This is a genomic window from Pandoraea sp. (assembly GCF_004297875.1).
GTDB lineage: Bacteria > Pseudomonadota > Gammaproteobacteria > Burkholderiales > Burkholderiaceae > Pandoraea.
Window position 1 is genome coordinate 1 of record NZ_SCSK01000035.1, and the last position, 115,343, is coordinate 115,343.

At 63.4% G+C, this 115,343-nt stretch carries 96 protein-coding genes, 1 tRNA gene and 3 pseudogenes (1 of these 100 running past the window's edge); 43 read left to right on the top strand and 57 right to left on the bottom strand.

Features of this window, described 5'->3' with window-relative positions:
• Positions 1-22: 22 nt before the first annotated feature.
• The gene (locus EPN80_RS09230) at positions 23-850 is read right to left on the bottom strand and encodes an ABC transporter substrate-binding protein (RefSeq protein WP_293026036.1); all 828 of its coding nucleotides are present in this window, start codon (positions 848-850) and stop codon (positions 23-25) included.
• A gap of 347 nt (positions 851-1,197) precedes the next feature.
• Between EPN80_RS09230 and EPN80_RS09235 the strand changes: the two genes are divergently transcribed.
• The 8 genes and pseudogenes from EPN80_RS09235 to lpdA (EPN80_RS09270) all read left to right on the top strand — a co-directional run bounded on the left by EPN80_RS09235 (position 1,198) and on the right by lpdA (EPN80_RS09270) (position 10,858).
• Positions 1,198-1,911: a GntR family transcriptional regulator gene (locus EPN80_RS09235; protein WP_293026038.1), complete on the top strand. Its 714-nt coding sequence runs from the start codon at positions 1,198-1,200 to the stop codon at positions 1,909-1,911.
• A 243-nt stretch (positions 1,912-2,154) separates the two neighbouring features.
• Positions 2,155-3,603: an alkaline phosphatase family protein gene (locus tag EPN80_RS09240; protein WP_293026040.1), complete on the top strand. Its 1,449-nt coding sequence runs from the start codon at positions 2,155-2,157 to the stop codon at positions 3,601-3,603.
• A gap of 414 nt (positions 3,604-4,017) precedes the next feature.
• Positions 4,018-4,800, top strand: a pseudogene (locus EPN80_RS09245) (serine hydrolase); the annotation flags it as partial.
• Positions 4,801-4,905: 105 nt separating this feature from the next.
• On the top strand, positions 4,906-5,673 hold the full coding sequence (locus EPN80_RS09250) for a substrate-binding domain-containing protein (protein ID WP_293026042.1): 768 nt from the start codon (positions 4,906-4,908) through the stop codon (positions 5,671-5,673).
• A gap of 167 nt (positions 5,674-5,840) precedes the next feature.
• Positions 5,841-7,073: a 3-methyl-2-oxobutanoate dehydrogenase (2-methylpropanoyl-transferring) subunit alpha gene (locus tag EPN80_RS09255; RefSeq protein WP_293026044.1), complete on the top strand. Its 1,233-nt coding sequence runs from the start codon at positions 5,841-5,843 to the stop codon at positions 7,071-7,073.
• A 2-nt stretch (positions 7,074-7,075) separates the two neighbouring features.
• The gene (locus EPN80_RS09260; RefSeq protein WP_293026046.1) at positions 7,076-8,119 is read left to right on the top strand and encodes an alpha-ketoacid dehydrogenase subunit beta; all 1,044 of its coding nucleotides are present in this window, start codon (positions 7,076-7,078) and stop codon (positions 8,117-8,119) included.
• Position 8,120: 1 nt separating this feature from the next.
• Positions 8,121-9,446: a dihydrolipoamide acetyltransferase family protein gene (locus EPN80_RS09265; RefSeq protein WP_293026048.1), complete on the top strand. Its 1,326-nt coding sequence runs from the start codon at positions 8,121-8,123 to the stop codon at positions 9,444-9,446.
• Complete coding sequence (gene lpdA, locus EPN80_RS09270; protein ID WP_293026050.1) at positions 9,443-10,858, top strand: dihydrolipoyl dehydrogenase; 1,416 nt, start codon at positions 9,443-9,445, stop codon at positions 10,856-10,858. Before EPN80_RS09265 ends, lpdA (EPN80_RS09270) begins: the two co-directional genes overlap by 4 nt.
• 147 nt (positions 10,859-11,005) lie before the next feature.
• On the opposite strand, the gene EPN80_RS09275 is transcribed toward lpdA (EPN80_RS09270), so the two are convergent.
• Entirely contained in the window at positions 11,006-11,974 is a 969-nt protein-coding gene (locus tag EPN80_RS09275; RefSeq protein WP_293026052.1) for a LysR family transcriptional regulator, read from the bottom strand.
• Positions 11,975-12,043: 69 nt separating this feature from the next.
• Here EPN80_RS09275 and EPN80_RS09280 point away from each other — a divergent pair, with 69 nt between their 5' ends.
• From EPN80_RS09280 to EPN80_RS09305, 6 genes are all read left to right on the top strand, one after another.
• The gene (locus EPN80_RS09280) at positions 12,044-13,549 is read left to right on the top strand and encodes a sulfatase-like hydrolase/transferase (RefSeq protein WP_293026054.1); all 1,506 of its coding nucleotides are present in this window, start codon (positions 12,044-12,046) and stop codon (positions 13,547-13,549) included.
• Between the two features lie 58 nt (positions 13,550-13,607).
• Entirely contained in the window at positions 13,608-14,918 is a 1,311-nt protein-coding gene (locus EPN80_RS09285; protein WP_366468662.1) for an MFS transporter, read from the top strand.
• Positions 14,919-14,922: 4 nt separating this feature from the next.
• Complete coding sequence (locus EPN80_RS09290; protein ID WP_293026056.1) at positions 14,923-16,332, top strand: FAD-binding oxidoreductase; 1,410 nt, start codon at positions 14,923-14,925, stop codon at positions 16,330-16,332.
• A gap of 128 nt (positions 16,333-16,460) precedes the next feature.
• Positions 16,461-17,537 (top strand): porin, encoded by a 1,077-nt coding sequence (locus EPN80_RS09295; protein ID WP_293026058.1) that lies wholly within the window; start codon positions 16,461-16,463, stop codon positions 17,535-17,537.
• Between the two features lie 157 nt (positions 17,538-17,694).
• Positions 17,695-19,026, top strand: a complete 1,332-nt coding sequence (locus EPN80_RS09300; protein WP_293026060.1) for an MFS transporter — start codon at positions 17,695-17,697, stop codon at positions 19,024-19,026.
• Between the two features lie 93 nt (positions 19,027-19,119).
• A complete protein-coding gene (locus tag EPN80_RS09305; RefSeq protein ID WP_293026062.1) occupies positions 19,120-20,238 on the top strand; it encodes a 3-deoxy-7-phosphoheptulonate synthase in 1,119 nt (372 codons plus the stop codon).
• Positions 20,239-20,282: 44 nt separating this feature from the next.
• Here EPN80_RS09305 and EPN80_RS09310 read toward each other — a convergent pair whose 3' ends face one another.
• The gene (locus EPN80_RS09310; protein WP_293026064.1) at positions 20,283-20,981 is read right to left on the bottom strand and encodes an AIM24 family protein; all 699 of its coding nucleotides are present in this window, start codon (positions 20,979-20,981) and stop codon (positions 20,283-20,285) included.
• 171 nt (positions 20,982-21,152) lie between these two features.
• Between EPN80_RS09310 and EPN80_RS09315 the strand changes: the two genes are divergently transcribed.
• On the top strand, positions 21,153-22,100 hold the full coding sequence (locus EPN80_RS09315; protein ID WP_293026066.1) for an aldo/keto reductase: 948 nt from the start codon (positions 21,153-21,155) through the stop codon (positions 22,098-22,100).
• A gap of 152 nt (positions 22,101-22,252) precedes the next feature.
• On the opposite strand, the gene EPN80_RS09320 is transcribed toward EPN80_RS09315, so the two are convergent.
• Positions 22,253-22,780: a Spy/CpxP family protein refolding chaperone gene (locus EPN80_RS09320; protein ID WP_293026068.1), complete on the bottom strand. Its 528-nt coding sequence runs from the start codon at positions 22,778-22,780 to the stop codon at positions 22,253-22,255.
• A gap of 551 nt (positions 22,781-23,331) precedes the next feature.
• Between EPN80_RS09320 and EPN80_RS09325 the strand changes: the two genes are divergently transcribed.
• Together EPN80_RS09325 and EPN80_RS09330 are read left to right on the top strand one after the other, a co-directional pair.
• A complete protein-coding gene (locus tag EPN80_RS09325) occupies positions 23,332-23,901 on the top strand; it encodes a cytochrome b (RefSeq protein ID WP_293026070.1) in 570 nt (189 codons plus the stop codon).
• A gap of 352 nt (positions 23,902-24,253) precedes the next feature.
• The gene (locus tag EPN80_RS09330; protein WP_293026072.1) at positions 24,254-24,691 is read left to right on the top strand and encodes a plastocyanin/azurin family copper-binding protein; all 438 of its coding nucleotides are present in this window, start codon (positions 24,254-24,256) and stop codon (positions 24,689-24,691) included.
• Between the two features lie 90 nt (positions 24,692-24,781).
• Here the strand turns inward: EPN80_RS09330 and EPN80_RS09335 are convergent, their stop codons facing one another.
• From EPN80_RS09335 to EPN80_RS09345, 3 genes are all read right to left on the bottom strand, one after another.
• Positions 24,782-25,870: an ABC transporter ATP-binding protein gene (locus EPN80_RS09335; RefSeq protein WP_293026074.1), complete on the bottom strand. Its 1,089-nt coding sequence runs from the start codon at positions 25,868-25,870 to the stop codon at positions 24,782-24,784.
• 2 nt (positions 25,871-25,872) lie between these two features.
• The gene (locus tag EPN80_RS09340) at positions 25,873-26,670 is read right to left on the bottom strand and encodes a molybdenum ABC transporter permease (protein ID WP_293026076.1); all 798 of its coding nucleotides are present in this window, start codon (positions 26,668-26,670) and stop codon (positions 25,873-25,875) included.
• A 90-nt stretch (positions 26,671-26,760) separates the two neighbouring features.
• Positions 26,761-27,690, bottom strand: a complete 930-nt coding sequence (locus EPN80_RS09345; protein WP_293026078.1) for an extracellular solute-binding protein — start codon at positions 27,688-27,690, stop codon at positions 26,761-26,763.
• 215 nt (positions 27,691-27,905) lie between these two features.
• On the opposite strand from EPN80_RS09345, the gene argE reads away from it, so the two are divergent.
• On the top strand, positions 27,906-29,087 hold the full coding sequence (gene argE / locus EPN80_RS09350) for an acetylornithine deacetylase (RefSeq protein ID WP_293026080.1): 1,182 nt from the start codon (positions 27,906-27,908) through the stop codon (positions 29,085-29,087).
• A gap of 115 nt (positions 29,088-29,202) precedes the next feature.
• Positions 29,203-30,195: a threonine/serine dehydratase gene (locus EPN80_RS09355; RefSeq protein ID WP_293026082.1), complete on the top strand. Its 993-nt coding sequence runs from the start codon at positions 29,203-29,205 to the stop codon at positions 30,193-30,195.
• A gap of 60 nt (positions 30,196-30,255) precedes the next feature.
• Here EPN80_RS09355 and EPN80_RS09360 read toward each other — a convergent pair.
• Together EPN80_RS09360 and EPN80_RS21105 are read right to left on the bottom strand one after the other, a co-directional pair.
• A pseudogene (locus EPN80_RS09360) lies at positions 30,256-30,636 on the bottom strand (collagen-like triple helix repeat-containing lipoprotein); the annotation flags it as partial.
• A gap of 938 nt (positions 30,637-31,574) precedes the next feature.
• Positions 31,575-31,910 (bottom strand): annotated as a pseudogene (locus EPN80_RS21105) (collagen-like triple helix repeat-containing lipoprotein); the annotation flags it as partial.
• A 307-nt stretch (positions 31,911-32,217) separates the two neighbouring features.
• On the opposite strand from EPN80_RS21105, the gene EPN80_RS09370 reads away from it, so the two are divergent.
• The 4 genes from EPN80_RS09370 to serB all read left to right on the top strand — a co-directional run bounded on the left by EPN80_RS09370 (position 32,218) and on the right by serB (position 35,189).
• On the top strand, positions 32,218-32,469 hold the full coding sequence (locus EPN80_RS09370; RefSeq protein WP_293026086.1) for a hypothetical protein: 252 nt from the start codon (positions 32,218-32,220) through the stop codon (positions 32,467-32,469).
• A gap of 151 nt (positions 32,470-32,620) precedes the next feature.
• The gene (locus EPN80_RS09375) at positions 32,621-33,190 is read left to right on the top strand and encodes an isochorismatase family protein (protein WP_293026088.1); all 570 of its coding nucleotides are present in this window, start codon (positions 32,621-32,623) and stop codon (positions 33,188-33,190) included.
• Between the two features lie 74 nt (positions 33,191-33,264).
• Complete coding sequence (locus tag EPN80_RS09380) at positions 33,265-34,275, top strand: helix-turn-helix domain-containing protein (protein WP_293026090.1); 1,011 nt, start codon at positions 33,265-33,267, stop codon at positions 34,273-34,275.
• 50 nt (positions 34,276-34,325) lie between these two features.
• A complete protein-coding gene (serB, locus tag EPN80_RS09385) occupies positions 34,326-35,189 on the top strand; it encodes a phosphoserine phosphatase SerB (RefSeq protein WP_293026092.1) in 864 nt (287 codons plus the stop codon).
• A 36-nt stretch (positions 35,190-35,225) separates the two neighbouring features.
• On the opposite strand, the gene EPN80_RS09390 is transcribed toward serB, so the two are convergent.
• From EPN80_RS09390 to bktB, 8 genes are all read right to left on the bottom strand, one after another.
• Positions 35,226-36,437, bottom strand: a complete 1,212-nt coding sequence (locus EPN80_RS09390; RefSeq protein ID WP_293026094.1) for a cystathionine beta-lyase — start codon at positions 36,435-36,437, stop codon at positions 35,226-35,228.
• Positions 36,438-36,528: 91 nt separating this feature from the next.
• Entirely contained in the window at positions 36,529-37,272 is a 744-nt protein-coding gene (locus tag EPN80_RS09395) for a carbonic anhydrase (RefSeq protein ID WP_293026096.1), read from the bottom strand.
• A 349-nt stretch (positions 37,273-37,621) separates the two neighbouring features.
• Positions 37,622-38,332, bottom strand: a complete 711-nt coding sequence (locus EPN80_RS09400; protein ID WP_293026098.1) for an ABC transporter ATP-binding protein — start codon at positions 38,330-38,332, stop codon at positions 37,622-37,624.
• Entirely contained in the window at positions 38,329-39,183 is an 855-nt protein-coding gene (locus EPN80_RS09405) for an ABC transporter ATP-binding protein (RefSeq protein ID WP_293026100.1), read from the bottom strand. Before EPN80_RS09405 ends, EPN80_RS09400 begins: the two co-directional genes overlap by 4 nt.
• A complete protein-coding gene (locus EPN80_RS09410) occupies positions 39,180-40,133 on the bottom strand; it encodes a branched-chain amino acid ABC transporter permease (protein WP_293026102.1) in 954 nt (317 codons plus the stop codon). The genes EPN80_RS09405 and EPN80_RS09410 overlap by 4 nt, the downstream gene beginning before the upstream one ends.
• Positions 40,134-40,190: 57 nt before the next feature.
• Positions 40,191-41,093, bottom strand: coding sequence for a branched-chain amino acid ABC transporter permease (locus EPN80_RS09415; protein ID WP_293026104.1), 903 nt, complete (start codon positions 41,091-41,093; stop codon positions 40,191-40,193).
• A gap of 92 nt (positions 41,094-41,185) precedes the next feature.
• On the bottom strand, positions 41,186-42,319 hold the full coding sequence (locus EPN80_RS09420; protein ID WP_293026106.1) for a branched-chain amino acid ABC transporter substrate-binding protein: 1,134 nt from the start codon (positions 42,317-42,319) through the stop codon (positions 41,186-41,188).
• Positions 42,320-43,068: 749 nt separating this feature from the next.
• Positions 43,069-44,250 carry a beta-ketothiolase BktB gene (bktB, locus tag EPN80_RS09425; protein ID WP_293026108.1) on the bottom strand — a complete coding sequence of 394 codons (1,182 nt, stop codon included), beginning with the start codon at positions 44,248-44,250 and terminating at the stop codon, positions 43,069-43,071.
• Between the two features lie 337 nt (positions 44,251-44,587).
• On the opposite strand from bktB, the gene EPN80_RS09430 reads away from it, so the two are divergent.
• Positions 44,588-46,240 (top strand): RHS repeat-associated core domain-containing protein, encoded by a 1,653-nt coding sequence (locus EPN80_RS09430; RefSeq protein ID WP_293026110.1) that lies wholly within the window; start codon positions 44,588-44,590, stop codon positions 46,238-46,240.
• Between the two features lie 26 nt (positions 46,241-46,266).
• Here EPN80_RS09430 and rimO read toward each other — a convergent pair whose 3' ends face one another.
• From rimO to EPN80_RS09465, 7 genes are all read right to left on the bottom strand, one after another.
• Positions 46,267-47,634, bottom strand: coding sequence for a 30S ribosomal protein S12 methylthiotransferase RimO (rimO, locus tag EPN80_RS09435; RefSeq protein WP_293026112.1), 1,368 nt, complete (start codon positions 47,632-47,634; stop codon positions 46,267-46,269).
• A gap of 83 nt (positions 47,635-47,717) precedes the next feature.
• Positions 47,718-48,290: a polyhydroxyalkanoate synthesis repressor PhaR gene (gene phaR, locus EPN80_RS09440; protein ID WP_293026114.1), complete on the bottom strand. Its 573-nt coding sequence runs from the start codon at positions 48,288-48,290 to the stop codon at positions 47,718-47,720.
• 204 nt (positions 48,291-48,494) lie between these two features.
• Positions 48,495-49,235 carry a 3-ketoacyl-ACP reductase gene (locus EPN80_RS09445; protein WP_047213071.1) on the bottom strand — a complete coding sequence of 247 codons (741 nt, stop codon included), beginning with the start codon at positions 49,233-49,235 and terminating at the stop codon, positions 48,495-48,497.
• An 80-nt stretch (positions 49,236-49,315) separates the two neighbouring features.
• The gene (locus EPN80_RS09450; RefSeq protein WP_293026118.1) at positions 49,316-50,497 is read right to left on the bottom strand and encodes an acetyl-CoA C-acetyltransferase; all 1,182 of its coding nucleotides are present in this window, start codon (positions 50,495-50,497) and stop codon (positions 49,316-49,318) included.
• Positions 50,498-50,550: 53 nt separating this feature from the next.
• Positions 50,551-52,260 carry a class I poly(R)-hydroxyalkanoic acid synthase gene (phaC, locus tag EPN80_RS09455; protein ID WP_366468651.1) on the bottom strand — a complete coding sequence of 570 codons (1,710 nt, stop codon included), beginning with the start codon at positions 52,258-52,260 and terminating at the stop codon, positions 50,551-50,553.
• A 419-nt stretch (positions 52,261-52,679) separates the two neighbouring features.
• Positions 52,680-53,486, bottom strand: a complete 807-nt coding sequence (gene pgeF, locus EPN80_RS09460) for a peptidoglycan editing factor PgeF (protein WP_293026122.1) — start codon at positions 53,484-53,486, stop codon at positions 52,680-52,682.
• Positions 53,464-54,492: an RluA family pseudouridine synthase gene (locus EPN80_RS09465; protein ID WP_293026565.1), complete on the bottom strand. Its 1,029-nt coding sequence runs from the start codon at positions 54,490-54,492 to the stop codon at positions 53,464-53,466. The genes pgeF and EPN80_RS09465 overlap by 23 nt, the downstream gene beginning before the upstream one ends.
• A 104-nt stretch (positions 54,493-54,596) precedes the next feature.
• On the opposite strand from EPN80_RS09465, the gene EPN80_RS09470 reads away from it, so the two are divergent.
• Positions 54,597-55,424 carry an outer membrane protein assembly factor BamD gene (locus EPN80_RS09470; RefSeq protein WP_293026124.1) on the top strand — a complete coding sequence of 276 codons (828 nt, stop codon included), beginning with the start codon at positions 54,597-54,599 and terminating at the stop codon, positions 55,422-55,424.
• A gap of 147 nt (positions 55,425-55,571) precedes the next feature.
• On the opposite strand, the gene EPN80_RS09475 is transcribed toward EPN80_RS09470, so the two are convergent.
• The 3 genes from EPN80_RS09475 to EPN80_RS09485 form a co-directional block, all read right to left on the bottom strand.
• Positions 55,572-57,656 (bottom strand): ATP-dependent DNA helicase, encoded by a 2,085-nt coding sequence (locus EPN80_RS09475; RefSeq protein WP_293026567.1) that lies wholly within the window; start codon positions 57,654-57,656, stop codon positions 55,572-55,574.
• A 61-nt stretch (positions 57,657-57,717) separates the two neighbouring features.
• Positions 57,718-57,921, bottom strand: coding sequence for a DUF465 domain-containing protein (locus EPN80_RS09480; protein WP_293026126.1), 204 nt, complete (start codon positions 57,919-57,921; stop codon positions 57,718-57,720).
• Positions 57,922-57,989: 68 nt separating this feature from the next.
• The gene (locus tag EPN80_RS09485) at positions 57,990-58,748 is read right to left on the bottom strand and encodes a colicin transporter (RefSeq protein WP_293026127.1); all 759 of its coding nucleotides are present in this window, start codon (positions 58,746-58,748) and stop codon (positions 57,990-57,992) included.
• 114 nt (positions 58,749-58,862) lie between these two features.
• Between EPN80_RS09485 and EPN80_RS09490 the strand changes: the two genes are divergently transcribed.
• Entirely contained in the window at positions 58,863-61,184 is a 2,322-nt protein-coding gene (locus EPN80_RS09490; RefSeq protein ID WP_293026128.1) for a Tex family protein, read from the top strand.
• Positions 61,185-61,218: 34 nt separating this feature from the next.
• On the opposite strand, the gene EPN80_RS09495 is transcribed toward EPN80_RS09490, so the two are convergent.
• A complete protein-coding gene (locus EPN80_RS09495; RefSeq protein WP_293026569.1) occupies positions 61,219-62,097 on the bottom strand; it encodes a LysR family transcriptional regulator in 879 nt (292 codons plus the stop codon).
• Positions 62,098-62,214: 117 nt separating this feature from the next.
• On the opposite strand from EPN80_RS09495, the gene EPN80_RS09500 reads away from it, so the two are divergent.
• Entirely contained in the window at positions 62,215-63,609 is a 1,395-nt protein-coding gene (locus EPN80_RS09500) for an MFS transporter (protein WP_293026130.1), read from the top strand.
• 38 nt (positions 63,610-63,647) lie between these two features.
• On the opposite strand, the gene EPN80_RS09505 is transcribed toward EPN80_RS09500, so the two are convergent.
• From EPN80_RS09505 to EPN80_RS09580, 16 genes are all read right to left on the bottom strand, one after another.
• Positions 63,648-65,735, bottom strand: a complete 2,088-nt coding sequence (locus tag EPN80_RS09505) for an OPT family oligopeptide transporter (RefSeq protein ID WP_293026131.1) — start codon at positions 65,733-65,735, stop codon at positions 63,648-63,650.
• An 86-nt stretch (positions 65,736-65,821) separates the two neighbouring features.
• A complete protein-coding gene (locus EPN80_RS09510) occupies positions 65,822-67,714 on the bottom strand; it encodes a potassium transporter Kup (RefSeq protein ID WP_293026132.1) in 1,893 nt (630 codons plus the stop codon).
• Between the two features lie 105 nt (positions 67,715-67,819).
• Complete coding sequence (locus EPN80_RS09515; protein ID WP_293026134.1) at positions 67,820-68,575, bottom strand: DUF2968 domain-containing protein; 756 nt, start codon at positions 68,573-68,575, stop codon at positions 67,820-67,822.
• A 95-nt stretch (positions 68,576-68,670) separates the two neighbouring features.
• The gene (locus tag EPN80_RS09520; protein ID WP_293026136.1) at positions 68,671-70,080 is read right to left on the bottom strand and encodes a sigma-54 dependent transcriptional regulator; all 1,410 of its coding nucleotides are present in this window, start codon (positions 70,078-70,080) and stop codon (positions 68,671-68,673) included.
• Positions 70,081-70,091: 11 nt separating this feature from the next.
• Positions 70,092-72,131: a TadG family pilus assembly protein gene (locus tag EPN80_RS09525; RefSeq protein WP_293026138.1), complete on the bottom strand. Its 2,040-nt coding sequence runs from the start codon at positions 72,129-72,131 to the stop codon at positions 70,092-70,094.
• A gap of 53 nt (positions 72,132-72,184) precedes the next feature.
• Positions 72,185-72,562: a DUF3613 domain-containing protein gene (locus tag EPN80_RS09530; RefSeq protein WP_293026140.1), complete on the bottom strand. Its 378-nt coding sequence runs from the start codon at positions 72,560-72,562 to the stop codon at positions 72,185-72,187.
• A gap of 12 nt (positions 72,563-72,574) precedes the next feature.
• The gene (locus EPN80_RS09535; protein ID WP_293026141.1) at positions 72,575-73,432 is read right to left on the bottom strand and encodes a tetratricopeptide repeat protein; all 858 of its coding nucleotides are present in this window, start codon (positions 73,430-73,432) and stop codon (positions 72,575-72,577) included.
• The gene (locus EPN80_RS09540) at positions 73,429-74,415 is read right to left on the bottom strand and encodes a type II secretion system F family protein (protein WP_293026142.1); all 987 of its coding nucleotides are present in this window, start codon (positions 74,413-74,415) and stop codon (positions 73,429-73,431) included. Before EPN80_RS09540 ends, EPN80_RS09535 begins: the two co-directional genes overlap by 4 nt.
• Positions 74,416-74,422: 7 nt before the next feature.
• Positions 74,423-75,346: a type II secretion system F family protein gene (locus EPN80_RS09545; RefSeq protein WP_293026144.1), complete on the bottom strand. Its 924-nt coding sequence runs from the start codon at positions 75,344-75,346 to the stop codon at positions 74,423-74,425.
• Positions 75,343-76,698 (bottom strand): CpaF family protein, encoded by a 1,356-nt coding sequence (locus EPN80_RS09550; protein WP_293026146.1) that lies wholly within the window; start codon positions 76,696-76,698, stop codon positions 75,343-75,345. Before EPN80_RS09550 ends, EPN80_RS09545 begins: the two co-directional genes overlap by 4 nt.
• Positions 76,699-76,705: 7 nt before the next feature.
• Positions 76,706-78,007, bottom strand: coding sequence for a pilus assembly protein CpaE (locus EPN80_RS09555; protein WP_293026148.1), 1,302 nt, complete (start codon positions 78,005-78,007; stop codon positions 76,706-76,708).
• A gap of 31 nt (positions 78,008-78,038) precedes the next feature.
• On the bottom strand, positions 78,039-79,346 hold the full coding sequence (locus EPN80_RS09560) for a type II and III secretion system protein family protein (protein ID WP_293026150.1): 1,308 nt from the start codon (positions 79,344-79,346) through the stop codon (positions 78,039-78,041).
• Positions 79,347-79,431: 85 nt separating this feature from the next.
• Positions 79,432-80,355 (bottom strand): Flp pilus assembly protein CpaB, encoded by a 924-nt coding sequence (gene cpaB / locus EPN80_RS09565; protein WP_293026152.1) that lies wholly within the window; start codon positions 80,353-80,355, stop codon positions 79,432-79,434.
• A 33-nt stretch (positions 80,356-80,388) separates the two neighbouring features.
• A complete protein-coding gene (locus EPN80_RS09570; protein WP_293026153.1) occupies positions 80,389-80,898 on the bottom strand; it encodes a TadE/TadG family type IV pilus assembly protein in 510 nt (169 codons plus the stop codon).
• A 32-nt stretch (positions 80,899-80,930) separates the two neighbouring features.
• Entirely contained in the window at positions 80,931-81,437 is a 507-nt protein-coding gene (locus EPN80_RS09575; protein WP_293026155.1) for a prepilin peptidase, read from the bottom strand.
• 32 nt (positions 81,438-81,469) lie between these two features.
• The gene (locus EPN80_RS09580; protein ID WP_293026157.1) at positions 81,470-81,664 is read right to left on the bottom strand and encodes a Flp family type IVb pilin; all 195 of its coding nucleotides are present in this window, start codon (positions 81,662-81,664) and stop codon (positions 81,470-81,472) included.
• A 1,269-nt stretch (positions 81,665-82,933) separates the two neighbouring features.
• On the opposite strand from EPN80_RS09580, the gene EPN80_RS09585 reads away from it, so the two are divergent.
• The 3 genes from EPN80_RS09585 to EPN80_RS09595 are packed head-to-tail and all read left to right on the top strand — an operon-like array spanning position 82,934 to position 86,280.
• Positions 82,934-84,391, top strand: coding sequence for a collagen-like triple helix repeat-containing protein (locus EPN80_RS09585; RefSeq protein ID WP_293026159.1), 1,458 nt, complete (start codon positions 82,934-82,936; stop codon positions 84,389-84,391).
• 55 nt (positions 84,392-84,446) lie between these two features.
• Positions 84,447-85,601 (top strand): collagen-like triple helix repeat-containing protein, encoded by a 1,155-nt coding sequence (locus EPN80_RS09590; protein ID WP_293026161.1) that lies wholly within the window; start codon positions 84,447-84,449, stop codon positions 85,599-85,601.
• Between the two features lie 13 nt (positions 85,602-85,614).
• A complete protein-coding gene (locus tag EPN80_RS09595; protein ID WP_293026163.1) occupies positions 85,615-86,280 on the top strand; it encodes a MarR family transcriptional regulator in 666 nt (221 codons plus the stop codon).
• A gap of 111 nt (positions 86,281-86,391) precedes the next feature.
• Here EPN80_RS09595 and EPN80_RS09600 read toward each other — a convergent pair whose 3' ends face one another.
• The 4 genes from EPN80_RS09600 to EPN80_RS09615 all read right to left on the bottom strand — a co-directional run bounded on the left by EPN80_RS09600 (position 86,392) and on the right by EPN80_RS09615 (position 89,015).
• Complete coding sequence (locus tag EPN80_RS09600) at positions 86,392-86,871, bottom strand: DUF2147 domain-containing protein (protein WP_293026570.1); 480 nt, start codon at positions 86,869-86,871, stop codon at positions 86,392-86,394.
• 355 nt (positions 86,872-87,226) lie between these two features.
• Positions 87,227-87,913, bottom strand: a complete 687-nt coding sequence (locus EPN80_RS09605) for an RES family NAD+ phosphorylase (RefSeq protein ID WP_293026165.1) — start codon at positions 87,911-87,913, stop codon at positions 87,227-87,229.
• The gene (locus EPN80_RS09610; RefSeq protein ID WP_293026167.1) at positions 87,910-88,326 is read right to left on the bottom strand and encodes an MbcA/ParS/Xre antitoxin family protein; all 417 of its coding nucleotides are present in this window, start codon (positions 88,324-88,326) and stop codon (positions 87,910-87,912) included. The genes EPN80_RS09605 and EPN80_RS09610 overlap by 4 nt, the downstream gene beginning before the upstream one ends.
• Before the next feature lie 71 nt (positions 88,327-88,397).
• Positions 88,398-89,015, bottom strand: a complete 618-nt coding sequence (locus EPN80_RS09615) for a DUF2939 domain-containing protein (RefSeq protein WP_293026169.1) — start codon at positions 89,013-89,015, stop codon at positions 88,398-88,400.
• 185 nt (positions 89,016-89,200) lie between these two features.
• Here EPN80_RS09615 and EPN80_RS09620 point away from each other — a divergent pair, with 185 nt between their 5' ends.
• On the top strand, positions 89,201-89,533 hold the full coding sequence (locus EPN80_RS09620; RefSeq protein ID WP_293026171.1) for a hypothetical protein: 333 nt from the start codon (positions 89,201-89,203) through the stop codon (positions 89,531-89,533).
• A 4-nt stretch (positions 89,534-89,537) separates the two neighbouring features.
• Here EPN80_RS09620 and zapE read toward each other — a convergent pair whose 3' ends face one another.
• The 4 genes from zapE to EPN80_RS09640 form a co-directional block, all read right to left on the bottom strand.
• On the bottom strand, positions 89,538-90,635 hold the full coding sequence (gene zapE / locus EPN80_RS09625) for a cell division protein ZapE (RefSeq protein ID WP_293026173.1): 1,098 nt from the start codon (positions 90,633-90,635) through the stop codon (positions 89,538-89,540).
• Positions 90,636-90,722: 87 nt separating this feature from the next.
• Positions 90,723-92,153, bottom strand: coding sequence for a dihydrolipoyl dehydrogenase (gene lpdA, locus EPN80_RS09630; RefSeq protein ID WP_293026175.1), 1,431 nt, complete (start codon positions 92,151-92,153; stop codon positions 90,723-90,725).
• Between the two features lie 90 nt (positions 92,154-92,243).
• Complete coding sequence (gene odhB / locus EPN80_RS09635) at positions 92,244-93,524, bottom strand: 2-oxoglutarate dehydrogenase complex dihydrolipoyllysine-residue succinyltransferase (RefSeq protein ID WP_293026177.1); 1,281 nt, start codon at positions 93,522-93,524, stop codon at positions 92,244-92,246.
• 79 nt (positions 93,525-93,603) lie between these two features.
• Positions 93,604-96,465 (bottom strand): 2-oxoglutarate dehydrogenase E1 component, encoded by a 2,862-nt coding sequence (locus EPN80_RS09640; RefSeq protein ID WP_293026179.1) that lies wholly within the window; start codon positions 96,463-96,465, stop codon positions 93,604-93,606.
• A gap of 433 nt (positions 96,466-96,898) precedes the next feature.
• Here EPN80_RS09640 and EPN80_RS09645 point away from each other — a divergent pair, with 433 nt between their 5' ends.
• Together EPN80_RS09645 and EPN80_RS09650 are read left to right on the top strand one after the other, a co-directional pair.
• The gene (locus tag EPN80_RS09645) at positions 96,899-98,737 is read left to right on the top strand and encodes an assimilatory sulfite reductase (NADPH) flavoprotein subunit (RefSeq protein WP_293026181.1); all 1,839 of its coding nucleotides are present in this window, start codon (positions 96,899-96,901) and stop codon (positions 98,735-98,737) included.
• Between the two features lie 8 nt (positions 98,738-98,745).
• Positions 98,746-100,458, top strand: a complete 1,713-nt coding sequence (locus tag EPN80_RS09650; RefSeq protein ID WP_293026183.1) for an NADPH-dependent assimilatory sulfite reductase hemoprotein subunit — start codon at positions 98,746-98,748, stop codon at positions 100,456-100,458.
• Positions 100,459-100,553: 95 nt separating this feature from the next.
• Here EPN80_RS09650 and EPN80_RS09655 read toward each other — a convergent pair whose 3' ends face one another.
• A complete protein-coding gene (locus tag EPN80_RS09655) occupies positions 100,554-100,952 on the bottom strand; it encodes a hypothetical protein (RefSeq protein ID WP_293026185.1) in 399 nt (132 codons plus the stop codon).
• A gap of 422 nt (positions 100,953-101,374) precedes the next feature.
• Here EPN80_RS09655 and EPN80_RS09660 point away from each other — a divergent pair, with 422 nt between their 5' ends.
• From EPN80_RS09660 to EPN80_RS09675, 4 genes are all read left to right on the top strand, one after another.
• Positions 101,375-103,693, top strand: coding sequence for a penicillin-binding protein 1A (locus tag EPN80_RS09660; RefSeq protein ID WP_293026572.1), 2,319 nt, complete (start codon positions 101,375-101,377; stop codon positions 103,691-103,693).
• Between the two features lie 21 nt (positions 103,694-103,714).
• Positions 103,715-104,539, top strand: coding sequence for an AraC family transcriptional regulator (locus EPN80_RS09665; RefSeq protein ID WP_293026187.1), 825 nt, complete (start codon positions 103,715-103,717; stop codon positions 104,537-104,539).
• A gap of 88 nt (positions 104,540-104,627) precedes the next feature.
• Positions 104,628-105,386 carry an AzlC family ABC transporter permease gene (locus EPN80_RS09670; protein WP_293026189.1) on the top strand — a complete coding sequence of 253 codons (759 nt, stop codon included), beginning with the start codon at positions 104,628-104,630 and terminating at the stop codon, positions 105,384-105,386.
• Complete coding sequence (locus tag EPN80_RS09675; RefSeq protein WP_293026191.1) at positions 105,383-105,703, top strand: AzlD domain-containing protein; 321 nt, start codon at positions 105,383-105,385, stop codon at positions 105,701-105,703. Before EPN80_RS09670 ends, EPN80_RS09675 begins: the two co-directional genes overlap by 4 nt.
• Before the next feature lie 18 nt (positions 105,704-105,721).
• Here EPN80_RS09675 and gshA read toward each other — a convergent pair whose 3' ends face one another.
• The 3 genes from gshA to EPN80_RS09690 all read right to left on the bottom strand — a co-directional run bounded on the left by gshA (position 105,722) and on the right by EPN80_RS09690 (position 108,868).
• Positions 105,722-107,353, bottom strand: a complete 1,632-nt coding sequence (gshA, locus tag EPN80_RS09680) for a glutamate--cysteine ligase (RefSeq protein ID WP_293026193.1) — start codon at positions 107,351-107,353, stop codon at positions 105,722-105,724.
• 449 nt (positions 107,354-107,802) lie between these two features.
• The gene (locus EPN80_RS09685; protein WP_293026195.1) at positions 107,803-108,402 is read right to left on the bottom strand and encodes a LysE family translocator; all 600 of its coding nucleotides are present in this window, start codon (positions 108,400-108,402) and stop codon (positions 107,803-107,805) included.
• Between the two features lie 390 nt (positions 108,403-108,792).
• A tRNA-Met gene (locus EPN80_RS09690) sits at positions 108,793-108,868 on the bottom strand.
• Between the two features lie 127 nt (positions 108,869-108,995).
• Here EPN80_RS09690 and EPN80_RS09695 point away from each other — a divergent pair.
• The 6 genes from EPN80_RS09695 (at position 108,996) to EPN80_RS09720 (ending at position 113,935) form a co-directional block, all read left to right on the top strand.
• On the top strand, positions 108,996-109,559 hold the full coding sequence (locus EPN80_RS09695) for an NUDIX hydrolase (RefSeq protein ID WP_293026196.1): 564 nt from the start codon (positions 108,996-108,998) through the stop codon (positions 109,557-109,559).
• Between the two features lie 28 nt (positions 109,560-109,587).
• Positions 109,588-110,361, top strand: coding sequence for a leucyl/phenylalanyl-tRNA--protein transferase (gene aat / locus EPN80_RS09700; protein WP_293026198.1), 774 nt, complete (start codon positions 109,588-109,590; stop codon positions 110,359-110,361).
• A complete protein-coding gene (locus tag EPN80_RS09705; RefSeq protein ID WP_293026200.1) occupies positions 110,348-111,151 on the top strand; it encodes an arginyltransferase in 804 nt (267 codons plus the stop codon). Before aat ends, EPN80_RS09705 begins: the two co-directional genes overlap by 14 nt.
• 64 nt (positions 111,152-111,215) lie before the next feature.
• Positions 111,216-112,247, top strand: coding sequence for a quinone-dependent dihydroorotate dehydrogenase (locus EPN80_RS09710; RefSeq protein WP_293026202.1), 1,032 nt, complete (start codon positions 111,216-111,218; stop codon positions 112,245-112,247).
• A 132-nt stretch (positions 112,248-112,379) separates the two neighbouring features.
• Positions 112,380-113,177 (top strand): transporter substrate-binding domain-containing protein, encoded by a 798-nt coding sequence (locus EPN80_RS09715; protein ID WP_293026204.1) that lies wholly within the window; start codon positions 112,380-112,382, stop codon positions 113,175-113,177.
• A 98-nt stretch (positions 113,178-113,275) separates the two neighbouring features.
• Positions 113,276-113,935, top strand: a complete 660-nt coding sequence (locus tag EPN80_RS09720; RefSeq protein WP_293026206.1) for an amino acid ABC transporter permease — start codon at positions 113,276-113,278, stop codon at positions 113,933-113,935.
• A 17-nt stretch (positions 113,936-113,952) separates the two neighbouring features.
• Here EPN80_RS09720 and EPN80_RS09725 read toward each other — a convergent pair whose 3' ends face one another.
• Positions 113,953-115,343, bottom strand: partial view of a lactate utilization protein B gene (locus tag EPN80_RS09725; protein ID WP_293026208.1) — the 3' portion only. It continues 31 nt past the right edge of the window; the window shows 1,391 of its 1,422 coding nt (coding positions 32-1,422); its start codon lies off the right edge, out of view; it ends in the stop codon at positions 113,953-113,955.

Consider the following 115,343-nt stretch of genomic DNA (forward strand, 5'->3'; position numbering starts at 1 on the left):
CATCGATTTCGACAGCGATCGCCTAGCGCTCGCCCGGCGGGTAGCTAGATGGGTAGCTGCGTGGGTGAAGCCTCACACAGACCCATATCTGACGCGCCTTACATGAAACTTCCTGAATCAGCTGCACTTCTTCCGGATGCTGCTTGATCACATCCGAGCGCGTGAGGATCAGGTTGGTCAGATTACCGGCCGCCTGATCGTAAGGCAGGTTGAACAGCGTGCCCGCGCCCATCATGCGGATCTGCGAAGCAAACGGCTCGACCGAGCACACCATGTCGATATCCCCGCGCTGCAAGGCGCTCGCATCGTCAGCTGGATTCGGGATGTTGATGAATTGCACGTCCCGGTCGGGATTGATGCCATGCATCAGAAATTCGCCGCGCATATGAATGTCCTGCGCGTTGCCGCGCGAGGCGGCAACCTTCAGCGGTTTGCCCGCCGCCTTGCGCGCCTTGACCAGCTTGACCAGTCCGGCCCAGTCATTCTCCCTGAGCCCCAGGCCGTTGCGCTGCAGGATCTCGGAGCCACCGTTGACCTGACCGGAAATCGCGACGACGTCGAAGCCGCGATCGAGCGCCGTGACCAAATGCAGATACGTGACCTGCGCAACGTCGATACTGTGTGAAACCAGCGCGGTCAGCACGTCGTTGCCGGAGGTAAACGGAATCGCTTCGATCTTGACCGACTTGCTGTATTGCGGCACCAGCGCCATCGACAGGCACTGGGCGCATTTGGCAAAGCCGACCTTGACGACCGGCTCGGCGCCTTGGGCACGAGCGGCCGGCGAGGCCAGCGGCAGTGCCAACGAAGTAATCGCGACGGCTGCCGCGAACAATGCCTTGCGAAACATTTGACTCTCCTGTGAGCAACATGCGCCGGATTGCGCAAGCCATGGCTCGCAAGATGCATGCCAACAAATAGCTAATAATTGCATACAATCATCAAAACGTTTGTTCGCAATGCCTTGCCCCGCACCAGCGGGGCGCGCGACCGCGACAGTGTGCTGTCCAGACTTGCCCCGCTGCCGACCCGGCGCACCATGATGCACGGCACCACGCTTCTTTCCGGTGCGTTCGCGCGTCATCTTCGGCCATGCCGGCCCGCGCCGGGTGCGGCAAATATTCCGGCCCCCGTGTACACAAAACATCGCGATCTGCCTTATTATTTCGGCTACCCACCGTGCAGGCGAGAATCGAATTGAAGCAAGCTGCCGCGCCGGCCGTCGAGCCGGAAGTGTCGAACCGGCCATCGTTTTCCAACGATGAAATCTACCGCCGCATCCAGAACGCGGTGCTCGAGCATCGCCTCGCGCCAGGCACCAAGCTGGTGGAGGAGCGGCTCGCCGAAATCTCGGGCGTGAGCCGCACCAAGATCCGCGAGGTGCTTGGCAAGCTCGCCCATGAAGGCCTGGTGACACTGATTCCGAACCGCGGCGCCTTTATCGCCAGCCCGAGTGCCCAACAGGCGCGCGACGTGTTCGTTACGCGCCGCATGATCGAGCCGGAAATGGCGCGGCTGCTGGCGCACTCCGTCACCACGCCGCAACTGCGCGCGCTGCGCCGGCACGTGCGCCAGGAGAGCGAGGCGCGCCGGCGTGGCGAAATGCACACGGTGATCCGTCTGTCCGGGGAATTCCATGTGCTGTTTGCGCAGATGCTCGGCAACGAAATACTGCTGCGACTGCTGCGCGAACTCACGCCGCTGACGTGCCTGGTGATCACGCTCTACGACAAACCCAACGTGCCGGCCTGCCCGCATCATGAGCACGACGAGCTGATCGATGCGCTCGAAGCGCGCGATGGCGAGCGCGCCGCCGGGATCATGCTCGAGCACCTGCGGCACATCGAAGCAACGCTGAGCTTCGACACGCCGGCCCCGGCAGCCGTCGACATCGAAGCGATTTTTTCCTGATTTTCTCCTGACACTGCGGCCTCTGGCCCGACAATCCGCCTCGCCGGCCGATCATGGCCGGCCCACGGCTCAGCCGGGACGGCCCTCGCCGCGCGCTCGTTTGCACTACGAAAATCTGCCGCAACCGCCCGCCGCTCCACGACTCCAATCGCAAGTGCGATAGCCCACTCGCTCGGCGTCACACAAGCATCATGCAACGCCGCTACCTTTTGGAAGGCCGGCAGCCGCCCTTTGGAGTCCCCTATGGCAAATCAACTTGGCAATATCGATCATATCGTCTACCTGATGCTGGAAAACCGCTCGTTCGACCAGATGCTGGGATTCCTCTACAGCGACAGCGGCAATCGCTCGCCGGCCGGACAGCTTTTCGACGGACTGACCGGACAGGAATCGAACCCGGACGAGCTGGGCCGGCCGGTGCCGGTCTACAAAATACGGGCGAGCGACCCGCATCCTTATTTGATGCCGGGCGCCGATCCCGGCGAAGGGTTTCTGAACACGAACTACCAGTTGTTCGGCACCGACACCCCGGCCTCCGACGCGACCCCGAACAATCAGGGTTTCGTGCGCAACTTCAAGGCGGCGATCGCCTCGGATCTGGCCAGGCATTACCGCGATTCGCTGCCAGGCACGGTGCCGGCCCAGATCATGGGCATGTACACGCCCGAGCTGCTGCCGGTGCTTAGCGCACTGGCGCGAGGTTACGCGGTATGCGACGCGTGGTTCGCGTCAGTGCCGAGCATGACCATGCCCAATCGCGCGTTCGCGCTGGCTGGCACATCGCAGGGGCATCTCGACGACCACGTGAAGATATTTACTTGCCCGAGCATTTTTGGACGCCTGACCGAACGGCAGGTCGACTGGGCCGTGTTCGGCTATAACCGCGAACCCATCACGCGCCACAATTTTCCCGATACGCAAAGCGCCGACGACAGTCACTTCGGCCATTTCCGCGACTTCCAGGCGCGCGCGGCCAACGGGACGCTTCCGGCATTCACGTTTCTCGAACCGAGCTGGGACGCGAACGGCAACAGCCAGCATCCCAACTATGACGTGGCGGCCGGCGAACAATTGATACATGACGTCTATCAGGCGGTGCGCAGCGGCAAGAACTGGCATCGCACGCTGCTGATCATCAACTACGACGAGCACGGCGGCAACTACGATCACGTTGCGCCGCCAGAGAACGTGGCCGCCCCGGGCGACGGCACGCTCGGAGAATTCGGTTTCGAATTCACCCGCTTGGGCGTGCGGGTGCCGGCCGTGCTGGTCTCGCCGCTGATCGCCCCCGGCACCGTATTTCGCCCTTCGTCCGCCACGCCGCTCGATCACACCTCGGTGCTGGCGACGATTCACCAGCGATGGGGCACCGCGCCGCTGAGCGCGCGCGATCGGGCCGCGCCGTCGCTGGGCGACGTGCTCACGCTCGCGCAGCCGCGCACCGACGACCCGCTGCAGGGCGTGAGCGTGCCGCAAGCCGGTCTTCATCACCCGAATGCGGCGCGGCCCTCGCGACTCGACCGGCTGCAGGCGGCACGCGTCGCCGCCTTGCCGCTGCGCAACGAGCAGGGCTACTACGAGGAAGCGATGCCGAACTTCACCTCCAGCAGCGAGCTTGGCGACTTCATTCGCGACCGGTCGGCCGCATGGCGCGAGCACATGCGGCGCCTGCGTCAACGACGGCCCGGCTGACGTCGGCCGGGTCGGGCCGGCCGTCTTTCCGGCGCGGACTGTGTCGAAGTATCGCTGTGGCCACGCCGATATATTCGGTGTCCATAGCATGCTTGGTAGACAGGCCGCACGGGCGTTACACTAACGGCTAACGATCGGTCTATCGTTCCTCGTCATCCGTACGCCAAAGGAATCCGTGTTTTGAAAGGCATCGCCGCCCGCCTCACCCGTTCTGCCTGTATCTTTATCGCTTCCCCGCATCGCCCGCCCGGCACCCGGCGTCTCGCCCGTTGCTTGTCCCTTGCCGCACTCTGCCTGGCTTTGCTTGGCCCGGCAGGTGGCGCGCTCGCACGCGAGCACGCGCATCCGCCTCCACCCGAGGTGCATCACGTCAAGGCTCGCCCGCATTCCGCTAGCCATGCTCGACGCCCGCCGCGGCCGCGATTGCTGCCGCGGTGCGGCTACAATGCGGCGGCCGTGCGGCGGCTGCATTCGCGGGCCATCTATGTGCTGGACGTCAAGTCCAACACGGTCCTGCTGTCGCGTCGCGCCCACGAGGTTCGCCCGATTGCGTCGATTTCCAAGCTGATGATGGCGGTCGTGGCGCGCAGCGCCCGTCGGCCGCTCAACGGCATGCTGCGCGTCACGGCGCAAGACCTTGACCGCATCAAGTTCACCGGCTCGCGGCTGAAGGTCGGCTCACGACTGTCGCGCCGGGACATGCTGCATATCGCGCTGATGTCGTCGGAGAACCGCGCGGCGGCCGCACTCAGCCGCGACTACCCGGGCGGGCGGCCAGCCTTTATCGCGGCAATGAACCGCAAGGCGCGCCAGCTCGGCATGCGCCATACGCACTTTGACAATGCGAGCGGACTCTCGCCGCACAACGTCTCGACCGCCGCCGATCTGGCCAAGCTGGTCGCGTACGCCAATCGCGACCCGCTGATCCGGCGCTTTTCCACCGACAAGTGGGATACCGTTTATCCGGGACGCGGCCAGCTCGTGTACGTCAATTCCAACGCGCTGATTCGGCTCGGGCATGCGCCCATCCAGTTGCAGAAAACCGGCTTTATCAACGAGTCCGGTCACGGCATGGTGATGCGCATGCAGGTGCGGGGTCGCCCTCAAACGCTGGTGCTGCTGGGTTCGCGCTCGCCGCGCGGCGACATCGCCGACGCAATCCAAATCCGTCGCTGGCTCGACTGCTCGCTGAGCTAGGGCGCGACACCGGAGTTCGCCTCGCGCCGACGCACTATGCTGAATGCATTGGCATGCTTTGCATCATCATCCATCAATGCTCACCAACCCTTAGCCGATACCGCCATGAAACCGAACCGATCCTTCCATCTTGCCCTGGTTCTGCTGTTGTGCGGCACTTTCATGCCGGCCGCGCTGCGAGCCGCGCCGCTGAATGTCGCCTCGGACACGGCCCTGTTTCAGCCGGTGCGCCAGGCCGCCTCGCGATTCACCGCCCGCACCGGCATTACGCTACGGGTGCATAAGGTCGACATGGCCCGCTACGCCGCACACGCGATTCATGCTCCAGGCCACCCGTTCGACGTGGTGATCGTCAACGCCGGTCGCTATGCGGCGCTGGCGCGGCAACATCGCGTCGCCCCGGGTAGCCACACCGATCTGGCGCGCATCGGCGTGGGTATCGGCGTGCCGGCCGGTCGACCGGTTCCGGACATCGCCACGATAGCGGCCTTGCGGCGCACGTTGCTGGCCGCGCACCGCGTGGCGCTGGCCGATCCGGGCTCCGACGCGCCCAGCGGCACCTACGCGCTCACGCTGTTCGATCGGCTGGGCATCGCCGGGTCCATGAAAAACAAAGCGGTCCTGGTACCCGGCCCGCTGGTCGTCACCCAGTTGCAGGTTGGCAAGGCCGACCTGGTGCTGGCGGAATCGACCGTGCTGCAGCAGGCGCCGGGCGTACGGTTTGCCGGGCCGCTGCCGGCCGCTCTGCAGCAGCCGATTCCGTTTGTCGGCGGCGTGGGTGCGCGCGCACGCCGGCCGGTCGCGGCGCGCGCGTTCCTGGCGTTTCTCGCCGCCGAGCTCGGCGCCTCGGCACGCCCTCGCGAGGCGCCGTAAGACGGGTCGCAGTACCCGCCATCGACTGGCCAGCTGTGGTAATCTCGATTGCGTCGGCACCTGCCTTACCCTGGGACGTGCCGGCGACGGTACGGCGCCGGGCTATCGCCAGACGCAAGACCGATCCAGTAGAAGCGTGCGACACAATCAAACGTGGAGACCTCTCGATGAGCCAATACGGGCCGCTGAAATTGCACGTGCCGGAGCCGACCGGGCGTCCGGGTTGCAAAACTGATTTTTCCTACCTGCACGTCTCGCCAGCCGGCGTGGTGCGCCGCCCGCCCATCGACGTGACTCCCGCCGACACCAGCGACCTGGCCTATAGCCTGGTGCGCGTGCTCGACGACGACGGCCAGGCCGTCGGTCCCTGGGCACCCGATCTGAGCTCCGACGTGCTGCTCGCCGGCATGCGGGCGATGCTCAAGACCCGCATTTTCGACGCGCGCATGCTGGTCGCGCAGCGCCAGAAAAAAATCTCGTTCTACATGCAGAGCCTTGGAGAGGAAGCGATCGGCTCGGCGCACGCGCTGGCGCTCGAGCATGGCGATATGTGCTTTCCAACCTATCGCCAGCAAAGCATTCTGCTGACCCGCAACGTGTCGCTGGTCGACATGATGTGTCAATTGATGTCCAACCAGCGCGACCCGCTCAAGGGGCGCCAGTTGCCGGTGATGTACTCGGTGCGCGAGGCCGGATTCTTCTCGATCTCCGGCAACCTGGCAACCCAGTTCATACAGGCTGTCGGCTGGGCGATGGCCTCGGCGATCAAGGGCGATACGCGCATCGCCTCGGCCTGGATCGGCGACGGCGCGACCGCCGAATCGGACTTCCACACGGCCCTGACCTTTGCTCACGTGTATCGCGCGCCGGTGATCCTGAACGTGGTCAACAACCAGTGGGCCATTTCCACCTTCCAGGCGATCGCCGGCGGCGAGGGCACGACTTTCGCCGGGCGCGGCGTGGGCTGCGGCATCGCCTCGCTGCGCGTGGACGGCAACGATTTCCTGGCGGTCTATGCCGCCTCGCGCTGGGCCGCCGAGCGCGCCCGCCGCAATCTCGGCCCGACCCTGATCGAGTGGGTCACTTATCGGGCCGGCCCCCATTCGACCTCCGACGATCCCTCCAAATATCGGCCCGGCGACGACTGGAATGCGTTTCCGCTGGGCGACCCGATCGCGCGTTTCAAACAGCACCTGATCAGGCTGGGTATCTGGTCGGACGCCGCGCACGAGGAGCTCAAGACGACGCTCGAAGCCGAGGTCATCGCCGCGCAGAAGGAAGCCGAACAATACGGCACGCTGGCCGATGAGCACACGGCCAGCCCGGCGAGCATCTTCGAAGATGTCTACAAGGACATGCCGGAGCACTTGCGCCGGCAACGCCAACAGTTGGGGGTCTGAGCATGGCGAAAGAAAAAGACAACGGCCAGGCCACCCAGCCGATGAGCATGATCCAGGCGCTGCGCTCGGCCATGGATGTGATGCTCGAACGCGACAGCAACGTGGTGGTGTTCGGGCAGGACGTCGGCTACTTCGGCGGCGTGTTCCGCTGCACCGAGGGCCTGCAGGCCAAGTACGGCACCTCGCGCGTGTTCGATACGCCGATCTCCGAAGGGGGCATCGTCGGCGCGGCGGTGGGCATGGGCGCCTACGGGCTGCGACCGGTTTGCGAGATTCAATTCGCCGATTATTTCTACCCGGCCTCCGACCAGATCGTCTCGGAGGCAGCGCGCCTGCGCTACCGCTCGGTGGGCGAATTCATCGCGCCGCTGACAATCCGCATGCCCTGCGGCGGCGGGATTTATGGCGGGCAGACGCACAGCCAGAGTCCGGAGGCGATGTTCACGCAGGTATGCGGCTTGCGCACAGTGATGCCGTCCAACCCCTATGACGCAAAAGGGCTGCTGATCGCGGCGATCGAGAACGACGATCCGGTGATTTTCCTGGAGCCCAAGCGCCTCTACAACGGCCCGTTCGATGGGCACCACGAGCGGCCCGTGACGCCCTGGAGCAAACATCCGGCCAGCGCGGTGCCCGAAGGGTATTACACGGTGCCGCTCGAATCGGCAGCCGTGGTGCGCGCCGGCAGCGCCGTGACAGTGCTGACGTACGGCACGACAGTACACGTGTCTCTGACGGCCGCCGAAGAGACCGGCATCGACGCCGAGATCATCGATCTGCGCAGTCTGTGGCCGCTCGATCTGGAGACCATCGTGAACTCGGTGAACAAGACCGGGCGCTGCGTGGTGGTGCACGAAGCCACGCGCACCTGCGGGTTTGGCGCCGAACTCATCTCGCTGGTGCAGGAGCACTGCTTCTATGCGCTGGAGGCGCCAGTCGAACGCGTGACCGGGTGGGATACGCCGTATCCCCATGCGCAGGAATGGGCGTACTTCCCCGGTCCGCGCCGGGTCGGCGAAGCCCTGCGCCGTGTCATGGAGGCTTGAGATGGGGACGCACATCATCAAAATGCCCGATATCGGCGAAGGCATCGCCGAGGTCGAACTGGCGGCCTGGCACGTCAAGGTGGGTGACACCGTAAAGGAAGATCAGCCGCTGGCCGATGTGATGACTGACAAGGCCACGGTGGAAATCCCATCGCCCGTGAGCGGCACCGTGCTGGCACTGGGCGGCCAGGTCGGCGACGTGATGGCGGTGGGCAGCGAGCTGATCCGCCTGGAAGTCGAAGGCGCTGGCAATCAAAAACCCGGGGCCGCGCAAACCGCTCCAGCTGCGGCCCAAGCAACGCCGGCGCCAGCGGCTCCGGCAGCGCACGCCGAACCGGCGTCGCAAGCCACGCCCGAACCCGCAACCGAGGCAGCGCCTGCACCGGTCGCGCCGGCCGCTTCGCGACCAGCGCCTCCTGCGCAGGCGCCGGTGGTCGCGCGCCAGCCGGGCGAGCGGCCGCTTGCCTCGCCGGCGGTGCGCAAGCGTGCCTGGGATCTGGGCATCGAACTGCGTTTCGTGCACGGCACCGGCCCGGCTGGCCGGATCGGCCATGAAGACCTCGACGCGTATTTGCAGGGGCGCGGCGGCACGCTCGGCACGCGCGCCGGCCTGGTCGAGCGCAACGACGAGCAAGCAGTGCCGGTGATCGGCCTGCGGCGCAAGATCGCGCAGAAAATGCAGGAGGCCAAGCGGCGCATTCCGCATTTCAGCTACGTCGAGGAGATCGACGTGACCGAACTCGAAGAGCTGCGCGCCCAATTGAACCGCAAATGGGGCGAGTCGCGCGGCCGGCTGACGGTGCTGCCGCTGCTGGCGCGTGCCATGGTGCTGGCGCTGCGCGACTTTCCGCAGATCAATGCGCGCTTTGACGACGAACTCGGGGTCGTCACACGCTATGGCGCGGTGCACCTGGGCATCGCCGCGCAAAGCCCGGGCGGCCTGATGGTGCCGGTAGTGCGCCACGCCGAGGCACGCGATCCGTGGTCGATCGCCGCCGAGATCGCCCGGCTGGGCGACGCGGTACGTGGCGGCAAGGCCGAGCGCGACGAGCTGCTCGGCTCCACCATTACGATCAGCAGCCTTGGTCCGCTGGGCGGCATCGTCAGCACGCCGGTGATCAATCGTCCGGAAGTGGCCATCGTCGGCGTCAATCGCATCGTCGAGCGGCCGATGATCCGGCACGGCGTGGTGGTGCCGCGCAAGTTGATGAATCTCTCGTCATCGTTCGATCATCGCGTGGTCGACGGCATGGATGCAGCCGAGTTTATCCAGGCGGTGCGCGCCCTGCTCGAACAACCCGCCATGCTTTTCGTGGAGGCCTCATGAGCGAGATTCAAACGACGACGCTGCTGGTCATCGGCGGCGGCCCCGGCGGCTATGTCGCGGCGATTCGCGCCGGACAATTGGGCGTGCCAACCGTGCTGGTCGAACGCGAGCGTCTGGGCGGCACGTGCCTGAACATTGGCTGCATTCCGTCCAAGGCGCTGATTCACGCGGCCGAGGAATTCGAGAAGGCGATGCACTATGCAGCCGAGCCGGCCTCGCCGCTGGGCATCCGGGTGCAGGCCCCGCGCATCGACATCGCGCAGACGGTGGCCTGGAAAGACGGTATCGTCGAGCGGCTCACCGGCGGGGTTGCTGGCCTGCTGAAAAAGCATGGCGTGACGGTCATCCACGGCCACGCGCGCGTGCTCGACGGCAAGACCGTGGAGGTCGCGACCGATGACGCGCAGGATGGCCAGGCGCTGCGCATTCAGTGCGAACACCTGTTGCTGGCAGCCGGCTCCGAGCCGGTGCCGCTACCCTCGATGCCGTTCAGCGACAGGGTGATCACCTCCACCGAGGCGCTGTCGCCGCGCACGCTGCCGCGTCGCCTGGTGGTGGTGGGTGCCGGCTATATCGGGCTCGAATTGGGTACGGTCTACCGCAAGCTCGGCGTCGAGGTCACGGTGGTCGAGGCCAAGGCGCGCATCCTGCCGACCTATGATGCCGCGCTGACCAAGCCGGTGGCCGAGGCGCTGGCCCGCCTGGGCGTGACAGTGCATCTGGAGCGCAAGGTACTGGGGCTCAATCACGCGGGCGACGCCGTGCGGGTGCAGGATGCCGCCGGCGCCGAGACGGAGCTGCCGGCCGATCGGGTGCTGGTCGCCGTCGGCCGACGCGCGCGCACCCAGGACTGGGGTCTGGAGGGCCTGCAGCTCGATCGCAACGGCGGCGCGCTGCGCATCGACGATCAATGCCGCACCTCGATGCGCAACGTCTGGGCGATCGGCGATCTCACCGGCGAGCCGATGCTGGCGCATCGAGCCATGGCGCAGGGCGAGATGGTGGCCGAGCTGATCGCCGGCCGGCGCCGCCATTTCACCCCCGCCGCGATTCCGGCAGTGTGTTTCACCGACCCCGAGATCGTCACCGCCGGGCTGTCGCCCCCCGAGGCCGAGGCGGCCGGGCTGGACTGCGTGTCGGCCGTTTTCCCGTTCAGCGCCAACGGCCGCGCGATGACGCTCGGCTCGACCGAGGGCTTCGTGCGTGTGGTTGCGCGTCGCGACAACCATCTGATCGTCGGGTGGCAAGCGGTCGGTCGCAGCGTATCCGAACTCGCCGCCGCGTTTTCGCAGTCGCTGGAAATGGGCGCACGGCTGGAGGACGTCGCCGGCACCATCCACGCGCACCCGACGCTGGGCGAGGCGGTGCAGGAGGCGGCGCTGCGGGCGCTGGGTCACGCGCTACATATTTGAACCTGTGGCTTCATCGGGCTGGGCGGCATAAGCCGCCCGGCCCGCGCCGGCGGCCTTCCGGTAAAACGCAGATCGCATGCTCGTGCCGCACACCACGCATGGCCGCAACCCTGTCCGACATGTCGCCCTGACCTCCGCCGAAACACTCTACGCGCTCGCATTCGCCGGTCCATGCTGGGCAAACAAGCCCGCCTGGACATCGGCCACGCATTCGAGCGCAATGCCAACCACCGGATTGGCCGTTTCGCGATTATAGAAAAGGCGGATCGCGCCGAGCAGCGAGGTGCCCGGAAACGGAATCACTTTGATATCGCCCCGATGGGCCAGTCTGCGAGTCACCGCAAGCGGCATCAGCCCCAGAAACGGTGCGCTTTTCAGAATCGCTTCATTGACCGCCAGTGAAATGGATTGCACGCAGCCCGGCGGAAACTCTAGCCCATGCTGCTGCATCCAGCGGCTCAATGCCATCGTGATAGGTGCCTCCCGGGGCGGCAAAATCCATGGCATGCCGGCGATGTCGGCCGGCGCGACATGGCGCCGCGCGGCAAGCGGGTGGTCGCGCCCGCAAACAATCACGATAGGGTCGTCGAGCAGCGTTTCGACGGCAAATTTGCTGGCACCGAGTTCGGCTGGCGCCTCTTTGCGACTGAAGACAAAGTCCAAGTCGCCGGCGGTCAACATCGGAAATAATCGATCACTGGTGGCCTCGAAAAATGCAATGTCGACGTTGGGGGCTCGCTTCTTGATCTGCAACACCAACTCAGGCGCAAACACCGGCATGACGGTCGCTACCGCGCCGACGGCGATTTTCCCCGAAATGCCGCTACACAAGGCGTCGGCCTCGTAGCGCGCTTGCTCCAACTGGTGCAGAACTTCCCTGGCGTGCTTGAGTAGCGTCTCGCCCAGCGCGGTGAACTGCAGGCGATTGCCGACGCGCACCAGCACCGGGGCGCCCAGCCCCGCCTCCAGCTCAGCCAGCTGTTTGGAGATAGCCGGCTGCGTCACGTTCAAACGCTGCGCAATGAGCCGAACTTGACCGAGGCTGGCGAACATCGTCAATAGCCGCAAATGGCTGAGCTTGAGTCCGCTTTGAAAGAAACGCTCGATCGGTTTCATCGCCATTTTCCTTTATTTTTCACATAACCATCAGGTTATTCACTTTCAATAAAATGTCAATTGCATCTCATGATGGTTAAAACCAGAATGAAGGCAACCGCGGGCGATGCGAAGCCGCCCGATACGAATTCGAGCCATCCCCTCATGAAGCCAACGAATGTCCTAATTATTCTGTCCGACGAACACCAGAGCGGCCTGATGGGCTGCGCCGGGCATGCCGCGCTACAGACCCCTAATCTGGACGCCCTCGCCAAAAGGGGGACGCGCTTTTGTAATGCGTATACGCCGTCGCCGATTTGCGTACCGGCCCGGGCAAGCCTGGCCACCGGCCGATATGTGCACGACATCGGGTGCTGGGATAACGCGATCGCATACCAGGGCACGCCGCCAGGCTGGGCACAATATCTCTGCGACGCCGGCCTGTTGGCCGAGTCGATTGGCAAGTTGCACTACCGTGATGCCGCGTCGCCAGTCGGCTTTCGGCATCAACACCATGCGGTGCATATTCTCGACGGCATCGGCCAAGTCTGGGGGTCGGTGCGCAATCCGCTGCCTGAGACCATGGGGCGCTCACCGTTGTACGACAAGATCGGCGCGGGTACGTCCGACTACAACCGCTTTGACGAGCGCGTTGCAGATCGCGCGGTACAGTGGCTGGGCGAACATGCCAATGACAAGCAGCCTTGGGTGCTGTTCGTGGGGCTGGTCGCACCGCATTTCCCGCTTATCGTGCCGGCCGAATATCTGGATCGGTACCCGCTCGAGAGCATTGCGCTGCCGAAGCTACATCCATCGAGCGGCTACCGGCGGCATCCGTGGGTCGAGCGCCAAGCGCGGCACATGGACCATGATGCGGCGATTGGCAGCGACGAGCGGCGCCGCCTGGCGATCGCCAGCTATTTCGGGCTCGTCACATTCATGGATGCGCAGGTCGGCAAGATTCTTGGCGCACTCTCCCTCAACAGCCTGGCAGAGGCGACCACGGTGATCTATAGCAGCGACCACGGCGACAACCTCGGCAAGCGAGGCATGTGGAACAAATGCCTGCTTTATCGCGAATCGACCAGTATCCCCATGATCGTTGCAGGCCCGGGTATTCCAGGCGACAAGCTCAGTAACACTCCGGTGTCACTTGTGGATATACAAAACACCGTGCTGCAATGCACTCATTGCGCTGGCGCGCCCCTGGATGGGCCAGGGCACTCGCTGGTGGAACTGGCTCGCGCTCCAGACATGCCGGAGCGGCTGGCGTTCAGTGAATACCATGCAGTAGGTTCGGAAGCAGCAGCCTATATGCTGGCTGATGCGCATTACAAGTATCACCATTATGTCGGGCTCCCCCCGGAGCTGTTCGATCTTGAACGTGATCCCGAAGAGTTAGAAAACGTTGCTGCGCGGCCAGCGTATGCCGAGGTGCTACAGGTGTTCGAAGCGCGCCTCAAAACCCTGCTCGACCCCGAAGCCGTCGACGCAATGGCGAAAGCCGACCAGGAGCGCCTGGTGCGCGCGTTCGGCGGCCGAGAGGCCGCCCTGCGAACCGGCACACCAGCGGCCACCCCAGTGCCGCAGGCATAGCAAAGGAACGTCGCGGCCGGCATTGGTTCACCCAAAAATATAATGCAACGGAGACAGCATGATGACCACAGCAGACGTGGCGGCAATGCCACAGCAAACCTCACTCAAGCGCAATTGGAAGACTGTCGTTTTGGCCAGCCTCGGCGGCTCGCTGGAAATCTATGATTTCATCATCTTCGGCGTGTTCGCGCATGAGATCGCCAAACTGTTCTTCCCAGCCTCCGACCCGCTGGTCTCGATGATCAAGACGTTCAGCGTGTTCGCCATCGGCTATCTCTCGCGGCCGCTGGGCGGCATCATGCTGGGCAGTCTGGGCGACCGCTACGGACGGCGCATCGTATTTCTGGTCTCGATCCTTGCAATGTCGGGCTCGACAATCGCGATCGGCCTGATCCCCAGCTACGCGACGATCGGCATACTCGCGCCGTCCTTGCTGGTGCTGTTCCGCCTGTCCCAGGGATTCTTCCTGGCTGGCGAGTTGCCTTGCTCGATCACCTATGTCGTCGAAGAAATGCCGCAACGAGCAAGCTTCGTCAGCGGCCTGGTGATCTTCTGCCTCAGCTCGGGCGTGTTGGTTGCCACGCTGCTGAGTCTATTGTTGCACGCCACCCTTACGCCGGCCGCCGTTGCCACCTATGGCTGGCGTATCGCGTTCATTTTCGGCGGCTTTATTGGTCTCGTTTCCTATTGGCTGCGCACCTCGCTCGAGGAGTCGCAGGAATTCCAGCGACTGAAAAGCCACAAGATCAAGCAACCGTTTCGCAAAATTTTCACCGCCTATCCGACGCAAGTTTTGGTCGGTGTCGCCGTGGCCGGCATCGTCAACGTTTCGAACAGCGTATTGTTCGTCTTGCTGCCGTCATACCTGACCTCCGTCGCCCACTACTCGCCGACACTGGCGAGCGAGGGGCAGAATGCCGGCATCGCGGCCATGTCCGTATCGCTGCTGTGCTTTGCCTGGCTGTGCGACCGCATCCCCAGTCGGTACTGGCATCGGTTGGGTTCGGCCATCATGCTGCTGGGCGGCTATCCGTTTTACCGCGCGCTGGCAGCGCACCAGATCGCCCCGATCCACGCCTTCGTGCTGGTCGGGCTGGCGGGCGGTTTTGTCAACGGGACCTATGCCTATTTGCTGGCCGACCTCTTCCCAACCAATGTGCGCTTCAGCGGCGTCGCGCTGTCGCTGAACTTGGCAACAGTTATTTTTACTGGTTTGACGCCGCTGGTGGTCACGCAGTTGATGCGCGCCAGCGGGTTGGCGGCCTCGCCCGGCATCTACATCGCCGGCGTGGCATGCATCGCGCTACTGGCCGGCCTGGCGCTCAAACGCTTCGGCGGGCAGATCCGAGACTCGCACCAAACGGCATGAAGAAATGAAAAACGCGAACGATCAAATGACGGCGCTGCGAGATGCGCTGGCACACATATTGGGTAGCGATGGCATCACAGTCGATGCAGGCGTCGTCAGTGCACATGCAGGAGATTGGAGCGAGGCCCCCAAAGTCGAACCACGGATGGTGTTGTTTCCGAAGACGCCGGCCCAGGTCGCGGCGGCGCTGGGTACCATCTCCCGTTTCGGCCAGCGCGTGACGGTTCAAGGCGGTTTGACCGGCTTGGCCGGCGGCGCCACGCCGTGTGACGGCGAGATCGCACTATCGTTGAGCAAACTGAACCGGATCGAGGCGCTTGACGACATCAGCGGGACCGTCACAGTGCAGGCCGGGGTGCCGCTCGAGACGTTGCAATCCTACGTCGCGGCCCATGACTGGCTTTTCGCTCTCGACCTTGGCGCACGCGGCACCTGCCAACTCGGCGGCAACGCCGCGACCAACGCCGGCGGCAACCGTGTGATCCGCTACGGCACGATGCGCGATCTGGTGTTGGGCATCGAGGTCGCGCTGGCCGACGGCACACTGATACCCATGATGAACCAGGTCACCAAGAATACGACCGGTGTCGATTTAAAACAGCTCTTCATCGGCTCGGAAGGCATGCTGGGCGTGATAACCCGACTTGTCCTCAAGCTGGTCCCCCGGCCTACCGTTGCCAACACCGCGCTGTGCGCACTGAGTTCGTTCGATCATGCTGCCCGCCTGCTCAAGGAAATGCGCAAACACCTCCCGACCCTGTCGTCGTTCGAGCTGATGTGGAATGATTTCATGACCACAGCGATCGACACGGCGCAGTTGCGACCGCCGTTTGCGCAGGCGCATCCGGTCTATGTATTGGTCGAGACGCTCGGCGCGGACTCGCAGCGTGAACGAGAGACATTGGAGCGCTGCCTCGAACAAGCAATCGAGACGGCGCTGGTGACGGATGTCGTCGTCGCCGAGTCGATCGATCACGCCAGACGCCTATGGGCCTACCGCGAGGCCATCGGCGAAATTCTGTCGCGCTTGCAGCCTCACGCGGCATTCGATGTCGGGATACCGATGTCGGCGATGGACCGTTTCGTATCCGCGGTACGCAATACGCTGAACGACGTTTTCCCTCAACAGCACCACCTGTTCTTCGGCCACATCGGGGACGGCAACCTGCACGTGTTGTCAGGGCCATACGACACCTCGGCTGCGTTGCATCGCGTCGAGCAAATCGTCTACGTCGCGGTGCGGGACGCAGGCGGGTGCATTTCGGCCGAGCATGGCATTGGCGTCATCAAAAAGGCGTTTCTGCCGTTGAGCCGTTGTCCTGATGAGCTATCGCTAATGCGCAGTCTGAAGACACTGTTCGACCCCAATGGCACGCTCAACGCCGGCCGGATTGTCGACATGCGTCCACACTAGTCGATCTCAGCCGAAGGCTCATCTCCGAGTCTGATAAGAAGACCGTGAATATCCTGGCCGGCGCCGGCCAAGGCTAGCATTTTTTTAAAAAAATTAGTAGTAAAAAATAATTAACCGCAGGAGACAACATGCAGAAAAAATATTTGGTGCCAATTTTGGCTTGTATGGCGACGGCAATCGCACACGCACAAAGTCATGTTCAGCTTTATGGCGTCCTGGACGCAGGTGTGACCTACGTGAACAACAAGGGGGGCGCCAGCACCGTAGTGGAGGACACGGGCGTAATGCAAGGAAATCGCTGGGGGCTGCGCGGGACCGAAGATCTCGGCGATGGCCTCAAAGCGATCTTCCTGCTTGAGAATGGCTTCAGCCTGGATAACGGCGCCCTGGGCCAGGGCGGACGGGAGTTTGGTCGGCAGGCGTTCGTCGGCCTTGCCTCCGCTTCGGCCGGCCAACTCACATTCGGGCGGCAATACGACTTTATGCGCACGGCATTGCTTTTCGACACAGCGGCGGTGCAAGTCTCCACCGCGTATAGTTTTCATTTTCTGGACGCCGACCGCATCGCGGGTGAGCGAGTGGACAACGCCGTCAGATACGTGGCGCCCAATCTCGACGGACTCAAACTCGGCGCCCTCTACGGCTTCAGCAATGTGCCGGGCGCCTTCGCCGGGACTACCACAGCGCCGCGTCTCGTCAGCTTCGGCGCAACTTACCGCCGCGGCGCATTAGCGTTGGACGCGGCCTACACCAACGCCAACGGCCGCACTGGCAGTCTCGCGACTCAAGCGCTGGGCGGCGACTCGCTGCGCACCATGGGCCTCGGAGGACGCTACTATTTTCATCGACTGACGGCATTCGGCAACATCACGTCCACACGCGTGGCCAACGTCAACGGAGGCGGCAACGCCATCATCGACAACTATGAGCTAGGGGCGGTCTACCAATGGACATCCGCGATTAGCTATGGTGGCAGCTATACGTATACAACCTATGCCGGGCACCCATACCATCAGATCAACACCACGATCGACTACCATTTTTCCAAGAGTACGGATGTCTATTTCGGCGCCTTCTTTCAGCATTCGAACAATGCCCGGACGGGTGCCGGCCTGTTTTTGATTGCCTCGCCCGGCAGTTTTCATGGGTTCTCTTCCTCGGAGAATCAATTCGCGACGCGCATCGGGATACGTCACCGGTTTTGAGGCGGACGACAACGATGCTCTTGCCGACGCGCGGCATCGTTGGTTACAGCCCATCCTCAAACACTTATAGATCACGCCAGCGCCCAAGACGTCGTTCCACAAACGCTCGCCAGTCACGACAAAACGCGACGGCCGAACGAAGATACCGGAAGCCCTTATGCAAAATTCCGCTTTGTCCCCGCAGGAGGACGCGACCTACCGCAAGATCGCATGGCGCATCGTGCCGTTCCTGTTTCTCTGCTATGTGGTCAATTTCGTCGATCGCGTCAACATCGGATTTGCAAAGCTGCAGTTGTTGCAGGATCTGCAACTGAACAACGAAATTTTCGGGATCGCGGCCGGCATGTTCTTCGCTGGCCACATGATGTTCGAGGTTCCCAGTAACCTGCTGCTGGCTCGCATTGGCGCACGCAAGACGCTATTGCGCATCATGGTATCTTGGGGCGCAATCACCGTGTTGCTGATGTTCGTGAGTAATGCGCCGACGCTTTATTTGCTGAGATTTCTGCTGGGTGCGGCCGAGGCCGGCTTCTTCCCCGGCGTCATCCTGTACCTGAGCTATTGGTTTCCCGATCACCGGCGCGGGCGCATCACCAGCCTGTTCGTCGTGGCGCTGCCGATGGCCGGCGTGATCGGCGGCCCGCTCTCCGGCGCGATCATGGGACATATGCACCACATCCTTGGCTTGCGCGGCTGGCAATGGCTATTTCTGGTCGAGGGAGTGCTGGCCATCTTGCTCGGCATGTTGTCGCTGCGGGTCATCACCGATCGCCCTCAGCAGGCATCATGGCTCACCCCGGCCGAGAAGACGTTGCTCGACACCGAGCTCGATGCCAGCATCGCACGGCGCCGTGCGGTCGACGCCGTGCCGGCAAGCTTGCGTGACGTGTTGCGTAATCCACGAGTCTATTTGCTGGCCTGTATCTATGTAACCATAGTCATGTGCCTGAACGCCGTCGGCTTCTGGATTCCAAGTCTGCTGCGCCAAATTGGCATTCAGCAGATCGGCAATATCGGCTGGCTGAGTGGGGTCATTTCCATCATCTCAGCGATCGGAGTGGTGCTCGTCGGACGCAGCTCCGATTACCGAATGGAGCGCCGCTGGCATGTTACCGGCTGTGGCTTGGCGACGGCTGTCAGCTTCCTGCTGTTGCAATTTGTGGCGCACAGCGCGATATGGACAGCCATACTGTTGAGTATCGCCTCCGCTTGCATTTATTCGGTGTTGAGCCTGTTCTGGACAATTGCGGCCGCATACCTCGAAGGCGGTGCGGCAGCGAGCGGCATCGCGGTCATCACTACGCTTGGCTCTTTGGGCGGCATCGTTAGTCCCGTGTTGATCGGCACGATCCGAACCCACACAGGCAACATCTACGGCGGCCTCTCGGTTGTCGCCATGCTGCTGATGGCAGGGATGCTAGCCTTGCTTCGCCTCGCCCGGGCTCCGCGAACCGGCCTCGCCGAGGCTGGGGCGACAAGACAGCACTGAGCGCCAGTCCCGCCGTGGAAATCGCCGTTTCGCATGTCCTTGCTGCGCCAGTGCGATAATCGGGGCTGCTCTGCCGCAGCCCCGAGGACTATCTTGAATCTGATCGACAATCCCACGCATGACAAAGAGGCCGGCTCCGCCGACTCGACCCAGGACACGACCCGCATCGACGACGTGCGCATCGGCGCAGTGCGCCCGCTGATCTCACCGGCGCTTTTGCAGGACGAATTGCCCGTGCCGCCGGCGGTACTGGCGCTGGTCGAGGACAGCCGGGCGGCCATTGCCGCGGTGCTCGCCGGACGCGACGACCGCCTGCTGGCGGTGGTTGGCCCCTGCTCGATTCACGACCACGAACAAGCCATCGACTACGCGCATCGGCTCAAGCATGCGGCCGACGCGCTGCGCCAGGACCTGCTGATCGTCATGCGGGTGTATTTCGAAAAGCCGCGTACGACCGTGGGCTGGAAGGGCTATATCAACGACCCGCGGCTGGACGGGAGCTTCCGCATCAATGAAGGGCTGCGCCGGGCGCGCGAGCTGCTGCTCGAGATCAACGGCCTGGGCCTGCCCACCGCGACCGAATTTCTCGATCTGTTGAGCCCGCAATACATCGCCGACCTGATCGCCTGGGGCGCGATCGGCGCGCGCACCACGGAAAGCCAGAGCCATCGGCAACTGGCGTCGGGACTGAGCTGCCCGATCGGCTTCAAGAACGGCACCGATGGCGGCGTGCAGGTCGCCGCCGATGCGATCGTTGCCGCACGGGCAAGCCACGCCTTCATGGGCATGACCAAGATGGGCCTGGCGGCCATCTTCGAGACACGCGGCAATGACGCGGCGCACGTGATCCTGCGCGGCGGCAAGCATGGCCCGAATTACGACAGCGCGTCGGTCGAGGCCAGTTGCGCGGCGCTGCGCGCGCTCGGCCTGCGCGAGCAAGTGATGATTGACTGTTCGCACGCCAACTCCAACAAATCGCATCTGCGTCAGGTCGAGGTAGCGCGCGACATCGCCAGTCAACTGGCCGGCGGGGAGCGCCGCATCATGGGCGTGATGATCGAAAGCCATCTGGAGGAAGGCCGGCAAGATCTCAAGCCAGGCGTGCCGCTGCGGCGCGGCGTGTCGATCACCGATGCCTGCCTGGCCTGGAGCCAGACCGAGCCGGTGCTGGCGGCGCTGGCCGAAGCGGTGCGCCAGCGCCGCACGGCGTAGGGCCGGGGCAGCGGCACGACGGCGGCGCAGCGCCGCCGTCTCGCTTATTCGGCCGTCGGCATATGCAGATACATCGACTGGATGCCGACTCTGCCCGGACCGGTGAACCGATTGACGATGAAGTTAACATTGGCGCCGAACAGGCCGCTGCTCAGGCGGTCCACCCGGGTTTCCATCTGCACGCCGGCGTCCTTGTAGAGCCAGCCACCCGGCTCGATGTCGATCGATTCTCCCGGCGCCAGTATCTTCTCGAACACGTTGCCGTAGCCATGCAGCCACAGCACTCCCTCGCCGGCGGCACCGCGGAACTTGTCGATAAAGAAACCGCTTTGCCCGAACAGCATGTTGGAGACGCCGCGCACGCGCTCGAACGTATATTCGATGTCGCTCGTGGCAGCCAGAAACTGGTGCTCCCGCACGTGAATCTCTTCTCCCTTTTTCAAGTGCAGCGGCACGATGTGCCCGGCGCCGTCGCGGCTGAAGGCGATGATGCCCTGTCCGCTCGCTTCGGTAACGAATACCTGCATGCCGGCCATCATGCGCTTGAGCGCGCCGCGCATCGCGCGCAGGCCAATTCTGACGCTGGGATGCTTCCAGAGCAGGATGTGATGCTCGAAATAGACTTCTTTCTGCGATACGTCGACCGACAGTACCGGCACTAATTCGCCGTCAATATGGTAGGTCACCCCTCCGAACGTTTCCTGGGAGATTTGGGTGGGCATCAGGCGCGGCAGCTCGTTCATTGGCATTCCTTGATGAGGTTGGCAAGCGGCGCGCGGCAGGTAATCCTGTCCGATAGCCCGCGCCAGCGGCTATGGTAGCGCGTCCGTGCCTGGCTCGGCACAGAGGCTGCACGAGCCGGGCGCTCTGGCGTAACATGACTCGACATACCGACTGATCAAAGGAGCCCGGCCATGATATTGAGAACCCTCGGCACATCGGAGATTGAGGTCTCCCCGCTGGCTTTCGGCGGTAACGTGTTTGGCTGGACGGCCGACGAGGCGACGTCATTCTCGCTGCTCGATGCGCTGGCCGACCACGGCATCAATTTCATCGATACGGCGGACGTGTATTCGGCCTGGGTGCCCGGCAATCGGGGCGGCGAGTCCGAGACCATCATCGGCAAATGGCTGGCGCGCACCGGCAAGCGCGCCGACGTCGTGATCGCCACCAAGGTCGGCCGGCACGCGGCCCGGCCGGGACTCTCGCGCGAGAACATCCTGCAGGCGGTCGACGACTCGCTGCGCCGCTTGCAGACCGACTACATCGATCTCTATTTTTCGCACTACGACCTGCCCGACAGCGCGCGCCTGGAAGAAACGCTCGACGCCTATCAGCGGCTGATCGAAGCCGGCAAGGTGCGCATCATCGGCGCCTCGAATTACAGCGGGGCGCGCCTGCACGAAGCCGCCGAAATCGCCCGGCGGTACCGCCTGCCCGCTTACCAAGTCGTGCAGCCCGAATACAACCTGTACGATCGTGCGACCTACGAGCGCGATGTCGAGCCGACCGCCGTCGCGCTCAAGCTGGGGGTGATGAATTACTACGCGCTGGCCAGCGGTTTCCTGAGCGGCAAATACCGCTCACGCGACGACTTGCGCAAAAGCACGCGCGGCGAACGGGTCGGGCATTATCTCGATGCGCGCGGCCTGCGCATCCTGGCCGCACTCGACGAAGTAGCTGCGCGATACAACAGCACGCCCACGGCGGTGACGCTTGCCTGGGAAATGGCGCGTCCCAGCATCACCGCGCCGATCGCCAGCGCTACCTCGCTCGAGCAGCTCGCAGCGCTGGGGGCCGCGCTCGAACTGAAACTGCACGCCGAGGATATCGCGCAACTCGACCGGGCCAGCATGTATTGACAACCAGGCGATTCATATACCCTGCCGGGCGGCCGCGCCACCGATCAGTGGCGCCTGGAAACGACAAACCCCGCCGGCAGGTCGGCGGGGTTTGTTTTTTTCCTCGCGCGTGCCGCATGCACCGGCATGCGCGCCGCATCTCCGGCGGCGGGTTATTGCTTGGGCGCCATCGCCGGTTTGCGCGCGCCGTGTTCGCGTCGACCGTGGTCGCGGGCATGGCGGTAAGGCTTGCGGAACAGCTTGTCGGCGATCTGCTTCTGCGGTTCGGACATCGTCGCATACAGCGCATTGAACGAGGTGGACAGCTTCTGCATGTTTTCGGCATGCATTTGCGCCAGTTCCGCGTAGGAGTTCAACGATTCCTCGGCGTTCATGGTCGGCAGCTTTTCGGCTCGCGCCTTGAATGCGTCGTCAATGCGCTTGGCGTTGTCACGCATCGTCTGAGCGAAGGCCGACCATTGCGGTGCCTGCTCGAGCGTGATCTTGAGTTGACTGTATAGGCGGTTGATGCGACGTTCCACATAGTCTTCGTGGCTTTTCGCATGGTTCTGTGCATATTCCGCGGCGCGGGACTCGGGCGCCTTGGGCGAAGGCGACGTTTGCGCCCACGCGGAGGTTGTCAGAAAAGACAGCGTCAGAAGGACGGGCACTGCGGCATGACGAACGAGAGAATTTTTCATGTTATGAAGCCCAAATCGATGGATGGATTGATCAAACGGTTGAGCCTGGCCGATTGCTGAATGCTCGGTTGGGGCCCCGCCGTACGGCTCTGGTCTCTTGTCGTGTGGCGACGCTCAGGCGTCGGACGGATTGCCGTCTCGTTGAAAGCCTGGCGCGAGTGGATATTTTGACGGCGCTTGATGGATCGCGGCGACAGCCGCCATCGGAGATAAACACCGCCATCGGAAGCATTGAGAAATTCCTGGCATGAATCACCTACCCCCAACGATTTACGAGCCGTTGCCCGTCTCACGTCAGTGAACCGACTCACTGGCGCCTGGCCGGCTGCGGACCGGGCAATCGAGCTGCGGTGAAACAATGGATAGCTGCGCAACGCTCTCGGAAATTTTGCTGCATCGCTGGAGTATATCAGCGATCCGGCCCGGTACCGGCAAGGCCCGCCAATGACCACACCACTTGACGACAATCAAACGCGATGGCAAGAGATGCGCCAGAATATCGTCGGCCTGTATGAAAATCCGACTGCTTTCGACACATGAGGAGAAGCACCATGGCACACCGCACGCTGACACGCTACGGCTCGGTCGCGCAGTTCTTTCACTGGGCCACCGCGATATTGGTGTTGATCGCTTTTCTCTACGGCCCGGGCGGCTCCGAAGAGCGTATTTATTCGGCGGCGCGCGATGGCGGCCGGCAACTGCACGAGACCCTGGGCCTGTGCGTGCTCGCACTGGTCATCGTGCGCGTCTTGTGGCGTTTGGTCGACAAACGGCCCGATCCGCCCGAAGTGTCACGCTGGATGGGGCTGGCGGCCAAAACCTTGCAGTGGGTGCTTTACTTGCTGCTGTTCGCATTGCCAGTGAGCGCCATCACCGGCACATGGCTTGAAGGCCATTCGCTGACGCTGCTCGGCGGCGTGCAGGTCGCGCCGCTCATCGGCCAATCGCACGACCTCGGCGAAACCATCTCCGAACTGCATGGCTGGTTGGGCGATACGGTCATGTGGCTAGCCGGATTGCACGCGCTGGCAGCGATTTTTCATCACTTCGTGCTCAAGGACGGCGTGCTCGCATCGATGTTGCCGCGCTGGCTGCCGCTCAATCATCCGGATGAAAAGTAAGCGTCGGCATCCTCATCAAAAGCCCACCGCAAGCGGTGGGCTGGTTTCGTCATCGACAGGATCCGTCGATTGCGCAGCTCAGTGAAGAAAAATCGCTGCCAACGCAATGAATAATTTCATTCCCTGCAATAATGCGCGTTCGACATAAATTCCCATGCAGTCAAAACGCAACGAGTCCGACCTAGGTAATACCCGCAGACTAAGTCGGCGCTAAGTCTGCATGACTACGCTGGGCTCGTCATTCGCGCACAACGCAAATAAACGCGGATGACGCGCATCGAGGGTGAAGGCGTCGAGCACGCAAACAAAACCAACGACGCGCTTCCTTCAATCTTTTATGCAGAGGTTTGCCATGCGTCGTTCTTCCATGATGTGCCATCCCCTGATCGCCGTCGCGTTGGCGCTGGCGGCCACCGCCGCGGTCGCTTCCGAGCCGCCATCGGTCACCGTCAAGCTCACCAATCAGAATAACGGCAAGATGTCGCTCACCCTCAGTCGCACCACCGTGCCAGCCGGACCAGTGGAATTCACGATCGAAAATTTATCGCCCGACATGAAGCATGAATTCATGATCGAGCCCTGGAAAGGTAGCCCGAAGGCCCTGCCCTATGATGCCAAGGCGCAGCAGGTCGAAGAGGACAAACTGACCAAGATGGTCGGCGTCGAAGATTTGAATCCTCACGAAACAGTCACCGCACGCTTCGTGCTCAAACCCGGCCGCTATGTGGCCTTCTGCAATGAGCCCGGGCATTACAAAGAAAATATGGTGGCCACGCTGACCGTCAAGTAGACCCGCCGGCGCCTCACTCGCGCGCCGGCGACAGCCCGCGGCTTTACGTACCGGCACGCCCGCTGGCGTGGCACTATGCTGTGCGACAACTCAGCGGGCGGCCCGCGACGAAGTGCTCCCCGATTCGCCGGGCCCGCGGGTCCGAACGGCGGCATCCATCGGCTGGGACCAGCACAGTAATCCGGTACGGCACAACGTCACGGCAATCTCGGCGCCGCGCGCCAGTCGGTGGTAGCGCACCCGCTCGCTCGGCACGGCCAGCCACAACTGCTCGGTGCCGCAACGCAACGCCACTTGATAATGCCCGCCAAGGTTGAGGAGGTTTTCCACACGCGCCGGTACGCGATTTTCATTGGCGGACGCATTCGCCTCGAGCTGCACCGCTTCCGGTGCAATCATCCAGTGCACCATCCGCCCCACCGCCAAATCAGGCTGCAGCGGGATCTGCAGAACAACCGCATCGGCACCCTCCCAGCGCAGGCGGGTGACGCCCGCTTGCGGCACATGCCCTTCGATTCGCCCCGTGAACAGGTTGCGATGCCCCAGCAAGCGCGCCACCGCCACCCCGTTGGGTCGCGCCAGAACGTCAGCAGGGGCGCCCTCCTGGGCGATGCGCCGGCCACTCATCACGGCGACATGATCGGCCAGCACCGCCAGATGCGGATCATGGCTGACCGCCAGGGTAGGCAGGCCGAAGTCGTGCGTCTCGGAAATCAGCTCGGCCATCACCTCGTCGCGGGTGGCCGCGTCGAGCGCGGAGGTCGGCTCGTCGAGCAGCAGCAGCTGAGGCTTGCGAGCCAGTGCGCGGGCCAGCGCCACGCGCTGCTGCTGACCGCCGGAGAGCGCCGACGGATAGGCGTCGGCTACCTGCGCGAGCTGTACGCGGGCGAGCAGTTCGAGCGCGTGGGTTCGGCGTCGCGGCCCGGACAAGGCGAAGGCGACGTTCTCCCAGGCGCGCAAGTGTGGAAACAGCGCATAACCCTGCGGCAGGTAGCCGATCGCGCGGTGCTGCGGCGGCATGCCGCCGAACGGCTCTCCCTGCGCGGGCAACAGGCCGGCGATCGCCCGCAGCAGCGTTGTCTTGCCCTCGCCGCTCTGCCCCAGCAGCACGGTAAAGCCGATGACGTCGAAACGGGCCTCGAGCCGCACGGGATGATCGATACGGTAGTCGATGCGCATGCTTAGAAAAGACGCTGGCGACGTGAGGCCAAGCCAAGAATCAGCGGCAGCGGCATCGCCACCAGGAAGAACACCCACAGCAGCGGATACACCGCCGGCAGGCCGATATCCTGCAGGTTGACCCACAATTTGACCGGTATGCCCTGCGGGTAATAGGCCACGATCAGGACCACGCCAAACTCGCCAAGCGCACGCACCCAGGCAAGCGCCACCCCCGCGGCCAGTCCCAGCCGAGCCAGCGGCATGCTGACCAGCCAGAAGGTTTGCCAGGGAGTTTTGCCCAGCGTGAGCGCGATGTGCTCGAGCTCGCGCGGCACCCCTTCGAAAGCCGCGCGCGCCGCGACGACAAAATACGGCAAGGCGCCATAGCACTGCGCCAGGATGAAGGCCGGCGCGGAATTGGTCAGCTCCACGCCGGCACGCGCGGCCAGGCTGCCGGCCGGGCCATAGGGGCCGTACAGCGTGGCCAGCAAAATGCCCATGGCCAAAGGCGGCGTCAGCAAGGCCAGCAAAATGACGGCCTCGAGCAGCCATTTGCCGCGAAACGCGTGGCGCGCCAACCACCATGCCAACGGCGTGCCGAATGCGATGATCAACCCCAGCGACAGCAGGCTGTAGACGAGCGACACGGCAATCGCGCGGGTGTCGCCCGGAAAGAAGTGGAAATCGCGCCACGGAGTGACGCAGGCCAGCCCGATGAACGGTCCGGCAATCAGCAGCAGGGTAAGCGCGCCAAGCAGTGCCGGCGCGCGCGCGCGCGGCAGGCCATCGGACACTTGAAGATCAACCTGCGCGCTCATGAAACCCTTACCCCCGCGGTATGCCTGGAACGACGCCGAGCATACACAAATCCGCACCGGCCCGCCCGATTATTTAAGGCATCGCCCGGTTCAGATCGGGCCACCCTTTGGCGCGCTGTAACCCTGTTCGGCGAGCATCTTCCGACCTGCCGGGCTTTGCAGGAATTTGACGAATTTTTCCGCCAGTGCGTGCTGCTTGCTGTCGTTGAGCACCACTGCATAAAACACCAGAGGCTGCGTGCCCAGCTGGCTCGTCTTGCCGCTGGGCAACGTGATGCTGAAGTGCGCGCTGTCGTACCAGCTCGCCTGCATGGCCGGATTGCTCAGGTTGATTTCGTCAGGCAGCTTGATGTAGGGCAAATGGTGCGACTGCGCCGCACTCAGGTAACCGGAGGAAGCGTCGAGCTGGCCGGCCTCCAGGCGTGAGAGCAGCGATGGTTCGGCAAAAATTTGCCGCCGGTTGTCGATGCCGCCAAGAATCCGCTGGGCCAGCCCGGGCTGCTTGTAGTAATGCTGCGCCAACAGCATCGTGAAAATGATATTGCGCCCCTGCGGATCGGTGGCCGGATCGGTGCGCCCAAAGCGCAGCCCCGGCGTCGTCAGCACCTCGTACCAGGGCTTTTCGCCTCGCGCGGCAGCTTCCAGCGCGGGGGCGAATTTGCTCTTCGGACTGTAGGTAATGACCATCTGCGTGCTGGCGACCGGTTGCGCGATCCCCACCATGCCAGCCTTTTTCAGGATGTCGATCGGCCCCGGCGTGATCGAAATGAACACATCGGCTTGCAGCAGCCTGCCCTCGAGCCGGTGCGCCAATCCGTAGGCACCCTGTCCGATACCCTGATATTGCACATGATTGGCCTTGGCGAATGCCGGGCCGATGAAGCGGTCCATCACTACGCCCATCGAACCCGCGTAGGCCACTCGCAACGTATCGGCGGCCTCGGCCGATACGGTTGCACACCAAAGTCCTGCACCCAGCAGCAGCGCGGCCGCCCAGTGCGATAACTGCGAACGTCTCATCGGAAATCTCTCCAGGTTGACTGCAACAACCCGCGCCCATGGCCAAGTGTCCGGCGGGTATAGGTAAAAAGCACCGTTATAAACACGCGTATATTACGGTTAACCGGAGTCACCGTAAAGGCTCGTTGGCCTGCGACGGGCCAAAAGGGGCACAACTAATTCACATATAAAGCAATCCGGGCTATGATGGGCCGATCGAAAACGGAGCGATTCCAATGACTTCTGCCGCAAACATCCCCGCCTCGCTGGACTGGATCAAGAAGCTCGTGAGCATCGATACCACCAGTCGGGAATCCAACCTGGGCCTGATTGAGCTGGTGCGCGACCATTTGCGCGGCGCCGGCATCGAGGCGCTCCTGAGCTACGACGCCACCGGCCGCAAGGCCAACCTGTTCGCCACCGTGCCGGCGGCAAACGGCAACACGCAAGGCGGCATTGTCTTGTCCGGCCACACCGACGTGGTGCCGGTCGACGGTCAGCCGTGGGACTCCGACCCGTTTGCCCCGGTGGTCAGAGACGGCAAGCTCTACGGGCGCGGCACCTGCGATATGAAGGGCTTTATCGGCACCGCCTTGACGCTGCTGCCCGAGATGCAAAAGGCCAGCCTCAGGCAGCCGCTGCATTTCGCGTTGTCGTACGACGAGGAAGTCGGCTGCGTCGGCGCACCGGTCATGCTGGCCGACCTGAAGGCGCGCGGCATCAAGCCCGACGGCTGCATCGTCGGCGAGCCGACCTCGATGCGCGTGATCGTCGCGCACAAGGGCATCAACGCCTACCGCTGCTGCGTGCACGGCAAGGCAGCGCATTCGTCGCTCACGCCCCATGGCGTCAACGCCATCGAGTATGCGGCCCGGCTGATCTGCTACATCCGCGACGTCGCCGACGAACTGCGCGCTAACGGACCGTTCGACGAAGCCTTCGACGTGCCTTTCACGACCGCGCAGACCGGTGTCATCAAGGGCGGCATCGCGCTCAACACGATTCCCGATTTCTGCGAGTTCACCTTCGAATACCGTAATCTGCCGAGCATCGATGCGCCCGCCATCTACGCACGCATCCATGACTATGCGCACGGCACGCTATTGCCCAAAATGCAGCGCGAGCATCCCGATGCCAACATTGAATTGACGCCGGTCGCAGCGGCTCCGTCGCTCGACGCGTCGGAGCAGGCAGCGATTACGCAATTGGTTCGTGCGCTCACCGCCGACAACGACAAGCGCAAAGTGGCCTACGGTACGGAGGCCGGCCAGTTCCAGCAAGCCGGCGTTCCGGCGGTGGTATGCGGCCCGGGCGACATTCAGCAGGCCCACAAGCCCAATGAATTCGTCGCGCTGGAACAGATCGAGGCATGCGAAGGCTTCCTGCGCAAGGTTATTCACAGCATGAGCGCGCAATAAGGCGCCCGCCGTATCCGGGCATGGCGCCCGGATGATCGCCGCTACGCCGGTCATCTGATGCGGTGGCCGGCACCCTAACCTCGCAAGTCTCCCATAGGCTTCTTCCTCCTCGCCCATGAACGAAATCGATAATCAGCCCGTTCCCACTCGCGAAGCCATCGCAGACCAGCACGCATTGCTGGCGCCGTACGTGCGCGCCACCCCCGTGATGGATAAAACCGACTTCGCTTCGCTCGACGGCACAACGATCAATTTCAAGTTTGAACTGCTGCAGGCCAGCGGGACTTTCAAGGCACGCGGCGCATTTTCGAATTTACTGGCGCTTGACGATGAGGCACGCGGCGCGGGCGTGACCTGCGTGTCGGCCGGCAATCACGCGGTCGCTGTCGCCTATGCGGCGATGCGGCTGGGCATCGGCGCCAAGGTGGTGATGATCAAGACTGCCAGCCCGGCGCGAATCGCCTTATGCCGGCAGTTCGGCGCCGAGGTCGTGCTGGCCGAGAATGGTCAACAGGCGTTCGACACGGTGCATGAGATCGAGGCGCGCGAGGGACGCTTTTTCGTGCACCCGTTCAATGGCTACCGTACGGTGCTGGGTACCGCCACGCTTGGCCATGAGTGGCTATCGCAGGCCGGCGAACTCGATGCGGTCGTCGTTCCGATCGGCGGCGGCGGACTGATGGCGGGCGTATCGACGGCCATCAAGGCGCTCGCCCCGCACTGCCAGGTGTTCGGCGTGGAACCCGAGGGCGCCAATGCGATGAGCCGCAGCTTCGCGGCGGCCGGGCCGATCAAAATGGGACCGATGCAGAGTATTGCCGACAGCCTGATGGCGCCGCATACGGAGTTGTACAGCTATGCGCTGTGCCACAAGCACGTCGACCGGCTGGTGACCGTGTCCGACGATGAGCTTCGCCACGCTATGCTGCGCCTGTTCGAACAACTGAAGCTGGCGGTCGAGCCGGCTTGCGCCGCAGCCACCGCGGCGCTGCTGGGGCCGTTGCGCGAGCCGCTGGCCGGCAAGCGGGTAGGTGTGCTGCTGTGCGGCACAAATACCGATCCGGCAACCTTCGCCAAACACCTGGAGGCAGCGCGCGCGCAGGCGTGAAGCCATGAAGCGCGCGGCCGCGTATCAGCGCCGGCCGCGCGCACTACGCCGGGATCCGCTTCACAGCTTGCCGAGTACACCGGCGAGCGGCGCAGCCGGACTGCCACTGCCTGTCGCGCCGCCAAGCGCCCCCGTGAGCCCCGATACCACACCGGTGACCGGCGCCAGCGGGCCGGCACCACCGGTCGCACCGCCTAGTGCGCCCGTCAACCCTGACACCACACCCGTGACCGGCGCCAGCGGGCTGGCACCGCCGGTCGCACCGCCAAGCGCGCCCGTCAACCCTGACACCACACCGGTGACCGGCGCCAGCGGGCCGGCACCGCCGGTCGCGCCACCCAACGCCCCGGTGACGCTCGAGACGATGCTGCTGACCGGCGCCAGCGCGCTACCACCACCGGCCGCACCGCCAAGCGCCCCGAGAATGGGCGAAAGCAAACCACCGGTGGCGCCAGACAAGACCGGCAAACCGCCCAGGCCCGGCAGATCAATCGGCGGCAGAATTGTCTTGCCGCCAACCGTTTCGCTCAGTTGCACGCCGTCCGTGCCAACCATGCTTTGTATCGCCACCACCGGAACCGGCAAACTCACCGGCAATGGCAACGCACTTGTATCGACCACCACGTTGTTGGAGGTGTCGGCACTCAGGCCCGCCAGCGACCCGTTCCCTCCGCCACCCACCGGGACCGCCATCGGCTTAGGCGCGTAACGAATACGCGTACTCGAATGCACACTGGTCCCCCCGGAATTGGCCAACGGTGACGCCAGGGCGCTGGCCGTGGGTTGATTGCGGGTCATGTCCAACGACACGTCGGTATCGCTTGACAGGTTGTTGGAGCTCCCCGCGCTTGTGGCGGTCTTCGACGTCGACGGCAGCTCAGTATCGTCCACAAGTCCGAAGTGCGCGTTGGCCAGCGAACTACCCGGCGCACCGGCGGACAAGTTGCCATGGAGGTCGATGGTTGACTGATCGAGCGGGTTCTGGGCATGAGCTGCACTGCCTCCAAGGCAAATCATTGCCGTCGCCAAACCGAGCCTCATGGCATTGGAAGTGGAAATAAAAGTAGTCATGGCATTGTCCTTTTTGACGTATTCACGCAGCGCGTGCGACTCGCCGCGGCTCTCGAACATCGCGAGCAATACAACACGTGCAAAATGCATGCCCCCTGGATAATTCCGTAAAAAGGTAGTACTCCGTTTTATCTGTTCGTCGAAAAAAAGGAAAAATTTCTGATTAGCGCAGTAAATCCGTAGTGGACGCGGCAAGACGTTACGTTGCACATACCGCGCGTTACGTAACACACGCGGACGGGTCTGCGCTGCGCGGCATTGCAGACATTGCCGCGCAGCGTGTTGCACAACTAATTAACTCGATAAATTCACAGGCGGCTTGCCACCGTAGTCAAGGGACCCAGTGGAACTACTCCGCCACCGGCCCCGGCCAGCGCGCCGGTCAGGCCCGACACCACACCGGAGATCGGCGCCAGCGGATTGCCGCCACCCGCGGCCCCGCCCAACGCGCCGGTCACGCCCGACACCACACCAGAGATCGGCGCCAACGGATTGCCGCCACCCGCGGCCCCGCCCAACGCGCCGGTCACGCCCGACACCACACCGGAGATCGGCGCCAACGGATTGCCGCCACCGGCCGCCCCGCCCAACGCGCCGGTCAGGCTAGCAATAAGGCCAGTGACTGGCGCCAGCGGACCGCCGGCACCAACCGGCAACCCAGGCAACGCCCCCAGCCCTGGCAGGTCGATCGGCGGCAGTACCGCCTGGCCGCCAACCGTGCTGCTCAAATGGATCCCGTCCGTGCCGGCCGTGGCCTGGATTGCCACGACGGGCATCGGTAGCCCGACGGGCAAGGGCGACGCCGCACCGTCGAGCGTCACACTCGCGGCGCCATTTGCGCTGATTGGCAAGGCGGGAAGCGACTGCGCCCACGCCCCCGTGACCAGGCCGCTCAATGTGAGGACGGCGGCGGCAACCTGCTGCAGCTTGATTTGAACATAAGGAAAACTCATGAACATCTCCTTTGCATGGTTTGAACGGAAAATCGATAGAACATCGAATTTCCGTACGCCCTTCTATGGATGGGCGGTGTTGTCGAGCAAAGACCATGCCATGCAGCAAATGCGCGCCCCCGAAAGTATCGATTCAGCGCTCGTGGACCGCGCGACAGGTGCGCGCATGGTCGTCGCCGATGTCCTGTCCTCGTCGAACGAGCACCGACGGAACGCAAAGCGATGTCTCGTTACGTTACACGCTACGTAACCCCCGCCTCCCCGAAGCGACCCCGTACATCGCCGCAGGCGCCTACACGTCATGGCTGAAAACGTCCGAATCATGTCTGCGCCCGGTGTAGGCGACAGCACCGCTGCCACCTACCATGGAGACTCCTCAATCAAAAACGCCAGGAGATCTCATGACCACCGCCATCACCATACCCGCCGCCCAGACTGCCCTGCTGGTGATCGATGCCCAGGAGTCATTCCGTCAGCGGCCATATTGGGCCGAGTCCGATGTGCCGTCCTATCTCGCCAGGCAGCAGGCCCTGATCGACGGTTGCGCGGCACGCGGCGTGGCGATTGTCCAGGTGTTTCACCATGAGGAAACCGGCGTGTTCTCGCGCGCGTCCGGTTTCGTCAAAACCCTGGCGCCGCTGTCGATCAAGCCTGATTTCGTGGTCGACAAGATCGTGCACAGCGCGCTTGCCGGGACGCCACTGAAGGCATGGCTGACCCGGCGCGGTATCCGCCGCCTCCTGATCTCGGGCATTCGCACCGAGCAGTGCTGCGAGACGACCACGCGCGCAGCGTCAGATGCCGGTTATCTGGTCGATTACATCACCGAGGCGACGCTGACCTTTCCGATGACCCATCCGGTTTCCGGTCAGGTATATTCGGCGGACGACATCAAGGCCCGCACCGAGTTGGTCCTGCACCAACGCTTCGCGCGCATCGCCACGGTCGAGCAGGTGTTGGGCGAGATGTGACAAAATCTGCCTGCAAGCGGTGGCGTAAAAAGTCCATCGCGCGCTTTCGGCAAGTTTTCGTGGAGCCCTCTTGCATGCCGCGTCGCCAACCGGTTTATTTTCTCGTCACGCCGAACGTCCTGATGCTCGACCTGGCGGCGCCGGCCGAGGCGCTGCGCATGGCTGGGCACATGCAGGACGAGGTCGCTTTCGAGTTGGTCTACGTGAGTTCGGCCGGCACCACCCTCGATACGTCGATCGGGCTCACGCTCGGTCCGTTCGAGCCTCTACCGGTCACGCTGCCCGACGACGCGCTGCTGGTGCTGACCGGTACGGTGTCGCACCCCTTGCCCGTCGCGGCCCGGCCGTTCGATGCCGAGCATGTTGCGGCTGCCGAGGCACACGCCGTGACATGGCTGCGCGACACCGTGCGCCCGCACCACCGGCTCGCCTGCATATGTACCGGCGCATTGCTGGCCGCTCGCGCAGGACTGCTCGATGATCGACTTTGCACCACGCACCACAGCAACTGTGACGAACTGCAGGCACTCGCCCCAAAGGCCCGTGTGGTCGCCAACCGTCTATATGTGGAGGACGGCAACATCTACACCAGCGCAGGCATCACCGCAGGGTTGGACTTGATGCTGCATCTTATCGGGCGCTTGACCGATCCGTTATGCGCGGTGGCGGTGGCTCGCCACATGGTGGCCTATCTGCGCCGCACCGGGGCCGACCCCCAACTGTCGCCGTGGCTAGAGGGGCGCAATCACATTCATCCGGCGATTCACCGTGTGCAGGATGCTGTGACCGCCGACCCGGCACGCCCATGGAGCGCGGCCGATATGGCCGAACTCGCCTGTACCAGCGTGCGTCATTTCACAAGGCTATTCCGCGAGCATGTCGGCACCAACCCGATTGATTACGTGCACCGGTTACGGATCGGTCTGGCGCGCGAGCTGCTGGCCAATTCGCGGCTCGGCATCGAGCGCGTGGCCGAACGGGCCGGCTTCGGCTCGGGGCGTCAATTACGCCGGGTCTGGCACAAATTCGACCCGGCGCCGCCAGCACAGGCGCGGCAGGCGGCCCGCGCCAGTAAGCTAAAATAGCGCCCTTGCCATCTTCTACCGACGCCGGCCATGCCGCCGGCGCTGTTTTCATGAATCTCGTTATTCTCGGCACCGCGCCATTTACTCCCCCGCAACTGGCCGCGCTACGCTCATTGCTGCCTGACCATGACATCTCGGTCGACGATGCCTTGCCTCATATCGGTTCGGTGCGCATCGCCGACGTCACTCCTACTGCGGCACTGCAAGCGCAACTCGAAACCCTTGGCGCCCAGCATCGCTGGGACTACGCGCTGGTGCAGGAAGGTCGCCGGCTGACCGATTTCCGGTTGGTGGCGATGGACATGGACTCGACGCTCATCACGATCGAATGCGTCGACGAGATTGCCGACTATTGCGGTTTGAAGGCGGAAGTCTCGGCGATCACCGAAGCCGCCATGCGCGGCGAGATCAAGGATTTCAACGAAAGCCTGACGCGCCGCGTGGCGCTGCTCAAGGGGCTCGACGCCGGCGCGCTGGAGCGGGTCTACCAGGACCGCCTGCGATTCTCGCCGGGCGCGGAATCGATGCTGCTGGGGGTGCAGGCGCAAGGACTGAAAACCCTGCTGGTGTCGGGCGGCTTCACCTACTTCACCGAGCGGCTCAAACCGCGTCTGAAACTGGATGCCACGCGCGCCAATACGCTGGAGATCGTTGACGGCAAGCTTACTGGCCGCGTGCTGGGCGAGATCGTCAATGCGGAGGTCAAGGCCCGGGCGGTGCGCGAGATGTGCGAGCAGATCGGCGCGGCTACAGATCAGGCGATCGTCATCGGCGATGGCTCGAACGACTTGCAGATGATGGCGGCCGCCGGCCTGTCGATTGCCTTCCGGGCCAAGCCGGTGGTGCGCGCGCGCGCCAGCGTGGCGTTCAACCATGTCGGGCTCGACGCGCTGCTGCGCCTGTTCGACGCGTGAGACCCGTTGCGCCGGCCACCCCGGCGCATCCCGCCGTCAGCCAGCCAGATGAGCATCCATGCTCTGCGCGAGGTCGGCGATCAGGTCCCCGCTATCTTCCAATCCGATATAGAGGCGTACCAGCCCGCCACGATGCGGCCAACGGGTCACCGTGCGCATGGTGGAGACACGATACGGCACGGCCAGGCTGTGCGCGCCGCCCCAACTGAAACCGATCGCGTACAAGCGAAGCCCTTCGACGAAAGCATCGATCTGGGCCGGCGTGTAGCGTTCGTGGAACACGACGGAGAACAGGCCGCCGGCCCCGGTGAAATCGCGCCGCCAGACATCGTGCCCCGGGCAATCGGCAAAGGCGGGATGCAACACGGCGGCGACTTCGGGGCGCGTCTTGAGCCACTGCGCCACCGCCATGGCACTGCGATCGTGTGCCTCGAAACGTAGTTTGAGACTGGCCAGGCTGCGCAGCACCAGCGCGCATTCGTCGGCAGCGACGCCCAGTCCCAGATGCATGCGAGCCTGCTTGAGGCGGTAGTGCAAATTGTCGTCGCGCGTGGTAACCGATCCCATCAGCACATCACTGCCGCCCGATTGATACTTCGTCAGCGCCTGCACCGAGATATCGCATCCGTGCTTGAAGGCATCGAACGCCAGGCCGGCCGACCAGGTGTTGTCGATCGCGCTGACCACTCCGCGCGCACGCGCGACCTGCGTCATGGCCGGCACGTCCGGCACCTCCATGGTCACCGAGCCGGGCGCCTCGAGCCACAGCAGGCGTGTGTTGGGTTGAATCAGTCCGTCAATCCCCGCGCCGATCATTGGGTCGTAGTAGCGTACCGAGATGCCGAAGTCGCGCGCCAGCCATTGGCCATGCGAACGATTGGGGTCATAGACGTTGTCCGGAATCAAAACATCATCGCCCTGTTTGACGATGCCAAAGTAAACGTTGGAGATGGCCGCCAGGCCCGATGGTTGCAGCAGCGTGTGGGTGCCGCCTTCGAGCGCCGCGATTTGTTGCGCCAGGGTCATCGACGTGGGCGTGTGATGCAGACCGTAGCGCCATTGCGTGTCGCTGTGCGGATCATAGTCGCGCAGCGCCGCCAGATTCGGGAACACCACGGTCGAAGCGCGCGCGATGGGTGTCGAGAAGGAGGCAAAGCCATCAGGTATGTCGTTGCGCGGGTGAACCACGCGCGTTTGCCGATCGCGTGCCGGTGCGACATCAGTGGTATCGGGAGATTTGTGCGTCATGATGAATTCTGAAGTGTGCGGCAATGTCGATAGTGTCGCCGATGCCGCCCAAATACGCTACCCGGCGCGCGACGGCGCCGGGTAGCAGGCATCACACCAGATTGATCTTGCCCGTCGCCAGATCGTAGACGCCACCAGTCACGCCAACCTTGCCGGCCTTGACCAGCTCGCCGATGATCGGCCGCGAAACCATCAACCGGTGCACGTTCAGACGTACGTTCTCGATCGTCGCGTCGGCCACCAGATTGCCGCCTTTCTTGCCCTGTGCGATTCTGACGGCGGGCTTGATCGCATCCACCAGTTCCGGCAGATGCCCGGGCAGCCGGGCGTTCTCCTTGACCACCTTGACTGCCGCACTGACAGCGCCGCAGTTGGTGTGCCCCAGCACCATGATAAATGGGATGCCGAGAAATTTCGCGCCATATTCGAGGCTGGCCAGTCCATCATTGTTCACAAAGTTGCCAGCCACACGCACGACGAAAAGGTCGCCTGGTCCCTGGTCGAAAGCAAGCTCGGGCGCCACGCGGGAGTCCGCGCAGCTCACGATCGATGCAAACGGGTATTGGGCCCGGGTGCGCGCCGCACGCCCGGCGGAAAAATCCTTCTGCGACGGTGTGTTGGCAACGTACCTCGCATTGCCCGCGAGCAGGCGCTTGAGCGCTTGATCGGGCGACATGGCGTTGGGCGGTGTGTCGATTGCCGCCTCGCCCTTGGCCAGCGCGTCCGGCGCCGACAAACTCATCAGGGTGGCGGTAGCGGCGCCGCCCAGCAGCACCTGGCGCCGTAATGGTGAAGCGGGAGATTCAGACCGGCCGGTATCGTGTTGGTCGCACATAGATCTTTTCCTCGTCAGTGATTGACTTGCATCGTTCGGGATACAAAAGACAAACTGAAGCAAAGAGACCCGCGCCCAGTGCAGCGGAAGGGTTATGAGAGAGGGCGCGAACGCAAGCACCCCAGGAACCGGTTCTGCTGCACGAAGAACCGTGAGCAATGGCCCGTCAACTACGAGAAATCGGACGGATCGAGTGGCGAAGTGCCTGCGTTGCGCGCATTGTACGCCCTGGCAGGGAGTTAAGGCCAGCCGGTTATTTCGTTACCCGATGTAATACGGATGGTTCCGCCATGGCCTTGGCAGCGCTGCAATGCCACGGCGAATCCCGTTCGACCCTGCGATGTGAACTTCAACCGTGACCGAGGTAAGCCGCTTGAATTTCCGGCGACGCCAGCAATTCCTTGGACGAACCCTCATGCTGAAGGCGCCCGACTTCCAGCACGTAGCCGCGATCCGCGAGCTTGAGCGCCATGCGCGCGTTCTGCTCGACGATCAGGATCGTCACGCCGGTATCGCGCACCTCGCGCAGCACCTGGAAGATGTTGCGCACGATGATCGGCGCGAGACCGAGACTCGGCTCGTCGAGCAGCAACAGTTTGGGCTTGGTGACCAGCGCGCGGCCGATCGCCAGCATTTGCTGTTCGCCGCCGGAGAGCGTGCCGGCCAGCTGCGTGCGCCGCTCGTACAGGCGCGGAAAAATCTTGTAGACGTATTCGCAGCTCTGGCCGATCTCCGCCGGCGGGCGGGTGAAACCGCCCAGACGCAGGTTTTCAGCGACCGACAGCGTGCCGAACACACGCCGGCCCTCGGGCGACTGCCCGATGCCGAGTCGCACGATTTTGTCGGCGCCCAGTCGGGTCGTCTCAGTGCCGGCGAAGGTGATCTTCCCGGACTGCGGCGTGATCAGACCGCTGAGCGTACGCATCAGGGTGGTCTTGCCGGCGCCATTGGCGCCGAGGATGGCGACCACCTCGCGTTCGGCCACTCGCAGGGAAATCCCCTTGAGCGCATGGATGTGGCCGTAGTTGACGCGCAGGTCTTCGACTTCGAGCAGGCTCATGAGCTCACCTGTCCGGTATGTACCGCATGCATCAGCGGGTCTTCCTCTTCATCGTCATCCTCCTGGCCGAGATAAGCCTCGATCACCAGGGGATTGTTGCGGATTTCCGCGGGTTTGCCTTCCGCGATCTTCTTGCCGAAATTGATCACGACGATGTTGTCGGTCACATTCATGACCACGCTCATATCGTGTTCCACCAGAATCACTGTGATGCCGGCGTCCCGGATGGCACGAATGGTGTCGTTCAGACCCGCCGATTCGAACTCGTTCAAGCCGGCCGCGGGCTCGTCGAGAATGATCAACTCCGGGCGCGCGACCAGCGTGCGCGCCAACTCGACCCGCCGCTGCACGCCGTAAGGCAGCGAGGTGGCATTTTCGTGCGCCACGTCGACGAGATTGAGCTGTTGCAACACCTCCATGGCACGGTCGACCAGCGCTTGCTCTTCACGCCGTTGCGCGGGCGTGTTCAGCAGCCCCTGCCACCAGCGCTGTTTGATCTGCAGATGTTCGCCGGCGATGACGTTCTCCAGCACGGTCATGTCGGCAAACAGGCGGATCGTCTGAAACGTGCGGCGGATGCCCTGGGCGGCGATCTTGTCGGGCTGCAGGCCGGTGACCTCCTGGCCGCGCCAGCGAATGTGGCCGTTGGTCGGCTTGTAGACACCGGTGATCAGATTGAACACGGTCGTCTTGCCGGCGCCGTTGGGGCCGATCAGGCCGACGATCTGGCCGCGCTGGACGCGAAAGCTCAGGTCGTCCACCGCGCGCAGGCCGCCAAAGCTGATGCCCACGCCTTCCAGTTCGAGCAGGGTCTCGCCGGCCACGGCCGGGATCATGGTCGTTTGAGTCATTGCCCGCCCCTCCTTGCCGGCCAAATGCCCTGGGGCCTGAGCACCATGATGACGATCATCGCGAAGCCAAAGGCCAGGTAACGGTACTGCGCCAGGTCGGTAAAGATCTGCGGCACCACGAACATCATTGCGGTACCCAGCAACACGCCGGGCACCGACGCCTGACCGCCGACCAGCACAATGGCGAACAGCGTCACCGAATCAGCGAACTGGAACGAGCCGGGGCTGACGGCCGACAGTTGCATGGCGAACAGGGAGCCGGCCAGACCCGCCACGCCGGCGGCCAGGGCGAACGCCGCCACTTTATAGCGGTGCGCATTGACGCCCAGCGTGGTGGCCGCGAGTTCGTCGTATTTCAGGTACCGGAAAGTGCGCCCGAGCGCCGAGCGATCGAGGTTGCGCATCATCCAGAGCACCAGCGCCAGCGCCACCCAGTTCAGGTAGAACAGATCGCTTTGCGAGTCGAACGCATGCCCGAATATCGATGGCCCGCCGATGCCGAAGATGCCGTCGGGCCCGCCGGTCAAGCCGAACAGGTTGTTCTTCATGGCGAGCACGAAGATAGCGTTGAAGCCGATCGTCACCACCAGCAGATAATCGCCGCGCAGCTTGACGATCGGGGCCGAGAGCACGGCGCCGAGCAATGCCGCGACGAGGATCGCCACGGGAATCGTCGCCAGAATCGGCCAGTTGAAAGTCGGAGCCAGGATCGCGGTGATATAGGCGCCGACACCGAAGTAGACGGCGTGGCCCATATCGTACATACCGGCACGGCCAAGCACGATGTCCTGCGACAGTGCGACGATCGCGTAAATCGCAAAGATGCCGCCAACGGTAATCCAGGCCGGCGACGAGACCATCGGCAGCGCCAGGCCGAGCACCCAGAGCAGCGGCCCGATGGCGCGGCGCAGTTTGTTCGGGCCGGGCGGTTGTGACGCGGTGTTTGACATGGATTGCGATGCCGTCGACGTTGCGGAGGTGGTTTCAGTAGCGCGATTGGTCATGGCTTACACCTTTTCCGCGACACGTTCGCCCAGAATGCCGGACGGACGCACCAGAAGAATCGCGATCAGCAGCGCGAAGGTGATCGCGTCCTGCCAGGAACTCGACACGTAGCCCGCGGCAAACGCGTTGAACAGGCCAAGCAGCAAGCCGCCAAGCATGGCGCCCGGAATGTTGCCAATCCCACCGATGATGGCCGCAATGAAAGCATTCAGGCCGTATGACCAACCCATCGTAAAGTAAGTCTGGCGATAGTAAAGGCCAATGAACAAGCCGCCCACGGCACCCAGCACCGGGCCGATGACGAACACGCTGGCGATCACGCGATTGACGTTGATCCCCATCAGGCGCGCGGCGTCCTGGTCGATCGCGGCAGCGCGAATCGCCGTGCCCAGCCGGGTATGGTGAACGAACAGATACAGCGCGATCATCAGGATGAAAGCGCCGATGATAATCATCAATTGCACGAAACTCAGATACGCGCCGGCAATGTGCCAGGTCGAGGTGGGCAGCAGATTGCTGGGGAACACCCGTACGTTCGGGCCCCAGATCAGCATGATGCCGTTTTCGATCAGCATCGATGCGCCGAGCGCGGAGACCATCGGCGAGAGCCGGTGCGCGCGGCGCAGCGGTTTATAGGCAAGGCGCTCGAGCACGGTACCGGCCACTCCCACCACGATCACCGCGATGATGAATGCCAAAGCTAGCAGGACGGGTGTCGACAGGCCGCCGAACACACCGGTGGTCAGGGTCGTCAGGCCGATGAAGGCGCCGAGGATGCAAAGGTCCCCGTGCGCGAAGTTGATCAGCTTGAGCACCCCGTAGACCATCGTATAACCGAGCGCGATCAAGGCGTAAATGCCGCCGACCGTCAGCCCGTTGATGAATTGCTGCAGGATAAAGTCCATCGATCCATTTCCGTGGATGGCCGCCTGGCGGCGAGCGGGAAATCTCGACGCGGGCACCGGCATCTGGCGATGCGGCGCCCGCGCGTCAGGCATTACATCGGATAGACCGTCTTGTAGCTGCCGTCAGCCTGCACTTCGAAAGCTGCCATTGGGCTGCCGATACGCTCGCCCTTGGCATCCCACGAGAAAGGCCCGGTCACGCCCTGGAAGCCCTTCATGTTGTGCAGCCAGGGAATCAGCTTGGCGGTATCGGTGCTCTTGGTCGCCTGGATCGCGGCGATCACGGCACGGAAGCCGTCGGCATTGGTGAAGGTGTAGATGCTCGGCGGTGCCGAACCGTAGGCCTTCACGTAGTCCGCCAGGAATTTCTTGGCTTCCTTGTACGGCAGGTTTTCCGGCGAGGGAATGTTGATGATGATCGCACCCTTGGCCGCCGGGCCAGCGATTTTGGCGAACGCGGCATTCTGGTTGGCATCGCCGCCGACGAACGCAGCCTTCATGCCCAGTTGCTCCATTTGCGCGCGAATCAGGCCGCCATCGGTGTAATAGCCGGAGAAGTACACGACATCGGGATTGGCGGACTTGAGTTTGGTCAGCACGGCGCTGTAATCCTGCGTGCCGGCGGTGATGTAGTCCTTCGCCACGACGTTGCCGCCATCGGCCTTGACGGCCTTGTCGACGCTGTCAGCCAGCCCGGTGGCGTAGCTCGAATGGTCGCTCAGCACAACGATACGTTTGTAATGCTTGGCCTTGACCAGGTATTGCGCAGTGAACACGGCTTCGGCGCTGTTAGGCGGCGCATTGCGGAAGAAGGTCTTCCAGCCCTTGGCGGTGAGCTCGTCGCTCGTGCCGTCGGAGGTCTGAATCACGTTGGCGGCCGAGTAGATCGGCGCAGCGGCCAGCGCGGCGCCACTGGTATAGGTGCCGATTACGGCAATCACGCCGTCGTTGACCAGCTTGCGGGCGCAGATCGCGGCCTGGGCCGGCTTGCCTTCGTCGTCGCAAACCACCACGTCGATTTTGCGACCCAGCAGCCCGCCGGCGGCGTTTTGCTCGTTGGCCAGCAACTTCACACCGTTCTCGATGCCCTGACCCTCGCCGGCATAATCGCCCGTGATAGGTGCCTGGACCCCGATCTTGATCGGACCGCTCGCGGCCAGCGCGGCGCCCACCCCCACCGTCAGCGAAAAAACGGAAACTGCAGAGATTCTCGCAAACCTTTTCATTCTCTATTCTCCTGATCTAACGACGTGCATTTGTGCAGCAGCTATCTTTATGTCGGGTTCGTACGCATTGCACGCGCTCGCCCCCGCACGAAGACGCGACATTTACCTCAAACTCATTCAGTTACCTGCCTCGACAAGATGAGGTGCCCCATCTTAATCCGAACTCAACTCTAAGCAATCCTTCTTTTGCCACTAAATCGAATCCGCAAGCGCTGCAGCATGATGCGGGCAAAGCGCCGCGCGCGCCTTCGTCGCAAGCTTTTTCGTCAAACCGGACCGTCTCTGAAGTGATTCACTGCCCGGCAGAGTACAACCCAACAAAAAAAAAGCGCAACCCAACGAGTGGGCGGAGTATAACTTGTCAATTTAAGTGAGTACAACCCGTATTACTCATGAAAGTATACGAATATGGCTGTGTCATGTCTTGCGTTTTTGCCCCGCGCGCGATGAGAATTTCCGCACAATCAATACAAGAGTAGTACAAACCCTAGGATGATCGGCCGGTGTACCGGGGGAGTCGTGGATCTCGCCAGAGAGTAAAGCTGGAGCGTGATTTTCATCGGATAGACGAGTCAACACAACGGTCTTGCCGCCAGTCCTGCGGAATTCTTGACAAACGCAATTCGAAAGATGATTACAGCATAGTCTGAATCTTCCGAGGGTGCCCGGCGCATTGGGGCAAACCCCTAGTCGGGCCGCGCGACCAAAGCGGTCGCCCCGTCCGGTGGCGCGGCCCGTGATCGATCTCTCTAGATTCGCTCGAAGATCGCGGCAATACCCTGCCCGCCGCCGATGCACATGGTCACCAGCGCATAGCGCCCGCCCACGCGCTGCAACTCGTGCAGTGCCTTGACAGTGATCAGCGCGCCGGTCGCGCCGATCGGATGCCCCAGCGAAATACCCGAGCCATTGGGGTTCACCTTGGCGGGATCGAGCCCGAGATCACGCGTGACGGCACAGGCCTGTGCGGCGAATGCCTCGTTCGCCTCAATGACATCGAGGTCCTGCACGGTGAGCCCGGCGCGCTCGAGTGCGCGGCGCGTGGCCGGTACCGGGCCGATGCCCATATAGCGCGGATCAACGCCGGCATGGGCGTAACTCACCAGACGCGCCAGCGGCTTGACGCCCCGTTGCTCGGCGGTGCGACGCTCCATCAGCACCACCGCGGCCGCTGCGTCGTTCAGACCCGATGCGTTACCGGCCGTGACCGTACCATCTTTCTGGAACACCGGGCGCAGTTTCGCCATGTCGTCGAGCGTGGCCTCGGCGCGCACATGCTCGTCGGTGACGAAAGCGACCTCCCCCTTCCTGGTCTTGAGCATCACCGGCACGATCTGATCCTTGAAGTATCCATTGGCGATCGCGTGCGCGGCCCGTTGATGGGACTGCACCGCCAGCGCGTCCTGATCGGCGCGGGTGATCTGCCATTTGGCGGCAATGTTCTCGGCCGTCACGCCCATATGGATCGTCTCGAACGGATCATGCAGCGCGCCAAGCATCATGTCGACCAGACGCGACTCGCCCATGCGGGTACCCCAGCGCGCACCGGGCATCAGGTACGGGGCGCGGCTCATGCTCTCCGCCCCCGCACCGATGGCAATGTCGGCGTCGCCCAGCAGGATGTTCTGCGCGGCCGAAACAATGGCCTGCAAGCCCGAGCCGCACAACCGGTTGAGCGTCAAAGCCGGCGCATCCTGGGTCACGCCGCCGCCGATCGCGGCCACGCGCGCCAGGTACATATCCTTGGGCTCGGTATTGATCACGTGACCGAAAACAACGTGCCCGACTTCCTCGCCCGACACGCCGGCGCGAGCGAGAGACTCTCGTACGACCAGCGCTCCCAGTTCGGTTGGCGCAACGTCTTTCAGACTGCCGCCAAAATCTCCAATAGCGGTACGTACCCCGCTGACGATCACGACTTCGCGTTGCATTAGCTCACCCCTTTCAATGATTGCCCGCCATCGGGCAGGAAACTTTTCCCATGACGGCCAGTATAGCGGCGCGCGCCGCCAAGCGCCGCACTCCGCCTGAAGCCATGACCGATACCCCGGTGACATTTGGCGCGCAGCCGATGATCTGGCATTTGTACCGATAAACCAAGTGTTTGCACGCGCCGCGGCCTGGCGTGAGTTGCCCAGGGGTACCGGATGGCCTACGGTGCAAACGCGCATTGCGCGGTCCAGCCGACGCTGTTCCGCATCGCGCCACCCACGCATGGCATTTGCTCCACGCGTAGCCCGCTTACCCCCGATTTAACGAACAGACACCATGAATCACAACGTCCGCACAGCTCCTCATCACTCACGGCGCGTCGCCGAACGCTACTGCTACAGCGGCACCGGCATGCGCTCCGGAAAATCCAATTTCGCCGGCAGCCCCCGTGGCAACGGCCAATCGCTGCCGGGGCACGAAGCCACCCATTATTTGCCCGGCCTGGAAATCCGTTACCGCGGCAGCTCAGCAATCCCTGAAGAACACTGCTTGACCGTCGTTGCTCATGCGGGCCCCCAAGTGGCGCGCGCCTTGCGCTGGCGCACCGGCAGGCCTCCATCGTTGCCGCGCACCCAGATGCGTTTTGCCTTGTCCGATGCACTAGGTTCAACCACTCAGGAGCTTGGCGCGGACGCCGCGCAATTGACCTGGGAGAGCTACTATCCATTCGGCGGTACGGCTTGCTGGATGGTGCGGCATCAATGCGAGGTACGCTATAAAACCGCGCACCATGCCGGCAAGGAGCGCGATGCGTCGGGCTTGAGCTACTACGGCTTCCGCTATTACTCGCCCTGGCTCGGCAGATGGCTCAACACCGACCCGGCCGGCCCGGTGGACGGCCCGAATCTGTTTGCGATGACCGGCAACAATCCGGCCAGCCGCACGGATATGCTCGGCCTGATCACCTGGTCTGAACGCTGGCGGGCCGCTGGCGCGGCTTTCCTGCGCGATGGCGTGAGTACGCTGGCCGGCGCGGTCGCCAGATATGGGGTTTCGTTCGGGCTGGGGGCGGTAGCGGGGAGCGGCCCGGCCAATGCGGTCCTGACCGCGGTCGGCGCGACGGCCGGCGCGGCGGCCGGCGGCTATGCCGGCGCCGGACTGGGCTCGCGCGCGGCGGACGCACTGCCCGAGACCTATGCGAATAACCGTGGCGTGCGCTTCATTCTGAGCGGCGGCGGGGCGCTGGGCGGTGCGGTAACCGGCGCCATGCCATCGTTGCTGGGCTATTTCACCAACCCGGGCGGGCTCAATCCGGAAGCGATCCGGCAAATCGGTAGCCTGGTCTATGCAGGCGTGCGCGACACCGGCCAGCAGACAGTCGCTGAACTGGGCCCGCGCGTGGCCTGGAGCGGGTCGCCCAGCGCGGTTGGCGTGGCCGCGTCGATGGGCCCCTATAGCGTCGCGCTGGCCGGCGTCGGCGCGCTGCGCCCGCACCTGCCGCAGTGGGCCGACGGGACTTTCGCGACGGCCTTGATCGAGGGACTGGACGGGGCTGGCGGAACCCTGGTGCGCGGCCTGCGCAGCGACACGCGCTATGTCGACGGAAGTAATCGTTTATCGGTGCCGGATCCGCGAGGCACAGTGCATGCCGCGCTCATGCGCATGAACGGCTCGACCCTGATTCAAGGCCTGGATGGCGCGCTCGCGCATGGCGGCACGCCGGCCAATGCGAATGCCGCGGGGGTGGTGGGTCGTATGACGACGTTGCCGACCGAGTGGCGCACTTATGTGGGTACACAGGTCCAGCAAGGCATCGCGGAGGCTTTCCACACGCAACGCTGGAGCGGCTTCAGCGGTGATGCCGCCACGCTGAGCGCCCCGGACGACTGGGATCCTCCCGCTTCGACGCTCGACCCCGCGGTAGACTTACGCGAGGTGTGGAATCTCGGCGAAGACGGGTTGCGGCCAGTCGGGCTCCGTCGGGTGTAAGCAGCGCGCCGCGCGGTCACGGAGCCTCAGACTTCGCCCCAGAGATCGTGGCCGTCGGCGCCGGTGATCTTCACCGAGACGAAGTCGCCGGCCTTGTAGCGCTTGGAGGCCTTGGTGGTTGGCTCGATGTAGACCATGCCGTCGATTTCCGGCGCGTCCCCCATCGTGCGCGCCATGCCACCGTCCTGATTGACTTCATCGACGAGCACTTTCAGGGTCTTGCCGACATGTCGCTTGAGGCGGCGCGCGGAAATCGTCTCGGCAACCTCCATAAAACGCGCGCGGCGCTCTTCGCGCACGTCGTCGGGTAGCGCGCCGGCAAGCTCATTGGCGCGCGCGCCTTCGACCGGCGAATAGGCAAAGCAGCCCACCCGGTCGAGTTCCGCCTCGCGCAGAAATTCAAGCAGCGCCTCGAACTCGGCTTCGGTCTCGCCGGGAAAGCCAGCGATGAAGGTGCTGCGGATCGTCAGGTCCGGGCAGATAGCGCGCCAGGCGCGGATGCGCTCCAGATTCTTTTCGGCGCTGGCCGGCCGCTTCATGCGCTTGAGAACGTCGGGGTGGGCGTGCTGCAGCGGCACGTCGAGGTACGGCAGAATCTTCCCTTCGGCCATCAGCGGGATGATCTCGTCGACGTGCGGATAGGGGTATACATAATGCAGGCGCACCCAGGCACCATACTGCTGCGCCAGCTCACCCAGCGCGCTCACCAGTTCGGTCATGCGCGTCTTGACCGGCCGGCCATTCCAGAAACCGGTGCGGTATTTGACGTCGACGCCATAGGCGCTGGTGTCCTGGGAAATCACCAGCAATTCCTTGACGCCCGACTTGAACAGATTTTCCGCCTCGAGCATCACTTCGGCCACCGGGCGCGACACCAGATCCCCGCGCATCGACGGAATGATGCAGAACGTGCAGCGGTGGTTACAGCCTTCGGAGATTTTGAGATAGGCGTAGTGCTTTGGCGTGAGCTTGATGCCCTGCGCAGGCACCAGGTCGATGAACGGATCGTGCGGCTTGGGCAGGTGCTGGTGAACCGCCTGCATGACCTCATTGGTCGCATGCGGGCCGGTCACTGCCAGCACCTTGGGATGAACACTGCTGACAATGTCCTGGCCGGCCGCGTCTTTCTTGGCTCCCAGGCAGCCGGTCACGATGACCTTGCCGTTTTCCGTCAATGCCTCGCCGATGGCGTCGAGACTCTCCTGCACCGCCGCATCGATGAATCCACAGGTATTGACGACAACCAGATCGGCACCGTCATAAGTGCCGGAAATCTCGTAACCCTCGGCGCGCAATTGCGTGAGAATCTGCTCGGAATCGACCAGCGCCTTCGGACAGCCGAGCGAGACGAAACCGACCTTGGGCGTGGCGGCGGGAGATGACGGGTTGGACATGGTACGGTTCCTGAAGCGATATCGGCGGCAAACCGCAGCCCGCGAGGCTGCGAAGGCCGGTATTGTACCCTGCCCCCGCTACCTCACTTGTTCGGATCTTTCGGCTGCCCTGGCCCGCCGGGCGGAAACGGGAACGTACTGAACATGTTCTTGGCCTGGCTCTGCATCTGCTCCTGCATCTGCACGAACAGGTTCTTCGACTGTTCGATGTAGTTGGTCATCATGCCCTGCATCATCGGCGCCTGCATGTTCATGAATTGGGACCACATATCGGGGTTGAAGGTCGCGCCTTCGTATAGCCCCTTGCCCTGGTCGGCCAGCTTGTGCTGGATCTCGATGAAAGTCTGGATATTCTTCTCCAGATAGGTACCCATCATGCCTTGCAGCGCGTGGCCATAGAAACGGATGATCTGCGCCAGCATGACGCTGGAGAACATCGGCATGCCGCCGGTTTCTTCTTCGAGAATGATTTGCAGCAGGATGCTGCGGGTGAGGTCTTCGCTCGATTTCGCGTCGACGACCTTGAACTCCTCATTGTCGAGCACCAGTTGCTTGACGTCGCTCAAGGTGATGTAGGTACTGGTCTGGGTATCGTAGAGCCGGCGGTTTGGATATTTCTTGATCAGACGTTCGTCGGTTTTTTTTTGCGTGCTCATTCGCGGTCTGTCCCTCTCTTGCGACGGCGCCGGTTAGCCGGCTATTGACGGGTACTGGACAGCCGCGGGGTACCGAAGCGTCCAACCCGTGTTTTTCGATTGTAGGCCGCTTGCTGCCTTGCGGCAATCCCGAGTCAAAACATGAAAACATGCCGCGCGCCGCGGACAGACGGTCCACGGCGCGCGGCATGGCCGACCATGGCATTACGCCATGTGCAGCCCGCCGTTCAGGGAAAAGTCCGCGCCGGTCGCGAAGGCGGATTCCTCGGATGCCAGCCAGGCGCAGATCGAGGCGATCTCGGACGGCTCACCCAGACGCTTGACCGGGATCGTCGCGACGATCTTCTCGAGCACTTCCGGCCGGATCGAGCGCACCATATCGGTACCGATATAGCCGGGCGATACGGTATTGACCGTCACGCCCTTGGTCGCGACCTCTTGCGCCAGCGCCATCGTGAAGCCATGAATACCGGCCTTCGCGGTCGAGTAGTTGGTCTGCCCGAACTGCCCCTTCTGGCCATTGACCGACGAGATGCTGATGATGCGCCCCCAGCCGCGCTCGACCATGCCTTCGATGACCTGCTTGGTCACGTTGAACAGGCTGTTGAGATTGGTGTCGATCACCGCACTCCAGTCTTCGCGGGTCATTTTGCGCAGCACGACATCGCGCGTAATGCCGGCGTTGTTCACCAGCACGTCGATCTGGCCGACTTCGGCCTTGACCTTGTCGAATGCCGCGGTGGTCGAATCCCAATCCGCGACGTTGCCCTCCGAGGCGACAAAATCGAAGCCAAGCGCTTTTTGTTCGGCCAGCCATTTTGCCTTGCGCGGAGAATTGGGGCCGCAGCCGGCCACCACACGAAAACCTTCCTTGTAGAGCCGCTGGCAAATGGCGGTGCCGATGCCGCCCATACCACCGGTGACGTAGGCGATGCGTTGTGTCATGGAGTGCTCCATTTATTAATTGACCACTTGAATCGAGACTAAAGATGCTACTCGCGGCAAACGCGCTCGGGCCATTCGCATCATGCGCGCTCAACCGCCAGCGCAACCCCCATGCCGCCGCCGATGCACAGCGAGGCAAGCCCTTTCCTGGCACCGCGTCGCGCCATTTCATGCAGCAGCGTCACCAGGATGCGGCAGCCCGACGCGCCGATCGGGTGCCCGAGGGCAATCGCGCCGCCGTTGACATTGACCTTGCTGGTATCCCAACCCATTTGCTGATGCACCGCCAGCGCCTGCGCGGCGAACGCCTCGTTGATTTCGAGCAGGTCGAGATCGTCGACGCGCCAGCCGGCACGCTCCAGGCAGCGACGCGAGGCCGGTACCGGCCCCATGCCCATGACCTTGGGATCGACCCCCGCGTTGGCGTAGGCGGCGATGCGTGCCAGCGGCGTCAGGCCGAGTTCGGCCGCGCGTTTGGCCGACATGACGACCACTGCAGCGGCGCCGTCGTTGAGCCCGGACGCATTGCCGGCCGTGACCGTGCCCTCCTTGGCGAAGGCCGGCTTCAGGCCGGCGAGCGATTCCAGCGTGGCGCCATGGCGGATGTATTCGTCATGCTCGAACAAGACGGGATCGCCCTTGCGCTGCGGAATCGCGATCGGCACGATTTCGTCCGCGAAGCGGCCCGCTTTCTGAGCGGCCTCGGCGCGATTCTGCGATTCCACCGCCAGACGATCCTGGGCTTCGCGCGTGATGCCGTATTCCTTGGCGACGTTTTCCGCCGTAATACCCATGTGATACTGGTTGTAGACGTCCCACAGACCATCGACGATCATCGTATCGATCAGCTTGGCATCGCCCATCCGGAATCCGTCGCGCGAACCCGGCAGCACGTGCGGCGCCGCGCTCATGTTTTCCTGGCCGCCTGCCACCACGATATCGGCGTCACCGGCCTGGATCGCATTGGCCGCCAGCATGACCGCCTTGAGTCCCGAGCCGCACACCTTGTTGATGGTCATGGCGGGCACCGCGCTGGGCAGGCCCGCCTTGATCGACGCCTGACGCGCCACGTTCTGGCCCGAACCTGCCGTGAGCACCTGACCGAGAATGACTTCGCTGATCTGCTCGGGCGCGAGTCTGGCACGCTCCAGCACCGCGCGCACAACCTGCGCACCGATTTCCGGCGCCGGGACTTTGGCCAGCGAGCCTCCGAATTTTCCTACCGCGGATCGGGCCGCTGAAACGATAACGATATCTGTCATTACGATCACCTTGACTTCATAAAAAGAAAAACGCCCCCGCTTTTACCTGATTTTCAAGCCTTGGCCTTGACGTACCTGCCAGGCGCCGGCTCGACCGGCTGGTATTGGACATTACCATAGCCGGATGACGCCTTGACGCGCCGTCCGCCATGAGACGCAAGCCAGGCATGCCAATCCGGCCACCAGCTGCCGGGATGTTCCTGCGCACTGGCCAGCCAATCGTCGGCACTGGCCGGCAACGCATCCCCGGTCCAATAGCTGCGGCGCTGCTTGGCCGGCGGGTTGATCACGCCTGCGATATGCCCCGAGGCGCCCAATACGAAGCGTTTCGGCCCGGACAGCAGCGCAGTTGACGCGTAAGCGGCACGCCAGGGCACGATATGGTCTTCACGCGAGCCGAAAATGTAGACCGGCACGTCGATCGCGCCCAGATCGACCGGTACGCCGCACACGGTCAGCCGGCCGGGCTGTTTAAGTTCGTTCTGCAGGTACATGTGGCGCAGATACCAGGCGAACATTGGCCCCGCCAGATTGGTGCTGTCGCCGTTCCAGTACAGCAGGTCGAACGCCGGCGGCGACTGGCCCTTGAGATAGTTGTCGACCACATAGTTCCACACCAGCTCGTTGGGCCGCAGGAATGAAAACGTGTTGGCCAGCTCGACGCCGCGCATCAACCCGCACGGCCCGTTCTTGCCACCGATGGTCTGCTCGCGCCATTGCACGTGCGTGTCGTCGATGAATACGTCGAGAATGCCGGTATCGGAGAAATCGAGCAGCGTGGTCAGGAGCGTCAGACTCTTGACCGGGGCCTTGGCGCCGCGCTCGCCGCGCCCGGCCAGTACCGCCAGCGCGGTCGCCAGCAGCGTGCCGCCGACGCAGAAGCCCAGCGCATTGATTTGACTCTGCCCGCTGATCTGGCGCACCACTTCGATGGCTTTGAGCGGACCCTCGGCGATGTAGTCGTCCCACTGCTTGTCGGTCAGGGTCTCGTCGGCATTGCGCCAGGACACCATGAAAACCGTGTGCCCCTGCTCTACCGCATGACGCACCAGCGAGTTGGCGGGCTGCAGATCGAGGATGTAATACTTGTTGATGCACGGCGGCACGATCAGCAGCGGGCGCTGGAACACCGTGCCGGTCAGCGGCTTGTACTGGATCAGTTGGATCAGGTCGTTCTCGAACACGACCGCTCCCTCGGTGCTGGCCACATTGCGGCCAAGCTCGAAAGCCGTTTCATCGGTCTGCGAAACTTTTCCCTTACTGAAATCCGCCAGCAAATGCCGCAGCCCGGCCAGCAGGCTCTCGCCCTGCGTTTCGACCAGGCGCTGCTGCGCATCGGGGTTGGTGGCGATGAAATTACTCGGCGCGGCCGCGGCAATCCACTGCTCGACGGCAAAATGCAGGCGTTCGCGCGTCTTCGCATCGGCCTCGACAGCGGCGGCCAGGCGCGTCAGAAATCGCGCGTTGAGCAGATACAGCGCCGCCGGAATCGCATACATCGGACTGCGCCAGGCATCACCCGCAAAGCGGCGGTCGGCAAGCGCGAGACCGTCGGTGGGCAACGAGGAACAGCGCGCCATCAAGTCGGAGAATTCACGCCAATAATCGGCCTGAATCGCATTCAGTTGGGCCGGGTCCATTTTGAGCGCGGGCACCGCTGGAAGACTGTCCCGCGACGCCACGGCGGCCGGGCCGTCAGGCATCAGCGAAGAAAGAAACGTCGGGTCGAGCGTGCGGCGAAGCGCGTCAAACCATTCGGACATATCGGAAGCCTGCGCGGCGGACGTTCCGAATCCTGGGAAAAGGCCCGCCATGGAGGCAGGATCGACACGAGCGCTGGCGGATTTCATGATGGCTTATTGGCAAAGAATCTGTGCGTCACCCGGAGCGATCGGGCTGCTTGGGCCATTCTTGCGTCTGGCGCCAAGCCTGTCAATGACGTCGCTCACGACAGAATTCATTGTGATGCCATTCCAGTACTTTTTGAACGCACGTTTATCCCAATGGGATGTCGTCATTTTAGGACGGCTGTATGTCATTTTCGTGGTTGCCATCACAGCGTCCTCGATTTCCCGACGATTGACGATCTGCGTGCGCATACGGTCCGGGCCCGGTCATTTTGTGTTTTTATCCGGCGGCACCGCCTCGTTACCCAGTGCCGCCCGGCACCGCCAGGCGCTGCTCAGCGCCCTTTTTCCAGCCAGACCAGCGCAGCCATCCGGCCCGTGACGCGATCGCGACGGTAGGAATAAAAACGCGCCGGTGCGTCGTAGGTGCACCAGGTGCCGCCGAACACTCGAGTAACGTCATGGCGAGCCAGGCGCAAGCGAGCCAATGCCGGCAGGCTGGCGAGATATTTCGGCGGCAATGCCGTGCCTGCACCAGTACCTGGCACGGGCGTGAAGGCCGCCTCGGTGGCGGCGGTCTCGCCGGGCAGGGCGGCCGCCAGGAACGCGTCGCGCACCTCCGCGCCAACTTCAAAGCGAGTCGGGCCGATCGACGGGCCAAGCCAGGCCAGCAATTCGGCAGGCCCGCCCACACGCTGGCGCAGTGTCGCCACCGCCTGCTCGATCACGCCGGCGCACAAACCGCGCCAGCCGGCATGCACGGCGCCCACGGCCCGGCCTTCGACATCGCACAGCAAAACCGGCAGGCAGTCTGCCACCAGCGCCGTGCACGCCACCCCGGGCGCCACCGTCACGCTGGCGTCGGCCGCCGGCGCCGTCGCGGCATAGGCGGCTTGATCAGCGTTGGCGACGGCGGTCCCGTGCACTTGAGCCAGCCACCCTGGGCGTGCGCCGATGGCCGCAGCCACGCGTGCGCGATTGGCCTGCACCGCCGCGACGTCGTCGCCAGCATTCAATCCAAGATTCAAGCTGGCATGCGGGCCGACGCTGACGCCGCCCGCCCGGGTGGTAAACAAAGCGCGCACCCGAGCCGGCGCGGGCCAATCGGGAACGATCCAGTCAGGATGAGGCGAAAAGGTCATCGATATGCTCTGATGCGGATAATTCATTCATATCGAAAGATAACCCCAAGGCACCCAGCAAGTCACGCATATCCTCGGGCAATCCACTTTGCCAGGACATCGGCTGTCCATCGGCCGGATGCAGCAGGCCGAGTCGCCAGGCGTGCAGCGCCTGTCGCCCGAACGCCCCGGGCAGCGCCGGACGGGGATAGCGGCCGCGATATACGGAATCGCCCAACAATGGATGCCCCAGGTGAGTCAGGTGCACGCGGATCTGGTGCGTGCGCCCGGTGTCGAGCGAGCACAGTACCAGCGACACGGGCTGTCCTTGCCACTGGCCGCCGGCCAGGGTCGCCAACCGGGTGCGGGCCGGCTTGCCGGCGGCCCCGGCGACTACCGCCATGCGGGTGCGCTCGCGCGGGTCTCGCCCCAGTGGCGCATCGACCAGCGCCCGGGTCGGCGGCGTGCCCCACACCAACGCCGCATAGTAGCGCTTGACCGTGCGCGCCTGCAGCTGGCGAACCAGATCGGTTTGTGCGGTCAGCGTGCGCGCCACGACCATCAGGCCGGAAGTATCCTTGTCCAGGCGATGCACGATGCCGGCGCGCGGCAACCCTGCGGCCGCCTCGCCATATCGATGCAACAGGCCGTTGAGCAGGGTTCCCGACCAGTTGCCGGCGGCCGGATGCACGACCAGCCCGGCGGGTTTGTTCAGCACCACCAGTTGCGCATCCTCGTAAACGACGTCGAGCGCCACCGGTTCGGGCGTAAAGGCCATCTGCTCTGGCAAAGCGGCGGGCCGCACGACAACCTGCTCGCCGCCCGAGACACGCTGGCGCAACCTGGCTGGCGCACCATCGAGGCTCACCCGCCCCGCATCGATCCAGCCCTGCAGGCGGCTGCGCGAGTAGGCAGGAAACAGGCGCGCCAGCACTTTATCGAACCGCTCGCCGGCGGCTTCAGGCGGCACCGTGCCGGCCAGCGCCGCCGCCTCGGCCGCATCGACCGTCAAAGCGCTCGCGGGCATCGACGCGTCGTCGTCGCCATCCTCCGGAATTTCGGTGGCAAGCGGAATGGTTAGGCTATAATCCGGGACTGTCGAACGGGTCATTGAGAAGTGAAGCGAAAAGCATGCAAGCCCTGAAATTTTCTAAGTTGACGCTGCTGGCGGTCTGCCTGACCAGCGTACTCGCCGCGTGCGGCATCCTGCCGGAGAAGGTCGACGAGACGCAGAGCTGGTCGACCAGCAAATTATACGCGGAAGCCCAGAGCAGCATGGCCGATCGCGACTACTCGAAGGCCGCGAAGTACAACGCGATGCTCGTGGGTCGTGACCCATTTGGGAAGTTCGCAGAGCAGGCACAGATCAATACGGCCTACGCCCACTACAAGGATAACGACACCGATCAGGCGATGGCCGACGTCAACCGGTTCATACGCTTGCATCCGTCGAGCCCGATCATCGATTATGCGTACTACCTGAAGGGGCTGATCACTTTTGACGACAATCTCGGACTGTTCGGCCGGTTCAGCGGTCAGGATCTGAGCGAACGCGATCCGAAGGCCCTGGAGCAATCGTACGAGACGTTCAAGTACCTGGTCGAGCATTACCCCAATAGCCAATACGCCAAGGACGCGGCCGAGCGCATGCGCTACGCGCTCAACGCGATGGCCAAGCACGAAGTGCTCGTGGCGAAGTATTACTACGACCGCGGCGCCTATTTGGCCGCGGCGAACCGCGCACAGGACGCAATCAAGAAGTTCAACCGGGCACCTGCCGTGGAAGACGCGTTGTGGATCATGGTTGAATCCTACAAAAAACTTCACCTGACCAAGCTGAGCGACGATGCCCGTCGCGTGCTGGCCGCGACCTATCCGAAGAGCGACTATCTCACCTACGGCTACAAGCGCAGCAAGCGGTCCCACTGGTGGCAGTTCTGGGGTGGCACCAATTCATAAGCCGGGTGGCGGTTGCCGCGAGCGCAACCGCATGGCAATGCCGTTCAAACAAAAAATGCCGTTCAACGAAAGTTGTACGGCTTTTTTTGAGCCAGCGTTGGGCTGTCATCCAGCCGCTGGGGCGCCGACAGACACATCGACCCTTGTTTAGTGCACGCCGGCAGGCTCGGCGTGCTCGAAGAACGACAGCACGGTCGGTAACTCCCGGGTGCGCCTGAACGGCGGCAGGCTTTGCCAGATGCGCCTGCCGTAGGGCTTTTCGACCAGGCGCGCGTCGCAGATCATCAACACGCCACGATCGCTCTCGGAGCGAATCAGGCGGCCCGCACCCTGCTTGAGCGTAATCACCGCTTGCGGCAACTGATGCACGGCGAACGGGCTCAACCCCTTTCTGGCGAGCGCGTCGAGCCGAGCCGCCAGCACGGGATCGTCAGGCGGCGCAAATGGCAATTTGTCGATGATCACCAGCGAAAGGGCCTCACCGCGCACGTCCACGCCTTCCCAGAAACTTTGACTGCCGATCAGCACGGCATTGCCAAGCGCGCGAAACCGGTCGAGCAATTCGGTCCGGCTGGCATCGCCCTGCACCAGCAGCGGATAAGACCAGCCGCGCCGATCGAATTCGTCGCGCAGGCGTTCGGCGGCGCGCTTGACCGCCCGTAGCGTGGTGCACAGCAGGAACGCACGGCCGCCGCTGACTTCGAGCACCGGCAGCGCCGCTTCGAGCACCGCGTCGGTAAAGCCGAGCGCGGACGGCGCCGGCAAATTGCGCGGCACGTACAGCAGACTCTGCGCTTCATAGTCGAATGGACTGGGCAACGAGATCGACTTGGCGGAGTCCAGCCCAAGCTGCGCGGCATAATGGGTAAAGTTGCCCCTGACCGACAGCGTCGCAGAGGTGAAGATCCACGCGCGCGGCGCACCACCGCGTTGTTTGGTGAAGATCGGCGCGATCGACAATGGCGTCAGGTGAAGCTGCACGGCGTGCGAGAACACCTCGACCCAACGCACGCTGGCCCCCTCGCCGGCATTGGCGCCTTCGTCGTCCTTACCGGCTCCCTCGCCCTTGCCGAGCGCGCCGGCGAGCGCCTTGCCCATCTGCGCGGCCGCGTCGCCGCCGGGCGGCTCGGCATGCTGCCACTGCGCCAGCAAACGGTGCAAATCGATGGCTCGACGCAGGCAGGCACCAAGCGGCTCGGCCCGTTCGGCATGCGCTTCGAGCGTAGCGATCAGGTCGAGCAAAGCCGCCTCGAGTTTATCGAGCGCCTCGAACAATGCATGGGCCTCGCCGAGCTGCGCTGCCGACACGCGCAACGCGTCTTGCGAAAAACTCAGCCGCACATCGCGCGCGGCCCGCTCGAGGGCGGCGCCCAGCGCGGTCCACTGTGCGGCGTCGCGCGCATGCACCAAGCCCTCGGCAACCGCATCGCGGGCCAGTTCCAGCAATTGCCCGGTCGACAGGGTCTGACCGAAAAACAGCGTGGCCGTCTCCGGCAACTGGTGCGCCTCGTCGAAAACGATCGTGTTGGCGCTCGGCAGCAGTTCCGCAATACCGGTATCACGCAGCATGACGTCGGCAAAGAACAGATGATGGTTGACCACCACCAGGTCCGCTTGCTGCGCCTCTTTGCGCGCCTGCATGACAAAGCAGTCCTTGTAGCGCGGGCAATCCGCACCCAGGCAACTGTCACGCGTCGAGGTCACCTGGGACCAGATCGGCGCGTTCTCGGGCACGCTGGCCAGCTCGGCCTTGTCGCCGCTGCGGGTGAGCTTGGCGAACTGAACGATCTCGCGCAACTGCGCGATTTCATGGCGCGAGCCGAAGCGGCCCTCATGCTCGGCACGCTCCAGATAATAGTGGCAAAGGTAATTGGCACGGCCCTTTAGCACCGCGACCGACACAGGCACGGCCAGCGCCTCGCGCACCGTTGGGATATCCCGTGCGAACAGCTGATCCTGAAGATGCTTGGTGCCGGTCGAGATGATCGTCTTGCCGCCCCACAACATGGCCGGCACCAGATACGCGTATGTCTTGCCGGTGCCAGTGCCAGCCTCGGCGATCAACGTGTCATGGCTGGCGAGCGCGGCACTGACGGCGCGCGCCATTTCGAGCTGCGCCGGGCGCGGCCGATATCCATCGATGGCGCGCGCAAGCAGGCCGTCGGCACCAAAGATGGTCTCCAGTTCGCTCGCATGTTGCGGGGTCGGCTCCGGCAGGATGCCGTCAGCCAAGGCGGCCTCGAGACTGGCGTTGGAATTGGTCAAAACAGTTCAGTTCGCAGGGGTAAAGCATTCAGGCCGGGGTGTCGGGCGTCTGCTGCAATTGCAGCAGCGTAATCGTATCCTTGATTTTGAGCCGACGCTTCTTCAGCCGCCGCAGTTGCAGTTCGTCATAGTTGTCTTCTTCCATCAATTTGTCGACCAGATAATCGAGATCGCGGTGCTCGATTTGCAGCTCGATGATGCGCCGGCCGATCGAATGAAGATTATCTTCCATAGCCATTCCTTACGTGCCGCGGCTGCGGTCGCGTCATGACGATCCGAAGGTTGCTGCCCCGGTCGCGCCTACTGTTTTTGCTGCTGCTGTTGCTGTTGCTGTTGCTGTTGCTGTTGCTGCTGTTCCTGTGCCTTGCGCCGTGCCGCTGCCTGACGCGCCGCGACGTCCTTGGCCCGCTGCTCGGCATCGCGCTGCTTCTGCTGGAATTTCTGCACGTTTTGCGCCCGCTCCTGCGCCCGACGCTCGGCGGCAGCCCGGTCCTGCTCGAGCTTTTGCTGGAACTCGGCCTGCTTGGCATCGTAGGCCTTCGCGTCGGCCGCGTGCTGCGGCAATTCACCGGTGCGCCGGACCTTCTTCTGCTCGAATTCGGCCTGCCTGGCCTCATAGTCGGCAGCATTTTGGCGCTGCTGGGCCTCGCGCTGCGGCGCCTGCGCCTGAGTCTGCGCACGCTTATCGGCCAGTCGCTGATCGCGCGCCTGCGCCCGCGCAGCCCGTTCGGCCGCATCGACGTCCAGGCGCTGCGCGCGGATTTTCGCCAGAGCATCGCGCTCGACGTCCCTGGCCTGGTCGATGCAATGGTTGACGAAAAACCGGTCGTAGCAATTCCGCTCGGCAACCTTGTAGTGGTATACCGCCCACGCCTTCTGGTTATCCAGTACGGCGCGCTGGCGGGCGAAGTCGGCGGTGTCGCCGGCCGTGGCAGTCGTGCCGGGCTCGCCGGTCGAGGTGGCCGCGGCTGACGCGGCCGAATCGGGGGCTTGCGCCCGCACCGCGTAGGGCCAGCACAGGCTCAAAGCCAGCCCGATGCCAGCGAAGGATTTTTTCACAAATGAAATCATGCGTTTGGGCAAAGTCATGGCAAATTTTAACATCGCGCGTCCGGGCCTGCCGGTTGTTATGGCAAAATGCCTCGCTTTGCTGATCGCGATATTTCACCACGAATGACGGATAACGTAGCTCAACAGATCATCCAGCGCATTGCCGCCGAACTCAGCGTGCAACCTCGCCAGGTCGCCGCTGCCGTGCAACTGCTCGACGAAGGGGCGACGGTGCCATTCATCGCCCGCTACCGGAAGGAAGCGACGGACAATCTCGATGACACGCAGTTGCGCAACCTGGAAGAGCGTCTGCTGTATCTGCGCGAGCTGGAAGAGCGGCGCGCCGCCATCCTGCAAAGCATCGATGAACAGGGCAAGCTGAGCGACGCGCTGCGCGCAGCCATCGACGCCGCCGAGACCAAGCAAGTCCTGGAAGATCTCTACCTGCCTTACAAGCCCAAGCGTCGCACGCGCGCGCAGATCGCGCGAGAGGCTGGCCTGGAACCCCTGGCGCTGGCCCTTTTGGGCAACCCGATGCTCGAGCCGGCGGTCGAAGCCGCCAGGTTCGTCGACGCCGAGAAGGGTGTGGCCGACGTCAAGGCCGCGCTCGACGGCGCGCGCGACATTCTGTCCGAACAGTTCGGCGAGACCGCTGAGCTGCTCGGCAAGGTGCGCGAATTCATGCTGGCCGAAGCGGTTGTGTCATCCAAAGTCGTGGAGGGCAAGGAACGCGAGGAAGGTGAAAAATTCCGCGACTACTACGATTACGCCGAGATGCTCGCTACCGTGCCATCGCACCGCGCGCTGGCGTTGTTTCGCGGCCGCAATCTCGGCATCTTGATGATCAAGCTCGGATTGGGCGAGGAGCGCGATGCTCTGACGCCGCACCCGTGCGAGGCGATGATCGCGGCGCACGTCGGGATCCGCCAGCAGGGCCGGCCAGCCGACAAATGGCTGGGCGACGTGTGCCGCTGGTGCTGGCGAGTGAAAGTGCAGCCGCACCTGGAATCGGAACTGCTCACGCAATTGCGCGAGACTGCCGAGAGCGAGGCGATTCGTGTGTTCGCACGCAACCTCAAGGCGCTGCTGCTGGCCGCGCCGGCCGGCCCCAAGGCGGTGATCGGGCTGGACCCGGGCCTGCGCACCGGCGTCAAGGTGGCGGTCGTCGATCGCACCGGCAAGCTGCTTGCGACCGACACCATTTATCCGCATGAACCACGACGCGACTGGGACGGCTCGCTGGCCAAGCTCGCTCGCCTGGCGCAAGCGACCAGCGCCGAGCTGATCAGCATCGGCAACGGCACCGCTTCGCGCGAGACTGACCGGCTGGCGACCGAACTGATCAAGCGCCACCCCGAACTCAAGCTGCAGAAAATCGTGGTATCCGAGGCGGGCGCGTCGGTCTACTCGGCGTCCGAGCTGGCTGCCAAGGAATTCCCGGAACTCGACGTCTCGCTGCGCGGCGCGGTATCGATCGCGCGGCGCCTGCAGGATCCGCTGGCCGAACTGGTCAAGATCGAGCCCAAGGCGATCGGCGTGGGTCAGTACCAGCACGACGTCAACCAGCGCGAGCTGGCGCGCATGCTCGACGCCGTGGTCGAAGACTGCGTCAACGCGGTGGGGGTCGACGTCAACACCGCCTCGGTGCCTTTACTGGCGCGTGTGTCGGGACTCAACAGCACGCTGGCGAAAAATATCGTCGAATTCCGCGACAGCAACGGCCCGTTCCCGAGCCGAGAAGCCCTCAGGAAAGTGCCGCGCCTGGGCGACAAAACCTTCGAGCAGGCCGCCGGCTTTTTGCGAGTCAACGGCGGCGAGAATCCGCTCGATCGCTCGTCGGTTCACCCGGAGGCATACCCGGTGGTGGAGCGGATTCTGGCCAGGATCCGCAAGCAGATCAGCGAAGTGATGGGCAACCGGGAGGCGATTCGCGGCTTGTCGCCGGCCGAGTTCGTCGACGAGCGCTTTGGCCTGCCGACGGTCAAGGACATCCTGGGCGAGCTCGAAAAGCCAGGCCGCGACCCGCGCCCGGAATTCAGGACTGCGTCATTTCAGGAGGGCGTGGAGAAACTGTCCGACCTCAAGCCAGGCATGATGCTCGAAGGCGTCGTCACCAACGTGGCGGCGTTTGGCGCATTCATCGATATCGGGGTGCATCAGGACGGTCTGGTGCACGTCTCGGCGATGTCCAGCAAATTCATCAAGGATCCGCACGAGGTGGTCAAAGCCGGCGATATTGTCAAAGTCAAAGTACTTGAAGTCGATGAGAAACGCCAGCGCATTTCGTTGACGATGCGCTTGTCCGACGACCTGCCGCCGGCTGGCGAGCGCGGCCAGAGCGACCAAGGCAATGGTGCGAGCCGCGGCAACGCCCGGCCGCAGCGCCAGCGCGATCCCGAGCCCGTCGGCGCCATGGCGGCGGCCTTCGCCAAGCTCAAGCGCTGACGGCGATCGGCGCCCTCTCCCGCGGAGGCGCGGATCATCGCCGCGCCGATTCCTCCTCGAACACGGCGACGATCGCGTCGGCCACCGCCCGCACGCGCGCGGTGCGGTTCAGATCGCCGTGCATCACCAGCCACATATCGTAGATCTCGTTGCGATCGGGCCAAACGCGAACGAGCTCAGGATCGGTGTCGGCCAGGCGCGTCGGCAGTTCGCCGATGCCTAGCCCGGTGCGCACCGCGTGCATCAACATCAACCCTGAGCTGACCTCGAGCGCGACGCGCGCGTTGGCCGAGGATTCGCCGCACAGCACGTCGTTCCGATACGGCACGATAGCCTGCTGGTAGAGCACCACGTCGTGTCCGGCCAGCGCAGTGCCTCGCGCCGGCTCGCCGCGCGAGGCCAGGTAGTGCCGTGCGGCATACAAGCCCGTGGCGCGCCGTCCCAGATGCCGCGTGATCAAATCGGGGCTGTCGGGCCGCACGGAGCGCACCGCCAAGTCCGCCTCTCGGCGCGTCAGGTTGGTCAGGTGCGTGGACGTGCTCAAAATCATCCGGATTTCGGGATGCGCGGCATGCAGGCCATGCAGCGCCCGCATCAAGGACGAAACCGCCACCGTGTCGGTGCACGCCACCCGCACCGTGCCGGAGAGCCGCTCGTCGATACCCTGCATCTGCCGCTGCAGCTTGTGCGCGGCCTGCTCCATTTGCTCGGCCGCCAGGAAAGCGCATTCGCCCGCCGGCGTCGGCACGTAGCCGGCCGGGGTGCGCAAAAAGAGCCGCGCTTCGAGCGACTTTTCCAGCGCGGCAAGCCGGCGGCCCACCGTCGCCTGGTCGATGCGCAGTACGCCGGAAGCGCCGCGCAGCGTACCCTGACGGTAAATGGCAAGAAATATACGGGCGTTGTCCCAGTCCATGAAGTGATGCATTTTTGCATTTTATCGCCGCGATTTTATCGCTTTTTTGCATCAAAAGAACGCTTTATGATGGCGACACCTCGCGCCTCGCGGTCTATCTTTCAAGGAGTTGCCATCATGTCCACCGATTGCTCCGCTACCGCCCCTGCAGCCGCTCGCCCGGTTAGCGCTACCCGCCAGAACGCCTGGCCGCTGGTCACGGTTGCATTGGGTTTCGTGATGGCGATGCTCGACGTCACCGTGGTGAATGTCGCCTTGAGCCATATTCAGCACAGTCTGTCGATTCAGCTCGCGGGCCTGGTCTGGGTGGTCGACGGCTATACGCTGACATTCGCCGCTTTGCTGCTGGTCGGCGGCGCGCTGGCCAACCGCTTCGGCGCGCGAACCGTCTATATGGCTGGGCTCGCACTGTTCATCGTTGCATCGCTGCTATGCGGCGTGGCGCCCAGCGGCAACGCGCTGATCGCCGCGCGACTGCTTCAGGGGGTGGGCGCGGCGCTGTTCATGCCGAGTTCGCTCAGCCTGCTCAGCCAGGCCTATCCCGATAATGCGGTGCGCATCAAAGTGCTCGGCCTGTGGTCGGCGATCGTATCGGTTGCCGCGGCCATGGGGCCGGTGGTGGGCGGCGTGCTGGTGGCCTCGCTCGGCTGGCGCAGTATTTTCTGGCTCAACGTGCCGATCGGTATTGTCGGGCTGCTGCTTACCCGCTGGTGCATCGCCCCGTCACCGCGTCACGCCCAGCCACTCAATCCCGGCAGCCACGTGCTGGGCGTGACCGGCCTGGCGGCCCTGGCCTTTGCGTTGATCGAAGGAGCCCCGATGGGTTGGAGCTCGGCACCGATCATCGCGGCGACTTCGTTGGCCGCAATTGCAATAGCGGCCTTCGTCGCACGCGAGCGCCGCGACGCCACACCGGTCGTGCCGCGCGCGCTGTTTCACGACAGCCGTTTTCCAGCCGCCAACGCGATCGGGTTCCTGATCAATCTGGGTGCGTTCGGCCAACTGTTCCTATTCAGCCTGTTTCTGCAGCAGGCGCGCGGCACTGACGCCTGGCACACCGGCGTCGATCTGCTGCCGCTCATGGCGGTATTCACGGTCGGCAACCTGTTGTCGAGCCGCATTACCTCGCGGTGGGGCGCCCGCTGGCCAATGCTGTGGGGATTGCTCGGCTCGGCGGCCTTGTCGTTGCTGCTGGCCGCATTCGCCGCGCGGCTGCCCTATGGATGGTTCGCGCTGGGCGCGGCGCTGGCGAACTTCGGCGTCGGCATTGCCGTGCCGGCGATGACCGCGACCGTCATGCACGTGGCCGGTCAGGCGCACGCCAACATCGCCGCGGCCTCGCTCAACGCCAATCGTCAAATCGGCGCGCTGATCGGCGTCGCGGCAATGGGCGCGGTATTGCACACCATGCCGAGCTGGCCGCATGCGCTGCCGATCACCTTCGGCATCATTGGCCTGGCCTATGCATGCGCGGTGGTGCTGGTCAACAGGTACATCCGCGTACGCGCGTAACGGACGCGAGGCAATCGTGACCGCGGCCGCCACGCGAATTATCCAGCTGCGGCCAGCGTGCGCCGGCTGAACCACCAACAAACCCCGGCGAACACCAGCAGGCCGAGCCATTCGCCGGCCGGCGCGAATCCGGGCCCCACGATCGCCAGCGGCGCGCTGCTGCCGCTGAACCCGATGACCCCGGCCAGTATCACGCCAACCAGGCTCTCGCCGACAATCAGCCCCGAGGCAATCAGCACACCGCGCCGGTTCGCGTGAGCGGCATATTGGTCATACGCAACACCGGCCGCCAGCGCACCGCGCCGCAAACGTCGTTCGAGCAACCAGGCGATGACCGCGCCGATCACGAGCGGGGCGCTGATGGTGGGCGGCAGGTAAATGCCGATACCCACGGCCAACACGGGCAAACGCGCCACGCCCCCGGTGCGCTCCTGGCGCCGCTTGAGCAGGAGGTCGACGACGATCAGCACCACACCGATCAACAACCCGGTCACGATCATGGTCCAGTTCAATTGGTGCGTGAAAATACCCGTGGCGATGGCCGTCATCAGCGTAGCCTGCGGTGCCGACAGCGCCTGCCCCGGGTCCATGCCGGCATGCGGCAGCGCGCCGGCAAAACCGTAGGCGTTATACAGCAGCACAAGAATCGGCGGAATCACCAGTGCACCCACCACGCAACCGATCAACAGCGCCACCTGCTGGCGCCAGGGCGTCGCGCCCACCAGCCAGCCGGTCTTCAGGTCCTGCAAGTTGTCGTTGGAGATCGTCGCCACAGCCACCACGGCAGACGTCGTGAAAATGGCCAGGGCGATCGCCAACCGGCTGCCTGCGGGGTCATGCAGCATGCCGTTGGTTTGCCCGATGGCCAGCAAAAGCAACGAGACCAGAATCACCGCAACGATCCCGATCCCCGAAATCGGACTGGCGGAGGAGCCCACCAGGCCTGCCATATAGCCGCACGCCGCAGCGATCAGGAATCCGAAGACGAACGCGAAAATCACGCCGTAAGCCACCAGGCTGGCGATCACTCCCGAGGTCAACGGTGCGTCCGAGAGAAAGGCGCCGAACACGACAGCCAGCGCGGCAACCAAGGCCAGCGTAATGACGATGATCCAGCGCGGCGACAGGTCGCGCTGGGTGCGGGCGCCGGCACCGTCGAGCCTGCCGGCCCCGCCGACATCGCGCAGCGCGGCAAACGATGTCCTGACGCCGGCCACCATCGGCTTGAAGAGCGTGATCAGCGTCCAGATGGCCGCAATGCCGATCACACCCGCGCCCAGAAACCTCACCTGAGTGCTCCACAGCCCAGTGGCGAACTTGGCGATCGACATGCCTGGCGGCAGGGTCGCGCCGGCGGTCAGGATCGGCACGGCAAGGCCCCATGAAATCAGCAGGCCGACCAACATCGCGATGCCAGCCACAATGCCGATCAGATAGCCGGCGCCAACCAGCGCCAGGGAGAAGCCCAGCGGCAGTCTAAACACCGCCGAGCCCACCGAGAACCAGCCGCTGATGCTGTCGGCAAAGATTCGCAGTCCACCGGTTGCAAATGCCATCAGCGCCGACACCACGCCGCCGGCGGCAATATCCCCGACGCCGGATCCAGCGGCCTTGCGTCCGGCGCTCGCTTTTGCCATAGCGGCCGAGGCGCCTTCCGTACGGGTGGCATGATCGCTGCCAATGCGCAGGATTTCCGCCGCCGCCACGCCCTCCGGATACGGCAGGTCGCTTTGCACCACCATCGCGTGACGCAACGGGATCGTGAACATGACGCCCAGCATGCCGCCCGCGGCGCAGATGCCGAAGGTCTGCCAAAACGGGAAGCCCTGCCAATAGCCCATCATCACCAGCCCCGGCAGGATAAAGATGATCGACGACAGGGTCCCCGCCGCCGACGCCTGGGTCTGTACCATGTTGTTTTCGAGGATGTTCGCGCTACTGAACATTCTCAGTACCGCCATCGAGATAACGGCAGCCGGAATCGCGGAGGAGAAAGTGAGGCCGACTTTCAGGCCAAGGTAGATGTTGGAAGCGGTGAATACAACGGTGAGCAACGCGCCCAGAACCATACCCCGCAGAGTCAGTTCGGGTAACGAAGTATCATCGGATATGCGATCGATAGTCATGCTGTGCACTCTGCATAGGATGAGAAGTGCACAGTCTACCGCAGCAAAAGCACCAACGCCGCAAACGAACGCGGCGATGCGCCCGCCTAGATTTCGATCTTGGTGCCGAGTTCGACCACGCGATTGGCGGGAATGCTAAAGAAGTCTGTCGGCTTCGCGGCGTTCTGATGCATCCAGGCGAAAATGCGCTCGCGCCAGATCGACATGCCGGGCAGCTTGGTCGGCACCACGGTCTCACGCGCAAGGAAGAACGAGGTATCCATCAGGTCGAACGCCATGCCGGCGAACTCTTCGAGCAAACGCAGCACATCCTTGACATCGGGCGTTTCATTGAAACCGAACGCCGCCACCACGCTGTACAAGCCGCCGCCGAGATCTTTCATCTCGATGCGCTCCGCGTCGTCGACGTAAGGCACGTCGAGCGTGCGGATGGTCATAAAGATCGTCCGCTCGTGCAAAATGCGATTGTGCTTGAGGTTATGCAACAGACTGACCGGCACCAGCGTATTGCCACCGGTGAGGTAAATAGCCGTGCCTTGCACCCGATGCGGCGGATGAGCGAGCAGTCCCTCGACGAACGGCATGAGGGGGATGCCATCGACCGCGGTGCGCTCGCGCACGAGCATGCGCCCCGTATGCCAAGTCACCAGCAGGAAGAAGATGAAGCCGCCGAGTGCCAGCGGCAGCCAGCCCCCCTCTTCCACCTTGATCAGATTGGCGCCGAAAAAGGCGAAGTCGACGATCAAAAAAACAGAGATGATCAGCGCGACCAGGAACTTGTTCCAGTTCCATACTTTGACCATCACCACGCAGGCCAGGATGGTGGTGATCACCATCGTGGTCGTCACCGCGATACCATAGGCTGCGGCCAGATTGGTCGAGCTCTTGAAGGCAAGCACGATCCACACGATCACGAACAACAGCATCCAGTTGATGACCGGCATATAGATCTGGCCGATTTCATGTTCGGAGGTGTGCTGGATTTTCATGCGCGGCACGTAGCCGAGCTGAATCGCCTGGTTGGTCAGCGAGAAGGCACCCGAAATCACGGCTTGCGAAGCAATCACGGTGGCAATGGTCGACACCACCACCAGCGGTATCAGCGCCCAGTCAGGCGCCATCAGGAAAAACGGATTTTGAACCGCCTTGGGGTGATTCAACAACAAGGCGCCCTGCCCGAAATAATTGAGCACCAGCGCCGGAAACACGAGGCCGTACCAGGCGAAGCGGATCGACCGGGCACCAAAATGGCCCATGTCGGCATACAGCGCCTCGGCGCCGGTCAGCACCAGGAACACCGAGCCCAACACGATATAGGCCTGCAGTGCATGACGCATCATGAAATTGATGGCGTAGTGCGGGCTCAGCGCCTTGAAAATTTCCGGCGCGTGAGCAATGTTATAGATACCCAGCACCGCGAGCAGCGCGAACCAGACCAGCATGATGGGACCGAACAGGCTGCCGACCTTGGCCGTGCCCGATTTTTGCATCCAGAACAGCGCGACCAGAATCGCCACCGTGATGGGGATCACATATTCAGACAGCGACGGTGCGGCGATCTCCAGCCCCTCGACCGCCGAAATGACCGAAATGGCCGGCGTGATGACGGCGTCGCCGTAAAACATGCAGGCGCCGAAAATGCCAAGCAGCATCAGGACGCCGGCGACCCGACCGCCTGCCCGCACACTGCGCAGACTCAACGCCATCAGCGCCAGGACTCCGCCTTCACCCTTGTTGTCGGCACGCATCACGAACAATACGTACTTGAGCGACACCACGATCACCAGTGCCCAGAACAGCAGCGAGATGATGCCGAACACGGAATCGTGGCTGAAAGGAATGCCGTGATGCGGGTCGAAACACTCCTTGAGCGCATACAGCGGGCTGGTGCCGATATCGCCAAACACCACGCCGATGGCGGCGATGATCACGGCGGGCAAAGCTTGCGGGCCGGGCCCGTGTCGTTGGGTTTGCGTCATGACAAGTTGGTGGTAGTCTATTTTGCACCGCACAAACGGCGCTATTCTAACCGCCCCCGCAGTTCGCAGCCACTATATATCAGCCCGACCGACGTCTGGAAACACTCACTCTGATACGACGCGGCGTTTGGATTCCTTCTTCGACGCAGCGTACGATTTATGCTGCTGAATGTCCTGCACGGCCTTCAGATCCGCCGAATCCTGCTGGCGCTCGAGCAGGCGGATTTGCCGCTGGACCTTGGTCAGCCTGGCCTGCGCGGCGTTGCGCTCGGCATCGAGAGCGGCGGCCTGCTCGGCGATTTCCTGATGATTTTGGGCCAGTGCGGCTTCCTGTTGGCGCTGGATGCTCAGGTCGGTCTGCAAACCAGCCAACCGGGTTTCATTGGCTGCGACCAACTGCGCGATGTGCGCATTTTGCGCGTCGAGCAGGATGCGGCGAATCTCCACTTGCGACAGTTTGACCGTCTGCTCCACGAAGTCACGGTAGAGCGCCTCGCTGCGCGCGGCGTCGGTCATCTTGGCCACGCGCCAGAACTGGCCGTCGTGAAACAACGCGACGTAGTAGGTCAGTGTGCTCGGATGAAACAGCAGGCTCGCCCCATATTTACCATTGTAGGTGGTGCGCAACTCGCTCAACTCATGCTGCTTGATCAACGTTTGCAGCTCCTGCACCGCGCCCGACGAAGCGGCCGGGGTGGCGGCGGCACTGGCGCCGGTTTGGGCCAGCGGCACGACCGTACTGCCCTGCGCTTGCGCCAACGGCACAACCGCGGCCCCCTGCGCCTGGGTGGCCGGCTGCGCCAGTGCCGCCAGGGGCACCGCCAACATCATGCAACCCAATACGCCGATTCGTCTGCCCATGCGCGCTGTTCCCCAAAAAGCACTCATCTGTTCCTGTTCCCTCGTTATCCGTTTATTTATTGGCATTGCCGCACCGCAAATGCGCGTGACGCCCACTACGTTTCAAACTCGTTCAATGTCTCGGCGTCGGCCCCGATGATCTGATACTTGCGCATTTTCTCCCACAACACCTTGCGGCTGATGCCCAGGGCATTCGCTGTGTCCTGGCGGCGCCAGCCATTGCCGTCGAGGGCGGACACGATGCGCTGGCGCTCGGCCAGGTCCCATCTCGATCGGTCCACCGGCTCGACCGGCGCCGGCTCGCGCGCCGATGCCTCCCGGCCTGCCCGCAACGCCGCCAGCGTAGCGAATATCTGTCGAATGCGCGACTCGTCCCAGACGCCGAGCTGACGATAAACGATCCCGACGCGTTCGGCAATATTTCGCAGCTCCCGTACATTACCCGGAAAAACCATATTTGCCACCAAATCCAGCACCCACTGTGGCGCTTGCGGCACACTTTGCCCCCCATCCGGCCCCGCGACCCGGCTCAAAAAGGCATTGAAAACGGCGATTTTATCGATTGCGCCGCGCTCCTCCAAGTTCGGGATGCGAATCTCGATGACGGCCAGCCGATAGTACAGATCGGCCCGAAAAGTCTCTTGACGCACCATTTCCTGAAGATTGCGGTTGGTAGCGGCCACCAGCCGAAAATCCAGCTGAATCGGTGCGGCCGAGCCCAGCCGCGTCACCGCGCTGTCTTCGAGCACGCGCAGCAGCTTGACCTGCTGGTACAGCGGCAAATCGCCAATTTCGTCTAGAAACAGCGTGCCGTCGTTGGCCTGTTCGAAATAACCCTTGTGAGCGTAGAGCGCGCCGGTAAACGCCCCCTTGGCATGACCAAAGAAATGCGACTCGAACAGGCCGTCGGGAATCGCGCCACAATTGACCGGCACGAATGCGCCCTGTCCGTAGCGCCGATGTTTTTCGTGCAGCAGCCGCGCGATACGTTCCTTGCCGACACCCGTCTCGCCATGGATCAGCACGTTCGAATCGCAATCGGCAAACGCATCGACTTCGCCCAGCAACGCCAGCATGGCCGGCGAATTCGCCACCAGCGGCTCGCTCTCGGCTACCTTGCCGTCGGCCGCCCGCAATTCCGCCGCAAGCTTGAAGATCAGCGTGCGCAGCTCGGCGCCGGTGAAATCGAGGGTCAGAATGTTCGAATACTCAGGCGGATACACGCGCGGGTCTTTCTCGCGCGGCGCAGCCGACACCCAAATCACCGGCATGCCCTGGCCGAGCTGCCAGTCGCGCGCCTTCAAGCGGCTGCCGTCGATATTGGTCACGCTCACCACCGCCAGCGCGGGACGCGCCACCGCTCGCTCCGGAAGCACCTCCAGACCGTCGGCGCGTATCACGTCGATGTCGAAACTCGCCAGGCAATGCGCCACCCGCTCGGCAATATCCGACTTGCCTTCCCATACAAAAACGTCGAGGTCGTCCAGCGGTGGCTTGATACTCATTGTTTTTCCATTCAATACACCAGTTGTACGTGATTGGTACCGCAATCGACCGACAGCAGCGAGACGTCCGTCACACCAATCTTGATACCCAGAATATCGTTGAACAGCAAATTCTGGATAATCGAACTCGACAGCGCGTTCAAGGTCGGCTGCAGTACTTGCAGCACGAGCCCCGACAAAGCGGTCAGCGCATTCTGCCCGCTATTGGCGCCGACGACCGGCTGCACGAACGTCACCCGGCACGCCTGCTGCGCCGACGGAATCAGTAGCGCGTCGCACGTTACGTCGCCCAGCAGATTGCCCAGGCCACCGAGCAGCGCATCGGCGGTGCCGAGCACATTGCTGACCAGCGCATCGACACTACTGACGGCCCCGCCGATGTTCAGCGTAAGCACATCGGTGAGCGTGCTGCCGAGACTGTTGGCCACGCCAGTGACCTGATTCTCGGCCGTGCTCAGCGATTGATTGATCTTGCTCAGTGTCAACGGATCGCCGTTCAAGGCGGTGACCAGATTGGTCGCCAACTGATTTTGCTGGCTGGTCGTCGCCACCGGATTGGTCGCGCCGATACCCTGCATGAGCGCGAGCAACAGTGCATTGGTCACGCCGCTGGCGGTCGTGCCCAGATTCACATTGGTATTGGTGGTTTGCGTCGTGCCCACCGCAAACGGCGGATTGGTCGTCGACTGCCCGAGCAGACTGAGATTGACCTCAGTGCTGACCGGAAAGCCCAGCACGGTCGCAATCGTCGCCGGGCCGGTCATCGTCGCGCAACTGCTTTGCGAATCGAGCACCCCATTCTTGAATGAGCCGACACAAAGGTTGGCCACGCCCGAGCTCACGTCGATTTCCGCCTCGTTGGCGGGCAGGCCCGCTTCGCACATATGGCTGAGCGTGCCGGTCGACTGCGCGACCTCGATGATCAGCGGCAAGTTCACGTTAATCAGGCTGCCGAGCAGCGGCACCCCGCTCGTACTGATATCCAGGCGCACGCGCACCTGCGCGTCGCTGGCGGTGGTGCCCACGCCACCGATGCCGATCGCCGGGGGCTGAATCACGCTGACGTTGGCGCTCACGGTGGAGCCCAGCACGTTCACATTGGTCGTCGGAATGCTCACGGCGCCGCTACCGGTCGCCACGCCCAGCATGGTGTTGACCAGATCCAGCACATTGACTTGCGCATTAAGCGCCGAGGCCACGTCGGGACTCCCGTTGGCCGAGGTAATATTCGCAAAGATGCCGGGCGTCGTGCCGTTACCCAGCAGTTGAATCGGCAAATTCAAGGCCGCCACGCCGAGTTCGGCCTGCAGGGTCGAGAGCGCGCTGACCGCCAGATTCGCGGTGCCATACTGGCTGATCACATAGGATTTGCTCGCATCGAGCAATTGCCCGATCGTCAGATGCTGGATGGTCGCCAGACTGTTCAGCGTAGCCACGTCAATGTTGGCGCTCACCGGAATGCCCAGTTGCTGGAGCAAGCCGGCTGGCGTGATATTGGCGTTGGCCAGCCCCGCATAGGACACCAGATCGATCGCCGTGGGATCGACGCCGATGTTGGCTAATAATTGCGGCAGCAACCCCGTGGAGTCCATGCGCAACAAACCGCTGCCCACCGTAAAGGCGGCTACCGGCGCCGCGCTGCGCGCCACTGCGTCGACCTGCACGACCCGCGTGCCAATACCGGCAAACAGCGAAGGTACGCTTTTGCTCAGTTGGACCAGCACCGCGTTCGCGTTGCTCGAACCCGCGGTGAAGCTGCTCAAGGCTCGGGCGCCAGCCGTCCACGTACCGCACTGGATCTTGTCCTGGCTCACTGTCAGGTAATCGGCGGCCGATAGATTGGCCTTCAGATTCGTTTGGACGCTGGCGGTAATCTGCGTGCAGTCCGGCAAGCTCTGCGCGCCGGCCAGCGCGGCCAGGTCAGCCACCTTCTGCAAATTGCGCTTGACGTAAAAAACGTATCCGGTGTCGATCGCCAACCCCAGAATCACCGCCACCATCACGAAAATCACCGAGACGATCGCCACCGACCCCCTTTGCCGACGCGGCAACGGCGATCCTGGCCAGGCTGACGAACGTGTTGAACTCGGCTTCACGGCGCCCCTTATCGCGACTGACTGCCGGAGGTGCCCGACACCTTGCTGCTGAAGAACTCGGGAATCGGGTGGCGGAAACTGTCGAGATAGCGCCGATAACTTGCGCTGGCCTCGGCGCCCAGCATCGGCAAGGCGGGTCCGGCCCATCGGCCATCCGCCTGGGCCTGCAACAGTTGCCTGGTCGTGCCGCCGAGTTCAGCATGGTGGCGCGGCGGCTGCGCGGGCGCGGCTGCGATCGGCGCGGCGGGGGGGCGCGTCTGCGTCTGCGTCGGCATTTGCATCATCGTGCCGGTCAACGGCGGTGCGGGCTGCGCCCATGCCGGCGCGCAGCCCAGCCAGGCTGTTGTCAGCAGCGCCATGCTCAGTTTGTTCAGGGGTGTGGTCATGAGTGCTGTCCTCTACCAGCGAGGTGAGTCGGTACGTTCGAGCAGCGGCGGCGTCGGTCCATCCCAATCCTGGCGGCTGCCACTCAACGCGTCGGCCACCCGGGTCGGGTGCGCCACAATGGCTGCCGCTGCTCGGGCGCGCCGCACCTGGGCGGCACGGCGAATACTGGCGGCCAGCCGTGTTACGGCCTCGCGGGTTGCCGGCGGCATATGAGATTTGTCCATCACCGCCCGGGCCTTGGCCGGCTCCCCGGACACGAGCAGATAAATCGCCAGGTTTGCGATGATTTTGCCGTTGTCCGGCGCCAGTTCGGCCGCCTGGGCCAACGGCACGCGCGCGCCGGCAACATCGCCCGTGCGCAGCAGGGCAAAGCCCAGATCGTTCAAGTACAGCGGTTCGGTCGGCGCGCGGGCCACCGCGTTGCGCAATGCGATTACGGCCGAGGGAAAATTCTTCGCGCCTGCATCGAGCAGGCCGAGGCCGTGCCACGCGGCAGCCGCGTCCGGGGTATCCAGCAATTGGTGGTAGACCGCGCGCGCGGCGTCGTTTTGCCCCGTCTCGCGCAGGGCATCGCCCTTCATCAACTCCACTGCGGGCGTCGTGCCGTACTTTTGCTCGTAGGCGGCAATGTGCGCCAACGCCGCAAAGTACAGGCCCTTGGATTGCATATCCCGGATCAGCGATGCGTAGACCACGCGATCGTTCGGCGCCGGTTGCTTGTCGGCGGCCTGCGCGCGCATCGCCGCCTCGACGTTGGCATGGGTCTGCGTCAGCCCGTAACCGCCGCCCGCAGCGGTGCCGCAACCGCCAAGTCCAGCCGCCAGCAATCCGGCAAGCAGCATGGGCAACATGCGCCAGCTATCGATCATCTCAAACTCCCAAGCGTGTGTGACAGCGACAGCACTGCGGGGCCGGCGATCACCAGCACCAGGGCCGGCAACAGCGTGAGCATCATCGCCAGCGTCATCTTCACCGTCAGCTTGCCGATGCGCTCCTTCATGGTTTGCCGCCGCTGTTCGCGCAAGCGGTCGCTGAATTGCTGCAGCGGTTCCTGCACCGCGCCGCCATGCCGCTCGACCTGCACGATCAGTCGCACCAGCGCTCGCAGATCATCGTTGTCATAGACATCGCGCAAGCGCGCCAATGACTGCTCGCGCGAGCGGCCGGTGGCATATTGACGATTGGCGGTTGCGAATTCGGCACCGAGAATCGGCAAGATCACATGAAAATCGTTGACGATCACGTACAGGCTTTGATCCATCGACAAGCCAACGCCCTGCAACAGACGCAGCAGGTCGATCAGCAACGGCAACTCGTCGATCACTTTCTCGCGGCGACGCCGGGCCCGCCCGTGCAGCACCAGCTTCGGCAGGATGAGCCCGACGGCGCCCGCCGACACCAGCCGCACCAGCATGTTCGCGCCGTCCGTATGCAGCCAGAACCACGTCAGCACCGGCAGCAGCACGGTCAGTGCGACGCGGGACAACAGGAATAGCGCCTGCCCGCGCGCACTGCCGGCGCCGCATTGCTCGAGCAACCGGCGATCTTCATCGGCGATCAGATACTCGCCCAGGCGCGTGGTCGACCAGCGCTGCCCAACCGACACCACCAACTGCTCGAGCCGGCGCGCGGCACGCGGTGGTGGCTCCGCCTGCACCGTCGGCGGCGTGGGTTCGCCCTGGCCGGCCGCCGCCAGGCGCGTCTCGCGCACAGCCAGCATGCGATCGATCACCTTGCTGCTGCGTAACTGCTGGTAGGCACGCATCGCGAGCGCGCCGCCGGCCAGCAACAGGCCGCCGGCCACCAGCAGCATTGCCAGCGCCAGCAGTTGGTGAGCCAGAGAGTGTTCCATGGTCGCCTCAGATCGACTTTGCCAGGCGGTACAGCAAAAAGCCGCCCAGCAGTTCCAGGCCGAGCCCCATCAACAGCATTTGCTGGCCCGACGAGGTGTAGAGCATGGGTTCAAAAAAGCTCGGATTGAGCATCATCAGAAAACCCGCGACGCAAATCGGCAGCAGCGCCAGCACCCATGCCGAGACGCGCGTCTCCGAGGACAGCGACGACAGCTCCTGCTGGGCCTGCTCGCGGTCGCGCATGAAGGCGGCCATGCGGGCAAGGATTTGATCCGCGCGCCCGCCAAAGCGCGTACTCAGATCGACGATGGCGGCAAACAGAAACAGCTCGTCGATGCGATGCACCCGCGCAACCTGAACCAGCGCCATGTCGAGATCCATGCCGGCCTGCACCTGCGATACCGCACGCAGCAACAGCCCCGCCAGCGGATCCTCGGTATTGCCTGCCGCCGTCTGGAAGGCCGATGGCAGGCTGTTGCCAACCGTCAGCAGCCGCACCATGCTGTCCAGAAACGACGGCAGTTGCCGCACGATCACCTGGTAGCGCTTCTCGGCCTTGAACCAAAAACGGAAATACACGAGCAAGGCATAGAGCCCGAGCGCCACTACCGCCGACAGCACGCCGCCGATCAGCAGGGCCAGCGCGGCGACCACCGCCGCCGGAACCAGCCACTGCGCGTAAAATCCCGCGCCCGGCAACACGCCGGCGCGCTCGAAAAAACCTTCCCAGGGGCGCGCCTGCTGACGCATGCGCCAGGCCGGCGCCGTTTGTGCGGCGGCCTCTTTCATTGGCACGCTGGCGGCGACCTGCCGCTCGATGAATGCTCGCGTGGCCTGGTGCTGCGCCTGCACAGTCGCGCGGCGCCATAGCTCCAGGCCGCCGCCGAGCAACAGCAACCCTGCGCAGCCAAGCCACAGGAAGATACTCATTTGTTGCGCCCCCGCCCGAAGAACCCGCCGCTGCCGCCACCATCCGGCGCCACAGATGGCGCGCCGCGCGCCAGCTCCCGAAAGCGCTGCAGTTTCGGCGAATGCGGCTGAATGCCAAGCGCCACCCAGCGATCCTTTTCCTCGCCGTCGGGCGCGATGTAAGCCTCGTGCCGATAGAGTTCCTGGGTCGAGATCACCGCGTCGCTCACGCCGGTGACCTCGGTGATCGATAGAATCCGCCGCCGTCCGCTCGAGAGGCGGCCGATCTGCACAATGAAATCGAGCGCGCTGGCGATTTGCCGGCGCAGGCTCGCCTCGCTGCCCTGGAAGCCGGCGAACCCCGCCAGCATCTCCAGCCGGTACAGGCACTCACGCGGCGAGTTAGCGTGGATGGTGCCCATCGAGCCTTCATGTCCGGTGTTCATCGCCTGCATCATTTCCAGCACCTCGGCGCCGCGCACTTCGCCGACGATGATGCGGTCCGGACGCATGCGCAAGCTGTTGCGAATCAGGTCGCGGATGGTCACCTCGCCGGTGCCTTCGTAGCCGCCCTGACGCGCCTCCATGCGCACTACGTGCGGGTGGGCCAGCGACAGCTCGGCGGTGTCCTCGATGGTCACGACGCGCTCGGTGCTCGGAATGAAACTGGCCAGCGCATTGAGCAGCGACGTCTTGCCCGAGCTGGTGCCGCCCGAGACCAGGATACTGCAGCGCGCCTTCACCGCCGCGTCGAGCAATGCGTAGATTTCCTCGTTGAAGCTGCCCAGTGCCAGCAAGTCGGCAGGCTTGAGCGGATCCTTGCGAAATTTGCGGATCGACACCACCGGCCCGTCCACCGCCAGCGGCTCGATCACCACGTTCAGCCGGCCGCCGTCGGGCAGCCGCGCATCGACCATCGGGTTCGATTCATCGAGCCGGCGGCCGATCGGCGCCAGAATGCGACGCACGATTCTCAGCAGATGCTGGTTATCGGCAAAGCGCACCGGCTCGTGCTGCAGCACGCCATGACGCGACACATAGACATCGTTGTAGCCGTTGATCAATATGTCTTCGACCAGCGGGTCGTTGAGCAGGTCCTCGATCGGGCCGAACCCCGCCAGCTCCTTGGTCAGCGCATCGGCGACCTGGCGCAGCTCGGACTCGTTGATCGGGATTCGACGCAGTCTGGCGAAGCTGTCCATCTCCAGGTCGACGAACTGCTGGATCGCGCCGCGCGTCCAGCGCCCGAACTCGGCGCCAAGCTCCTCGATACGGCTGAGCAGGTGCTCGTGCGCGGCATTCTTGATGTCCTGGAATTGTTGCGTCTGTGCAAACGCGCGGTTGTCGTCGGCAAATTCAATCGCATCGCTCATGTCGAAGTCACTTTCTCATCAATTTGCCAAGCCAGCGGCGACCCTGCGGCAGCTGAGCCGGGCCGGGGCCGGATAGTCGTTCGGCCAACGGTTTGAGGGCACGCACATAGGCATCCTGGGGCGCGGTCTCGCACGTCAATTTGCCTTGGTTGGCCGCCGCCAGCAGCGCCACCGGCCGGTCCGGCAAGACCCCGCACAGCGGCAACTCGAAGCGCCGCGCAATCTGGTCGGCCGCCATGCCGTAGCGCGGGTCGTAACGGTTGACCACCAATTGCATGGCGCTACGCGGCACGCCGCTCTCGTCGAGCTCGCGCAACAGCGTCGCCAGCGACACGATCGCTCCGACACTCTGGTCGGTCACCAGCCACACTTCGTCTGCCGCGCGGGCCAGGTTCGCGAGGAACGCCGTGTTGGAAAATCCGCCGAGGTCCGCCACCGTGACATCGAAAAAGCCGCGCAGCCGGTCCGTGAGCGCCAGTGCATCGGCATGCGCGACGCTGCGCATTTCAGCAAGATCGCGTGGCAGCGGCAACACCACGAAGCCGCTGCCATGGTGACCCATGGCGGTATGCACCAGCGTCTCGTCGAGTCGCCGCAAGTTAAGCACGGCTTGGGCAAAATTGAAGTCGCTTTGCGTGTTGAGATACAGCGAGCAATCACCGGCCGGCAGCCCAAGATCGAGCAGCGCCGCGTGACTGGTCAATGGCGCGCCCGTCGCCCCTGGCGATGACTCGCCGTGACTCTTGAGGCCATGCGCCTGCAGCATATGCGTCAAATGGGCGCTGAGCGTGCTGCAGCCGACGCCCGGGCGCACGCCCAGCAGCACGACGAACCGGCCGTGACGCAATGGCGCCGCCGCCGGCGCGGCGTGAACGCCTTCGAGCACGCGGCGCACCACCTCCAGCGCCTCGTCGGCACCGCGCGACATGTCGATGAATTCATGCACGCCGGCGCGCAAGGCGGCAACCGCACCCTCGGGGCATGTAGTCGAGCCGACGGCCACCAGCGGCAAGGCAGGCGCGCAACGCGTCAGCACCTTGGCCAGTTCGGTGGCGTAAGCAATGCCGTCCGCACCGCTCTGGTGGGACCCGGCGGGATCGGGGTCGCCCGAGAAATCGAGCAGCACCACCTGCGGATCGAGGTCCATGACGCGCTGCTGCAACAGCGCCGGTCGATCGTTCTCCTGCAGCAGGATGCCGGCGTCGCGCAGCGCGCCGGAGAGCCACTGGCCGTGCGCGCCGTGCGATGAGCAAAAGAGAAAACGATGCAGCTCGGTCATGGAATTGAGTATTTTGCTTGGAGCATTCATTTAAGTGCCCTCACACACCCCGCTACCGCATTTATTTCGAGAAACCCGGCACTTCCGAGGAGCCGGCCGCGCCCATCAGGTAATCGCCCCACACCGGACCGTTGTGCTGTTCGCGGTCCTGCCCGGGCAGCGGCAACGCCACTCCCTTGGCGATCGGCTTGACCAAATGCGGCGTAACGATAATCACCAGTTCCTTTTCATCTTGCGAATACTGAAGACTGCGAAAGAAAGTGCCGATAATGGGCAGGTCGCCCAGCAACGGCACCTTATCGACATTCGACATCGTGGTGCGCGAGACCAGACCACTGATCACGAAGCTCTCGCCATCGCCAAGCTCCACCGTGGTATCGGCCCGGCGCGTCGTGATGGCGGGAATCTGAATACTGTTGGTGGTAATCGCATTGCTGAAATCGATCTCGCTGGCCTCGGGCGCGACCTTCAAGGCGATGCGATCATTCGAGAGCACCGTCGGCGTGACCGTCAAGCCGATCCCGTAGGGCTTGTAGACGATATCGGTGGTACCCAGGCCGCCCGACTCGGGAATCGGCAGCTCACCGCCGGCCAGGAAACTGGCGCTCTGTCCGGACAGCGCCACCAGGGTCGGCTCGGCCAGCACGCGCGCGAGCCCGTTGCTTTGCAGAAAGCTCAGGTTACCGGCAAAGTGCAGCCAGCCGGAGGTAGGCGCGATCACCAGGTTGAAGGCGTTCGATAGCGGTCCGCCGCTGCCGCTGATGCCCGACGGGCCATTCTTGCCGTTGTGCTGCAGGAGGAAGCCGAAACCGGCTTGCTTGAGCGCGGTCTTGCTGAATTCGACGATCTTCACGTCGACCTGGACCACGCCGCCCGTGCCCACGGTCGAGGTGTCGAGCACGTGGCCCTTGCTGCCGGCCGCGTCGTCCGCAGCCGCGGCCGTACGCTGGTGCGACAGCATCGAGGATGCCTGCCCGCCGATCACCGCGGCGCCGTCGCTGACCGTGAGCGAGGCGCCGCCGCGCGCCTGTTGCGGCGACAGTGCCGATTCGAGCGCGCCGCGCACCTGCACGTGCCACACGCGAGTCGTCCCGTTGCGCTGCCACGCGGTCACCGTCGTGGTGCCGGCCTTTTTGCCGACCAGCAGCACGCCGCCACGCGCGCCGCCCTCGCCGCGCAGCACCAGCACGTCGGCCACTGCCGGATCAGCCACCGCGATGCGCGCCAGCCCACCCGGCAGCGGCAGTTCGCGCTGTTCATGCAGGCCCAGCACCAGCGTCGACGCGTCACCGCCGGCAGCAACGGCGCACCAGGCCATACCCATCAGCAGCATGCCGGCGAGAAATCTTGCGTAGCGTATCGGGCTCATCTTCATCGTGTCGTGGATCTTCCTGTCGTAGGTGCCGGTTGCATGTCGCGCGAGCTGGATTGACTCACTTGTTTCGGCTACCGAATCAATAAGGCTCCGCCTGCTGGCGCGCCCCCCGGATCACCTGCACGGTTCGTTCGCGCCGTGCTGCGCCATCGGCATGCACGGCCGGTGCCGGGAGTGCCGCGTCGCCCTTGCCCGACAACTGCCCCAGCGCCAGCCCCGCGAAGGCCCGGTTATCAGGGTTTTGCAGCGCCTCACGCTGCGCCGGATCGAGATTGTTTCTGGCCATCAGCACCGAAGCGGGCCGCGGAAACAGGGCGGGATCGGACACATCGTCATCGTTCGGCGCGCGCAACGCCAGCGTCAGCTTGCCGTTTTGTGCAGCCAGCACCAGCCGGTTGACGCCATCGACCGGCACCGCGAGCACGGCGGTGGACGCCGGCGCAGCAGCCGCGCCCTTCTTGGCATCGCCGTTGCGATTGTCGAGCGTCGCGGCGCCATAGGCCAGCACGCGCACCCGCGAGGCCAGCAGACGCGACTGGGTAACCGCGGCGTTCTGGCCAAGTCGCAGCGAGAAGAACACATCGACGTAGTCGCCCGGCTTGATACGGTTGCCCACGGCGGACAGCGCGTTGACCGGCACCGCCACGGCACGCTCGCCATCGGCCAATTGAGTCGCCAGGCCATGCGCCAGCGTGCCGGGCATGATCGGCGCGCCGGCGGCCACCGCCACTACCGGCACTTGTCCGATGACATCGGCGGCGTTGGCGTAACTGCCGGCCGGGGGATGGGTCATCGGGGTGAGCTTGAGCGCGGCGGCCGTGATCGGCACGCCCGGCGGCAGCGCTTGCGCCGCCACCACCACCGCGTGCTGCTCGGCCAATGCCGGCGAGCCCGCAAGCGGCGCCGGCGGCGCGTGCCGGCGCCCCAGGATGAGCGCGAGCACGGCAAGCGCCAGGCCGGCTAACACCAGCGCGGCAGCGATGATCTTGGTGGCTTTGTTCATGGATTTTTGTCGGGTTGGAAATCGCGGCGCGCTTCAGCCGCTCACGCACGTGCTGCCAGCGCCCAGATCGGAGGTGTTGAGCGTGACCGCCGCACTCGCATTCAAAGTCTGCGGTATCAGATCGCCCAGTCCCGGCCAATTCGCCACCAACTGCTGCTTGACCGACAGCGTGACGTGCAGGATGCATTGCGTCGGCGTGCTCGCGCTGGTGGTGCCGTCGGCGGGACACGGATACTGAGCGTCTTGCACGAACTGCGGCTGGCCCACCGGCACGGCCGGCCACGACAGGTCATTGCGCACCGCCTGGGTCGCCAGGTTCTCCCGGTCGGCCAGCGAGCAGCCACGCAGCGCGGCGCGAGCCCCCTCGGCAGTGGCTTGGGTCACCATTTGCTGCGCCAGCAGCGTGACGGCAAAGGCTACCCCCACGTAAAACGCCGGCAGCAACAGCGCCATGATGAGCATGAATTCGATGGCCGCGACCCCCCGTTGTTGGCGCGGCGCCTGGTGGCTAGTCGCCCCGGCCCGCTTTAGCGTGCACTGCATGTTCCTCCTCGAGCCCGCATTTCGTCACCGTCTCAAATGCTCGCGATCACCAGCGCCGAGAGCGCCAGAAACGCGGCGTACGGCATGCCGCGACGCCCCGCGCGCATCTGTCGCAAGCGCTCGCCGCACGGATGTCCGGCCAGCTTCGCCTCGACCAGTGTCAGCGCCGGGCGGCTGCGCGCCAGCCACAGCGCCACCAACGCCATGCCATTGAGCAGCGAGGCGAGCCCCCACACCGGCAGCAGCATGCGATAACCCAGCAGCAAGCCGATGACGGCAAACAGCTTGACGTCCCCTGCCCCCATCCAGCCAATCACCCAGAAAGGCAACAGTGCCAGCAAACCGAGGCCCAGACCAAGCAGATGTGCCGCGGCGCCTTGCCAGGAGCCCCCCAGCATCAGTTGCCAGGCCAGCCAGCCGCCTTGCAGCACGACGATCGCCACCAGTAGCGTGTTGGGCACACGGCGCGCCAGCAAATCGGTGCACAGCACCGGCACGCACAGGACGGTGAGCAACAGCAGTGGCACGTGGGAAAGCAAAGGCTTGCTCCGCCTGGCGTCGCAACTCAACCTCAGCCCGCGCCGGACGCACCCGCCGCGTTCGTCACCTTCGTGTCCACCAGGCCGAGCAGGTTCGTCAGCGTGCTGCTGAACTCGGTGTAGAAGACCGATCCGATGACCACCGCCACCACGGCGGCAAGCACGCCATACTCCAGCGTGGTAACGCCGTCTTCTTCGCGCAGAAACTGAATAATTTTGGTTTTCATGACAATCTCCTGTTCCAGCCCTACTGAAATTAAAACTTCCTTCGCCTTAATCAAGATGGCACGCACGACTGCCAACCCGACACGATGGGCACAGACGCGCTTCGCGGGTAACCATGGATTGCGCAGCGCCCGGCATGGGGCGCCTTTTGCCGGGCAAACGCGCCAGCAATCTCGCTGTTGATAATTTCCGGATACATTGGCCGCCCCGCTCCCTTCGCTTTCAACGCACGCCCGCAACAGGGCACGACGGAAGCAAGCGCATCCGGGATCGGCCTTTTTGCGGAATGACCCTTGACAGGGTTCTTTATTGACTGAATGTTTTAAATACCTGTGTCGGCGTTTTCTTGCAACTCTGAAATCAATTATCCATGTATTACTAAAGAATTCCTATTGAAGCTTTAGTCAAATGTAAGAATTCGTTAATGTAAGGCACGGCCCTACATTACTCCAAAATGTTTTTTGCGCAATATGCATTGGGGAAAATCAGGATAACCGAATGGCGCGCAAAACACGCGTTTTATCCCCGCATTTGAAGGTTTACCGCCGGCCCAATCCCCCCTAGCCCGACGTTCCTTTTCGACGCTTCTTTCGCGTTTCAAATCAAATTGTTAAATAACGCTGAGGTTCTTGACTTTTCCCCGCCGACTCGGCATCGGATGGGCTGAACGGCCCGCGCCACAACGATCCGCGCCAGACCTGGGTGTTACGTAACACCCCCCGTAACTCGTAACGTGTAACCCCCTTTTTTACACTGCACCAAGCCCTTGCCGAGTCATTTCCCGGATCGCATTTACTTCGAAATTGGAGATTCTTGAATTTCTTTTTTCAAATAAAACCAAGCGTTTGCGGTTGTTTAGAGTTTTTAATCTAATTCCCTGGCGCCACTCCGGCAGGGAGTTGGCATTGATATTGCTCTTCCCCTGTATCAGGACAGCAACACGATGGGGGAGACATGTTATTTCGCAGGACAAAACAATATGGACGCTCGATTCGCGCCGCGATGATTTATGCAGCGGCGCGCGATGCAGCCCAAGGCGATACCGAACGTAGTTGCGGGAGCCCAGGGAGGGGCGGATGCAAAGGCGGTGGCGTACGCGCCACCGCCGCTCCGTTTTTGCCCTGCGAGAAGCCCAGCGGCTCGGCAGTGCGTTTTTCACGGCAATTTTTCACGCCGCTCGGGCAACACCATTTCACTTACCACACCAGCCGAACAGCGTTGGCGCGCCTCGCGCTCGGCACGCGCTCGATCTGATCAATGGGGGAACGATCATGAACCATTTCAATATCAACAGGAAACTCGCCGTCGCAGCTTGCGCCAGCGCGCTGCTGGCCCTGGCCGGCTGCGCCTCGGATGGCTCGGGCACCATGAGCAGTTCGCTCGGCGGCGGTGGCAGCACGACCGGCGGCAGTCCCACCACGGGGGGCAACCCGGGCAGTAGCACCACCGGCACCACCACGCCAAGCGGTGGTGGTGGTGGTGGCACCAGCGCCAGCGTCAACCCCATCGGCACGGTGGCCAGCACCGCCGGGACCGGCGTCGTATCGCAGGCCGGTCAGACGGTCTCGGATATCGGCACGGCCCTTGGCACGGTTCCGGTACCCGGCGTGAGCACGCAAACGACCCAGGGCCTGAGTAACGCCGTGGTCGATACGGGGAACGCGGTTTCCGCGCTGGGCAACGGGTTGACCAACGGCGTTGGCCAACTTGGCGCAACGAGCGACCCCCTGAATCCGACCGTGGCCAGCGTTGGCGGCGCCGTAGCAGATCTTGGCGCCGCGGGGCAAAGCCTTGGCAGCGGCATCAGCGGCCTGGGGCAGAGCGGGCCGCTGGCAGCTACGCCGGTCGCGGGGCTGACCGGCCTGCTTGGCAGCACCGTGTCGAGTATTGGTCAACTGGGCGTCACCGAGGGCAACACCCTGACGCAGGCCGTCAGCTCCGGCCCTGTCGAACAGTTGACGACCGACCTCAGTCAAGCGATCACGCCGATCACTGCGACCGTCACCGGCACGACCCAGACCATCGGCAGCACTACCGGCCTTGGCTCGCCGGTCAATGGCCTGCTCGCGACACTGGGCGGCGCGGTCAATTCGGCCGGCATTCAATTGGGCGGCAGCGTCAATAACCCGATCGCCAAGGACGTCGGCGGCATCGTCAGCGGCGTGGGCAATACGGTGGCCAGCCTGGGAGGCGTCGTCAACGGCGCGGGCGGCTCGAGCGCCGGCAGTCCGCTCAGCGGCGTGCTCGGCAGCCTCGGCGGCTCGCTGGGCGGCGCCACCGGGGGTAGCGGCAGCGGCCCGCTGGCGCCGGTCACCGGACTGGTCGGCAGCCTGACGGGCGCGCTTGGCGGCGCCACCGGCAGCAGCCCGCTGGCCCCGGTGAGCGGGCTGGTGAACAGCCTGACCGGCGCACTCGGCGGCGCCGCGGGCGGCTCGGGCAGCAGCCCGCTGGCACCGGTCACCGGACTGGTGAACAGCCTGACTGGCGCGCTCGGCGGCGCGGCGGGTGGCACCGGCAGCAACCCGCTGGCGCCAGTCACCGGGCTGGTGAACACCGTCACCGGCGCGCTTAGCGGCGCAGCGGGCAGCACGGGCAGCACCAGCCCGCTGGCGCCGGTCACCGGGCTGGTGAGCAGCGTCACTGGCGCCCTCGGCAGCGCCACAGGCAGCACAGGCAGCACGGGTAGCAACCCGCTGGCGCCGATCACCGGCTTGCTCGGCAAGCTCTAACCCAATCTCAAATTCATCGACATATTTTCGTATTCAAGGACATCAGGAGACCATCATGATCACGACTTCCAAAACACTGCTCGCGGCCGCGGCCTGCGCTACTTTCGCCCTGAGCGGTTGCGGCGGCGGCGGCGGCGGCGCGGCCGACACCACCGGCAGCACGACCCCCAACGCGATTGGCACCACCACGGGCTCGCTGGGCGGCGTCGTCAGCAGTGCCGGTAACGCTGTCACCGCGCTGGGCAAACAAGCGGCGAGCACCAACCTGCCGGTCGTCAGCACGCAAACCACCCAGGGTCTTGGCAACTCGCTTGCCTCGACCGGCACCGCCGTGTCCGACCTCGGCACCGGGATCTCGAATGGATTGGGACAACTCGGCGCGTCGTCCGACCCAGTGGGAACCACCGTGGCCAGCACCGGTAACGTGGTGACTGACCTGGGCAACGCCGGCATCAATCTGGGCAGCGCCGTGTCCGGCGTGGGCCAAAGCGGTCCGTTGGCCAATACGCCAGTGGCGGGCCTGACCGGCGCGCTCGGCAATGTTGTCAGCGAGGTCGGCCAGGCCGGTGTGGCGGGCGGCAGCATTCTTGGTCAGTCAGTGGCCGGCGGCCCGGTCAAGCAATTGACCACGGCGTTGAGTTCGGCGGTCACACCGATCACCGACACCTTGGCCAACACGACACAGACGGTGGGCGGCACCACCGGTCTTGGCAGCCCTCTGGCGGGCCTGCTTGGCACTGTGGGCGGCGCGGTCGCCACGGTCGGTCAGCAAGTGACCGCGTCGGCCCCGGCACCGTTCGTTGGCGACTTGGGCTTGACCGTCGGCGCGCTGGGCAATACGGTGGCGAGCGCTGGCGGTCTGCTCAACGGCAGCACCGGCTCGGGTAGCGTGAATCCGCTCGGCGGCTTGCTCGGCAACTTCGGAGGCAGCTTGAGCGGCGGCGGTAGCGGCACCACGGGCAATCCGCTGGCCCCGGTGACCGGCGCACTCGGCGGTTTGGGCGGCGCCGGCGCCAGCGGTAATCCGTTGGCACCCGTGACCGGCCTGCTCGGCGGGCTGGGCGGAGCCGCCGGTAGCGGCGGCAGCAGCCCGCTGGCGCCGGTGACGAGCCTGCTCGGCAGCACCGGCGGGTCAGGCGGCGTTGGCGGCCTGCTCGCCCCCGTCACCAGCTTGCTGAGCACGCTGGGCGGTGTAACCGCCACCAAATGAGGGGGAACAGATCATGGCTCGCTATGCCCACGATATCGGCGCTTTCTTTAGCGGCCATGGCGACCTCGCAAGCGGCGCCGCGGACTCCGTGGCGCCGTTCGAGGCGACCGTTTCGCCGTTTTGCTCATCCGTCCCCACTATGAATGACCGACAATCGAATCGCGGCGACCTGCTCAATGGCATTGCCCGCTCGCTGGGCCGCCGTCTGAGCGTCTATACCGCCTTGTATCACGCCGCGCTGGCCGACCAGTTGGGGCTGAACATGACGGACCTCAATGCACTCGACTTGATTCTCGAACTGGAGTCGGTCACCGCGGGGCAATTGGCCGAGCTCATGAGCGTAAGCTCCGGCGGCATCACGACCGTCATCGATCGACTGGAGCGCGCCGGCTTCGTCGAGCGCGAGAAGGATCCCAGCGATCGGCGCATCGTAGTGGTCCACCCGGTCGCAGAGCGCTGCGAGGAAATTTCGCGTTTCCTCTCATCGATCACGCGCGAGATTACGGCCATCAGTGCGGCTTACGATCACAACGAACTCGCGGCGATTCACGATTTCCTGGTGCAAAGCATCCGGACGCTGAAAAGCGAAACGCTTCGGCTTCGCATCGAGTCGCATCAGAACGGGGCGGCCAACGCTCGCAAACCCAAGGGGGAACCCAAAAGCAAGTCGTCGCCATGAGGCAGGCTTGCCCCGTTGCAGTTTGCCGGATGGGGGGTGTCGGTTATCGGGCATGAAACAAAGCGCCCGCCATTCGGCGGGCGCTTTATTTCGTCGTGCGAATCGTTGAAATTACTGTTCTCGGATCCAGGTCTGCGTGCGCCCCAGCAGTGAAATGCCGAGGTAGCCGCGCACCTTCAGCTTCTGCCCGCCGTCCACGACTTTGAGCTTGCAGCTATAGTTCATGCCGTTTTCCGGATCGAGGATATGGCCGCCATCATAGACGTCGCCATCCTTGTGAATGCCCTCCATGATTTCCATGCCGAGCATCTTCTGGCCCTTGCGCGCCCCCGTGCAGGCGGTGCAAACGCGATTCGGATCATCGTTGGGTTCGAGCCCCTTGATAATGGTGCCTGTGTATTCGCCGTTTTGCTCGACGATCTTGATCAACGCCTTGGGCTTGCCGGTCTTGTCGTCGATCGTACGCCACACGCCCACCGGGCTGTCGGTTGCCTGAGCCCAGGTAACCGCGCCACTGCCGATCAAGGCTGCCGCCACTGCCAGTTGCATGCCGGCGCGGCGCGCTCGGGTGCTTGAAATCGAGAAACGCATCATGTCTTCCTCCCAATTGAATCGAATGATTTTGTAGGGTGCCGCATGCGATACGGCACCATCGTCAAGAGTACGACAAGATCGGCGCAATGTGCAGAGGAAGGGCTCTAGTCGAGACCCGTCGCCGGCAGTTCATGCCCCCACCCTGCGCCCTCGCGGCGGGGCACCCCGATGGCGAGAATCGATCGACTCGCGGCGATAAACGAGACCGCAGGGCTTCACGGCTGATTCGGCGACTCCGGTCGCCAGAGGGCGAGACGGCCCGGATATCCCGATGTTCAAGAGATTACTCGGCCCGAGGTCCGACATGAATACCCAGGCAAGCGCGGAGCATTCGCCTGCGGTGATGAAACCGTCAGTTCCGACTCATGCGAGCGAGCCGGTAGACCTCGGCGATGCGCTGGCCGTCCCAGTGGTAGACGAGATACGCGGCATGCACGCAATGGCGAAGCAACGCCGTGCGAAACGCCGCAACGCACTCGCCGCCCGGATCCCGCACGCTCGGATAGAGCACGCCAGGAGCGCCCTCGTCGCGCAACTGCCGGCCAATACGCTGCCCTGCCGCATAGCTGTGCGGATCGACGATCGCCGGCATCTCGCGGCTGGCCTGTCGCAAATCGACTGCCTCGCCGCGAACCCCGACACGGTACAGGCGCATTTGCAATTGCATCGCGCGCTCCTGCGTCGCCTGAAGGAAAAGCGTGCTGTGGTAGACGGTTTCGGCGATCGCGGTGCGTTGCACGCGGGCGGCGTAGAACACCCCGTAAGTACCGTCGGCAAATCGGCTGCCGGCCGGGTTCAGGTGCGTGAGAGCGGCCATGATTGGCCCTGATCCGGGGCCATACAGGCGCTCTTGCGCAGGCACCCGGCCAATCTCGCCCAATTCGTCGCGCAGTCGCTCATTGGTCATGGCTTCGAGCGCGTAAAGCGCATCGAAGTCGTCGGCATCGGCGACCCGGTCGAACAGGTTCACCGCCGGATAGCGCGTAGGCACGACCCGGTAGCCGGGCCGCCATTCGATCAATACGCGTGGATAGGTCATGCCCATCCGCCGCGCGCGGCGTCGAGATACTGTCGCACGACGAACAAATCGCTGACATTGCCGCTGAGCATGCGATCGAGTGCGCTTCGACCGACGAACAGGGGCGCCGCATTGGATTTCTTCAGCCAGGCGTCGGCCGCCACAGGATCCGGCAGGAGAATCTGCAGCGCTTTGTAGATCCCCAGCAGGTAGGAAAGACGCTCGAGCGTGTCGTGGCCCAGTTGCGCCTTGTCTGGCGCGGCACGCCATTTGAAAAATGTCGAACGGCCGGGCGAGCCCAGCAGCACGATTTGCTGCTCGGTCGACAGCGCCCAGTCACGAGCAATATTGAAAAAAGCGCGCAAGCCCGCCGCGGACATGGCCTTGAGATCGGGCTGCGCGCGGTTCGGCGGGTTTGCTTGCGGTCGCGGCATGACGAGAATTTATCCATAAATAGACTATGAGTCCATTTTAGGACGAAATTGCCGTTATTGCCAAAAACCAATCACAAGGGCGGCAGTTGGATCGCCGTCAACTTCCAGTCGAACAGTCCCTGGCGCGTCATGGTGAACAGCACCGGCTTGTCGGGCTGGCCACGGCGATAGACGCGAATCACGAAATGACTGAAATCCTCATAACCGGCCGTCAAATTCGCGCGCTGATTGTCGCTTGCGCCCGCCTCGGACAACGCCGGGGCCGGTGCGGCGGGTTGCGCGGATGTACCTGGCGGGACGGAAGCTGTCGGCGGCGGCACCGTCGCAGGCGGGTTGCCTGGCGATTCCAGCGGCGATACGGTCTCGCCGCGCATCAGCGCGGCGATGCTTTGCGGCGTCAACAAAGCCTCGACCATGCGGTCGGAGACCCAGCCGCCCAACGCCAAGGCAAAACCCTCGAGCGGATTCTGCGACCGGCGATTCATTTGCTGGCGCAGCGACTCGCGTAATGAGGTTTTCAGACTGTCCTGCACCTGCGGGAAGTCGACATAAGCGGACAATGTTGTCGCGTCGTGCTGGTCTGCGGCGCGCTTGATGCGTTCGAGCGCCCAATACGGGGATATGGCCACGGCTGCGGCGAACGCCAGGATCGCCGCGAGAACGGCACCTGTCCAGATTTTCTTACGCATGGATATGTCACCGGTAAAGAAGATAGCCGATGTCGATCTTAACTCAGGCTGCCTGGCGCGATCGCCCGGCGGCGATCGATTTACACAGAATTACAAAGTTTTACAGTACCGCGCGCGCCACTCTCCTAGGCTGGAGACAAAGAGAAAAGAATGACGAACCGTATTTGCCGCTTCCTGGACCATTCATGAGTCATGCCTTATCAATGCACGTTGTCGCGTTTGCGGCACTGCTTTGCAGTCTCGGGACGGCGCCGATCACCGTACTGGCCAGCGGCGAATCGACGGTCGCCGCGAGCAGCAGATACACGCCGGCGCACTACCCTGGCGGCCCGGCCTTTCTGGCTGGCGGCACGGCGCCGGCACACGCCGGCGCGCAACACGAGTTCAGGCCGCACGGCGACTTGCGAGCCGATATCTATCGTCACTTGCAGGACCACGAGCAAGCCGCGCAGTCAAAACAGGCGCCGGGCAAAAGGCCGTCATCGCGCGCCGGCAGCCGCAGGACAGCCCCTAGGTGAGCCCCTAGGTGAGCCCGGTGTCGACCACTCGCCGGGGAGCTTCGAGATACTCGCTGGACTGCATTTCCATCAAACGCGAAACGGTTCGGGTGAACTCGTTGGCCAGCGTGCCTTCGGGGTAAAGTTGCTCGGCGGGCACCGCCGCCGAGATCAACAGCTTGACCTTGTGGTCGTAAAACACGTCGACCAGCCAGGTAAAGCGACGCGCCTCGGACGCCATGCGCGGCGTCATTTGAGGCACCCCCGACAGGATCACGGTATGGAAGCGATTGGCGAGTTCCAGATAGTCGTTCTGCGAGCGCGGCCCGCCACACAGGGTCTGGAAATCGAACCAAACGACGCCGCCCGCGCGGCGCAACGCGCGCAACTCGCGTTGCTCGATATGCAACAGCGGGCTCTCGTCGGGCACTTCGGCCAAATGCGTGAAGGCCGCGCGTAGCGCCTTGTCGGCCGCCGCGCCCAGCGGCGTGTGATAGACCTCAACTTGCGACAGCGTCCGTTGCCGATAGTCGACGCCAGCGTCCACATTAAGAACATCGAGCTGCTCGTTGAGCAGGTCGATGGCCGGCAACAGCCGGTCGCGATGCAGCCCGTCGGGGTATAGCGTATCGGGCCGATAGTTGGACGTCATGACGAATTGCACGCCGTTTTTGAACAACTGGTCGAGCAGGCGATACAGGATCATCGCATCGGCCACGTCCGAGACATGGAATTCGTCGAAACAGATCAACCGGAAACGCTTGGCGATGCGGCGCGCCAGCTCGTCGAGCGGGTCGGCCTGGCCCTTGAGAATCAGCAGCTCGTGATGCACTTCCCGCATGAACTCGTGAAAATGCAGGCGCGTTTTGCGCTGCACCGGCACCACGGCATAGAAACTGTCCATCAGAAAGCTCTTGCCGCGCCCCACCCCGCCCCACATGTAGACGCCCTTGGGCAATTCGGGGCGGATGATCAGTTTTCGCAGCGTGCTGGAGCGGCGCGCCTTGTAGGCCGACCATTCATCATAGCAACGCTGCAGCCGATCGACCGCTCGCTGTTGCGCGGCATCGGGTTGGTAACCGCGCGCGGCCAATTCGTGCCGATAGTATTCCTGAACGTTCATGCCAGCGTTGGAAGGAGTAAAAATCAGGAAGGCGAAGCGGGTTGCCTCGCTTCGCCTTCCCAGGAGTGATGCGTCAGTTCGCGGCGGTCACATGTTCAACGCGCGCTTTTCGACTGCCAGCGCCGCTTCGCGCATGACTTCGGAGAGCGACGGATGCGGGTGACAGACGCGCCCGATATCTTCCGACGAGGCCTTGAACTCCATTGCAGCGACCGCTTCGGCGATCAGATCCGATGCGTTCAGACCAATGACGTGCACGCCGAGAATCTCGTCGGTGCTGGCATCCGCCAGCATCTTGACGAAGCCTTCCGGCGCGCCCATGCCGAGCGCGCGGCCGTTGGCCATGAAAGGAAACTGCCCGGTCTTGTAGGCGCGACCTTCCTGCTTGAGCTGCTGCTCGGTCTTGCCGACCCAGGCGATCTCGGGCGACGTGTAGATGACCCACGGAATGCAGTTGTAGTCGATGTGCGGCTTCTGGCCGGCGATCAGTTCGGCCACCATCACGCCCTCGTCTTCGGCCTTGTGCGCGAGCATCGGCCCGCGCACCACGTCGCCAATCGCGTACACATTGGGCAATTTGGTGCGGCAGTGCTCGTCGACGTCGATAAAGCCGCGCTCGTTCACTCCCAGGCCGATCGCTCCCAGGCCGAGATCGTCGGTATTCGGCACGCGGCCGATCGACACGATCAGGCGATCGACTTCGAGCGCTTGTTCCTTGCCGTCCTTGTCCGCATAGGCGAGGCTCACGCCCTTCTTGCTCGTCTTGACCTCGCCGATCTTCACGCCGAGCTGGATGTTCAGGCCTTGTTTGCCGAACAGCTTGGCCGCTTCCTTGGCAACCGTCTCGTCGACCGCGCCGAGGAATGCCGGCAGCGCTTCGAGAACTGTTACTTCGGCGCCCAGGCGGCGCCACACGGAGCCGAGTTCGAGACCGATCACGCCGGCGCCGATCACGCCGAGTTTCTTCGGCACGGTCGGAAAATTCAGTGCGCCTTCGTTGTCGCACACGAGGTCGTTATCGACCTTGATGTTCGGCAGATGACGCGCCTTCGAACCCGTGGCGATGATCACGTGCTTGCCGCTGATGGTCTCGCTACCCGCGTCACCGGTGACTTCGAGCTGATAGCCGCCGTCGGTCTTGGCGACGAATTTGCCGCTGCCCTTGAGCCAGGTGATCTTGTTCTTGCGGAACAGGAATTCGATCCCCTTGGTCATTTTGGTGACGATGCCGTCCTTGCGGGCAAGCATCTTCGCCACGTCGATCTTGGCGCCCTGCACGCTGATGCCGTGCTGGTCGGCGTGATGCTGAATCTTCTCGAATTCTTCGGACGACGCCAGCAGCGCCTTGGACGGAATGCAGCCGACGTTCAGGCACGTGCCGCCCAGGGCCAATTCCCCTTTCGGGTTCTTCCATTTTTCGATGCAGCCGACCGAGAACCCCAGTTGAGCTGCGCGAATCGCGGCGATATACCCGCCAGGGCCGGCACCGACGACGACGACGTCAAATTCTTTAGCCATTTGTCCAATAACACTCGCAAATTGAAACGCGTGAGACAGAGCGGACCCGGGCGCACGGCAACTGCCGCGCGCGCCCGGGCCTGCCGCGAATTACAGGTCGAGCAGCAGACGCGCCGGATCTTCCAGCGCTTCCTTCATCGCCACCAGGCCGAGCACCGCTTCGCGGCCATCGATGATACGGTGGTCGTAGCTCATCGCCAGATAGTTCATCGGCCGGATCACGATCTGGCCGTTTTCCACCACCGGGCGATCCTTGGTCGCGTGTACGCCGAGAATGGCCGACTGCGGCGGGTTGATGATCGGGGTCGAGAGCATCGAGCCGAACACGCCGCCGTTGGAAATGGAGAACGTCCCGCCGGTCAGCTCTTCGATCGAAAGCTTGCCGTCCTTGGCCTTGCTGCCGAACTCGGCGATTTTCTTTTCGATGTCAGCCAGGCTGAGCTGATCGGCGTTACGCAGGATCGGCACCACCAGGCCACGCGGCGATCCGACGGCGATACCGATGTCGAAGTAGCCGTGATAAATGATATCGGTGCCATCGACCGAGGCGTTGATGGCCGGATATTTCTTCAGCGCATGCACGGCCGCCTTGACGAAGAACGACATGAAACCCAGTTTCACGCCGTGCTCCTTCTCGAACTTGTCCTTGTATTTGTTGCGCAGTTCCATGACCGGCAACATGTTGACTTCGTTGAAGGTCGTCAGGATCGCGTTGGTCTGTTGCGATTGCAGCAGGCGCTCGGCAACCCGGGCGCGCAGGCGCGACATCGGCACGCGCTGTTCCGGACGGCCATCGAGCGTCGCATCTGCGCTCAGATTGGCGGTGACCTGCGGCAACGCCGGACGTGCGGCGGGCGCGGCAGCGGCCGGCTTGGCAGCGGCCGCCGGCTTGGCGCCGCTGGCCACGGCGCCAAGCACGTCGCCCTTGGTGATGCGACCGTCACGGCCGGACCCCGCCACCTGGGCCGCGGAGAGATTGTTTTCTGCCATCAGCTTGGCCGCGGCGGGCATCGCCACGCCGCTGGCGGCGCCGCCTGTGGCGGCGACCTGGGCCGGCTGCGCAGCCGGTGCCGCGGCAGGCGCGGCTTCAACCGGCTTGGCGGCGGCCGGAGCTACGGCCTGCGCCTTGCCTTCGCTGTCGATCCTGGCGATGACCTGGTCGCTGGTCACGGTGGCCCCGTCGGCCTCGACAATTTCGGCGAGCACGCCAGCCGACGGCGCCGGCACTTCCAGCACCACTTTGTCGGTTTCGATTTCGATCAGGATTTCATCAATGGCGACGGCTTCGCCAGGCTTTTTCTTCCACTGCATGAGGGTGGCTTCAGCGACCGATTCGGACAGCTGGGGGACTTTGACTTCTACGATTGACATTATTTATTCCTGAATACTTTACGAGTTCAATTGGTGGATAGCGAAGCGGCCGGTTTGACCCGACCGCTTCCTCACGTCATCACTGCACCAGCGTGGCGCCCTTGAGGCGGCCGAAAGCTGCTTCGAGCAAAGCCTTCTGCTGTTCGTAATGTTTCGCGTAATATCCCACCGCCGGGGACGCCGAAGCCGGCCGGCCGGCATAGGCCAGTTTCATGCCTTCTTTCATGCCTTCCATCAGGTGGTGCTCGATGTAGAACCAGGGACCCTGATTTTGCGGCTCGTCCTGGCACCACACCACTTCGGTGAGATTCTCGTATTTCTTCAACTCGTTCTCGAAGGCCTTGTGCGCGAACGGATACAGCTGTTCGATGCGAATGATCGCAACGTCCTTCGATTTGACTTCGCGGCGGTGGGCGATCAGGTCGTAGTACACGCGGCCCGAGCAGGCGATGACGCGTTTGACCTTCTTGGCATCGACGCCGGCATCGGTCTCGCCGATGATCGGCTGGAACGAGCCGGTGGCCAGTTCCGACAGATCGCTCACGGCTTCCTTGTGGCGCAGCAGCGATTTCGGCGTGAAGACGATCAGCGGCTTGCGGAACAGCCGGATCATCTGGCGGCGCAGCAGATGGAAAATCTGCGCCGGCGTGGTCGGCTGGCACACCTGCATGTTGGTTTCCGCGCACAGCTGCAGATAACGCTCGATGCGAGCCGATGAATGTTCCGGCCCCTGCCCTTCGTAACCGTGCGGCAACAGCATGGTCAGGCCCGACACGCGGCCCCATTTCACTTCACCGCTGGAGATGAACTGGTCGATCACCACTTGCGCGCCGTTGGCAAAGTCGCCGAACTGCGCCTCCCAGATCACCATCGTGTTCGGCTCGGCCGTCGAGTAGCCGTATTCAAAGCCCAGCACGGCCTCTTCGGACAGCACCGAATCGATCACGGTGAACTGCGCCTGGTTTTCGGAGATGTTTTGCAGCGGGATGTACGTGCCGTCGTTCCAGCGCTCGCGGTTCTGGTCGTGCAGCACCGCGTGACGGTGCGTGAACGTGCCGCGGCCGCTGTCCTGGCCGGTCAGGCGCACGCCATAACCGGATGACACCAGCGAGGCATACGCCAGATGCTCGCCCATGCCCCAGTCGAGCGCATGCTCGCCTCGGCCCATCGCGCGACGATCGTTGACGACCTTCTCGACCAGCGGATGCAGCTTGAAGTTTTCCGGCACCGTGGTGATGCGCTCGGCCAGGCGCTTGAGTTCGGCCAGCGGCACCGCTGTATCGGCGGCATCGGTCCACTTGCGGTTCAGGAACGGTACCCAGTCGACCGCGTATTTGCTCTTGTAGTTGGAGAGCACCGGGTCGATCGTATGATGACCTTCATCCATCGCCTTGCGGTACTGCTTGATGTACGCATCACCCTCTTCGGCCGTGATGACGCCCTGCGTGACCAGCTTTTCGGCGTACAGCGCACGCGTGCCGGGATGTTGGGCAATTTTCTTGTACATCAGCGGCTGGGTGACCGCCGGCGTGTCCTGCTCGTTGTGGCCGAGCTTGCGGAAGCAAACCACGTCGACCACGACGTCCTTCTTGAATTCCTGACGGAAATCCAGTGCCAGTTGCATCGCCAGCACCACGGCTTCCGGATCGTCGCCATTGACGTGCAGCACCGGCGCCTCGATCATCTTGACCACGTCCGAGCAATAGATGGTCGAGCGCGAATCGCGCGGATCGGAAGTCGTGAAGCCGATCTGATTGTTGATGATGATGTGCACCGTGCCATGCGTGCCGTAACCGCGCGTTTGCGCCAGGTTCAGCGTTTCCATCACCACGCCCTGTCCGGCGAACGCGGCGTCGCCGTGCACCTGCACCGGCAGCACTTGCGAGCCTTCGACGTCGCCGCGGCGTTCCATGCGCGCCTTGGCCGATCCTTCGACCACCGGATTGACGATTTCCAGGTGCGACGGATTGAACGCCAGCGACAGGTGAACCGGGCCGCCCGCGGTGGAGACGTCGCTCGAGAAGCCCTTGTGGTATTTGACGTCACCGGCCGGCAGGTCGTCGACGTGCTTGCCCTCGAACTCGGCGAACAGATCGGCGGGCATTTTGCCCAGCGTGTTGACCAGCACGTTCAGGCGGCCGCGGTGGGCCATGCCGATCACCATTTCCTGCACGCCGCGCTCGCCGCCACGGCGAACCAGTTCATCCATCGCCGCAATGAAGCTCTCGCCGCCTTCGAGCGAGAAGCGCTTCTGACCAACGAACTTGGTGTGCAGATACCGCTCGAGCCCCTCGGCAGCGGTCAGGCGCTCGAGAATGTGCTTTTTCTTTTCGGCCGAGAAGTTCGGCGTGGCACGGATCGACTCCAGGCGCTCCTGCCACCAACGCTTCTGGGTCGGATCGCTGATATACATGTACTCGGCGCCGAGCGTGCCGCAGTAGGTGTCGCGCAATGCCTTGAGAATGTCGCGCAGGCTGGCCTGCTCGAACCCGAAATACGTGTTGGAGGCGGAGTACACCTCTTCCATATCGGCTTCGGTCAAATCGTAGAAGGCGGGCTCGAGTTCAGGCAGGTGCGGACGCTCCTGGCGCTTGAGCGGATCGAGATTGGCCCAGCGCGCGCCGAGGAACCGATAGGCGGCGATCAGCGACTGCACGTGCACCTGCTTGCGGGCCACGGCCATGTCGGTGGCACCCACACGCGGCAGAAATGCATTGGCCTTGGCGCGTTGCGCAAACGATTCGACGATTGGCGCGTGCGCCACATCGTTGGCGTTGGAACCGTCGACAGCGGGGACGTTTTGCAGCGCGTCGAAATACTCGCGCCAGTGATCCGGCACGGCTGCCGGGTTATCGAGGTACGACTCGTACAGCTCTTCTACGTACGGCGCGTTGCCGCCGAACAAGTACGAGTTCGCCTTGAACTGCTCCATCAAACTCATTTTGCGCTCACCTTTTTCTCGAGCTTCTCAAGAAATAGCGGGTTTAGAAACCTTCCGCGTCACGGCCTGACCGGGTAGCGGATTGCGGAATCAAGTGGTGCTTGGAAGGACCTTGGAATTCACGGCGGAGAGGATAGCACGATTCGAGACTAGAGAATGATCTGATTATGTCCCCTGGCCTCCGTCCCGTTTTCCGACAAAACCGCTTCTCTCCTCTCGCTGCGACTGATGAGGGTTTCGCCGCTCGCTTCCGCGGAAATCCCACAGTCATGGGCCGCTCGGGTAACGACTGATCCCCGGAAGGTCAATATGAAATTTAGATATAAAAATATTTATTTTTATTATTTTAATTTCTAACCCAACCCGATTATCGTGTCCGCTATCCCCTGCCAGCCCTCGCTGTCAGTCGCTTGCCCCCGGAGCACGCCCAAAAATGCAAGAGATTACGCCTTTATCGCCGCAGCAGGCCAATCTGCTGAATCAACTGGTGGACGGCCTCACCGTAGAACAATTGGCCTGGGTCAAAGGCTTTTTGGCCGGTATCAGCCGATCGGTCCGCCAGAGCGGCGCGCAGCCGGCTGTCGCGGCGGCCACCGCGAGCGCGCCGGGCGTGACAATCCTGTATGGATCTCAAACCGGCCACGCCCAGGAGATCGCCGAGCTCGCAAGGCAGAAGGTGCAGGCAGCCGGCTTCAAGGCGGACCTGTTCGCCATGGGTGACTACAAGCAGGCGCGTCTGAAAAACGACAAGCTGCTCCTGTTGGCGGTGAGCACCCAGGGTGAAGGCGACGCGCCGGACGATGCGCGCGACTTCTACGAATTCCTGCATGGCCCGAAGGCCCCGAAGCTCGAGGACTCGCGCTTCGCCGTACTGGGTCTGGGCGACTCCAGCTATGAAAAATTCTGCCAGGCCGGCAAGGATTTCGATGCTCGTCTGAACGCACTGGGCGCGCAGCGCCTGTTGCCGCGCGTAGACTGCGATGTCGATTACGACGCGCCGGCCGAGCGCTGGATCGACGACGTGCTGGCACAGTTGCGCAGCGTCGCTCCGATCGGCAACGCCGGCCATGGCGCCGCCGAATCAGCCGAACATCAGCTCGGTCTGGCGCTGGCCGCGGCCGCCACATCGCAATCCGCTGCGGGCAAGGCCGCCTACTCGCGCAAGCATCCGTTCCAGGCCACCGTACTCGAAAACGTCACGCTCAGCGGTCGTGGCTCGTCCAAGGAAGTGCATCACGTCGAACTGTCGCTCGAAGGTTCGGGCCTGACCTACGAACCGGGCGACGCGCTGGGCATCGTGCCGCAAAACGACGCCGCCCTGGCCGACGAACTGATCGCGACGCTCGAACTCGACCCAAGCGCAACAACCACGACCCACGACGGTACGATTGCCCTGCGCGAGGCGTTTCTGCATGCCTACGACATCACGACGCTGTCGCGCGCATTCCTGGAGAAATACGCGGCCCTGAGCGATGCCGGCGAGTTAAAGGCGCTGCTGCAGCCAGGAAACGAGAGCACGCTGCGCGAGTTTTTGCACGGCCGCGACGTGCTCGACGTGGTCAAGCGCTTCCCCGTGCGCAAACTCAAGGCCACCGAGTTCGTCGGCACGCTGCGCACCATGCAGCCGCGCCTGTATTCGATCGCATCGAGCCTGCAAGCCAATCCGGACGCAGTCCACATCACCGTCGGCGCGGTGCGCTACGAGAGTCACGGCCGGGCTCGCAAAGGCGTCGCCTCGACGTTCCTTGCCGATGTGGCGCAAGCCGGCCAGACGCTGCCTGTGTATATCGAACCCAACCGCAATTTCAAATTGCCGGCCGATCCGCGCGCACCGATCATCATGGTCGGCCCCGGCACCGGCATCGCGCCATTCCGCGCTTTCATCGAGGAGCGTCAGGTCAACGACGCGCCGGGCAAGAACTGGCTGTTTTTCGGTGACCGCAACTTCCGCAATGACTTCCTTTACCAGCGCGAATGGCAACGCTACGTCAAGGACGGCGTGCTCACCCGCATCGATCTGGCTTTCTCGCGCGATACCGAGGAAAAGGTATACGTCCAGCACCGCATGGCCGAACAAGGCAAGGCGCTGTACGAGTGGTTGCAGGAAGGCGCCTACCTCTATGTGTGCGGCGACGCCGAGCAAATGGCGCGCGACGTCAACGATACGCTGCATGAAATCGTGCGGCGCGAGGGCGGCATGTCGGCCGAGGCCGCGGCCGAGTATGTGAAGCAACTCCAGCGCGACAAGCGCTACCAGCGCGACGTTTATTAAAGTTTCCAATGACGCAAACCACGCCCCCCACTACCGCACGCTCCGAAGTCGAGAAAATCAAGGAGGCCAGCAACTACCTGCGCGGCACCATCGCCGCCGGGCTGGCCGACCCGCTGACCGGCTCGATCGCCGAGAAAGACACGCAGCTGCTGAAGTTTCACGGCTCCTATATGCAGGACGACCGTGACCTGCGCCTGGAGCGTCAAAGGCAGAAGCTCGAGCCCGCCTACCAGTTCATGATCCGCTTGCGCATGGCAGGCGGCGTCTGCACGCCCGCGCAGTGGCTCAAGCTCGACGATCTGGCGCGGCGCTACGGCGGCAACACGATCCGGCTGACGACCCGTCAAACCGTGCAGTACCACAATGTGCTCAAGCATCAGTTGCGCCCGCTGGTACGCGGCATCGACGAGGTGGCGATGACCAGCATCGCGGCCTGCGGTGATGTGAATCGCAATGTGCTGTCGAGCAGCAATCCGTTTCAATCTCCTGCGCATCAGGAGGTGACCGACTGGTGCCTGAAGATCGACCGTCATCTGCGCCCCCAAACCACCGCCTACCGCGAGATCTGGTTGGGCGAGAGGCGTCTGGGCGCGGGAGAAGAAGATCATGAGCCGATCTACGGCAAACTCTATTTGCCGCGCAAGTTCAAAATCGCCATTGCCATCCCGCCCAACAACGATGTCGATGTGTTCGCCAACGATCTTGGCTTTATCGCGATCATCGACGCCGCAGGCAAGCTGCAGGGTTTCAACGTCGCCATCGGTGGCGGCATGGGCATGACGCACGGCGACGCCGCGACCTACCCGCGCGCGGCGACCGTGATCGGCTATTGCCCGGCCGACAAGGTGGTGGAGGTGGCTGAAAACGTGCTCAAGGTGCAGCGCGATTTTGGCGACCGAAGCAACCGCAAGCATGCGCGCCTGAAGTACACGATCGACGATCGCAGCGTCGAATGGTATCGCGACGAGTTGAACCGCTATCTGGGCTGGTCGCTGGAAGCCGCCAGGCCTTATGCATTCACTACCAACGGCGATCAATACGGCTGGCTCAGGGGCAGCGACGAGCGCTGGTATCTGACGCTGTTTATCCAGAACGGACGAATCAAGGACTGGCACGACTACCCGTTGATGACGGCCCTGCGCGAGATCGCCAAGGTGCATTCGGGCGATTTCCGCATCACGGCGAATCAAAACCTCATCATCGGCGGTGTGACAGACGCGCAAAAGCCGCAGATCGAGGCATTGGCCAGGCAATATCGTCTGCTCGACGGGTCGCAACAAAGCGCCCTGCGCGTCAATTCGATGGCGTGCGTGGCGTTTCCGACCTGTGGCCTGGCGCTGGCCGAGAGCGAGCGCTACCTGCCGGAACTCGTCACGAAACTGGAAGACGTCATGCGCGAAGCGGGACTCGCCGACGATCCGATCACCATCCGCATGACCGGTTGCCCGAACGGCTGCGCCCGGCCGTATCTCGCCGAAATCGGCCTGGTCGGCCGCTCGCCCGGCAAGTACAACCTTTACCTGGGCGCGGGCTTTACCGGCGATCGCCTCAACAAGCTATACAAGGAATCGGTGGGCGAGGAGCAGATCCTCTCAGAACTCACGCCGATCATCCAGCGCTACGCCAAGGAGCGCGAGGGGGGCGAGAAATTCGGCGATTTCGTCGTGCGAAAAGGCTACGTCAAGGCAGTAATCGAGGCCAGCCGCGACTTTCACGGCTGATTCGAGCGGTCAACCGGCCCGCTAGAGGCCGGCGCCGCTCGACATTCTGTCCAAATGGTCCTTAACCGACGGCGTCGGTCGCCACAGTAGACAAATCAGTCGGTGGAACCCGCGTAGGGCACCATGCACTGCTTGACGGTCTGCTCGAAAGCACGCGGCAGCGTGCCCGGGTGGGCCTCGACATAAAGCAGTTCGCTGCCGCTGCCGGACGGCCGAACCTCCAGCACGGGATCGTACTGGGCCTTGTGGTCGGCGCCGACACCGCGATAGACCCGCACGGTCGGCACGCCGGAAGCCGCATAGGAAGTGCTCTCGACGTTCACGCCCAGCCGGCTCCAACCGTTATAGACACAATTGACGACCATGTAGGGGTCGGCCGCCGAATACTGATCCAGCAGGGCATGCCTGCCGTCGGACATGACACCGCTTCCCGTATTAAGAACTGCACATCCGGCCAGCAACGTCGCGGCCGCCATGATTACCATGCGTTTCATGCCTTGAGATTCCTTGCGAAAATTAGCACGATATTACCCGGTTCGCGTCCTCTCGGCACGCATAACATGGCGGCGCGCCGGGATGCCGCGGGCGTCAAACGCCAGGCCGCAGACCTTGACATGCGCCGCGCGCGGAGCGATCGTCGAACAATTCAGGCGATATGTCGTTATTTCCTCGATGCCGCGCGCCGTCGAAGTAAGCGTTAACGACCAGCGCCGCCGGCAACGTGGTATCTTGCGGGCTGGCAATTGTCGTGCGCCCCACTTACACCCCCCGTTTATCGTTGTTTATGGCTGCTCAATCTTCCTCTAAAGACCCCCGTCAACCCAAGCGCCGTGCACCGCTGTGGCTATGGATCATCGGACTGATCGCCGCAGCCGGCGCGACTGGCGCATTGCTGCTGGGCTACGTCATCACGGTGATGGAGCCGAATCTGCCGTCACTGAATGTCATCACCGACTATCGGCCGAAAATGCCTTTGCGCGTCTACACGGCCGACCACGTGCTGATCGGCGAATTCGGGCAGGAGCGCCGCAATGTCGTCCATATCCAGGACATCCCGCCCGTCATGAAAAATGCGGTGCTGGCGATCGAGGACTATCGCTTCTATGAGCACGGCGGAGTCGATTTCATCGGGATACTGCGCTCGGGGATCGCCGACGTCCTGCACGGCACCAAAGCCGAGGGCGCGAGTACCATCACCATGCAGGTCGCCCGCAATTTTTTCCTGTCACGCGAGAAGACCTTCACGCGCAAGCTCTATGAAATGATGCTGTCGTACAAGATCGAGTCTGCCCTGACCAAGGACCAGATTCTCGAGCTGTACATGAATCAGATCTACCTGGGCGAAGGCGCATACGGATTCGCCAGCGCCGCACGGACTTATTTCGGCGTCGACCTGAAGGATATTACGCTGGCCCAGGCGGCCATGCTGGCGGGGCTGCCCAAAGCGCCATCGGCCTACAATCCGATTGCCAATCCGCGCCGTGCCAAGATCCGTCAGGAGTACATCCTCAAGCGCATGCTGGATCTGCATTACATTTCGCAGGCGCAGTACGAACAGGCCATCAACGAAAAAATCCATTTGGTCAAGGCAGGCATGCAATTCGCGGTGCACGCCGGCTACGTGACCGAAATGGTTCGCCAGGCGATGTACGACAAATTCAAGGAAGCCGCCTACACGCGCGGCTTCAATGTCATCACGACCATCGACTCGAAAGATCAGGCTGCCGCCTACACCGCGGTGCGCGACGGCGTGCTGGCCTACGAGCGTCGCCACGGCTATCGCGGACCGGAGGGCCATATCGACCTTCCGGGCAATCCCGCCGATCAGCAGCAGGCGATAGACGATGCGCTGGCCGACCACCCCGCCAACGGCAATATGTTTGCCGCGGTGGTACTCAATGCGACGCACAGCAAAGTCACGGCCATGCCGTTGAGCGGCGTGGCCGTGAACATCGAGGGCGAGGGCCTGCGCTTTGCCGCATCAGCACTTAACCCGCGCCTGCCGGCCGACAAGCGCATCGGCCCGGGTTCGATCATCCGAATCATGCAAGATGGCAAGGGGCAATGGAGCATCACCCAGGTTCCCAAGGTCGAGGGCGCCCTGGTTGCGCTGTCGCCAAGCAACGGCGCGATTCGCGCGCTGGTGGGCGGCTTCGACTACAGCCAGAGTAAGTTCAATCGCGTCACCCAGGCCTGGCGGCAACCGGGCTCGTCGTTCAAGCCGTTTATTTTCTCCGCCGCGCTGGAAAAAGGCCTTGGCCCGGCGACCATCATCAACGATGCCCCGTTGAATCTGCCGCCCGATCAGACTGGCGGGAAATATTGGGATCCGAAGGATGATGACCAACCCGAAGGTCCCATGACAATGCGGGTCGGACTGGAAAAATCCAAGAACCTGGTGGCCATTCGGGTCTTGCACTATATCGGCACCAAGTATGCGCAGGATTACGTTACGTCGCGCTTCGGCTTCGATGTCGACAAGATCCCGCCTTATCTGCCGATGGCGCTGGGCGCGGGCGACGTCACACCGATGCAAATGGTCAATGCGTACGCGGTCTTCGCCAACGGCGGCTATCGAGTGAACCCCTACCTGATCAGCAAGGTGACCGACGCACAGGGCAACGTGATCGACCTCGCCGCGCCCACGACGGCCGGCGATAACGCCCCGCGCGTGCTCGACCCGGCCAACGCCTACATCATGGACAGCATGCTGCGCAGCGTCGCTCAGCATGGCACCGGCGCACGCAGCAACGTGCTCAAGCGCACCGATCTGGCCGGCAAGACGGGGACCACCAACGATGCCCGCGACGGATGGTTCGCCGGCTATCAGCATACGCAGGTGGCGGTGGCGTGGCTGGGCTACGATCAGCCCAAGCCGCTGGGCAGCCATGAGTTCGGCGCCGATGTGGCGCTGCCGATCTGGATCGATTACATGCGCACCGCGCTGCAGGGCGTGCCCAGCTATACCATGCCGATGCCGCCGACGGTGGCCAATATCGGCGGAGAGCTGTACTTCGCTGACAAAACGCCGGGTAACGGCTTCCTGGCCAGCATCAGCCTGGGTAACGGCAATGGCCTGGCCGCCGGCATGCCGGGGTCCGCGCCGGCGACGCCGATCGGCCCGAATTTCCCGGGCGGGCCGGCGACCGCGCCGTCGATGTCCGGCCAGGTGCCGAACGTCACGCCGGGCGAACGTCAGCAAATCCTGGACTTCTTCAAGAGCAGCAAGCCTTGAGTGCGACTTATCGACAGAGTCATGCACCCGTTCCACGACACGGCCCGCTTCTGGCGCAGCCCACTGTTGCCGGACACAGAACTGTTGTCGGCACAGTACTTTCGTCACGAGTTCGCGCCGCACTGGCATGAGGAATTCTCGATTCCGATCGTCGAGGCAGGCGCGCAAGGCTACCGGTACCGCGGCAAATATTTGATTGGCCGGCCAGGCGGCATCATGGCCATCAACCCGGGAGAAGTCCACACGGGCGAGCGAGCGGCGGACATCGGCTGGGCCTACCGCGCGTTCTATCCGTCGGCGGCGTTGATGCGGCGCATCGCTACCGATCTGGGCGGCAAACCGGCGGATGTGCCCTGGCTGCCCGACTGCGTCATCGAAGATGCGGAAGTCGCCACCAAACTGCTGCGCGCGCACCGTGCGATGGAGGCCGGCGCCGATCCGCTGGCGACCGAAACGCTGCTGATCGACGGCCTGAGCCAGCTCATCATGCGCCATGCGCTCAGCGTGCCGCGTCCGGCGGCGCTCCCCGCCGACCAAAGGCGGGTAGCGCACATGCAGGCGCGTCTGGCCGAACAGCTGGAAGAGCCCCTGGGCCTGAGCGAGCTGGCAGCGCAAGTCGGTCTCTCGCCTTATCACGCCACGAGGCTCTTTGCCCGCACCGTTGGCATGCCGCCGCACGCGTGGCGCAACCAATTGCGCCTGCAACGCGCGCGTGCGCTGTTGCGTCAGGGACTCTCGGTGGCCGACACCGCCGCTGCCACCGGTTTCGCCGACCAGAGCCACTTCACGCATAGCTTCAGGCGAAGCTACGGGGTACCCCCCGGGCATTGGCAAAAGGCGAGATGACGGCGTCTGCGCATGGCGCGCAAAAATCTACAAGTCGCCTACCGCCCGAGCACGCTAGTCTCCTGAGTTCAGGAGGACTCTTCGCATCATGGCAAGTCATTCGACACGAATTTCCCACTTTCTGGCTGGCGCGCGCGACACGTTGCCGATGCTCGTCGGCGCGGCGCCTTTCGGACTGATTTTCGGCGCGCTGGTCTCGGCCAGCCCGCTGGCGCTCTGGCAGGGTCAATTGATGTCGCTGCTGGTCTTCGCCGGCTCGAGCCAGTTCGTCGCCGTCGGCCTGGTGGCCGGCCAAACCGGCCTGCTGGTGATCTGGCTGACGACGTTCATCGTCAACTTGCGCCACGTGCTTTACGCGGCCACGCTGCAGCCCTATGTGCGCCATCTGCCGGCACGCTGGCGCTGGCCGCTGGGCTTCCTATTGACGGACGAGACGTTCGCGATCACCAGCGTGTATTACCAGCGACACCCGCAGGCGCCGCTTGGTCATTGGTATTTCCTTGGATCAGGGCTTGCCATGTACCTGAACTGGCAAGGCTGGACGCTGCTGGGGCTGCTGTTCGGCGCGGCTTTTCCCCGCCTGCAAACCCTCGGTCTGGATTTTGCGATGGTCGCTACCTTTATTGCCATCGTCGTGCCGCAATGCAAGCGCCTGCCATGGCTGGCCGCCGCACTGGCAGCCGGGGCAACCGCCTATGCCTGTCGCAACATGCCGTACAAACTCGGCTTGCTGGCCGCCGTACTGGTGGGCATCGTGGTTGGCATTGTCAGCTTGCATCACGAGCGACGGCGACAATCCAACGCCCAACAGGACGGCCGCCGCGCATCACCCAAGGAGACGACATGAATTACACCGTCATGATCACGGGCATGGCTATTGTCACGATCTTCATCAAGGCGGTCATTTTCGTGCTTGGCGATCGCGTGACCTTCCCGCCGCTGTTGCGCGAGGCATTGGCCTTCGTGCCAGTCACCGTTCTGACCGCGATTATCGTCCCGATGGTGCTGGCGCCGCATGGCCATGGATTGGAGCTGACCTGGCGCAATCCGCAACTGGTGGCCGCCTTGGCGGCCATCGCCGTGTGTGCCGTCACCCGCCATCAACTACTGACCATCGGCGTCGCCCTGGCGGTGTTTTTCGGCTGGCAATTTGGCGTGCTGTGAGCGCTGCGACGGCCAAACTCAGGCGTGCGCGTCGCCCAGTGATCCCGCATGATAGGCAGCGACGAATTCATCGAAGTCGCCCGTTTGCGTCCGCTCCAGCTCCGCCTGCTCCCGCAGCGAGGCAGTGGCCATGTCGACGAATTCTGCCTGCAAATCCGACGGCAGCGCACGTGAGCGGAAGTACTGCGCATGCTCACGCGTGCGCTGCATGGCGAAGTTGAGGAAAGCGCCCTGGGCGCTGCCGCCAGCGTCGCGCAGCGCCTCGAGCACATGGGCCGACGGCGTCAGCGACGCGTCGTCGAGCTTGGCTTGCTGCTCGGCCAGCGAGGCGCCGACGGCGCCATCGCCCCGCTGCGCGTCGAGTACGTCGGCCGCCAGGCGGATGCGGGCCAGCAATTCGTCGCCCCACTGGCGCAATGCAATGGCTTGCCCATCTCGTTGCAATTGGAGCCCGGGACGTCGCCCCTGTTTGACCACCTGCGCGAAATTGGCTTTGTTTTCCGCATGGGCCTGCGCCGATAGCAACGGGCTGTCATCGAGCGCGCAAAACAACAAGAACGCGTCCAGGAACCGCATCGTCGGCAGGCTCACGCCATGCGGTGCAAACGGATCGATATCGAGACAGCGCACCTCGACGTACTGCACCCCGCGGCGCTGCAACGCCTGCACGGGCCGCTCGCCGCTGTAGGTCACCCGTTTCGGACGGATGGTCGAGTAAAACTCGTTTTCGATTTGCAGCACGTTGGTGCTCAACTGCAGCCACTCACCGTCACGCTTGGTGCCGATGGCCTCGTAAGGGGGGTGCGGCAAACTGACCGCGCGCGTCAATCCCTCGATATAGCTTTGCAGACTATCGAAGCGCGGCGTGACATCGGCCTGGGCGCTGTTCTGATACCCCAGATCGCTCATGCGCAAGCTGGTTGCGTAAGGCAGAAACAGGGTGTGGTCATCGAATCGCTCCAGCCCGTGCGCCTTGCCCGCCACGAAACCGTCATACAGCGCTGGAGACGCACCGAACAAGTACATCAACAACCAGCTGTAGCGATGGAAGTTGCGGATCAGGGCGAGATAGCGCTCCGACTGAAAGTCCTGATCGGAGCCCCCCCCCTGCTCTGTAGCACGCAACAAATGCCAGACCGGTTCGGCGAGCGAAAAATTGTAGTGAATCCCGGCGATGCATTGCATTGCCTTGCCGTATCGCACCGCCAAGCCGCGACGGTAGACGTGCTTGAGGCGACCGATGTTCGATGTGCCATACCAGGCAATCGGAATCGTCGCCTCATCCGGCAGCGCACAGGGCATCGATTGGCTCCATAACATCTCTTCGCCCAGTTGACTGTAGGCAAAGCGATGGATCTCGTCGAGCCGTGCGAGAACGTCTTCGGCGTCATGCTGCGGCGGCGTAATGAATTCGAGCAGCGACTCCGAGTAATCGGTCGTGATCTGCGGATGCGTCAAGGCCGAGCCAAGCGCGCGCGGATGCGGGCTCAGGGCCAACCGCCCTTGCGCGTCGACCCGCAACGTTTCGCGCTCGATGCCCCGCAAGCCCTGGCTGAGCAACGGGCGGTGAGCCGCATCGTTCAATTTGGCCAACCAGCGCAGGTAGGATGTCGCTATCGAAGTATGTTGCGGCTTGTTGTCGGCTGGCATCCGCCTGCTCCTCCCCTTGGAAAGTGGCTTTACAAAGACTCGATGAATGGGGCCGCAAGACATGATTTGCGCTGGCGACCATATGTGCGCCAGAGCATAACTGAAAATCGGGATTGACGTCTGAGCGTGCCGCGCAGCCAGCGACGACGGGGTACGCTCATAGCCAGCAGGGTATATTTTGTGGCGCCCCGGGCGCGTAAGGCGAGGCTCGACATGCGCCGAAAATGAAAGCTGCCGCTCGGAACATCAAGCGATAGCGACGGCTGTTGACGATCTGGTCGCGGACGCAGTGCATGCAATGCGACCGGCACGAGCACGAGCACGAGCAACGGTAACGGAGCGAAGAAAAGCGGCGGCCGAACGCGTCACATCGACCAACCCGCGCCCCGCACCAACCGAATCGGCCATAGCTTCCGCCACGGCCAGCACTTGGCATCTCGAGGCAACCCCTACGGCAGCCACATGGCGACTATCGACGCCACCAGGAGCATGGCCAACACCCCGTTGAGGCAGCGCCATTGCCTTTCGCTATGCAGCAGGCGGGCGAGCGCCAGGCCTGCCATGCACCAGATGGAAAGGGATGCCATTGCAGCCACGGCAAACGAGATCCCGAGCAGTGCAGCAAGTCGCATCGGACCATGTGCGATGACGGCGAAAGAGGCTGCGGCGGCCAAGGTCATGGCCCACCCTTTGGGATTGTGCCAGAGCATCCAGACGCCGCCGGCAAAACCGATCGGATTGCGCAGTGCGGAGGTGGCATGCGGAGATGCATTACGTGCGATACGGGTGGCCAGCCAGACAAGATACAGCGAGCCGATCAACTTCAAGGCGAACTGCAGGGTCGGGCTTGCCTGCATGATCCCACCCAGGCCGGTGGCAGCGGCCGCAGCCATCGATCCCAGTCCGACGGCAATGCCCGCCATGTACGGCAGCGACCGACGATAGCCGAAGTGAGCCCCCGAGGCCACGGCCAAGGTGGTGGCGCCACCCGGTGTCACGGTGGCAACGATGACGAAAACAATCAATGGCAAGCAGTTTTGAAGCGACACGGCTCCCTCTTTTTTATATGCATAAGCCGTGTTTTACCTGCATATCTTGCATTACAGAAACGAATTTTTGTTATCGATAATATTAAAAATGTTAATGCATCACAGTCTGCGGCATTGCATTGCATAGCGTGTTCGTTGCCACGGAGGAACGTAAAGGCATGACGGCTGAGGGGGTGGGCTGATTTCCGAACTGCCGATTTTTGCCATCAGTCTTCACACACTTGCCGGCCAGTCATGCACGGCAGTCGCGTAGTTGCAGCGTTTTCTTCTGGATGGCTTTGCGCAAGGGGCCGACGCAGACATGATGCAGCAAACCAATACGCCGGATTCTATCGCCCTGAAAGCAAAACGCCTCGATTTCCAAATGAAATCAAGGCGCTGACATGAAACTGGTTGCGGGGGCTGGACTCGAACCAGCGACCTTCGGGTTATGAGCCCGACGAGCTGCCAACTGCTCCACCCCGCGGTCGCTATTATAAGCTCATGGCAGGTTGCATTGCAACAACCTAGAGCAATTTTCATGCCGAGACAGAGGGTGGTTAGCGTTTTTCGGGCCGCACAGGGCGATGGGCCGATGTTAAACTCTCGTCAACATGAATCGACGCCCTCCCTTCAAATTCTGCTCCGCATGCGGCCACCAGGTCGAGTTTCGCATCCCCGAGGGCGACACTCGCGAACGGCACGTCTGCCCGAGCTGCGGCACCATCCATTATCAGAATCCGCGCAACGTCGTTGGCACCGTGCCGATTTGGCAAGACCGCGTGCTGTTGTGCAAACGGGCGATCGAACCGCGCCTGGGCTTTTGGACACTGCCCGCGGGCTTCATGGAAATCGGCGAAACCACGGGCGAGGGCGCTGCGCGGGAGACGCTCGAAGAGGCTGGCGCCGCCGTTGAAATCGGTGCGCTTTTCTCGATGCTGAACGTGCCGCATGTGCATCAAGTGCATATCTTCTATCTGGCGGACATGCGCAGCCCCGAGTTCGCGGCGGGCGAGGAAAGCCTGGAGGTGCGGTTGTTCACCGAGCCGGAAATCCCCTGGGACGATATCGCGTTTCCCACGGTGGCCGAGACTCTGCGTTTTTATTTTGCCGACCGTGCCGCGGGCCGCTTCCGCATGCACACGCACGACATTACGCGGCCCATGCTGCAGTTATGATCGATCGCTGAATCGAACGCGCCGCCCCATGGTCATATGGCTCGAACCAGAGGATCCATTTCCGGCTGTGGACCAGGCGCTGGACGACGATAGCGATGCCCCGGGACTGCTCGCCGCGAGCCAGGAATTGACGATAGCGCGGTTACTCCAGGCTTACCGGCAAGGTATTTTCCCTTGGTATTCGGACGGCCAGCCCGTTCTGTGGTGGAGCCCTGATCCTCGCATGGTGCTGTATCCGGCCGAGTTTGCCGTGTCGCACACCTTTCGCAAGACGCTGCGCCGCGTACAGCGCGATCCGGACTGGGAGATTCGCGTCGATGCGTCCTTTACCGACGTCATGCGGGCCTGCGCACTGGCCCCCAGGCACGGCCAGCTGGGCACCTGGATCACGCGAGAGATCATCAACGCCTACGGCGGATTACACCGCATGGGGCTCGCCCACAGCGTGGAGACCTGGTGGCGCGGCGAGCGCGTCGGCGGCCTGTACGGCGTCGCCCTGGGACGCATGTTCTATGGCGAATCGATGTTCGCCCACCGCACCGACGCGTCGAAGATCGCGCTGGCCGCCCTGGTCGCCTACGCACACAGCCATGGGGTGGAAATGATAGACTGCCAACAGCGTACTTCGCACCTGGCCTCGCTCGGCGGCAGGGAAATTCCCCGTCGTGAGTTTATCGCCCATGTGCAGCAGAGCAGCGCGCTAACGCCGTTGGCATGGCGCTTCGACAAAGCGGTGTTGAGCCGCCTGGCCCCGCCCGACGGCATCCCAGCACAAAGGTCCTGCAGTGATGACGCACCCTAACGAACTGCCGCTCTCGCCACTTACCGCCCTGCAGTTTTATGCGACGGCGCCCTACCCGTGCAGTTATCTGGAGCAACGCACCGCCCGCTCGCAGGTTGCCACGCCGAGCCACCTGATCAATTCCGACGTCTACAGCGAACTGGTACGCGCGGGCTTTCGCCGCAGCGGCATCTTCACCTACCGCCCATATTGCGACGGCTGCCGGGCATGCATCCCGGTACGCGTTCCCGTGCGTCAGTTCTCACCCAGCCGCATTCAACGCAGGATCTGGCGCCGCCACGCCGCGCTGCACGTGCTTGTCTGCGGCCTGCATTTCTCCGAGGAACACTACCAGCTGTATATGCGCTATCAGGCGCGTCGCCATGCCGGCGGCGGCATGGATCACGATAGCCGCGAGCAATATGAACAGTTCCTGCTGCAAAGCCGTGTCAACTCCCGTCTGGTCGAATTTCGCGAACCGCCTGGGCGACCCGACGCCGGCACGCTGCGCATGGTCAGCATGATCGATATCCTGAGCGACGGTCTATCGTCCGTCTACACATTTTTCGATCCCGACGTGACTCGGGTGAGCTACGGCACCTACAACATCCTGTGGCAAATCGAGCAAGCCCGCGCACTGGATCTACCCTACGTGTACCTTGGCTACTGGATTCGCGAAAGCAGCAAGATGCTCTACAAGTCGAACTTCCGGCCGCTCGAGGCACTGCTCGACGGACGCTGGCAGGCGTTCGCCTGCGACGCTGCCGAGCCACCGCCGGCGGCGGCTCGGGCACCGGATACTCCCGCCTGAGATTCCCGGGCGCCGGGCTGCCCCGCTACAATGGCGGCTTTCCTGCTTCCATCGCAACCCCATCGTGCTCTCATCGCTTTACCCCCTGGCCCGCCGGGCACTGTTTTGTCTCGACGCCGAGCAGGCGCATCACCTGACGCTCGGCGCGCTGCGCCAAGCGGAGCATCTGGGCCTTGGCAGCTTGCTCGGCGCCGCGGTACCAGATGACCCGCGCACGGTAATGGGCATTCGCTTCCCCAATCCGATTGGCCTGGCTGCCGGCCTCGACAAGGACGGTGCGTACATCGACGCGCTGGCGGCCCTGGGCTTCGGCTTCATCGAAGTCGGCACGGTAACGCCGCGGCCGCAGCCCGGCAATCCGCGACCCCGGATGTTTCGCCTGCCGCAGGCGCAGGCGCTGATCAATCGCATGGGTTTCAACAACGGCGGCGTCGAGCAATTCCTGCAGAATGTGCAGTCGGCCCGGTGGCGCGGCCCGCTAGGTCTGAACATCGGCAAGAACGCCGACACGCCGATCGAGCGCGCCGCCGACGATTATCTTTACTGCCTGGAGCGCGTCTACCCGTTCGCCAGTTACGTGACGGTCAATATCTCCTCGCCGAACACCAAAAACCTGCGTCAGTTGCAGGGCGCGGGTGAGTTGGACACATTGCTTGCCGCGCTCAAGGATAAGCAGCGTCGGCTGGCCGACCAGCACGCCCGCTACGTGCCCATCGCCCTGAAAATCGCCCCCGATCTCGACGACGAGCAGATCAAGGTGATTGCCGAGGCGCTGCTTCGCCATGGCATCGATGGCGTGATCGCCACCAATACCACGATCGACCGCGAAGCCGTAAAGACCCTGCCGCACGCGGACGAAGCCGGCGGCCTGTCGGGCCGCCCGGTGTTCGAGCGCTCGAATCGCGTGATCCGGTCGCTGCACGCGGCACTCGGCGATGCGATCCCGATCATCGGCGTGGGTGGCATCCTGAGCGGTGCGGATGCGCGCGCGAAGATCGACGCCGGCGCCAGTCTGGTGCAGATTTACAGTGGGCTGATCTATCGCGGTCCCGTGCTGGTCGCGGAATGTGCCGCGGCCCTTGCCGCTGGCGCCTGAGATGTCGTGAGAGCGGGCAGCGGCGGTTATATCGAAATAATGAATTCATATTTCAAATTCAATAGCCTCAGCACTATGATGCATCCCTGTCATCCGACCGTTCGGTCGGAATAACGTCATAAGGAGTCTTGCATGTCAAAACTAATCAAAGCACTGCTGCTCGCCAATCTCCTGTGCGTCGCCCTGCTCGGCACCGCCAGCGCGCATGCTGAAGACCTGCTGAGCGCCGTCAAGCAGCGCGGCGTATTGCGCATTGGCCTGGAGGGCACCTACCCGCCGTTCGACTATCGCGGCCCGGACGGCAAGCTCGAAGGCTTCGATGTAGATGTGGCCAAGGCCGTTGCCGCCAAGCTCGGCGTGAAGCCGCAATTCATCACCACGGAATGGAGCGGCATCATTGCCGGCTTGCAGGCGGGCAAGTTCGACGTCATCGTCAATCAAGTGGCGATCACGCCGCAGCGCCAGCAAGTGCTCGATTTCAGCCAGCCATACGCTTACTCGGCGGCACAGTTGATCCAGCGCAAGGACGACACGCGGCAATTCAAGTCGCTCGAGGATCTCAAAGGCAAAAAACTCGGCGTGAGCCTGGGCAGCAATTACAACCAGTTGGCCAACTCCGTGCCGGGTATCGACGTCAAGACCTACCCGGGGGCTCCCGAATATTTGCGTGATCTGGCCGACAAGCGCCTCGACGCGGCCCTCAACGATCGGCTGATGCTGGCGTATCTGATCAAGACCTCGCAGCTGCCGCTGCGTGCCGGCGCGTTGGTCAAAGGCGGCGGTGAAGCGGTCGGCATCCCTTTCCGCAAGGGCAACCCGGAGTTCGCCAAAGCCATCGACGCTGCGCTCAGCTCGCTCAAACAGGACGGCACGCTGAAAAAACTGTCGCTGCACTGGTTCGGCCAGGACACCAGCAAGCCGACCAACTAAACGACTCGTTCTTCGCAGTACCCCGTTTCGGCCCCCTTGCGGGGCTGAAATCATTTTATGATGGCGCTTTTTACCGGCGCGGTTCGCGCGCTTTTTTCATGCATCCTTACGATCTGATTGTTCAGTCCCTGCCGGTCTTGCTGCTGGGCGCGGCGATTACCGTCAAGTTTGCCTTGTGGTCGATGTTGTTCGGCCTGATGATCGGCGTCATCGTCGCGTTGATGGGCATCGGCAAGCGGCGCTGGCTTCAGCATATCGCCCGGGCTTACGTGAGCATCATGCGCGGCACGCCGCTGCTGGTGCAGATCTTCGTGGTCTATTACGGTCTGCCCAGCATTGGCCTGTCGCTTGACCCGACGCCGGCGGGCATCCTGACCTTGAGCCTGAACGTCGGCGCCTATCTGTCGGAGAGCATGCGCGGCGCGATCCTGGGCATTCCCCAGGGGCAATGGCTGGCCGCCTATAGCCTGGGGCTGACGCATCGCCAAACGCTGCGATACGTGGTCGGAGCGCAAGCCCTGCGCCTGGCGGTGCCGAGCCTGGGCAACAGCCTGATAAGCCTGATCAAGGACACGTCGCTCGTGTCGGTGATTACCGTCACGGAGTTACTGCGCAGCGCCCAGGAAGTGATCGCAGCGACCTATCAGCCGCTGCCGCTCTACTTGGCGGCCGCCGCCATCTACTGGGTATTGAGCACGGGGCTGGCCTGGGTTCAGCGACGCGTAGAACAGCGCCTGGCCCTGCCGGGCAAGCACTGACGCGAACGCCGCCGGGCTCAGAGCGAGCGAGGCCTGCCAGGGCGGCGCTCGCGCACCATCTGGCGAAATGTCCGGCCGGAAGGCGCCGGCATTTCGCGGGTGTTGGTCCAACCCGCAGCCAGCGGCAGGCGGCTGATCGATTGCCGCTCACGCCCCAGCCATTTGAGCACGCGGGCGCCCGCACCGGTCACCGCGGCGTAGAGTTTGGGCCGGCGCGCCATGAAGCCCCATGCCGCCAGGCCAAAGCGCTCCTGCCATGGACGCAACTTGCGCTCCATCTGTCGCTCACGCAGTTTGCGCAACAGATCCGAGATGGGGATGCCAACCGGACAAACCCGATTGCACTCGCCGCAAAGGGTTGCAGCTTGGGGCAAATCAATGGCCTTCTCCAACCCGACGTAGCTGGGCGTCAATACCGAACCCATCGGCCCGGGATAGACCCAGCCATAAGCGTGCCCCCCGATCTTCTGATAAACCGGGCAGTGATTCATGCAGGCGCCGCAACGGATACAACGCAACATTTCCTGGAATGCCCCGCCAATCAAACCGGTACGTCCGCCGTCGACCAGCACGAAATACATGTGTTGGGGACCATCCTGCTCCCCTGCCGCGCGCGTGCCGGTCAGCAGCGAGAAGTAATTCGACGTGGATTGCCCGGTGGCCGAGCGCGGCAGCAAGCGCATTGCCGTGGCCAGATCCTCCAGCGTCGGCAGTACCTTCTCGATGCCGGTCACGGCAACGTGCACCTGCGGCATGATGGTACACATGCCTTCGTTCCCCTCGTTGGTCACCACCGCGACCGATCCGGTCTGAGCAATCAGAAAGTTGCCGCCGGTCACACCCATGTCGGCTGACAGGAATTGCGGGCGAAGCACTTCGCGCGCCTCGCGGGTCATCGCCGGGATTTCCGTTTGACGCGGACGGTGATGGGTTCTGGCGAACAGATCGGCAATTTCCTCTTTGTCCTTGTGCACCACCGGCGCAATGATGTGACTCGGCGGCTCATTGTCGTTGATCTGCAGGATATATTCGCCCAGATCCGTCTCGATCGACTGTACGCCCATATCGGCGAGCACGCGATTCAGATTCATTTCCTCGGTCACCATCGACTTCGTCTTGATGACCTTCTTGACATCGTGCTTCCTGGCGATCTCGGCCACCAGCCGGGCGGCCTCCTGCGCGGTTTCGGCGAACAGCACCGTTGCCCCGCGGCGCGTTGCCTCACGCTCGAAGATTTCGAGCCAGACGTCGAGATTCTCCAGGCCGCGATCGCGCCGCTCCTTGAGCGCGGCACGCGTGGCCTCGAAATCGATATGCCGGACCGCCTCGGCGCGCGCCGAAACGAATTTGGTCGACAGCTTCTTGAGGTTGTTCTGAAGGCGCTGGTCCGCCAGCTTCTGGCCGGCGC

Bases quoted from the DNA above. Each gene is read 5' to 3' on its own strand.
- EPN80_RS09620 (WP_293026171.1), top strand. From the start codon at position 89,201: ATGAGTCATGCCTTATCAATGCACGTTGTCGCGTTTGCGGCACTGCTT.
- EPN80_RS09380 (WP_293026090.1), top strand. From the start codon at position 33,265: ATGCCGCGTCGCCAACCGGTTTATTTTCTCGTCACGCCGAACGTCCTG.
- EPN80_RS09410 (WP_293026102.1), bottom strand. From the start codon at position 40,133: ATGTCAAACACCGCGTCACAACCGCCCGGCCCGAACAAACTGCGCCGC.
- EPN80_RS09480 (WP_293026126.1), bottom strand. From the start codon at position 57,921: ATGGAAGATAATCTTCATTCGATCGGCCGGCGCATCATCGAGCTGCAA.
- EPN80_RS09275 (WP_293026052.1), bottom strand. From the start codon at position 11,974: ATGAAACCGATCGAGCGTTTCTTTCAAAGCGGACTCAAGCTCAGCCAT.
- EPN80_RS09510 (WP_293026132.1), bottom strand. From the start codon at position 67,714: ATGACGCAAACCCAACGACACGGGCCCGGCCCGCAAGCTTTGCCCGCC.
- EPN80_RS09430 (WP_293026110.1), top strand. From the start codon at position 44,588: ATGAATCACAACGTCCGCACAGCTCCTCATCACTCACGGCGCGTCGCC.
- EPN80_RS09310 (WP_293026064.1), bottom strand. From the start codon at position 20,981: ATGAACGAGCTGCCGCGCCTGATGCCCACCCAAATCTCCCAGGAAACG.
- EPN80_RS09375 (WP_293026088.1), top strand. From the start codon at position 32,621: ATGACCACCGCCATCACCATACCCGCCGCCCAGACTGCCCTGCTGGTG.
- EPN80_RS09280 (WP_293026054.1), top strand. From the start codon at position 12,044: ATGATGGTTAAAACCAGAATGAAGGCAACCGCGGGCGATGCGAAGCCG.
- EPN80_RS09515 (WP_293026134.1), bottom strand. From the start codon at position 68,575: ATGGGCAGACGAATCGGCGTATTGGGTTGCATGATGTTGGCGGTGCCC.
- EPN80_RS09615 (WP_293026169.1), bottom strand. From the start codon at position 89,015: ATGCGTAAGAAAATCTGGACAGGTGCCGTTCTCGCGGCGATCCTGGCG.
- EPN80_RS09665 (WP_293026187.1), top strand. From the start codon at position 103,715: ATGCACCCGTTCCACGACACGGCCCGCTTCTGGCGCAGCCCACTGTTG.
- EPN80_RS09345 (WP_293026078.1), bottom strand. From the start codon at position 27,690: ATGAGACGTTCGCAGTTATCGCACTGGGCGGCCGCGCTGCTGCTGGGT.
- EPN80_RS09715 (WP_293026204.1), top strand. From the start codon at position 112,380: ATGTCAAAACTAATCAAAGCACTGCTGCTCGCCAATCTCCTGTGCGTC.
- EPN80_RS09705 (WP_293026200.1), top strand. From the start codon at position 110,348: ATGACGCACCCTAACGAACTGCCGCTCTCGCCACTTACCGCCCTGCAG.
- EPN80_RS09370 (WP_293026086.1), top strand. From the start codon at position 32,218: ATGAACATCTCCTTTGCATGGTTTGAACGGAAAATCGATAGAACATCG.
- EPN80_RS09300 (WP_293026060.1), top strand. From the start codon at position 17,695: ATGCAAAATTCCGCTTTGTCCCCGCAGGAGGACGCGACCTACCGCAAG.
- EPN80_RS09395 (WP_293026096.1), bottom strand. From the start codon at position 37,272: ATGTGCGACCAACACGATACCGGCCGGTCTGAATCTCCCGCTTCACCA.
- EPN80_RS09580 (WP_293026157.1), bottom strand. From the start codon at position 81,664: ATGAAAACCAAAATTATTCAGTTTCTGCGCGAAGAAGACGGCGTTACC.
- argE (WP_293026080.1), top strand. From the start codon at position 27,906: ATGACTTCTGCCGCAAACATCCCCGCCTCGCTGGACTGGATCAAGAAG.
- gshA (WP_293026193.1), bottom strand. From the start codon at position 107,353: ATGCCAGCCGACAACAAGCCGCAACATACTTCGATAGCGACATCCTAC.
- EPN80_RS09610 (WP_293026167.1), bottom strand. From the start codon at position 88,326: ATGCCGCGACCGCAAGCAAACCCGCCGAACCGCGCGCAGCCCGATCTC.
- EPN80_RS09325 (WP_293026070.1), top strand. From the start codon at position 23,332: ATGGCACACCGCACGCTGACACGCTACGGCTCGGTCGCGCAGTTCTTT.
- EPN80_RS09570 (WP_293026153.1), bottom strand. From the start codon at position 80,898: ATGCAGTGCACGCTAAAGCGGGCCGGGGCGACTAGCCACCAGGCGCCG.
- EPN80_RS09675 (WP_293026191.1), top strand. From the start codon at position 105,383: ATGAATTACACCGTCATGATCACGGGCATGGCTATTGTCACGATCTTC.
- lpdA (WP_293026050.1), top strand. From the start codon at position 9,443: ATGAGCGAGATTCAAACGACGACGCTGCTGGTCATCGGCGGCGGCCCC.
- EPN80_RS09355 (WP_293026082.1), top strand. From the start codon at position 29,203: ATGAACGAAATCGATAATCAGCCCGTTCCCACTCGCGAAGCCATCGCA.
- EPN80_RS09415 (WP_293026104.1), bottom strand. From the start codon at position 41,093: ATGGACTTTATCCTGCAGCAATTCATCAACGGGCTGACGGTCGGCGGC.
- EPN80_RS09520 (WP_293026136.1), bottom strand. From the start codon at position 70,080: ATGAGTATCAAGCCACCGCTGGACGACCTCGACGTTTTTGTATGGGAA.
- EPN80_RS09285 (WP_366468662.1), top strand. From the start codon at position 13,608: ATGATGACCACAGCAGACGTGGCGGCAATGCCACAGCAAACCTCACTC.
- EPN80_RS09560 (WP_293026150.1), bottom strand. From the start codon at position 79,346: ATGAGCCCGATACGCTACGCAAGATTTCTCGCCGGCATGCTGCTGATG.
- EPN80_RS09230 (WP_293026036.1), bottom strand. From the start codon at position 850: ATGTTTCGCAAGGCATTGTTCGCGGCAGCCGTCGCGATTACTTCGTTG.
- rimO (WP_293026112.1), bottom strand. From the start codon at position 47,634: ATGTCCAACCCGTCATCTCCCGCCGCCACGCCCAAGGTCGGTTTCGTC.
- EPN80_RS09670 (WP_293026189.1), top strand. From the start codon at position 104,628: ATGGCAAGTCATTCGACACGAATTTCCCACTTTCTGGCTGGCGCGCGC.
- EPN80_RS09390 (WP_293026094.1), bottom strand. From the start codon at position 36,437: ATGACGCACAAATCTCCCGATACCACTGATGTCGCACCGGCACGCGAT.
- EPN80_RS09265 (WP_293026048.1), top strand. From the start codon at position 8,121: ATGGGGACGCACATCATCAAAATGCCCGATATCGGCGAAGGCATCGCC.
- EPN80_RS09660 (WP_293026572.1), top strand. From the start codon at position 101,375: ATGGAGCCGAATCTGCCGTCACTGAATGTCATCACCGACTATCGGCCG.
- EPN80_RS09250 (WP_293026042.1), top strand. From the start codon at position 4,906: ATGAAACCGAACCGATCCTTCCATCTTGCCCTGGTTCTGCTGTTGTGC.
- EPN80_RS09335 (WP_293026074.1), bottom strand. From the start codon at position 25,870: ATGCGCATCGACTACCGTATCGATCATCCCGTGCGGCTCGAGGCCCGT.
- EPN80_RS09260 (WP_293026046.1), top strand. From the start codon at position 7,076: ATGGCGAAAGAAAAAGACAACGGCCAGGCCACCCAGCCGATGAGCATG.
- EPN80_RS09505 (WP_293026131.1), bottom strand. From the start codon at position 65,735: ATGACTATCGATCGCATATCCGATGATACTTCGTTACCCGAACTGACT.
- EPN80_RS09640 (WP_293026179.1), bottom strand. From the start codon at position 96,465: ATGAGTTTGATGGAGCAGTTCAAGGCGAACTCGTACTTGTTCGGCGGC.
- serB (WP_293026092.1), top strand. From the start codon at position 34,326: ATGAATCTCGTTATTCTCGGCACCGCGCCATTTACTCCCCCGCAACTG.
- EPN80_RS09470 (WP_293026124.1), top strand. From the start codon at position 54,597: ATGCAAGCCCTGAAATTTTCTAAGTTGACGCTGCTGGCGGTCTGCCTG.
- odhB (WP_293026177.1), bottom strand. From the start codon at position 93,524: ATGTCAATCGTAGAAGTCAAAGTCCCCCAGCTGTCCGAATCGGTCGCT.
- EPN80_RS09500 (WP_293026130.1), top strand. From the start codon at position 62,215: ATGTCCACCGATTGCTCCGCTACCGCCCCTGCAGCCGCTCGCCCGGTT.
- zapE (WP_293026173.1), bottom strand. From the start codon at position 90,635: ATGAACGTTCAGGAATACTATCGGCACGAATTGGCCGCGCGCGGTTAC.
- EPN80_RS09445 (WP_047213071.1), bottom strand. From the start codon at position 49,235: ATGACACAACGCATCGCCTACGTCACCGGTGGTATGGGCGGCATCGGC.
- cpaB (WP_293026152.1), bottom strand. From the start codon at position 80,355: ATGAACAAAGCCACCAAGATCATCGCTGCCGCGCTGGTGTTAGCCGGC.
- EPN80_RS09290 (WP_293026056.1), top strand. From the start codon at position 14,923: ATGAAAAACGCGAACGATCAAATGACGGCGCTGCGAGATGCGCTGGCA.
- EPN80_RS09420 (WP_293026106.1), bottom strand. From the start codon at position 42,319: ATGAAAAGGTTTGCGAGAATCTCTGCAGTTTCCGTTTTTTCGCTGACG.
- EPN80_RS09605 (WP_293026165.1), bottom strand. From the start codon at position 87,913: ATGACCTATCCACGCGTATTGATCGAATGGCGGCCCGGCTACCGGGTC.
- pgeF (WP_293026122.1), bottom strand. From the start codon at position 53,486: ATGACCTTTTCGCCTCATCCTGACTGGATCGTTCCCGATTGGCCCGCG.
- EPN80_RS09695 (WP_293026196.1), top strand. From the start codon at position 108,996: ATGAATCGACGCCCTCCCTTCAAATTCTGCTCCGCATGCGGCCACCAG.
- EPN80_RS09585 (WP_293026159.1), top strand. From the start codon at position 82,934: ATGAACCATTTCAATATCAACAGGAAACTCGCCGTCGCAGCTTGCGCC.
- EPN80_RS09600 (WP_293026570.1), bottom strand. From the start codon at position 86,871: ATGCGTTTCTCGATTTCAAGCACCCGAGCGCGCCGCGCCGGCATGCAA.
- EPN80_RS09405 (WP_293026100.1), bottom strand. From the start codon at position 39,183: ATGACTCAAACGACCATGATCCCGGCCGTGGCCGGCGAGACCCTGCTC.
- EPN80_RS09240 (WP_293026040.1), top strand. From the start codon at position 2,155: ATGGCAAATCAACTTGGCAATATCGATCATATCGTCTACCTGATGCTG.
- phaR (WP_293026114.1), bottom strand. From the start codon at position 48,290: ATGAGCACGCAAAAAAAAACCGACGAACGTCTGATCAAGAAATATCCA.
- bktB (WP_293026108.1), bottom strand. From the start codon at position 44,250: ATGCAACGCGAAGTCGTGATCGTCAGCGGGGTACGTACCGCTATTGGA.
- EPN80_RS09540 (WP_293026142.1), bottom strand. From the start codon at position 74,415: ATGGAACACTCTCTGGCTCACCAACTGCTGGCGCTGGCAATGCTGCTG.
- EPN80_RS09255 (WP_293026044.1), top strand. From the start codon at position 5,841: ATGAGCCAATACGGGCCGCTGAAATTGCACGTGCCGGAGCCGACCGGG.
- EPN80_RS09590 (WP_293026161.1), top strand. From the start codon at position 84,447: ATGATCACGACTTCCAAAACACTGCTCGCGGCCGCGGCCTGCGCTACT.
- phaC (WP_366468651.1), bottom strand. From the start codon at position 52,260: ATGTCCGAATGGTTTGACGCGCTTCGCCGCACGCTCGACCCGACGTTT.
- EPN80_RS09450 (WP_293026118.1), bottom strand. From the start codon at position 50,497: ATGACAGATATCGTTATCGTTTCAGCGGCCCGATCCGCGGTAGGAAAA.
- EPN80_RS09330 (WP_293026072.1), top strand. From the start codon at position 24,254: ATGCGTCGTTCTTCCATGATGTGCCATCCCCTGATCGCCGTCGCGTTG.
- lpdA (WP_293026175.1), bottom strand. From the start codon at position 92,153: ATGGCTAAAGAATTTGACGTCGTCGTCGTCGGTGCCGGCCCTGGCGGG.
- EPN80_RS09340 (WP_293026076.1), bottom strand. From the start codon at position 26,670: ATGAGCGCGCAGGTTGATCTTCAAGTGTCCGATGGCCTGCCGCGCGCG.
- EPN80_RS09490 (WP_293026128.1), top strand. From the start codon at position 58,863: ATGACGGATAACGTAGCTCAACAGATCATCCAGCGCATTGCCGCCGAA.
- EPN80_RS09320 (WP_293026068.1), bottom strand. From the start codon at position 22,780: ATGAAAAATTCTCTCGTTCGTCATGCCGCAGTGCCCGTCCTTCTGACG.
- EPN80_RS09545 (WP_293026144.1), bottom strand. From the start codon at position 75,346: ATGAGTATCTTCCTGTGGCTTGGCTGCGCAGGGTTGCTGTTGCTCGGC.
- EPN80_RS09550 (WP_293026146.1), bottom strand. From the start codon at position 76,698: ATGAGCGATGCGATTGAATTTGCCGACGACAACCGCGCGTTTGCACAG.
- EPN80_RS09595 (WP_293026163.1), top strand. From the start codon at position 85,615: ATGGCTCGCTATGCCCACGATATCGGCGCTTTCTTTAGCGGCCATGGC.
- EPN80_RS09655 (WP_293026185.1), bottom strand. From the start codon at position 100,952: ATGAAACGCATGGTAATCATGGCGGCCGCGACGTTGCTGGCCGGATGT.
- EPN80_RS09555 (WP_293026148.1), bottom strand. From the start codon at position 78,007: ATGAATGCTCCAAGCAAAATACTCAATTCCATGACCGAGCTGCATCGT.
- EPN80_RS09315 (WP_293026066.1), top strand. From the start codon at position 21,153: ATGATATTGAGAACCCTCGGCACATCGGAGATTGAGGTCTCCCCGCTG.
- EPN80_RS09720 (WP_293026206.1), top strand. From the start codon at position 113,276: ATGCATCCTTACGATCTGATTGTTCAGTCCCTGCCGGTCTTGCTGCTG.
- EPN80_RS09495 (WP_293026569.1), bottom strand. From the start codon at position 62,097: ATGGACTGGGACAACGCCCGTATATTTCTTGCCATTTACCGTCAGGGT.
- EPN80_RS09645 (WP_293026181.1), top strand. From the start codon at position 96,899: ATGCAAGAGATTACGCCTTTATCGCCGCAGCAGGCCAATCTGCTGAAT.
- EPN80_RS09530 (WP_293026140.1), bottom strand. From the start codon at position 72,562: ATGACCACACCCCTGAACAAACTGAGCATGGCGCTGCTGACAACAGCC.
- aat (WP_293026198.1), top strand. From the start codon at position 109,588: ATGGTCATATGGCTCGAACCAGAGGATCCATTTCCGGCTGTGGACCAG.
- EPN80_RS09400 (WP_293026098.1), bottom strand. From the start codon at position 38,332: ATGAGCCTGCTCGAAGTCGAAGACCTGCGCGTCAACTACGGCCACATC.
- EPN80_RS09650 (WP_293026183.1), top strand. From the start codon at position 98,746: ATGACGCAAACCACGCCCCCCACTACCGCACGCTCCGAAGTCGAGAAA.
- EPN80_RS09465 (WP_293026565.1), bottom strand. From the start codon at position 54,492: ATGCCCGCGAGCGCTTTGACGGTCGATGCGGCCGAGGCGGCGGCGCTG.
- EPN80_RS09295 (WP_293026058.1), top strand. From the start codon at position 16,461: ATGCAGAAAAAATATTTGGTGCCAATTTTGGCTTGTATGGCGACGGCA.
- EPN80_RS09535 (WP_293026141.1), bottom strand. From the start codon at position 73,432: ATGATCGATAGCTGGCGCATGTTGCCCATGCTGCTTGCCGGATTGCTG.